This is a genomic window from Pseudomonas sp. AN-B15 (assembly GCF_019056475.1).
In the GTDB taxonomy this organism is placed as follows: domain Bacteria; phylum Pseudomonadota; class Gammaproteobacteria; order Pseudomonadales; family Pseudomonadaceae; genus Aquipseudomonas; species Aquipseudomonas parakoreensis.
This window is the reverse complement of the sequence record NZ_CP049737.1, coordinates 4188872-4304214: the sequence shown is the minus strand read 5'-3', so window position 1 is coordinate 4304214 and position 115343 is coordinate 4188872. Positions and strand designations below refer to the sequence as shown.

The 115343-nt window shown below is 59.9% G+C and carries 105 protein-coding genes (2 of these 105 running past the window's edge); 83 read left to right on the top strand and 22 right to left on the bottom strand.

Annotated elements, in window-relative coordinates; all coding sequences use genetic code 11:
- The 3 genes in view from GTQ41_RS19410 to GTQ41_RS19400 are tightly spaced (each overlapping or abutting the next) and all read left to right on the top strand, a layout consistent with a single transcriptional unit that may run on beyond the window.
- A protein-coding gene (locus GTQ41_RS19410) for a xanthine dehydrogenase family protein molybdopterin-binding subunit (RefSeq protein WP_217325343.1) crosses the window boundary here: on the top strand, positions 1–1181 show its 3' portion. Its footprint begins 1141 nt before the window's first position; the window shows 1181 of its 2322 coding nt (coding positions 1142–2322); the start codon falls outside the window, past its left edge; its stop codon occupies positions 1179–1181.
- Positions 1181–2161, top strand: coding sequence for an XdhC family protein (locus tag GTQ41_RS19405; protein WP_047295676.1), 981 nt, complete (start codon positions 1181–1183; stop codon positions 2159–2161). The genes GTQ41_RS19410 and GTQ41_RS19405 overlap by 1 nt, the downstream gene beginning before the upstream one ends.
- Complete coding sequence (locus GTQ41_RS19400; RefSeq protein WP_047295674.1) at positions 2158–2748, top strand: nucleotidyltransferase family protein; 591 nt, start codon at positions 2158–2160, stop codon at positions 2746–2748. The genes GTQ41_RS19405 and GTQ41_RS19400 overlap by 4 nt, the downstream gene beginning before the upstream one ends.
- 150 nt (positions 2749–2898) lie before the next feature.
- On the opposite strand, the gene rne is transcribed toward GTQ41_RS19400, so the two are convergent.
- Positions 2899–6123 (bottom strand): ribonuclease E, encoded by a 3225-nt coding sequence (rne, locus tag GTQ41_RS19395; protein ID WP_047295672.1) that lies wholly within the window; start codon positions 6121–6123, stop codon positions 2899–2901.
- A 699-nt stretch (positions 6124–6822) separates the two neighbouring features.
- Between rne and rluC the strand changes: the two genes are divergently transcribed.
- From rluC to sppA, 3 genes are read left to right on the top strand one after another with little or no spacing between them, the layout of a single operon-like run.
- The gene (rluC, locus tag GTQ41_RS19390) at positions 6823–7785 is read left to right on the top strand and encodes a 23S rRNA pseudouridine(955/2504/2580) synthase RluC (RefSeq protein ID WP_007950779.1); all 963 of its coding nucleotides are present in this window, start codon (positions 6823–6825) and stop codon (positions 7783–7785) included.
- The gene (locus GTQ41_RS19385; protein ID WP_047295670.1) at positions 7772–8434 is read left to right on the top strand and encodes an HAD-IA family hydrolase; all 663 of its coding nucleotides are present in this window, start codon (positions 7772–7774) and stop codon (positions 8432–8434) included. The genes rluC and GTQ41_RS19385 overlap by 14 nt, the downstream gene beginning before the upstream one ends.
- Before the next feature lie 24 nt (positions 8435–8458).
- Entirely contained in the window at positions 8459–9448 is a 990-nt protein-coding gene (sppA, locus tag GTQ41_RS19380) for a signal peptide peptidase SppA (protein ID WP_027612352.1), read from the top strand.
- An 86-nt stretch (positions 9449–9534) separates the two neighbouring features.
- Here the strand turns inward: sppA and GTQ41_RS19375 are convergent, their stop codons facing one another.
- Entirely contained in the window at positions 9535–10113 is a 579-nt protein-coding gene (locus GTQ41_RS19375; protein WP_047295667.1) for a nucleoside triphosphate pyrophosphatase, read from the bottom strand.
- Positions 10114–10218: 105 nt separating this feature from the next.
- On the opposite strand from GTQ41_RS19375, the gene GTQ41_RS19370 reads away from it, so the two are divergent.
- From GTQ41_RS19370 to GTQ41_RS19240, 27 genes are all read left to right on the top strand, one after another.
- Positions 10219–10746 (top strand): YceD family protein, encoded by a 528-nt coding sequence (locus GTQ41_RS19370; protein WP_003204262.1) that lies wholly within the window; start codon positions 10219–10221, stop codon positions 10744–10746.
- A 13-nt stretch (positions 10747–10759) separates the two neighbouring features.
- A complete protein-coding gene (rpmF, locus tag GTQ41_RS19365; RefSeq protein WP_003179396.1) occupies positions 10760–10942 on the top strand; it encodes a 50S ribosomal protein L32 in 183 nt (60 codons plus the stop codon).
- 4 nt (positions 10943–10946) lie between these two features.
- On the top strand, positions 10947–11957 hold the full coding sequence (gene plsX / locus GTQ41_RS19360) for a phosphate acyltransferase PlsX (protein WP_080963300.1): 1011 nt from the start codon (positions 10947–10949) through the stop codon (positions 11955–11957).
- 123 nt (positions 11958–12080) lie between these two features.
- Positions 12081–13019, top strand: coding sequence for an ACP S-malonyltransferase (gene fabD, locus GTQ41_RS19355; RefSeq protein ID WP_047295663.1), 939 nt, complete (start codon positions 12081–12083; stop codon positions 13017–13019).
- 16 nt (positions 13020–13035) lie between these two features.
- On the top strand, positions 13036–13776 hold the full coding sequence (fabG, locus tag GTQ41_RS19350; protein ID WP_007967600.1) for a 3-oxoacyl-ACP reductase FabG: 741 nt from the start codon (positions 13036–13038) through the stop codon (positions 13774–13776).
- A 196-nt stretch (positions 13777–13972) separates the two neighbouring features.
- Complete coding sequence (acpP, locus tag GTQ41_RS19345; RefSeq protein ID WP_003175607.1) at positions 13973–14209, top strand: acyl carrier protein; 237 nt, start codon at positions 13973–13975, stop codon at positions 14207–14209.
- A gap of 108 nt (positions 14210–14317) precedes the next feature.
- On the top strand, positions 14318–15562 hold the full coding sequence (gene fabF, locus GTQ41_RS19340; protein ID WP_027612357.1) for a beta-ketoacyl-ACP synthase II: 1245 nt from the start codon (positions 14318–14320) through the stop codon (positions 15560–15562).
- Positions 15562–16377, top strand: a complete 816-nt coding sequence (pabC, locus tag GTQ41_RS19335; protein ID WP_047295660.1) for an aminodeoxychorismate lyase — start codon at positions 15562–15564, stop codon at positions 16375–16377. Before fabF ends, pabC begins: the two co-directional genes overlap by 1 nt.
- A gap of 3 nt (positions 16378–16380) precedes the next feature.
- Positions 16381–17571 carry an endolytic transglycosylase MltG gene (gene mltG, locus GTQ41_RS19330; protein WP_047295658.1) on the top strand — a complete coding sequence of 397 codons (1191 nt, stop codon included), beginning with the start codon at positions 16381–16383 and terminating at the stop codon, positions 17569–17571.
- A 19-nt stretch (positions 17572–17590) separates the two neighbouring features.
- A complete protein-coding gene (tmk, locus tag GTQ41_RS19325; protein ID WP_047295656.1) occupies positions 17591–18223 on the top strand; it encodes a dTMP kinase in 633 nt (210 codons plus the stop codon).
- A complete protein-coding gene (locus GTQ41_RS19320; RefSeq protein WP_041069199.1) occupies positions 18216–19199 on the top strand; it encodes a DNA polymerase III subunit delta' in 984 nt (327 codons plus the stop codon). The genes tmk and GTQ41_RS19320 overlap by 8 nt, the downstream gene beginning before the upstream one ends.
- A 42-nt stretch (positions 19200–19241) precedes the next feature.
- Positions 19242–19598, top strand: a complete 357-nt coding sequence (locus GTQ41_RS19315) for a PilZ domain-containing protein (protein ID WP_027612362.1) — start codon at positions 19242–19244, stop codon at positions 19596–19598.
- Positions 19599–19613: 15 nt separating this feature from the next.
- Entirely contained in the window at positions 19614–20399 is a 786-nt protein-coding gene (locus tag GTQ41_RS19310) for a TatD family hydrolase (protein WP_047295654.1), read from the top strand.
- Between the two features lie 466 nt (positions 20400–20865).
- Positions 20866–21504: a TetR/AcrR family transcriptional regulator gene (locus GTQ41_RS19305; protein ID WP_007950805.1), complete on the top strand. Its 639-nt coding sequence runs from the start codon at positions 20866–20868 to the stop codon at positions 21502–21504.
- Positions 21505–21641: 137 nt separating this feature from the next.
- Positions 21642–22610, top strand: a complete 969-nt coding sequence (locus GTQ41_RS19300; protein WP_041069205.1) for a GTP 3',8-cyclase MoaA — start codon at positions 21642–21644, stop codon at positions 22608–22610.
- Positions 22611–22779: 169 nt separating this feature from the next.
- Positions 22780–23385: a DUF4823 domain-containing protein gene (locus GTQ41_RS19295; protein WP_041069208.1), complete on the top strand. Its 606-nt coding sequence runs from the start codon at positions 22780–22782 to the stop codon at positions 23383–23385.
- A gap of 16 nt (positions 23386–23401) precedes the next feature.
- Positions 23402–23962, top strand: a complete 561-nt coding sequence (locus GTQ41_RS19290; RefSeq protein WP_047295650.1) for a DUF1285 domain-containing protein — start codon at positions 23402–23404, stop codon at positions 23960–23962.
- 97 nt (positions 23963–24059) lie between these two features.
- Positions 24060–24776: a FadR/GntR family transcriptional regulator gene (locus tag GTQ41_RS19285; RefSeq protein ID WP_047295648.1), complete on the top strand. Its 717-nt coding sequence runs from the start codon at positions 24060–24062 to the stop codon at positions 24774–24776.
- A 46-nt stretch (positions 24777–24822) separates the two neighbouring features.
- Complete coding sequence (locus tag GTQ41_RS19280) at positions 24823–25698, top strand: SMP-30/gluconolactonase/LRE family protein (RefSeq protein ID WP_047295646.1); 876 nt, start codon at positions 24823–24825, stop codon at positions 25696–25698.
- Between the two features lie 270 nt (positions 25699–25968).
- Positions 25969–26787, top strand: coding sequence for an SDR family oxidoreductase (locus GTQ41_RS19275; protein ID WP_047295643.1), 819 nt, complete (start codon positions 25969–25971; stop codon positions 26785–26787).
- A gap of 278 nt (positions 26788–27065) precedes the next feature.
- Positions 27066–28070 carry a substrate-binding domain-containing protein gene (locus tag GTQ41_RS19270; protein ID WP_047295641.1) on the top strand — a complete coding sequence of 335 codons (1005 nt, stop codon included), beginning with the start codon at positions 27066–27068 and terminating at the stop codon, positions 28068–28070.
- Positions 28071–28103: 33 nt separating this feature from the next.
- The gene (araG, locus tag GTQ41_RS19265; protein ID WP_047295637.1) at positions 28104–29648 is read left to right on the top strand and encodes an L-arabinose ABC transporter ATP-binding protein AraG; all 1545 of its coding nucleotides are present in this window, start codon (positions 28104–28106) and stop codon (positions 29646–29648) included.
- A 12-nt stretch (positions 29649–29660) separates the two neighbouring features.
- Entirely contained in the window at positions 29661–30629 is a 969-nt protein-coding gene (gene araH, locus GTQ41_RS19260) for an L-arabinose ABC transporter permease AraH (RefSeq protein ID WP_047295742.1), read from the top strand.
- A 195-nt stretch (positions 30630–30824) separates the two neighbouring features.
- Entirely contained in the window at positions 30825–31538 is a 714-nt protein-coding gene (locus GTQ41_RS19255) for a GntR family transcriptional regulator (protein WP_047295635.1), read from the top strand.
- Positions 31535–32533 carry an ADP-ribosylglycohydrolase family protein gene (locus GTQ41_RS19250; RefSeq protein ID WP_047295633.1) on the top strand — a complete coding sequence of 333 codons (999 nt, stop codon included), beginning with the start codon at positions 31535–31537 and terminating at the stop codon, positions 32531–32533. Before GTQ41_RS19255 ends, GTQ41_RS19250 begins: the two co-directional genes overlap by 4 nt.
- Before the next feature lie 167 nt (positions 32534–32700).
- On the top strand, positions 32701–34167 hold the full coding sequence (locus GTQ41_RS19245; RefSeq protein WP_217325342.1) for a cytosine permease: 1467 nt from the start codon (positions 32701–32703) through the stop codon (positions 34165–34167).
- Positions 34160–35089: a PfkB family carbohydrate kinase gene (locus GTQ41_RS19240; protein ID WP_047295628.1), complete on the top strand. Its 930-nt coding sequence runs from the start codon at positions 34160–34162 to the stop codon at positions 35087–35089. The genes GTQ41_RS19245 and GTQ41_RS19240 overlap by 8 nt, the downstream gene beginning before the upstream one ends.
- A gap of 124 nt (positions 35090–35213) precedes the next feature.
- Here the strand turns inward: GTQ41_RS19240 and GTQ41_RS19235 are convergent, their stop codons facing one another.
- From GTQ41_RS19235 to GTQ41_RS19220, 4 genes are all read right to left on the bottom strand, one after another.
- Positions 35214–35594, bottom strand: coding sequence for a Rho termination factor N-terminal domain-containing protein (locus GTQ41_RS19235; RefSeq protein ID WP_047295626.1), 381 nt, complete (start codon positions 35592–35594; stop codon positions 35214–35216).
- 142 nt (positions 35595–35736) lie between these two features.
- Positions 35737–35991: a hypothetical protein gene (locus GTQ41_RS19230; protein ID WP_007961959.1), complete on the bottom strand. Its 255-nt coding sequence runs from the start codon at positions 35989–35991 to the stop codon at positions 35737–35739.
- A 44-nt stretch (positions 35992–36035) separates the two neighbouring features.
- Positions 36036–36380, bottom strand: coding sequence for a hypothetical protein (locus GTQ41_RS19225; RefSeq protein WP_047295624.1), 345 nt, complete (start codon positions 36378–36380; stop codon positions 36036–36038).
- 96 nt (positions 36381–36476) lie between these two features.
- Positions 36477–37130: an HD domain-containing protein gene (locus GTQ41_RS19220; protein ID WP_047295622.1), complete on the bottom strand. Its 654-nt coding sequence runs from the start codon at positions 37128–37130 to the stop codon at positions 36477–36479.
- 222 nt (positions 37131–37352) lie between these two features.
- Between GTQ41_RS19220 and GTQ41_RS19215 the strand changes: the two genes are divergently transcribed.
- From GTQ41_RS19215 to GTQ41_RS19190, 6 genes are all read left to right on the top strand, one after another.
- Positions 37353–37832, top strand: coding sequence for a GNAT family N-acetyltransferase (locus GTQ41_RS19215; protein ID WP_047295620.1), 480 nt, complete (start codon positions 37353–37355; stop codon positions 37830–37832).
- Positions 37833–38033: 201 nt separating this feature from the next.
- Entirely contained in the window at positions 38034–39023 is a 990-nt protein-coding gene (locus tag GTQ41_RS19210) for a 2-dehydro-3-deoxygalactonokinase (protein WP_047295618.1), read from the top strand.
- 19 nt (positions 39024–39042) lie between these two features.
- Positions 39043–39663 (top strand): 2-dehydro-3-deoxy-6-phosphogalactonate aldolase, encoded by a 621-nt coding sequence (locus GTQ41_RS19205; RefSeq protein ID WP_047295616.1) that lies wholly within the window; start codon positions 39043–39045, stop codon positions 39661–39663.
- Between the two features lie 48 nt (positions 39664–39711).
- Positions 39712–40860, top strand: coding sequence for a galactonate dehydratase (gene dgoD, locus GTQ41_RS19200; RefSeq protein WP_007961968.1), 1149 nt, complete (start codon positions 39712–39714; stop codon positions 40858–40860).
- A gap of 173 nt (positions 40861–41033) precedes the next feature.
- Positions 41034–42338 (top strand): MFS transporter, encoded by a 1305-nt coding sequence (locus tag GTQ41_RS19195; protein ID WP_041069255.1) that lies wholly within the window; start codon positions 41034–41036, stop codon positions 42336–42338.
- A 60-nt stretch (positions 42339–42398) separates the two neighbouring features.
- Entirely contained in the window at positions 42399–43202 is an 804-nt protein-coding gene (locus tag GTQ41_RS19190; protein WP_041069258.1) for an IclR family transcriptional regulator, read from the top strand.
- On the opposite strand, the gene GTQ41_RS19185 is transcribed toward GTQ41_RS19190, so the two are convergent.
- A complete protein-coding gene (locus tag GTQ41_RS19185; RefSeq protein WP_047295614.1) occupies positions 43199–44251 on the bottom strand; it encodes an NAD(P)-dependent alcohol dehydrogenase in 1053 nt (350 codons plus the stop codon). The genes GTQ41_RS19190 and GTQ41_RS19185 overlap by 4 nt on opposite strands.
- Positions 44252–44441: 190 nt before the next feature.
- On the opposite strand from GTQ41_RS19185, the gene GTQ41_RS19180 reads away from it, so the two are divergent.
- A complete protein-coding gene (locus tag GTQ41_RS19180) occupies positions 44442–45332 on the top strand; it encodes an AraC family transcriptional regulator (protein ID WP_217325341.1) in 891 nt (296 codons plus the stop codon).
- 181 nt (positions 45333–45513) lie between these two features.
- Here the strand turns inward: GTQ41_RS19180 and GTQ41_RS19175 are convergent, their stop codons facing one another.
- Complete coding sequence (locus GTQ41_RS19175) at positions 45514–47178, bottom strand: electron transfer flavoprotein-ubiquinone oxidoreductase (protein WP_047295612.1); 1665 nt, start codon at positions 47176–47178, stop codon at positions 45514–45516.
- Between the two features lie 525 nt (positions 47179–47703).
- Between GTQ41_RS19175 and GTQ41_RS19170 the strand changes: the two genes are divergently transcribed.
- The 10 genes from GTQ41_RS19170 to GTQ41_RS19125 all read left to right on the top strand — a co-directional run bounded on the left by GTQ41_RS19170 (position 47704) and on the right by GTQ41_RS19125 (position 57147).
- Positions 47704–48453, top strand: a complete 750-nt coding sequence (locus GTQ41_RS19170) for an electron transfer flavoprotein subunit beta/FixA family protein (RefSeq protein WP_003226982.1) — start codon at positions 47704–47706, stop codon at positions 48451–48453.
- A gap of 2 nt (positions 48454–48455) precedes the next feature.
- Positions 48456–49385, top strand: a complete 930-nt coding sequence (locus GTQ41_RS19165; RefSeq protein ID WP_047295610.1) for an electron transfer flavoprotein subunit alpha/FixB family protein — start codon at positions 48456–48458, stop codon at positions 49383–49385.
- 80 nt (positions 49386–49465) lie between these two features.
- A complete protein-coding gene (locus tag GTQ41_RS19160; protein WP_047295608.1) occupies positions 49466–50287 on the top strand; it encodes an ABC transporter substrate-binding protein in 822 nt (273 codons plus the stop codon).
- Between the two features lie 9 nt (positions 50288–50296).
- Positions 50297–50653: a DUF4398 domain-containing protein gene (locus tag GTQ41_RS19155; RefSeq protein WP_047295606.1), complete on the top strand. Its 357-nt coding sequence runs from the start codon at positions 50297–50299 to the stop codon at positions 50651–50653.
- Complete coding sequence (locus GTQ41_RS19150; RefSeq protein WP_047295605.1) at positions 50650–51462, top strand: OmpA family protein; 813 nt, start codon at positions 50650–50652, stop codon at positions 51460–51462. The genes GTQ41_RS19155 and GTQ41_RS19150 overlap by 4 nt, the downstream gene beginning before the upstream one ends.
- Positions 51463–51663: 201 nt before the next feature.
- On the top strand, positions 51664–53103 hold the full coding sequence (locus GTQ41_RS19145) for a PLP-dependent aminotransferase family protein (protein WP_003226969.1): 1440 nt from the start codon (positions 51664–51666) through the stop codon (positions 53101–53103).
- 78 nt (positions 53104–53181) lie between these two features.
- Positions 53182–53676: a hypothetical protein gene (locus GTQ41_RS19140; RefSeq protein WP_047295602.1), complete on the top strand. Its 495-nt coding sequence runs from the start codon at positions 53182–53184 to the stop codon at positions 53674–53676.
- Between the two features lie 165 nt (positions 53677–53841).
- Complete coding sequence (locus tag GTQ41_RS19135; RefSeq protein WP_041069283.1) at positions 53842–54096, top strand: YkgJ family cysteine cluster protein; 255 nt, start codon at positions 53842–53844, stop codon at positions 54094–54096.
- Positions 54097–54137: 41 nt separating this feature from the next.
- A complete protein-coding gene (locus tag GTQ41_RS19130; protein ID WP_047295600.1) occupies positions 54138–54743 on the top strand; it encodes an START domain-containing protein in 606 nt (201 codons plus the stop codon).
- A gap of 310 nt (positions 54744–55053) precedes the next feature.
- On the top strand, positions 55054–57147 hold the full coding sequence (locus tag GTQ41_RS19125; protein WP_047295598.1) for an LTA synthase family protein: 2094 nt from the start codon (positions 55054–55056) through the stop codon (positions 57145–57147).
- Positions 57148–57204: 57 nt separating this feature from the next.
- Here the strand turns inward: GTQ41_RS19125 and GTQ41_RS19120 are convergent, their stop codons facing one another.
- Entirely contained in the window at positions 57205–57363 is a 159-nt protein-coding gene (locus GTQ41_RS19120) for a DUF3309 family protein (RefSeq protein ID WP_169432680.1), read from the bottom strand.
- Between the two features lie 323 nt (positions 57364–57686).
- Here GTQ41_RS19120 and GTQ41_RS19115 point away from each other — a divergent pair, with 323 nt between their 5' ends.
- The 3 genes from GTQ41_RS19115 to csrA all read left to right on the top strand — a co-directional run bounded on the left by GTQ41_RS19115 (position 57687) and on the right by csrA (position 59231).
- Positions 57687–58502 (top strand): SDR family oxidoreductase, encoded by an 816-nt coding sequence (locus tag GTQ41_RS19115; protein WP_047295596.1) that lies wholly within the window; start codon positions 57687–57689, stop codon positions 58500–58502.
- A gap of 63 nt (positions 58503–58565) precedes the next feature.
- Complete coding sequence (locus GTQ41_RS19110; RefSeq protein WP_003226957.1) at positions 58566–58898, top strand: YnfA family protein; 333 nt, start codon at positions 58566–58568, stop codon at positions 58896–58898.
- 147 nt (positions 58899–59045) lie between these two features.
- Positions 59046–59231: a carbon storage regulator CsrA gene (gene csrA, locus GTQ41_RS19105; RefSeq protein ID WP_041069300.1), complete on the top strand. Its 186-nt coding sequence runs from the start codon at positions 59046–59048 to the stop codon at positions 59229–59231.
- Here the strand turns inward: csrA and GTQ41_RS19100 are convergent.
- From GTQ41_RS19100 to mnmC, 5 genes are all read right to left on the bottom strand, one after another.
- On the bottom strand, positions 59228–59455 hold the full coding sequence (locus GTQ41_RS19100) for a YheU family protein (protein WP_003192759.1): 228 nt from the start codon (positions 59453–59455) through the stop codon (positions 59228–59230). The genes csrA and GTQ41_RS19100 overlap by 4 nt on opposite strands.
- A 202-nt stretch (positions 59456–59657) precedes the next feature.
- A complete protein-coding gene (locus tag GTQ41_RS19095) occupies positions 59658–60848 on the bottom strand; it encodes an osmoprotectant NAGGN system M42 family peptidase (RefSeq protein ID WP_041069309.1) in 1191 nt (396 codons plus the stop codon).
- Between the two features lie 165 nt (positions 60849–61013).
- On the bottom strand, positions 61014–62762 hold the full coding sequence (gene ngg, locus GTQ41_RS19090) for an N-acetylglutaminylglutamine synthetase (RefSeq protein ID WP_047295592.1): 1749 nt from the start codon (positions 62760–62762) through the stop codon (positions 61014–61016).
- Between the two features lie 3 nt (positions 62763–62765).
- On the bottom strand, positions 62766–64538 hold the full coding sequence (locus tag GTQ41_RS19085) for an N-acetylglutaminylglutamine amidotransferase (protein ID WP_047295591.1): 1773 nt from the start codon (positions 64536–64538) through the stop codon (positions 62766–62768).
- A gap of 149 nt (positions 64539–64687) precedes the next feature.
- Positions 64688–66667: a bifunctional tRNA (5-methylaminomethyl-2-thiouridine)(34)-methyltransferase MnmD/FAD-dependent 5-carboxymethylaminomethyl-2-thiouridine(34) oxidoreductase MnmC gene (gene mnmC, locus GTQ41_RS19080; RefSeq protein WP_217325340.1), complete on the bottom strand. Its 1980-nt coding sequence runs from the start codon at positions 66665–66667 to the stop codon at positions 64688–64690.
- Between the two features lie 341 nt (positions 66668–67008).
- Here mnmC and pap point away from each other — a divergent pair, with 341 nt between their 5' ends.
- Together pap and GTQ41_RS19070 are read left to right on the top strand one after the other, a co-directional pair.
- The gene (pap, locus tag GTQ41_RS19075; protein WP_047295587.1) at positions 67009–68523 is read left to right on the top strand and encodes a polyphosphate:AMP phosphotransferase; all 1515 of its coding nucleotides are present in this window, start codon (positions 67009–67011) and stop codon (positions 68521–68523) included.
- A gap of 103 nt (positions 68524–68626) precedes the next feature.
- The gene (locus GTQ41_RS19070; RefSeq protein ID WP_047295585.1) at positions 68627–69811 is read left to right on the top strand and encodes a thiolase family protein; all 1185 of its coding nucleotides are present in this window, start codon (positions 68627–68629) and stop codon (positions 69809–69811) included.
- A 110-nt stretch (positions 69812–69921) separates the two neighbouring features.
- Here GTQ41_RS19070 and GTQ41_RS19065 read toward each other — a convergent pair whose 3' ends face one another.
- Positions 69922–70116 carry a DUF6316 family protein gene (locus GTQ41_RS19065; protein WP_047295583.1) on the bottom strand — a complete coding sequence of 65 codons (195 nt, stop codon included), beginning with the start codon at positions 70114–70116 and terminating at the stop codon, positions 69922–69924.
- 210 nt (positions 70117–70326) lie between these two features.
- On the opposite strand from GTQ41_RS19065, the gene GTQ41_RS19060 reads away from it, so the two are divergent.
- Positions 70327–71280, top strand: coding sequence for a DMT family transporter (locus GTQ41_RS19060; RefSeq protein WP_047295581.1), 954 nt, complete (start codon positions 70327–70329; stop codon positions 71278–71280).
- Positions 71281–71367: 87 nt separating this feature from the next.
- On the opposite strand, the gene GTQ41_RS19055 is transcribed toward GTQ41_RS19060, so the two are convergent.
- On the bottom strand, positions 71368–72762 hold the full coding sequence (locus GTQ41_RS19055; RefSeq protein WP_047295578.1) for a class II fumarate hydratase: 1395 nt from the start codon (positions 72760–72762) through the stop codon (positions 71368–71370).
- Between the two features lie 193 nt (positions 72763–72955).
- Between GTQ41_RS19055 and GTQ41_RS19050 the strand changes: the two genes are divergently transcribed.
- From GTQ41_RS19050 to GTQ41_RS19030, 5 genes are all read left to right on the top strand, one after another.
- The gene (locus GTQ41_RS19050; protein ID WP_003226938.1) at positions 72956–73474 is read left to right on the top strand and encodes a DUF2059 domain-containing protein; all 519 of its coding nucleotides are present in this window, start codon (positions 72956–72958) and stop codon (positions 73472–73474) included.
- A 12-nt stretch (positions 73475–73486) separates the two neighbouring features.
- Complete coding sequence (locus tag GTQ41_RS19045) at positions 73487–73786, top strand: BolA family transcriptional regulator (protein WP_047295576.1); 300 nt, start codon at positions 73487–73489, stop codon at positions 73784–73786.
- A 169-nt stretch (positions 73787–73955) separates the two neighbouring features.
- The gene (locus GTQ41_RS19040; RefSeq protein ID WP_047295574.1) at positions 73956–74897 is read left to right on the top strand and encodes a rhodanese-related sulfurtransferase; all 942 of its coding nucleotides are present in this window, start codon (positions 73956–73958) and stop codon (positions 74895–74897) included.
- A gap of 35 nt (positions 74898–74932) precedes the next feature.
- Complete coding sequence (locus GTQ41_RS19035) at positions 74933–75535, top strand: DsbA family protein (RefSeq protein ID WP_179295021.1); 603 nt, start codon at positions 74933–74935, stop codon at positions 75533–75535.
- A complete protein-coding gene (locus tag GTQ41_RS19030) occupies positions 75528–77345 on the top strand; it encodes an ABC transporter ATP-binding protein (RefSeq protein ID WP_047295570.1) in 1818 nt (605 codons plus the stop codon). Before GTQ41_RS19035 ends, GTQ41_RS19030 begins: the two co-directional genes overlap by 8 nt.
- Here GTQ41_RS19030 and GTQ41_RS19025 read toward each other — a convergent pair whose 3' ends face one another.
- Positions 77346–81962 carry a deaminase domain-containing protein gene (locus tag GTQ41_RS19025; RefSeq protein ID WP_047295568.1) on the bottom strand — a complete coding sequence of 1539 codons (4617 nt, stop codon included), beginning with the start codon at positions 81960–81962 and terminating at the stop codon, positions 77346–77348.
- Positions 81963–82136: 174 nt separating this feature from the next.
- Between GTQ41_RS19025 and GTQ41_RS19020 the strand changes: the two genes are divergently transcribed.
- Entirely contained in the window at positions 82137–84596 is a 2460-nt protein-coding gene (locus GTQ41_RS19020) for an EAL domain-containing protein (protein WP_047295566.1), read from the top strand.
- A 46-nt stretch (positions 84597–84642) separates the two neighbouring features.
- Complete coding sequence (locus tag GTQ41_RS19015) at positions 84643–85437, top strand: TenA family transcriptional regulator (RefSeq protein ID WP_047295564.1); 795 nt, start codon at positions 84643–84645, stop codon at positions 85435–85437.
- A gap of 138 nt (positions 85438–85575) precedes the next feature.
- Here the strand turns inward: GTQ41_RS19015 and GTQ41_RS19010 are convergent, their stop codons facing one another.
- The 5 genes from GTQ41_RS19010 to GTQ41_RS18990 form a co-directional block, all read right to left on the bottom strand.
- On the bottom strand, positions 85576–86502 hold the full coding sequence (locus tag GTQ41_RS19010) for a GGDEF domain-containing protein (protein WP_047295562.1): 927 nt from the start codon (positions 86500–86502) through the stop codon (positions 85576–85578).
- A gap of 362 nt (positions 86503–86864) precedes the next feature.
- Complete coding sequence (locus GTQ41_RS19005; RefSeq protein ID WP_003226924.1) at positions 86865–87605, bottom strand: YciK family oxidoreductase; 741 nt, start codon at positions 87603–87605, stop codon at positions 86865–86867.
- A gap of 166 nt (positions 87606–87771) precedes the next feature.
- Positions 87772–88443, bottom strand: coding sequence for an N-acetylmuramic acid 6-phosphate phosphatase MupP (gene mupP, locus GTQ41_RS19000; protein ID WP_047295560.1), 672 nt, complete (start codon positions 88441–88443; stop codon positions 87772–87774).
- A 4-nt stretch (positions 88444–88447) separates the two neighbouring features.
- The gene (gene ubiG, locus GTQ41_RS18995; protein WP_041069358.1) at positions 88448–89146 is read right to left on the bottom strand and encodes a bifunctional 2-polyprenyl-6-hydroxyphenol methylase/3-demethylubiquinol 3-O-methyltransferase UbiG; all 699 of its coding nucleotides are present in this window, start codon (positions 89144–89146) and stop codon (positions 88448–88450) included.
- A 58-nt stretch (positions 89147–89204) separates the two neighbouring features.
- On the bottom strand, positions 89205–90539 hold the full coding sequence (locus GTQ41_RS18990) for a TRZ/ATZ family hydrolase (protein WP_041069362.1): 1335 nt from the start codon (positions 90537–90539) through the stop codon (positions 89205–89207).
- Positions 90540–90647: 108 nt separating this feature from the next.
- On the opposite strand from GTQ41_RS18990, the gene mtnA reads away from it, so the two are divergent.
- The 20 genes from mtnA to GTQ41_RS18890 all read left to right on the top strand — a co-directional run.
- Positions 90648–91724, top strand: a complete 1077-nt coding sequence (gene mtnA, locus GTQ41_RS18985; RefSeq protein ID WP_047295558.1) for an S-methyl-5-thioribose-1-phosphate isomerase — start codon at positions 90648–90650, stop codon at positions 91722–91724.
- Positions 91725–92149: 425 nt separating this feature from the next.
- Positions 92150–94804 (top strand): DNA gyrase subunit A, encoded by a 2655-nt coding sequence (gyrA, locus tag GTQ41_RS18980; protein WP_047295556.1) that lies wholly within the window; start codon positions 92150–92152, stop codon positions 94802–94804.
- 232 nt (positions 94805–95036) lie between these two features.
- On the top strand, positions 95037–96122 hold the full coding sequence (gene serC / locus GTQ41_RS18975) for a 3-phosphoserine/phosphohydroxythreonine transaminase (RefSeq protein ID WP_047295554.1): 1086 nt from the start codon (positions 95037–95039) through the stop codon (positions 96120–96122).
- Positions 96122–97216, top strand: a complete 1095-nt coding sequence (pheA, locus tag GTQ41_RS18970) for a prephenate dehydratase (protein WP_041069374.1) — start codon at positions 96122–96124, stop codon at positions 97214–97216. Before serC ends, pheA begins: the two co-directional genes overlap by 1 nt.
- A gap of 13 nt (positions 97217–97229) precedes the next feature.
- Positions 97230–98342 (top strand): histidinol-phosphate transaminase, encoded by a 1113-nt coding sequence (gene hisC / locus GTQ41_RS18965; protein ID WP_041069377.1) that lies wholly within the window; start codon positions 97230–97232, stop codon positions 98340–98342.
- Positions 98343–98370: 28 nt separating this feature from the next.
- Positions 98371–100578, top strand: coding sequence for a bifunctional prephenate dehydrogenase/3-phosphoshikimate 1-carboxyvinyltransferase (locus GTQ41_RS18960; RefSeq protein ID WP_047295738.1), 2208 nt, complete (start codon positions 98371–98373; stop codon positions 100576–100578).
- The gene (gene cmk / locus GTQ41_RS18955; RefSeq protein ID WP_007963625.1) at positions 100575–101264 is read left to right on the top strand and encodes a (d)CMP kinase; all 690 of its coding nucleotides are present in this window, start codon (positions 100575–100577) and stop codon (positions 101262–101264) included. Before GTQ41_RS18960 ends, cmk begins: the two co-directional genes overlap by 4 nt.
- 119 nt (positions 101265–101383) lie before the next feature.
- Positions 101384–103066: a 30S ribosomal protein S1 gene (gene rpsA, locus GTQ41_RS18950; RefSeq protein ID WP_095668626.1), complete on the top strand. Its 1683-nt coding sequence runs from the start codon at positions 101384–101386 to the stop codon at positions 103064–103066.
- A gap of 196 nt (positions 103067–103262) precedes the next feature.
- Entirely contained in the window at positions 103263–103541 is a 279-nt protein-coding gene (locus GTQ41_RS18945) for a hypothetical protein (protein ID WP_047295550.1), read from the top strand.
- 153 nt (positions 103542–103694) lie between these two features.
- Complete coding sequence (gene ihfB, locus GTQ41_RS18940) at positions 103695–103991, top strand: integration host factor subunit beta (RefSeq protein WP_003189779.1); 297 nt, start codon at positions 103695–103697, stop codon at positions 103989–103991.
- A 27-nt stretch (positions 103992–104018) separates the two neighbouring features.
- Positions 104019–104258, top strand: a complete 240-nt coding sequence (locus GTQ41_RS18935; protein WP_047295549.1) for a LapA family protein — start codon at positions 104019–104021, stop codon at positions 104256–104258.
- A 222-nt stretch (positions 104259–104480) separates the two neighbouring features.
- Positions 104481–105557, top strand: coding sequence for a dTDP-glucose 4,6-dehydratase (gene rfbB, locus GTQ41_RS18930; RefSeq protein ID WP_047295548.1), 1077 nt, complete (start codon positions 104481–104483; stop codon positions 105555–105557).
- Positions 105554–106447 (top strand): dTDP-4-dehydrorhamnose reductase, encoded by an 894-nt coding sequence (gene rfbD / locus GTQ41_RS18925; RefSeq protein WP_047295547.1) that lies wholly within the window; start codon positions 105554–105556, stop codon positions 106445–106447. The genes rfbB and rfbD overlap by 4 nt, the downstream gene beginning before the upstream one ends.
- On the top strand, positions 106444–107334 hold the full coding sequence (rfbA, locus tag GTQ41_RS18920) for a glucose-1-phosphate thymidylyltransferase RfbA (protein ID WP_047295546.1): 891 nt from the start codon (positions 106444–106446) through the stop codon (positions 107332–107334). The genes rfbD and rfbA overlap by 4 nt, the downstream gene beginning before the upstream one ends.
- Before the next feature lie 52 nt (positions 107335–107386).
- Entirely contained in the window at positions 107387–108310 is a 924-nt protein-coding gene (locus GTQ41_RS18915) for a glycosyltransferase (RefSeq protein WP_047295544.1), read from the top strand.
- Complete coding sequence (locus GTQ41_RS18910; RefSeq protein WP_047295542.1) at positions 108307–109260, top strand: SDR family oxidoreductase; 954 nt, start codon at positions 108307–108309, stop codon at positions 109258–109260. The genes GTQ41_RS18915 and GTQ41_RS18910 overlap by 4 nt, the downstream gene beginning before the upstream one ends.
- 507 nt (positions 109261–109767) lie before the next feature.
- Positions 109768–110667 (top strand): glycosyltransferase family 2 protein, encoded by a 900-nt coding sequence (locus GTQ41_RS18905; RefSeq protein WP_155416818.1) that lies wholly within the window; start codon positions 109768–109770, stop codon positions 110665–110667.
- Between the two features lie 114 nt (positions 110668–110781).
- Positions 110782–111600 (top strand): ABC transporter permease, encoded by an 819-nt coding sequence (locus GTQ41_RS18900; RefSeq protein WP_047295539.1) that lies wholly within the window; start codon positions 110782–110784, stop codon positions 111598–111600.
- Entirely contained in the window at positions 111590–112897 is a 1308-nt protein-coding gene (locus GTQ41_RS18895) for an ABC transporter ATP-binding protein (protein ID WP_080963296.1), read from the top strand. The genes GTQ41_RS18900 and GTQ41_RS18895 overlap by 11 nt, the downstream gene beginning before the upstream one ends.
- Positions 112894–115343, top strand: partial view of a glycosyltransferase gene (locus GTQ41_RS18890; protein WP_217325339.1) — the 5' portion only. 1873 nt of this gene lie beyond the right edge of the window; 2450 of the gene's 4323 nt are visible here — the first part of the coding sequence; its start codon is at positions 112894–112896; its stop codon lies beyond the right edge, outside the window. Before GTQ41_RS18895 ends, GTQ41_RS18890 begins: the two co-directional genes overlap by 4 nt.

The following is a 115343-nucleotide window of genomic DNA, read 5'->3' as shown; positions in this document are numbered from 1 at the left end:
GTGAAGCGTGGGCGCCGAGCCAGGCGCCGCAGGTGACTCGCGAGCGCATCGCCGAGCGTCTGGGGCTGCCGTTCGACAATGTCACCTTCAACGTCACGCTGCTTGGTGGTGGTTTCGGCCGTAAATCCAAGCCGGATTTCGTCGTCGAAGCGGCGATCCTTGCCAAGGAGTTCCCCGGTAAAGCGGTGCGAGTGCAATGGACCCGCGAAGATGACATCCATAACTCGTATTTCCACACAGTGTCCGCCGAGTATTTGAAGGCGGCTGTCGGCAAGGACGGTATGCCGTCCGGCTGGCTGCACCGCACCGTGGCGCCGAGTATTACTGCGCTGTTCGCTCCGGGCATGAACCATGAGGCGGCGTTCGAACTGGGCATGGGCTTTACCAACATGGCCTACGCGATTCCCAACGTGCGCCTGGAAAACCCCGAAGCCACGGTGCATACCCGGGTCGGCTGGTATCGCTCGGTGTCGAACATTCCTCACGGGTTTGCGATTCAGAGTTTTGTCGATGAACTGGCGCACAAGGCCGGCGTCGATCCGCTCAAATATCAGATCAAGTTGCTCGGCCCGGATCGGCAGATCGATCCACGCACCCTGAGCGAGGAGTGGAACTACGGCGAATCCCCCGAGCGCTACCCGATCGACACCGGACGCATGCGCACGGTACTGGAAACTGCGGCCAAGGCTGCCGGTTGGGGACGTCAGTTGCCCAAGGGCCGTGGTCTGGGTCTGGCGGTGCATTACAGCTTCGTCACCTATGTGGCGGCGGTGATCGAAGTCGAGGTCAAGGACGACGGTACGCTGATCGTGCACAAGGCTGACATCGCCGTCGATTGCGGGCCGCAGATCAACCCGGAACGCATCCGCTCGCAGTTCGAAGGCGCTTGTGTGATGGGCCTGGGCAACGCGGTGCTGGGTGAAATCAGCTTCAAGGACGGCAAGGTCCAGCAGGACAACTTCCACATGTACGAAGTGGCGCGCATGTCGCTGGCGCCGAAGGCAATCGCGGTGCATTTGGTGACGCCGCCGGGCGATGTGCCATTGGGTGGTGTTGGTGAACCCGGCGTACCACCGATTGCGCCGGCGCTGTGTAACGCCATCTTCGCTGCCACCGGCCAGCGCATCCGCAACCTGCCGGTGCGTTATCAGTTGCAGGGTTGGCAAAAGGCGCAAGCGTGATGGACAGCGCCGATCTCAACGTTCTGCGCAGCGTGCTCGAATGGCGCCGCGCCGGGCAGCGAGTGGTGCTGTTCAGCGTGGTGCAAACCTGGGGCACCGCGCCCCGGGCGCCGGGTGCGATGCTCGCGTTGCGCGAGGACGGCGTGGTGATTGGCTCGGTGTCGGGCGGTTGTGTCGAGGATGACTTGATCGCTCGTCTGCACGACGGGCGCATCGCCAGCGACGGACCACCGATGCAACTGATTACCTATGGCGTCACCCGCGAGGAGGCTGCGCGCTTCGGCTTGCCCTGTGGCGGCACGTTGCGTCTGACCGAAGAGCGGGTCGCTGATCCGGCGTGGGTCGCCGAATTGCTCGCGCGGTGTGAAGCGCATGAAATTGTCGCCCGTGAGCTGAACATCGAAACCGGTGAAGTGGTGCTGTCAGCGGCGAGCAAATCCGATGTGCTGGCATTCGACGGCAAGACCCTGCGCGCCATTTATGGCCCGCGCTGGCGTCTGCTGTTGATTGGCGCCGGGCAGCTGTCGCGCTACGTGGCGGACATGGCCCGGCTGCTGGATTTCGAAGTGCTGATTTGCGATCCGCGTACCGAGTTCGTCTACGGTTGGGAAGAGCATCACGGCCGCTTTGTCCCGGGCATGCCGGATGACGCTGTACTAAGCATTCAGACGGACGAACGCACAGCCATTGTCGCGCTGACCCACGACCCACGTCTGGATGATATGGCGTTGCTTACGGCGCTCGATTCGCCGGCCTTCTATGTCGGTGCACTCGGTTCGCGGGTCAACAGCCAGAAGCGCCGGGACAATCTGGCTCAGCTAGGCTTGTCAGAATCAGCCATTGCGCGATTGCATGGGCCGATCGGTCTGCACATCGGCAGCCATTCACCGGCGGAGATTGCCCTGTCGTTGTTGGCGGAGATTGTGGCGATCAAGAACGGCGTCGAGTTGAAACAGAAAAACGTTAGGGACAAGCCATGAGTCAATCCATTGCAGTGATCGTATTGGCAGCGGGCGAGGGCAGTCGCTTTCGTGAAGTTGCCGGTGCCGACAAGGACAAGCTGCTGGCCGATTGCACCGGACGCGACGGTGCGGTGCGTTCGGTGATCGAGCAGGTGTTGCTGAGTCTGCCGGCCAATCTCGACAAGCGGGTGCTGGTGACCACTGAAGCACGGCCGCAGGCGATGCGCATGGCGCAGGCTTATGGCTGCGATGTGGTCTCGATTGAATCGACCGGAATGGGTGACAGCATTGCGGCAGGCGTTGCGGCTTGCCCGGACGCCGATGGCTGGCTGATCGTGCTGGGGGATATGCCGTTTATCTTGCCATCGAGTATTGAGCGGGTGGTGGCGGCGATGGTCGATGACGCCGTGAGCGTACCGGTGCAGGACGGCGAGTTTGGCCATCCGGTGGGGTTCGGACGTTCCTTCGGGCCGGGGTTACAGGCGCTGACCGGTGATCGCGGTGCCAGGCCGTTGTTCAAGCAGGGGCGGGTGGTGGAAGTGGCGGTGGATGATCCCGGGGTGTTGTGGGATATCGATGTGCCAGAAGCGTTGGTTTTTAGATAACAGCAAGATCAAAAGATCGCAGCCTTCGGCAGCTCCTACATAGGTCTCCTGTAGGAGCTGCCGAAGGCTGCGATCTTTTGATCTTCTAAATGGAATAAAAAAAGCCCCGCCAGGTTTTCACCCGGCGGGGCTTTTTATCGGCTTTCGGAATCAGACGAGCGGTTTAGGCTCGTGTTCTTTTTCCTCGGCCGCTTGGTGATGCTCGACCGCGTCCTGAACGGAGCGTGGTGCTTCGGCGATGACCGATTCAATCACGGCTTCTTCAGTCACGGCAGCAACCTCGACCACTTCAGCAGCCGGAGCAGCAGCGGCAGCCAGTTCGGCTTCCTTCTGCAGGCGCTCGGCTTCACGCTTGCGGCGACGCACTTCACGTGGGTCGTTTGGCGCACGGCCGTTTGGCGTCAGGGCGCTGACCGGTGCGGCTTCAACCACTGGAGCAGGCTCTTCGGCCACCACAGGTGCTTCAACGACTGGCACTGGAGCAGGTTCAGCGGCTTCGACCACTGGCGCGGCAGCCTTGGCTTCTTCAACCACTGGGGCTTCAACGACTGGCGCTGGCGTTTCAGCGACGGCAGGCTCGGCAACCCAGTTGAACGCGGTCTGTTCTTCGCGAACTTCACGCACGGTTTCGGTCACGGTTTCAGCGACGGTTTCAGCAACCGGCTCTGCGGCCACGACTGGCGCTTCAACCGCCGGAGCAGGTTCGGCAGCGACGTCAGCTTGAGGCTGAGCTTCGCGAACCGGCGCGACTTCGACTTCCGGAGCAGCAATCACTTCCACCGGGGTAGTGGCCTCAACAACCGGCGCTTCCACTGGAGCGGTTTCCTGAACAGCGGCGGTCGCGCGTTCAGCTTGCTCGTGAGCCTGTGCTTCGGCCGGAGCGCTGATCACGCTGCTGGCAACAGCGGCGGTGACGGCCAGGCCGGCAGCCAGATCGGCAGCGCTTGGAGCAGCGGCGTTTTCGCCGGACTCGGATTCTTCCGAACCTTCGATCACATTGCCGTTGGCATCACGCTGACGCTCGCGACGGTTGCTGCGACGACGCTGACCACGGGAGCGACGACGTGGACGATCGCCTTCGGCGTTGTCCTGACCGTCTTCCGGCAGTTGCTCTTCGTTGGTGTTCACTTCTTCTTCAGCGACGGCAGCAGCGGCCTGCTCGGCGCGCGGTTGACGCTCTTCACGCGGCGGACGCGGTGCGCGTTCTTCGCGTGGCTGACGGGCCGGACGCTCTTCTGCGACCACGGCAGCAGTGGCAGCCGCTACGGGTGCAGCCGGAGCGGCGTCCAGAGGCTCGCGCAGTTCACGCACGCGCTCTTCACGCTCGCCACGTGGCTTGCGGTCTTCGCGTGGAGTACGTGGCGCACGTTCTTCACGCGGAGCGCGTGGAGCACGTTCTTCGCGAGCGGCTGGCGCCTCGGTACGGGCTTCACGTGGCTCGCGGACTTCACGGGCTTCACGTGGCTGACGCTCTTCACGCGGCTCGCGTGGGGCGCGTTCTTCACGCGGTGCACGTTCTTCGCGCGGCTTGCGCTCTTCATCGCGGCGACCGTTACGGTTGCGGCTCTGCTGACGACCGTTGCGACGTTCTTCGTTGCGGGCCGGACGCTCGGTGGCCGGTTTTTCAACGACGACCGGTGCGGCTGGCTCTTCTTTGGTAGCGAACAGGCTGACCAGTGATTTCACCAGACCCTTGAACAGGCTTGGCTCTGGCGCGGCAACCGGAGCCGGCGCGGGGGCTGGTGCGGCGATTTCGGTCGGCACTGGCGCGTTGGCGCGGGCCGGAGCAGTCTTGACCGCGGCTTCCTGGCGAACCAGGGTGCGGGTCGCAGCGGCTGGCTGGACTTCTTCGACTTCGGCAGCGGCAGCAGCGATTTCGTAGCTGGACTGGTTGGTCGCGGCTTCCGGGCTGTCGTCACGCAGACGCTGAACTTCGAAGTGCGGGGTTTCCAGGTGGTCGTTCGGCAGAATGACGATACGGGCACGGGTGCGCAGTTCGATCTTGGTGATCGAGTTGCGTTTTTCGTTGAGCAGGAACGCGGCAACCGGGATCGGCACCTGAGCGCGCACTTCGGCAGTGCGGTCTTTCAGGGCTTCTTCTTCGATCAGGCGCAGGATTGCCAGCGACAGCGATTCGACGTCACGGATGATGCCGGTGCCGTTGCAGCGCGGGCAGACGATGCCGCTGCTTTCGCCCAGGGATGGACGCAGGCGCTGACGGGACATTTCCAGCAGGCCGAAGCGCGAAATGCGACCGATCTGCACGCGAGCGCGGTCGGCTTCCAGGCATTCGCGGACTTTCTCTTCCACGGCGCGCTGGTTCTTGGCCGGGGTCATGTCGATGAAGTCGATGACGATCAGGCCGCCGATGTCGCGCAGGCGCAACTGACGGGCGATTTCTTCGGCGGCTTCAAGGTTGGTCTGCAGGGCGGTTTCTTCGATGTCGCTGCCTTTGGTGGCGCGCGCCGAGTTGATGTCGATGGACACCAGGGCTTCGGTCGGATCGATAACGATGGAACCGCCGGAAGGCAGTTCGACGACGCGCTGGAAAGCGGTCTCGATCTGGCTTTCGATCTGGAAACGGTTGAACAGCGGCACGCTGTCTTCGTACAGCTTGATCTTGCTGGCGTACTGCGGCATCACCTGACGGATGAAGGTCAGGGCTTCGTCCTGGGCTTCAACGCTGTCGATCAGCACTTCGCCGATGTCCTGGCGCAGGTAATCGCGGATGGCGCGGATGATCACGTTGCTTTCCTGGTAGATCAGGAATGGCGCGGAGCGATCCAGCGAGGCTTCTTTGATGGCGGTCCACAGTTGCAGCAGGTAATCGAGGTCCCACTGCATTTCTTCGCTGCTGCGGCCCAGGCCGGCAGTGCGCACGATCAGGCCCATGTCGGCCGGTGCAACCAGACCGTTCAGCGCTTCACGCAGTTCGTTGCGTTCTTCGCCTTCGATGCGACGGGAGATACCGCCGGCACGCGGGTTGTTCGGCATCAGCACGAGGTAACGACCGGCCAGGCTGATGAAGGTGGTCAGGGCAGCGCCCTTGTTGCCACGTTCTTCTTTTTCGACCTGAACGATGACTTCCTGGCCTTCGCTCAGGACGTCCTTGATGTTGACGCGGCCTTCGGGGGCTTTCTTGAAGTATTCGCGGGAGATTTCTTTGAGGGGCAGGAAGCCGTGGCGCTCGGAGCCGAAATCGACAAAGGCAGCCTCAAGGCTTGGTTCGATGCGAGTGATACGGCCTTTGTAGATGTTGGCCTTCTTCTGCTCGCGTGCACCGGATTCGATGTCCAGGTCGTAGAGGCGTTGGCCATCTACCAGTGCAACACGCAACTCTTCGGGTTGAGTTGCGTTAATCAGCATTCTTTTCATGTAGTACCGTCGGTTTCCGGGCTGCCGGAAACGGCGTTCGGCACACACGACTTCTCACGGTCGGTGTCAGGTGCGTCGGGAGTGGTTGGCCATTCCCGTGTCCAGCGATGTCAGGCCAATTGGGCCGATATCGCGACGTACGCGTCCTGCTTGCTGTGGCTACTTAAGCACTCAGTCAGGAGGAGGAATCAACCAGCGGCTGTGGACGAGATGAAGCGTCTTGATAAAGCCTATTGCTACACAGTCCGGCGGTTGTGCATCTCCACCCTACACGTATCCCTGATAATTCGGGTGCTGCCGCGCGCAGAATCCGCAGCGGGTTGGCATTTACCGTGAGCTCCGAAAGGGGAGGTCACGCATCATGGCTAATTCAGGCGATGTTTCCGAAGCCTTCGCTCGGGGTCATCTGCAGCTGACTGCACTTTGTGAACTGGCCTCGAATATGTGCCTGTCAGGCGAGTGAAAACTCTGCTCGACGGTGTAATTCAGGCCTCATGTCACCTGCGCTTGTTACAACTGCAAACTCCACCGTTACGTAGCGAAAGCCCCGTAGGACGGCCTCGCGTCCTGGTGAATTGCGTTGGTCAGGGCCGGTTTTTGACCGTGGTTCCGCTGTCCAGGCCGCTTTTGGCGGCGTTCGCGACTATAGCAGCAATGATTAAGTGCTTCAATTCCATAAAAATTGTTATCATCCGCGGCATGACAACTACTGCCCCTTCGACTCCAGGCGTTCAACTGCTTGAAGTCTCGCCGGAGTATGCCGGCCAACGAATCGACAATTTCCTCCTTGCCCGGCTCAAAGGCGTGCCCAAGACCTTGATTTACCGCATTTTGCGTAAAGGCGAAGTGCGTGTGAACAAGGGGCGGATCAAGCCCGAATACAAGCTGCAGGCCGGCGATATCGTGCGCGTGCCGCCGGTTCGCGTGCCTGAGCGCGACGAGCCGGTGCCATTGGCTCAAGGCCTGTTGCAGCGTCTGGAAGCCTCGATTGTCTACGAAGACAAAGCCCTGATCGTGATCAACAAGCCCGCCGGCATTGCGGTTCACGGCGGCAGCGGCTTGAATTACGGGGTGATCGAAGCCTTTCGTCAGTTGCGTCCCGATGCCAAGGAGCTGGAGCTGGTTCACCGTCTCGACCGTGACACTTCCGGCCTGCTGATGATCGCCAAGAAGCGCAGCATGTTGCGTCACTTGCACGCGGCATTGCGCGGTGACGGTGTCGACAAGCGCTACATGGCACTGGTGCGTGGCAATTGGGCGACCTCGATCAAGCAAGTCCGCGCGGCACTGGGTAAAAGCAACCTGCGCTCCGGGGAGCGCATGGTCGAGGTCGACGAGGAGGAGGGCAAGGAGTCGGTGACCGTGTTCAAGGTCCTGCGCCGCTTTGGCGACTTTGCCACCCTGATCGAAGCCAAGCCGATCACCGGGCGCACCCACCAGATCCGCGTCCACACCTTGCACGCCGGGCATTGCATTGCCGGCGACACCAAGTACGGCGATGACGGTTTCAGCAAGGAAATCCGTGATCTGGGCGGCAAGCGCCTGTTCCTGCACGCCTACATGCTGACCGTGCCGCTGCCCGATGGTGGTGAACTCAAACTGCAAGCCCCCGTCGATGAAATGTGGGCCAAGACCGTGGAGCGATTGAGTGCGCCCATCTGATTACAAGCTGCTGATTTTTGATTGGGACGGCACCCTCGCCGATTCCATTGGTCGGATTGTCGAGGCGATGCATTCGGCGTCCACGCGTTCCGGTTTCGAGTTGCGCGATGATTTTGCCGTCAAGGGCATCATCGGTCTGGGCTTGCCCGAGGCAATACGTACCTTGTACCCGGACATCAGCGATGCCGAAATGACCCTGTTTCGCGAGTATTACGCCGATCATTACATCGCGGCAGAAGCTGTGCCTTCGCCGCTGTTCGAGGGTGTGGTCGAGTCGATGGCGTCGTTTCGTGAGCAGGGTTATCACCTGGCGGTCGCGACCGGCAAGAATCGTCGTGGACTGGACCGGGTGCTCAAGGCCAATGGCTGGGAAGATTATTTCGATATCACCCGCGCTGCCGACGAGACCGCGAGCAAGCCGCATCCGTTGATGCTTGAGCAAATTCTCGCGCATTGCGACGTGCGGCCCGAGCAGGCGCTGATGGTCGGGGATTCGTCCTTCGATCTGCTGATGGCGCGCAACGCGGGCATGGCGTCGGTGGCGGTCAGCTACGGCGCGCAGTCGATCGAGTCGCTGCAGCAGTTCGAGCCGCGCCTGTCGATCAACCGTTTTAGTGAATTGCACGCCTGGCTGGGGCAGCAGGCTTAATACGTTTTTGCTGGGGTACAGCGCATGACCGACGAATGGAAAGCACCGGCCAAGGCAAGTGCCGACGACGGTGACGAGAAAAGCTGGAAGCTGCTGGAAAAGACTTTGCTGGCCAGTGTGCAGGAGCAGCGTCGCTCGCGGCGTTGGGGGATTTTCTTCAAGCTGCTGACATTTGTTTACCTGTTTGTTGCGCTGATCCTGTTCACGCCGCTGATGGACATGGAGAAGAGCGCCACCCGTGGCCCGAACTACACTGCGCTGATCGACGTCACCGGCATGATTGCCGACAAGGAGCCTGCCAGTGCCGACAACATTGTCGGTAGCCTGCGAGCAGCCTTCGAGGACAAGAAGGTCAAGGGTGTGATCCTGCGGATCAACAGCCCTGGCGGCAGTCCGGTGCAATCGGGTTATGTGTATGACGAGATCAAGCGTCTGCGCGGCCTGCATCCGGATACCAAGGTGTATGCGGTGATTTCCGATCTCGGTGCGTCCGGTGCCTATTACATCGCCAGTGCGGCGGATCAGATCTATGCCGACAAAGCCAGTCTGGTCGGTTCCATTGGTGTGACGGCGGCCGGTTACGGTTTTGTCGGCACCATGGACAAGCTGGGCGTCGAGCGTCGCACCTATACGTCGGGTGAGCACAAGTCGTTCCTCGATCCGTTCCAGCCGCAGAAGCCTGATGAGACTGCGTTCTGGCAGACCGTGCTGGACACCACGCACAAGCAGTTCATCAATAGCGTCAAGCAGGGGCGTGGCGATCGCCTGAAGGATAAAGAGCATCCGGAGCTGTTCTCCGGGCTGGTCTGGTCTGGCGAGCAGGCGCTGCCGCTGGGTCTGATCGATGGTTTGGGTAATGCCAGTTCGGTGGCGCGGGATGTGATTGGCGAGAAAGAGCTGGTGGATTTCACCGTGCAGGAGTCGCCGTTCGACCGCTTCTCGAAAAAGCTTGGTGCCAGTGTGGCTGAGCAGTTGGCGATGTGGATGGGGTTCCACGGGCCTTCGTTGCGCTGATTCGTTGTAAAGATCAAAAGATCGCAGCCTGCGGCAGCTCCTACAGAGATCAATGTAGGGGCTGCCGCAGGCTGCGATCTTTTGCTTTAAGGGATTTGCACGCCTTCGGCCAGCAACATGTCGATCAGGCGAATCAGTGGCAGGCCGATCAGGCTGGTGGCGTCAGGCCCCTCGGTGGACTGAAACAGGCTCACCCCCAACCCTTCGGCTTTGAAACTGCCGGCGCAGTCGTAGGGCTGCTCAAGGCGCAGGTAGCGCTCGATGCGTCCTTCGTCGAGCTGGCGCATGTGTACGGTAAATGGCACGCAGTCGACTTGGCAGTGACCCGTCTGGCTGTTGAGCAGGGCCAGGCCGGTGAGGAAGGTTACGCTAGCGCCGCTGGCCGCCAGCAGTTGCTCGCGAGCCTTGTCGAAGGTGTGCGGCTTGCCGATGATCCGTTCGTCGAGCACTGCGACTTGGTCTGAGCCGATAATCAGATGAGTGGGGTGGCTGGCGGCCAGTGCCCGGGCTTTCTGTTCGGCGAGGCGCTTGACCAGTTCGATGGCGGATTCGCCCGGCTGGTGGCTTTCGTCGATATCCGGCGAGCTGCAGACGAACGGCAGGTGCAGACGGGCGAGCAATTCACGGCGATAAGTCGAGCTCGAAGCAAGTAATAAAGGCAGCATGGGCGTCTCCTGAGGCAGGTGCGAATTCTAGCGGAGGCACGCAAGTGACGGACAGGACACAATTTCCTTTGACATGGGTGGGGGCATCCCTATAATGCTGCGCCTATGTTGAATGACCCGATTCCACCTCACGTTGACCCGCGCAAATTGGCTGACCGTGGCACCACCCTTCAAGGTGAACTGCTGCTGGCCGATTTGAAGAGACTCTGCGACCCGCTTTCCGACGATGTCGGTACGGTGCAGGCCAAATTCGTTTTTGAGCGAGATGAACGTAAATCTGTGGTGATCCACAGTTTTATCGACACCGAAGTCAAAATGGTTTGCCAGCGTTGTCTTGAGCTGGTCACCCTGCCGATCCACAGCGAATGCAGTTACGCTGTTGTGAAGGAGGGTGCGAATACCCAGTCGTTACCGAAAGGTTATGACGTGCTGGAACTGGGCGAAGATCCATTGGATCTGCAGTCACTGATCGAGGAGGAGCTTCTGCTCGCCTTGCCCATTGTGCCTGCTCATCATCCGGAAGAATGCCAGCAGCCGGCGGGAGCAGATGAACCCGAACCGAGCGAGGACGAGGTAACGCGGTCCAACCCGTTCAGTGTATTGGCGCAGTTAAAGCGTGACCCAAACGTTTAGGAGTTAATCAATTATGGCTGTTCAGCAGAACAAAAAATCCCGCTCTGCCCGTGACATGCGCCGTTCGCACGACGCTCTCGAGGCTAGCACCCTGTCTGTAGAAAAAACCACTGGTGAAGTTCACCTGCGTCACCACGTATCGCCAGAAGGCGTATACCGTGGCCGTAAAGTGATCGACAAGGGCGCTGACGAGTAATCACTTGTCCGCTCAAGTCATCGCGATTGACGCAATGGGCGGGGACTTCGGTCCCCGCAGCATTGTTCAGGCCAGCCTTGCTTGCCTTTCTGCTACGCCCTCGCTGCACCTGACCCTCGTCGGTCAACCCTCCCTTCTTGAAGAACTGATCAACGGCCAATCGGCTGCCGATCGCGCGCGCCTGACGATTGTCCCGGCGTCTGAAGTCATCACCATGGACGAAAAGCCGACCCAGGCCTTGCGTGGCAAGCCGGATTCGTCGATGCGTGTCGCCCTGGAGCTGGTGCGTGACGGCAAGGCCCAGGCCTGTGTCAGCGCCGGCAATACCGGGGCGTTGATGGCGCTGTCGCGTTTCGTGCTCAAGACCTTGCCGGGGATTGACCGGCCGGCGATGGTGGCGGCGATTCCGACGCAGAAGGGCTATTGCCAGTTGCTCGATCTGGGCGCCAACGTCGATTGCAGCGCCGAGCATCTGTTGCAGTTCGCGGTGATGGGCTCGGTGGCGGCGCAGACGCTGGGCATCGCCCGGCCGCGTGTCGCGTTGCTGAATATTGGCACCGAAGACATCAAGGGCAATCAGCAGGTCAAATTGGCGGCGACCCTGCTGCAGGCGGCGCGCGGCATCAACTATATCGGCTTTGTCGAGGGCGATGGTTTGTATCGCGGCGAGGCGGATGTGGTGGTCTGTGACGGTTTTGTAGGCAATATCCTGCTCAAGTCCAGCGAAGGCCTGGCGACGATGATCGCTGCACGCATCGAGGCCTTGTTCAGGAAAAACTTCGCTTCCCGCGTAGTAGGTGCTCTGGCCCTGCCATTGATGAAACGTCTGCAAGCGGATCTCGCGCCTGCGCGACATAATGGCGCAAGTTTCCTCGGCTTGCAGGGCATCGTGGTGAAAAGTCACGGTTCGGCCGGGGTTCAGGGCTTTCAGAGTGCGATTCAGCGCGCGCTGATCGAGATTCAGGAGAACCTCCCCGAGCGCCTCCACGGTCGTCTGGAGGATTTGTTGTCTTAGGCGTTTTCGTCGGACAATGCTTAAATGTGACCGCCCGGTTCAAAGGGCCATCCAACTGTCAGTTTCTTGCGTCCCCCGGTGGGGCGTCACTTTCCGACGACAAGATCATTAGGGGCTTGTTACATGTCTGCTTCCCTCGCATTCGTCTTTCCAGGACAGGGTTCGCAGTCCCTCGGCATGCTGGCCGAGCTGGGCGCGGAACATCCGCTGATCCTCGAAACTTTCAAAGAAGCCTCTGAGGCTCTGGGCTATGACCTGTGGGCATTGACCCAGCAAGGCCCGGAAGAGCTGCTCAATCAAACCGATAAAACCCAACCGGCCATTCTGACCGCCTCGATCGCCCTGTGGCGTTTGTGGCTGGCTGAAGGTGGCGCGCGTCCGGCATTCGTTGCCGGTCACAGCCTGGGTGAATACAGCGCGCTGGTTGCTGCCGGCAGCCTGAGCCTGGCTGATGCGGTGAAACTCGTTGAGCGCCGTGGCCAGCTGATGCAGGAAGCCGTTCCGGCCGGGCAGGGTGGCATGGCCGCCATTCTCGGTCTGGAAGACGCTGATGTGCTGGCCGCCTGTGCTGAAGCGGCGCAAGGTGAAGTGGTCAGCGCGGTGAACTTCAACTCGCCGGGCCAGGTGGTGATTGCCGGTGCCAAGGCTGCCGTCGAGCGTGCCATTGAAGGTTGCAAGGCCCGTGGTGCCAAGCGTGCCATGCCGTTGCCGGTGAGCGTGCCGTCGCACTGCGAGCTGATGCGTCCGGCGGCCGAGCGCTTTGCCGAATCCATCGCTGCCATCGACTGGCAGGCACCACAGATCCCGGTCGTACAGAACGTCAGCGCGCAAGTGCCGGCCGATCTGGAAACCCTAAAGCGTGATCTGCTCGAGCAACTGTACAAGCCCGTTCGCTGGGTTGAATCGGTCCAGACCCTGGCCGCCAAAGGCGCCACCAGTCTGGTCGAATGCGGTCCGGGCAAAGTCCTGGCTGGTCTGAACAAACGTTGCGCCGAAGGCGTTTCGACTTCCAACCTCAATACCCCAGACGCTTTCGCTGCCGCCCGTGCAGCGCTGGCCTGAATCAGGAGAAACTTGCATGAGTCTGCAAGGTAAAGTTGCACTGGTCACCGGTGCAAGTCGCGGTATCGGCCAGGCCATCGCACTGGAACTGGGTCGTCAGGGCGCCATCGTTGTTGGCACTGCGACCTCCGCCAAAGGCGCCGAGGCCATTGCTGCCACCCTGAAAGAGCATGGTATCCAGGGCACGGGTCTGGAACTGAACGTCACCAGCGACGAATCGGTCAGCGCGGTGCTGGCGAGCATTCAGGAGCAGTTCGGTGCGCCGGCAATTCTGGTCAATAATGCTGGCATCACCCGCGATAATCTGATGATGCGCATGAAAGACGATGAATGGTACGACGTGATCGATACCAACCTGAACAGTCTGTATCGCCTGTCCAAGGGCGTTTTGCGTGGCATGACCAAAGCGCGCTGGGGCCGAATTATCAGTATTGGCTCGGTGGTGGGTGCCATGGGCAACGCAGGCCAAGTAAACTATGCAGCCGCCAAGGCCGGTCTGGAAGGTTTCAGCCGTGCGATGGCGCGTGAAGTCGGTTCGCGTTCGATTACGGTCAACTCGGTAACCCCAGGGTTCATCGACACCGATATGACCCGCGAACTGCCGGAAGCACAGCGTGAAGCCTTGCAGACGCAGATTCCGCTGGGTCGTCTGGGGCAAGCTCAAGAGATCGCTTCGGTGGTCGCTTTTCTTGCATCCGACGGTGCGGCATACGTCACTGGGGCTACAATCCCGGTGAACGGTGGGATGTACATGTAAGTAAAATGTGACGGATTGCTTCAAAAAAATGTCATACGAGCTGTCTAAAATCCGTTATAAAGCTGCAATCTATTTATAGGCAGAGGGCCGCAGGGTTTGAGGAGTGAAGCTTTCAGTTGAAAAGCTGAAAAGCCTTTCTATACACTTACCCACTGGCCAGCTGCCTGAATTTGTCCATTAGGAGTGAAAACAAGGTATGAGCACCATCGAAGAGCGCGTCAAGAAAATCGTTGCCGAGCAACTGGGTGTCAAAGAAGAAGAAGTGGTCAACACTGCTTCCTTCGTTGAAGACCTGGGTGCCGACTCCCTTGACACCGTTGAGCTGGTGATGGCTCTGGAAGAGGAATTCGAGACCGAAATCCCTGACGAAGAAGCTGAGAAGATCACTACTGTACAAGCTGCAATCGACTACGTTACTAGCCACCAGGCGTAATAGTTTGTAATCGTTGTCTGCTGTCATGGAAAAACCGCACTGCCATCATGGCGTGCGGTTTTTTCTTTAGGCCTGATGCAAAGTCGTCATTTGAAAAAGGAGAGTGCTGTGTCGCGTAGACGCGTCGTAGTCACCGGTATGGGTATGTTGTCGCCACTGGGCACGGATGTGCCAAGCAGCTGGCAGGGCATTCTGGCTGGCCGCAGTGGCATTGGTCTGATCGAACACACCGACCTTTCTGCCTATTCCACCCGTTTTGGCGGCTCGGTAAAGGGCTTCAATGTCGAGGAATACCTGTCGGTCAAGGAAGCACGCAAGCTCGACCTGTTCATTCAGTACGGTCTGGCCGCGGGTTTTCAGGCTGTTCGCAATGCTGGTCTGGAAGTCACCGACGCCAATCGTGAGCGCATTGGCGTGGCCATGGGCTCGGGCATCGGCGGTCTGACCAACATCGAAGAAACCAGCCGTACCCTGCATGAGACGGGCCCGCGTCGAATCTCGCCATTCTTCGTGCCAGGCTCGATCATCAATATGATTTCCGGTTTTCTGTCCATCCACTTGGGTGCGCAGGGACCGAACTACGCCATTTCCACTGCCTGTACCACCGGTACGCACTGCATTGGCATGGCGGCGCGCAACATCATGTATGACGAAGCCGACGTGATGATCGCCGGCGGTGCCGAGATGGCCGCGTGCGGTCTGGGCATGGGCGGCTTCGGCGCGTCCCGTGCGCTGTCGACCCGCAACGACGAGCCGACCCGCGCCAGTCGTCCATGGGACAAGGGCCGTGATGGCTTCGTGCTGTCCGACGGTGCCGGTGCGCTGGTGCTCGAAGAGCTCGAGCACGCCAAGGCTCGCGGCGCGACCATTTATGCCGAGCTGATCGGCTTCGGCACCAGTGGCGATGCGTTCCACATGACTTCGCCACCCGCTGATGGCGCTGGTGCAGCGCGCTGCATCACCAATGCCCTGCGCGATGCGAAAATCAACATCGACCAGGTGCAGTACATCAACGCCCACGGTACCTCGACCCCGGCCGGCGACCTTGCCGAAGCCAATGCGATCAAGACCGTGTTCGGTGAGCACGCCTACAACCTGGCGGTCAGCTCCACCAAGTCCATGACCGGTCACCTGCTGGGTGCGGCGGGCGCGGTCGAGGCGATCTTCAGTGTGCTGGCAATCAACAGCCAGGTGGCCCCGCCAACCATCAACCTCGACGAGCCGGACGAGGGCTGCGATCTCGATTTCGTGCCGCACACGGCGCGCAACATGGACATCGACGTCGTACTGTCCAACTCCTTCGGGTTTGGTGGCACCAACGGCACGTTGGCGTTCCGTCGGTTCGCCGGCTGATGGACAGCTGGGTCGACGGTCAGCCGGCTGACGCTCTGTCGCTGAAAGATCGCGGCCTGGCTTATGGCGATGGGCTGTTCGAGACCATCGCCGTGCGCGGCGGCCAGCCGATATTGCTGGATCGTCACCTGACGCGTTTGGCCGAGGGCTGCTCGCGTCTGGCTATCGATGCGGATATTGATCGGGTTCGCACGGAGCTGCGGGCCTATGCCGCGGCAATGGGCGAGGGCGTACTCAAGCTGATCCTCACCCGTGGTGATGGCTTGCGTGGCTACGCGCCCGATCCTGCGGCGCAGGGTCGACGCATCCTGCAAGGCAACCCGCCTGCGGCTTATCCTGCCGTGCATGGCGAGCAGGGTGTGCGCCTGTTTCCATGCGCCACGCGGCTGTCGAATCAGCCGTTGTTGGCCGGGCTCAAGCATCTGAATCGGCTGGAGCAAGTGCTTGCCCGCGCCGAATGGCGCGACGGCGAACACGCCGAAGGCTTGATGCTTGATCAGGCCGGACGCGTCATCGAAGGCGTGTTCAGCAACCTGTTTCTGGTGCGCGACGGCGTACTGATCACCCCGGATCTGAAGCGCTGTGGCGTGGCCGGTGTGATGCGTGCCGAACTATTGTTTCAGGCCGAGTCATTGGCCATCCCCACCCAAATTACCGATGTAAGCCTCGAACAGCTGCAATGGGCTGACGAAGTCTTTATCTGCAACAGCGTTTATGGCGTCTGGCCGGTACGCGCCTACGCTGCACTGAGCTGGCCGGTTGGCCCGCTCACCCGTAAACTGCAAACCATTGCCCGCGCGCTACTGGATGCCTGATTCGTGAGACGTAAATTCTTGCTGCTGCTGGAAACCGGACTGGTTCTGGCAGGGCTGATAATGGGCGCCAGCGCCTGGAAAATTCATTCGGCGCTGGAACAGCCTCTGAACATCACGCAGGAAGAACTGCTGGATGTGCCGAAAGGCTCGACACCGACCCGCACCTTTCTTGAACTCGAAACCGAGGGGGTCATCAAGGACGCCTTCTGGTTGCGCATTTACTGGCGCTTCAATCTGGCCGGCACACCGATCCATACCGGCGAGTACCGCATGCAGCCAGGCATGACCGTCAACGGTCTGATCGACTTGTGGAAGCGTGGCGAAGTGGTGCAGTACAGTCTGACGCTGGTCGAGGGCTGGAATTTCCACCAGGTCCGCGCCGCGCTGGCAAAAGATGAAAAGATCGAGCAAACCCTCAAGGGCTTGAGCGACAGCGAAGTGATGGAGAAAATCGGTCATCGGGGATTGTTCCCGGAAGGTCGGTTCTTCCCGGATACCTACCGTTTCGTGCGGGGCGTTTCCGATGTCGAATTGCTGAAGAAGGCCTTTGACCGGCTCGATGAAGTGTTGGCCAAGGAGTGGGAAAACCGCTCGGCCGATGCGCCGTACAGCGAGCCTTATCAGGCGCTGATCATGGCGTCGCTGGTGGAGAAGGAAACCGGCGTACCACAGGAGCGCGGGCAGATTGCCGGCGTGTTCGTGCGCCGCATGGCGCTGGGCATGCAGTTGCAGACCGACCCGACCGTGATCTATGGCCTGGGCGACCGCTACACCGGCAAGTTGACCCGTGCTCATCTCAAGGAGCCGACGCCCTACAATACCTATGTGATTCCCGGGTTGCCGCCGACGCCGATTGCCATGGTCGGTCGCGAGGCGATTCACGCCGCGCTCAATCCGGTGGAAGGCAACAGCCTGTATTTCGTCGCCCGTGGCGATGGCAGCCATGTGTTCTCCGATGACCTGGATGCACACAACAGTGCGGTGCGCGAGTTCCAGCTCAAGCGCCGCGCCGATTACCGCTCCAGCCCGGCCCCGGCGAATGCGCCGGCGGCTCCGGCCACGGCGACGGAGGAGGCGATTCCTGCCGCGTCCCCGAATACCGCGCCTGAAGCGCTGCCGCAGGTTCCGCCTCAGGAACCTGCGCCAGCCCCTGCTGCCGAGCCTGAGACGGCGGCACCGCAAAATGCGCAATGACTTTGATTAAGGACTGCCTGTGACTGGCTTGTTTATTACCCTGGAAGGCCCGGAAGGCGCTGGCAAGAGCACCAACCGCGAGTACCTCGCCGAGCGTCTGCGCGTCGAAGGTATCGAAGTGGTGCTGACTCGCGAACCCGGCGGAACGCCACTGGCCGAACGGATTCGCGACGTGCTGCTGGCCCCGGCCGCTGAGGTCATGAACCCCGACACCGAGCTGTTGCTGGTGTTCGCCGCGCGCGCCCAGCATCTGGCCGAAGTGATTCGTCCGGCACTGGCCCGTGGCGCGGTGGTGTTGTGTGATCGTTTCACCGATTCGACATACGCCTATCAGGGCGGCGGTCGTGGTTTGTCAATGGAGCGCATTGCTGCGCTGGAGACGTTCGTTCAGGGCGACTTGCGGCCGGATCTGACACTGATTTTCGATCTGCCGGTGGAAATGGGTCTGGCTCGCGCCAGTGCCCGTGGCCGTCTGGATCGTTTCGAGCTGGAAGGCCGGGCGTTTTTCGAAGCGGTGCGCAATGCGTTTCTCAAGCGCGCTGAGGCTGATCCTGCACGCTATGTGCGCATCGATGCCGGTCAGCCATTGGTCAAGGTTCAGCAATCGCTGGATACCTTGATTCCGAACTTGCTGGAGCTGATTCGTGGCTGAGGCCTATCCATGGCAGGACAGCCTCTGGCAGCAACTGGCGGGACGCAGTCAGCACGCTCACGCGTATTTGCTGCACGGCCCGGCCGGGATCGGCAAGCGCGCACTGGCCGAACGCCTGATGGCCAGCCTGCTTTGTCAGCGTCCGACACCGGAAGCCTGCGGTGAGTGCAAATCGTGCCTGCTGCTCAAGGCCGGCAGCCACCCGGACAATTACATCCTTGAGCCCGAGGAAGCCGACAAGGCGATCAAGGTCGACCAGGTACGCGATCTGGTCAGTTTCGTGGTGCAGACCGCGCAACTGGGCGGGCGCAAAGTGGTGCTGATCGAACCGGTGGAGTCGATGAACATCAACGCCGCCAACGCCTTGCTAAAAAGCCTTGAAGAGCCTTCCGGCGATACCGTGCTGTTGCTGGTGAGCCACCAGCCGAGCCGTTTGCTGCCGACGATCAAGAGCCGCTGCGTGCAGCAGGCGTGTCCGCTGCCGGGCGAGGCCATGAGCCTGCAATGGCTGGCACAGGCGCTGCCGGAGTGTTCCGAAGAGGAGCGCATCGAATTGCTGACGCTGGCGGCAGGTTCGCCACTGGCGGCGGTCAGCTTGCAGTCCCAGGGCGTGCGCGAGCAGCGGGCGCAGGTGGTCGAAGGGGTGAAGAAGTTGCTCAAGCAGCAGCAATCGCCGACACAATTGGCCGAAGAATGGAAAAGCATTCCGATGCTGCGCCTGTTCGACTGGTTCTGCGACTGGTCGAGTCTGATCCTGCGCTATCAATTGACCCAGGATGAAGCCGGCCTCGGTCTGACCGATATGCGCAAAGTCGTGCAGTACCTGGCGCAGAAAAGCGCCCAGGGCAAAGTCCTCGATATCCAGGACTGGATTCTCGCCCAGCGGCAGAAAGTCCTGAGCAAAGCCAACCTCAACCCGGCACTGCTGCTGGAAGCGTTGTTGGTGCAATGGGCGGGTTTGCCTGGTCAAAGATAAGAATGTGTACCTAGACTCTGAACATCAGCAGTGGAGGTCAACATGAATGAAGCCATCAGTCCCGGGCCGCGTAACGGCATCCTGTCCCTGACGATCAAGGACAAATCGGTGCTTTACGCGGCCTACATGCCGTTCATCAAGAACGGTGGCCTGTTCATCCCGACCAACAAGAGCTACAAGTTGGGCGACGAGGTGTTCATGCTGCTGAACCTGATGGACGAGGCGGAGAAGATCCCGGTGGCCGGCAAGGTCGCCTGGATAACCCCAAAAGGTGCGCAAGGCAATCGTGCCGCCGGCGTCGGCGTGCAATTCAACGAGGGCGATAACACCGCCCGCAGTCGCATCGAAACCCATCTGGCCGGAGCCCTGAAATCCGACCGTCCCACTCATACGATGTAAGTAGCCGTCTTTTTTATGCTCGTAGATTCCCATTGTCACCTTGATCGCCTCGACCTCGCCGCCCATGATGGCTCGCTGGATGCCGCACTCGATGCAGCCCGCCAGCGTGGGGTCGGGCATTTCCTGTGCATCGGCGTGAGTGCCGACAACGCTGCCGACGTCAAGGCCCTGGCCGAGCGCTATGACGACGTCGATTGCTCGGTCGGTGTGCACCCATTGGATGTGCAACCGGGCGCGGCGCCGGCGCTGGACTGGCTGCTGCATGAGCTCAATCACCCGAAAGTGGTGGCGATCGGTGAAACCGGTCTGGACTATCACTACGAGCCGGAAGCCGCCGAGCTGCAGCAGGCATCCTTCCGCCTGCACCTGCAAGCCGCCCGGCAGACCGGTAAACCGGTGATCATCCACACCCGTGGCGCCCGTGCCGATACCCTCGAACTGCTGCGCGAAGCGGCGTTGCCCCAGGCCGGTGTGCTGCATTGCTTCACCGAAGACTGGGACATGGCCAAGGCTGCGCTGGACATGGGTTATTACATTTCCCTGTCGGGCATCGTCACCTTCCGCAATGCCGACGCCCTGCGTGATGTGGCGAGCAAGGTGCCGACTGATCGCTTGCTGGTGGAGACCGATTCGCCGTATCTGGCGCCAATCCCGTATCGCGGCAAACCGAACCTGCCGCAGTACGTGCGCGAGGTGGCGGAGTTTCTGGCGATGCTGCGTGGGGAAGACTATGAGCGGTTTGCCGAGCAGACCACCGAGAACTTCAAGCGGCTGTTTCCCTTGGCGCATGTAAAAGGCTGATCGTGTAGGAGCTGCCGCAGGCTGCGATCTTTTGATTTTGATTCTTTAAAAACAACATCAAAAGATCGCAGCCTGCGGCAGCTCCTACAAGCGCGGTGGGCGTAAATGACAGGGATTTACGCCAAATCGCAGGCAAAAAAAACCCGGGTTCTGGGGGGTGAATCCGGGTTAAGACCATTAGGAGTAAAACAAAGGCACGCGGTCCCTTGGTACCTTTACCGGCACGGCACTTGGGGGAGATGCCGCCCGACAGTTCAAGTATTGATCAGTCTGGCGTTCAGTCCAGTTGAGCGGTCGGGGTTTTTAAACAAATTTGGAATACGTGCGCTTCAGTTGAGTTCTCATTGCCGCCTCAGCGTTCGCAAAATGAACAAGAAACACAGATATGGTCGGATGATCCGTGCATTTTTGTGCAAGTTAGGCATAATACGCGGCTTCGAATTTTGACCCCTACAGACCTTTTCTTATGCACAAAGAACCTCGTAAGGTCCGTGAGTTTCGTCGCCGTGAGCAAGAAATTCTCGATACCGCGCTCAAGCTGTTCCTCGAACAAGGTGAAGACAGTGTCACCGTCGAGATGATTGCTGATGCCGTGGGTATCGGCAAAGGCACGATCTACAAGCACTTCAAATCCAAGGCCGAGATCTATCTGCGGCTGATGCTCGATTACGAGCGCGATTTGAACGAGCTGCTGCATTCGGCCGATGTCGACAAGGACAAGGAAGCGCTGTCCCGTGCCTACTTCGAATTCCGTATGCGCGACCCTCAGCGCTATCGCCTGTTCGACCGTCTCGAAGAGAAGGTGGTGAAAGGCAATCAGGTACCGGAAATGGTCGAGGAACTGCACAAGATCCGTGCCTCGAACTTCGAACGCCTGACCTTGCTCATCAAGGGCCGGATCAGCGAAGGCAAGCTCGAAGACGTGCCGCCGTACTTCCACTACTGCGCGTCCTGGGCGCTGGTGCACGGCGCTGTCGCGCTGTATCACTCGCCGTTCTGGAGCAACGTGCTCGAAGATCAGGAAGGCTTCTTCCAGTTCCTGATGGACATCGGCGTGCGCATGGGCAACAAGCGCAAGCGCGATCCGGAAACCCCGAGCAGCTGAATCATTCAGCGGCCTTATTGCGCCATGATTTCGCTACATGACGCAGTACCGCAGGAATATACTCAGGCATAGGGCTTGCTAAAACTTGATTTGTGAGTCAAGTTTTAGCGGCTCGAAATTCTATCGCCGGAGTGATCATGATCGTTGACCGTCAAGGCAGGCGTTTTCGCAATTTGCGCATCAGCCTGACTTCAGCCTGCAATTACGCCTGTACCTACTGCGTGCCCAACGGCAAGCGGTTGGTGGCTGCGCAGGATGAACTGTCGGCCGAGGCCATGGCCCGTGGCGTGGCTTATCTGATCGAAGCCGCCGGCATCGAGCGCCTGCGCATCACCGGCGGCGAGCCGTTGGTCAGCCCCAAACTCGAATCTTTCATGAGCGCCGTCGGCAAGATGGGCCTGGAAGACATCAGCCTGACCACCAACGGTCAACTCCTGGCGAAAAAGCTGCCGCTGCTGGTGGATGCCGGTCTGCGCCGGATCAACGTATCCCTCGATACCCTCGACGCCGGCGCGTTCCGCAGCATCGCCCGTGGCGGCGATCTGGCAACCGTGCTCGACGGCATGGATCAGGCGAAAGCGGCGGGGATGAAGATCAAGGTCAACATGGTGCCGCTGCGCGGGCAGAACCTGGATCAGGTGATGCCGCTGCTCGACTATTGTCTGGAACGTGGCTACGAGCTGCGTTTCATCGAGTTGATGCGCATGGGCCACCTCGCTACTGACTCCAATGCCTTCCTGCAACAGTTCGTCAGCCTGCAGCAGTTGCTGAGCCTGATTGGCGAGCGTTATGAGTACGCACAAGCCGATGCGCCGGTGGACGCCACGGCCGTGCGCTATGCGATCCCGGGGCTGGGCCATTTCGGCGTGATCGCCAACGAAAGCGTGCCGTTCTGCAGAACCTGTTCGCGCTTGCGTCTGTCGTCGACCGGCTGGCTGCACGGCTGCCTGTCGTCGAGCAACCGCCACTATGTCGGCGATCTGCTCGACAAGCCGCGTCATCAGGCATTGCCGGCGCTGCAGCGTTTGCTGGTCAAGGCGCTGGGCGACAAGCAGGAAGTGGCGTTCTCCGGTGGTGCGACCGTCATGAAGATTATCGGCGGCTGATCCCTTTTTTTCGCGAGCAGGCTCGCTCCCACAGGGTTTTTCTTAATCCTGTGGGAGCGAGCCTGCTCGCGAAAGCATTTCATCATCCGGCAAAGATCCTGAGCTGGCGCAAAAGCTGCATCCAACGGCCATTCGCCGGTTTTCCGTCACCGGCTTCTGGAGGATGAGGATGCGTAGCCTGGTTTTGCTGCTGGCCGTTTTGGCGCTTGGCGGCTGTATGACTGTCAGCGATATGGCCGAAGGCACTCGCTATCAGATGAGCGACGCGGGGCTGCTGGATCACAGCGACAGCCGTCGGGTGAACAACTTCCGCATTCAGCCGGACTCGTTCATCTACATCGCCCAGGGTTCATTCGCACCGCCGGGTGGCTCCTATCCGCGCCCGAACGTTGTGGCCGAAGAAGCGTTCAAAGGTTTTGTCGAATACTTCCCGATGGTCCGCCGTGCGCGAGCCCCGGAAGGCCTCGATCAGGCATTGGGCGAAGCTCGCGATGCCGGTGCTCACTACCTGCTGTATACCCGCTTCGCCAAGGCTGACGACCGCATCGGCAACTCCGACGAGTGGCTCGATCAGGAAGCCGTGGATCGCCTCGGCATCGACGGCGGGGTGATTCAGATCATGTTGATCGAGACCAGCACCCAGTATTTGATTGATACTGCACGGATCAAGAGTCGTGGCGGTTTACTGACGTTCCACGATAACAAGCCGGAAGACCTGATCGGCCCGCCACTGGCGCAATACGCGCGCAGCCTGCTGGGAGTCGGCGACCAATAAACCCAAGGAGTACGCCATGAGTGGCCCGCAAAAAGCCAATGACCTGTTGGGACAGATCCCCAAAACCAAAGGCCTGCCGCCGGTGCATTTGTGGAATCCGGACTTCTGCGGCGACATCGACATGCGCATCGCCCGTGACGGCACCTGGTATTACCTGGGCACGCCGATCGGGCGCAAGCCGATGGTCAAGCTGTTCTCCACCATCATCCGCCGCGACGGCGATGATTACTTCCTGATTACCCCGGTGGAAAAGGTCGGGATCAAAGTCGACGACGCGCCGTTTGTGGCGATTGCCGTGGAGGTTGAAGGCGAGGGTGAAGCGCAGTTGCTGCGCTTCACCACCAACGTCGAGGAGACTGCCGAGGCCGGGCCGGAACATCCGATCCGCGTCGAGATCGACCCGGTGACTCAAGAGCCCGCGCCTTACGTGCACGTGCGCAGCAACCTCGAAGCGCTGATTCACCGCAATGTGTTTTACCAACTGGTGGAACTGGCGGTCCGTCGCGAAATCGACGGGCAGCGCTGGTTGGGCGTATGGAGTGGCGGCGAATTCTTCCGCATCGGCCTCGAGCCTTAAACCAAAAGCCCTTTGGGAGCCACCTTAAAATCCCGATTGACTGTTAATCATATGATGATTAGCGTGAACACCCATCGCCAAGCGCTTTGAGGTCTTCATGTCCAGCAGCTTTCATGCATCAACAGTCGATTGGCTGGGCAGCTGGATTGCCGCTGGCCAGGTGAAACCGGGGCAGACGATCAAGGTCGAGGCCGATCTGGGCGAGCAACTCGGCGTCAGCCGCACGGTGATTCGCGAAGCGATAAAGACCCTCGTCGCCAAAGGCATGCTTGAGGTCGGGCCGAAAGTCGGCACCCGCGTGTTACCGGTGCGGCGCTGGAACCTGTTTGATCCGCAAGTCGTCGGTTGGCTATCGCGCAATGGCTTGCCGGAAAATTTCGTCGATGACCTGCTCGACCTACGCCGTACCATCGAACCGATGGCCGTGCGCTGGGCCTGCGAGCGCGCCAGCCTGGAGCAGATTCACGCGGTGCAACTGGCCTACAACGCGCTGGAGCGGGCGGTCGACAGCGGCATCGATTACAACCGTGCCGACCAGGTGTTCCACGAGTGCATTCTGGCAGCCAGCCATAACCAGTTCATTGAGCAAATGGTCCCGGCCCTCGGCGCCTTGCTCGCGGTGTCGTTTGAAGTCTCCGCCGCTGACCCTGATGAACTGCGTCGCACCTTGCCGATCCACAAGGACATGGCTGACGCCATCGCCGCCCGCGATGCGGCGCGCGGGGTGTGGGCCTGCATGACCCTGATCGACAATGCCGACCTGGCAATCAAGCGCTTTTACCCGCAGGTGATGGCCGACAAAAAAGCCAGCTGACAACACAAATCCCCACCATAAAAACCACAAGAACCAAGGAGTTGCCATGAGCTGGACCGCCGTAACCCAACACCGCGCCAGACTCGGAGAAGGCCCGTTCTGGGACGCCCCCACCCAGGCGCTGTACTGGGTCGATATCGCCGGCCAGCAGGCGCTGCGGCTGATCGGCAACAACGTGCAGATCTGGCAGATGCCCGAGCACGTTTCGGCGTTTATCCCGTGTGCCAGCGGCGATGCGCTGGTAACCCTGAGCAGCGGCGTCTATCGACTGGATCTCGACTCGCCAGGCCTCGAGCCACGCCTGACATTGTTCTGCATCGCCGACCCGCAACCGGGCAATCGGCCCAATGAAGCGCGCTGCGATGGTCAGGGGCGATTGTGGCTTGGCACCATGCAGAACAACATCGGCGACCAAGGCGAAGACCTGCCGGTCGAGCGTCGTTCCGGTGGCCTGTTCCGCATTGATCCCGACCAGCGCGTCACACCGTTGCTGCGGGGCTTGGGGATTCCCAACACCTTGCTGTGGAGCGACGACGGCACCACGCTGCTGTTCGGCGACAGCCTAGACGGCGTGCTCAATCGCTATTTCATTCACACCGACGGCAATCTTGATGTCGCCAGCCGCTGGTACGGTCCTGACCAGAACGGCGGCCCGGACGGTTCGGCAATGGACGCCGAAGGCTACGTGTGGAATGCCCGTTGGGACGGCAGCTGCCTGCTGCGTCTGACACCCGAAGGGCAAATCGACCGCAAAATCGATCTGCCCGTCAGCCGCCCGACCAGTTGCGTATTCGGTGGCGAAGACCTGAAAACCCTGTACATCACCAGCGCCCAGAGTCCGCATAACCATCCACTGGATGGCGCGCTATTGTCGATGCGGGTCGATGTGCCGGGCAAACTCTGCACACGCTTCGCTGGTTAAATCCCAAAATATGGGATGCAAAATTATATATTGAGATTATTCGGCGGTCGGGTTTATAGTCGGCTCCAGCAGTAACACGCACTCACACTTAAAAAGAACAAAACAGGTGAAGTGATGCAGCGAATCTCTATCGCACTCCCCAACGGAGTCAGCGTCTCGCAACGGCCCGGCGTCGCTCGCCGCGCCTGCCTGTTTCGTTTCCACAGTCCTCCAGACCGGACATCGGCAGATGCCCGGTTTTTTTGTGCTCACGAACAGGAGTCCTGATCCATGGCTGAACCTCTTTCCTTGCCGCCGGTGCCTGCGCCGCCGAAGGGTGAGCGTCTGAAAGACAAAGTGGTGCTGCTGACCGGCGCGGCCCAAGGCATCGGCGAAGCCATCGTCGCCACCTTCGCCTCACAGCAGGCCAGGCTGGTGATCAGCGATATTCAAGCAGAGAAGGTCGAGAAGGTTGCCGCGCACTGGCGCGAGCAGGGCGCTGACGTGCAGGCGATCAAGGCCGACGTCTCGCGCCAGCAAGACCTGCATGCCATGGCCAGACTGGCGGTTGAGCGGCACGGGCGCATCGACGTGCTGGTCAACTGCGCCGGGGTCAACGTGTTCCGCGATCCGCTGCAAATGACCGAAGAAGACTGGCGTCGTTGCTTCGCCATCGATCTGGACGGCGCCTGGTACGGCTGCAAGGCCGTGTTGCCGCAGATGATCGAGCAGGGCGTCGGCAGCATCATCAACATCGCTTCGACCCATTCCTCCCACATCATTCCCGGTTGCTTCCCGTACCCGGTGGCCAAGCACGGCCTGCTCGGACTGACCCGGGCACTGGGCATCGAATACGCGGCGAAGGGCGTTCGGGTCAACGCCATTGCCCCGGGCTACATCGAGACGCAACTCAACGTCGATTACTGGAACGGCTTTGCCGACCCGCAGGCCGAGCGTCAGCGCGCATTCGATCTGCACCCGCCGAAACGTATCGGCCAGCCGATTGAAGTGGCCATGACCGCGGTGTTTCTGGCCAGTGACGAAGCGCCGTTTATTAATGCTTCGTGTATCACCATCGATGGTGGACGCTCGGTGATGTACCACGACTGAATAGCTTGGGTTTCAGGCGGTGAAATCTGCGTGAAATCCAATCATCATACGATATGACTATTTTCAACAGGCTTTGCAGCAGTACGTGTCACGCCACCACACCTGTGGCGAGGGAGCTCGCTCCCGCTCGGCTGCGCAGCAGTCGTAAATTCGGGCTGCGCGGTGTGTTTGATTGACCGAGGTAACCAGTTTTAAGGCCGCTTCGCAGCCCAGCGGGAGCAAGCTCCCTCGCCACAAGCTGTTTAATTTGCTCAAGAAAAATAACAAGGAGTCAGCTTATGAAACGTCGTTTCGGGATTCGTACCCTGTGCAGTGCCGCGCTGGCGGTCACCGCGTTCAGTCTGAGCAGTACGCTGCTCGCTGCCGACGCCGTGAAAATCGGTTTCCTGGTCAAGCAGGCTGAAGAGCCATGGTTCCAGACCGAATGGGCCTTCGCCGAAAAAGCCGCCAAGGACAAAGGCTTCGAACTGATCAAGATCGCCGTGCCGGACGGCGAGAAAACCCTCTCGGCCATCGACAGCCTTGCGGCCAACGGCGCCAAAGGCTTCGTGATCTGCCCGCCGGACGTCTCGCTCGGCCCGGCAATCATGGCCAAAGCCAAACTCAATGATCTGAAAGTGATCGCCGTCGACGACCGTTTCGTCGACGCCAGCGGCAAGTTCATGGAAGACGTGCCGTACCTCGGCATGGCCGCATTCGAAGTCGGCCAGAAGCAGGGCAACGCGATGGTCGCCGAAGCGAAGAAACGCAACTGGGACTGGAAAGACACCTACGCGGTGGTCAACACCTATAACGAACTCGACACCGGCAAGAAGCGCACCGACGGTTCGATGAAGGCGCTCGAAGACGCTGGCCTGCCGAAAGACCACATCCTGACCGCCGCGCTGAAAACCCTTGATGTACCCGGCAGCATGGACGCTACCAACTCGGCGCTGGTCAAGCTGCCCAGCGCAGCGAAGAACCTGATCATCGGCGGCATGAACGACAACACCGTGCTCGGCGGCGTCCGCGCCACCGAAGCCGCCGGGTTCGCTGCGGCCAACGTGATTGGTATCGGCATCAATGGCACCGACGCCATCGGCGAGCTGAAAAAGCCCAATAGCGGTTTCTTCGGTTCGATGCTGCCAAGCCCGCACATCGAAGGCTACAAGACCGCCGAGATGATGTACGAGTGGGTCACCACCGGCAAAGAACCGCCGAAGTACACGGCGATGGACGACGTCACTCTGATCACCCGCGAGAACTTCAAGCAAGAGCTGGAAAAAATCGGCCTGTGGAACTGATGGCTGCTCGATCGGTGTGAAGAGGTGACTCAGATGCACGCGCAAGTACAGACACATGTAAACAGCAGCGGCGGCAGCCTGCGCTTCAACGGGATCGGCAAGACTTTTCCCGGGGTCAAGGCGCTGGACGCGATCAGCTTCGTCGCCCACCCGGGGCAGGTGCACGCCTTGATGGGCGAGAACGGCGCCGGCAAATCGACCCTGCTGAAAATTCTCGGCGGCGCCTACATCCCGAGCAGCGGCGAGTTGCAGATCGGCGAGCAGACCATGGCGTTCAAGTCGACCGCCGACAGCATCGGCAGCGGCGTCGCGGTGATTCACCAGGAGCTGCATCTGGTGCCGGAAATGAGCGTGGCCGAGAACCTGTTTCTCGGTCATCTGCCGGCCAGTTTCGGCCTGATCAATCGTGGCGTCCTGCGCCAGAATGCTTTGGCCTGTCTCAAGGGCCTGGCCGATGAAATCGACCCGCAGACCAAGGTCGGGCGCCTGTCGCTCGGCCAGCGGCAACTGGTGGAAATCGCCAAGGCGCTGTCCCGTGGCGCGCATGTGATCGCCTTCGATGAGCCGACCAGCAGCCTCTCGGCGCGCGAAATCGACCGTTTGATGGCGATCATCAGCCGCCTGCGCGATGAGGGCAAAGTGGTGCTCTACGTCTCGCATCGCATGGAAGAGGTGTTCCGCATTTGCGACGCGGTGACGGTGTTCAAGGATGGCCGTTACGTGCGCACCTTCGATGACATGAGCCAGTTGACCCACGATCAACTGGTGACCTGCATGGTCGGCCGCGACATTCAGGATATCTACGATTACCGCAGTCGCCCACGCGGCGCGGTGGCGTTGAAGGTCGACGGTTTGCTCGGCCCGGGCCTGCGCGAACCGGTGAGTTTCGAGGCGCACAAGGGCGAGATTCTTGGGCTGTTCGGCCTGGTCGGGGCCGGGCGCACCGAGCTGTTCCGGCTGCTCAGCGGGCTTGAACGCAACACCGCCGGACGCCTGGAATTGCGCGGCCATGAACTGAAATTGCGCTCACCACGTGACGCGATTGCCGCCGGGATTCTGCTATGCCCCGAGGACCGGAAAAAAGAAGGGATCATTCCGCTGGCCAGCGTTGCCGAGAACATCAACATCAGCGCGCGCGGCGCCAATGCCAGCCTCGGCTGCCTGCTGCGCGGGCTATGGGAGAAGGGCAACGCCGACAAGCAGATCAAGGCGCTGAAAGTCAAAACCCCGCACGCCGGGCAGCAGATCAAATTCCTGTCCGGCGGCAATCAGCAGAAGGCCATTCTCGGTCGCTGGCTGTCGATGCCGATGAAGGTTCTGCTGCTCGACGAGCCGACTCGCGGCATCGACATCGGCGCCAAGGCCGAGATCTACCAGATCATCCATAACCTGGCCGCCGATGGCATTTCGGTGATCGTGGTGTCCAGCGACCTCATGGAGGTGATGGGCATTTCCGACCGCATTCTGGTGCTCTGCGAAGGCGCGCTGCGCGGCGAAGTCAGCCGCGACCAGGCCAATGAATCCAACCTGCTGCAACTGGCTTTGCCGCGCCATCGCGCTGACGGCGTGGCGAACTGAGAGGTGACTATGATGACCATCCAAAACAAGGCACTGCCGACTCCCCGCAAACCGCTGGACCTGCGGCGCTTCCTCGATGACTGGGTCATGCTGCTGGCGGCGATCGGGATCTTCGTCGCCTGCACGCTGCTGATCGACAACTTCCTCTCGCCACTGAACATGCGCGGGCTGGGCCTGGCGATTTCCACCACCGGCATCGCCGCGTGCACCATGCTCTACTGCCTGGCGTCGGGGCACTTCGACTTGTCGGTAGGCTCGGTGATCGCTTGCGCCGGCGTGGCGGCGGCGGTGGTGATGCGCGACACCAACAGCGTGTTCCTCGGCGTCAGCGCAGCGCTGGTGATGGGCCTGATGGTCGGGCTGATCAACGGCATCGTGATTGCCAAGTTGCGGGTCAATGCGCTGATCACCACGCTGGCGACGATGCAGATCGTCCGCGGCCTGGCCTACATTTTTGCCAACGGCAAAGCGGTGGGCGTGTCGCAGGAATCGTTCTTCGTCTTCGGCAACGGCCAGTTGTTCGGCGTGCCGGTGCCGATCCTGATCACCATCGTCTGCTTCCTGTTCTTCGGCTGGCTGCTGAACTACACCACCTACGGGCGCAACACCATGGCCATCGGCGGCAACCAGGAAGCAGCGTTGCTCGCCGGGGTCAACGTTGACCGGACCAAGATCATCATTTTCGCCGTGCACGGCGTGATCGGCGCACTGGCCGGGGTGATTCTGGCATCGCGCATGACCTCCGGGCAGCCAATGATTGGCCAGGGTTTCGAGCTGACTGTAATTTCGGCGTGTGTGCTCGGCGGCGTGTCGTTGAGCGGCGGGATCGGCATGATCCGGCATGTGATTGCCGGGGTACTGATTCTGGCGATCATCGAGAATGCGATGAACCTGAAGAACATCGACACGTTTTATCAGTATGTGATTCGCGGTTCGATTCTGTTGCTGGCCGTGGTGATCGATCGCCTCAAACAACGCTGATTCCCGCTCAGCACGCGAACCTGTGGGAGCTGGCTTGCCAGCGATTTCGGTTGATCATTCAACATTAACTTTGAATGTTCCGCCGCCATCGCTGGCAAGCCAGCTCCCACAGGTGGTTGCGCCGCGCCAGACCTTCCGTCATCTCTCCTAAAAATTCCTTGCTCGCCCGCGCCCGTTTCGGGTATCACTTTGTACATGATTAGACAGGTACGATTTGACAAGAAACAACGGGTGGTCGACGAGCTCGTCCGGCGTATCGAAAGCGGCCTCATGGAGGACGGCTTTCTGTTGCCCGGCGAGCATCAGTTGGCTCAGGAATTCAACGTCAGCCGTGGCACGTTGCGCGAGGCGCTGGCCGAACTGAAGCGGCGCAATTACATCGCCACGCAAAGCGGGGTCGGCTCCATTGTCACGTTCGACGGTGTAGCGCTCGATCAGCGCAGCGGCTGGGCGCAGGCGCTGGCCGACAGCGGGGCGCTGATCAACACTGAAGTGCTGCGCCTGGAAGCCGTGACCCGGCCCGATCTGCTCTCGCGGTTTGGCACCGACCAATTCATCACCCTCGACCGCCGTCGCCGCTCCAGCGACGGCACTCTGGTGTCCCTTGAACGCTCGTTGATGCCGGCCACCGGCGGCCTGGAAAGCCTGCCGCGGGTCGGTCTGATCGACAACTCGTTGACCATTACCCTCGCGGCCTACGGCTACATCGGCGAGCGCGGTGATCAGTGGATCGGCGCCGAACCGCTGAATGCCGAAGACGCTGAGCTGCTCGGGCGCCCGGTGGGGACGGTGTTCCTCAAGGCCCTGCGCACCACCTACGACCGGCAGAACCGTTTCATGGAACAGGTCGAAAGCCTGCTCGACCCGGTGCATTTCCGCCTGCACCTGCAATTTGGAGAATCGAAATGACCGCGCTCAACCGTGCCCTTGGTGCGTTTTATGGCCTGGCCCTCGGTGATGCGCTGGGCATGCCGACCCAATCGCTGAACCGTGAAACGATCAAGATCCGCTTCGGCTGGATCACCGATCTGCAGGATGCCGGTCCTCTGCAACCGATTGCCGCCAACATGCCCAAAGGCTCGATCACCGACGACACCGAACAGGCGATTCTGGTCGGTCAGTTGCTGCTCGAGGGCAAGGGCCGGATTGAGCCGGCCGTGCTCGCCCAACGGCTGATCGAGTGGGAAGCCGAGATGCAGGCCAAGGGTTCGCAGGACCTGCTTGGCCCGTCGACCAAACGCGCCATTGAAATGATCCTAGCCGGCCACTCGCCGGAGGAGGCCGGGCGTTATGGCACCACCAACGGCGCGGCGATGCGCATTACCCCGGTGGGCATTGCGGCGGATGTCGCCGATCCACAGCGTTTCATTGCGGCGGTGGTGCAGGCGTGTCAGGTCACCCACAACACCACGCTGGGGATTTCCAGTGCGGCGGCGGTGGCGGCGGTGGTCTCGGCCGGGATCAACGGCATGGATCTGGGCGAGGCATTGAACCTCGGCCAGCAGATTGCGCAACAGGCCGAGGCACATGGGCACTGGGTGGCCGGCGGGCGCATCGCTTCGCGCATCAGTTGGGCGCGAACCATCAGCGTCGATAGTGACAAGGCGCTGCTGGCGGATCTGCTGTACGACGTGATCGGCACGTCGGTGGCATCGCAGGAATCGGTGGTGGTCTCATTCGCCCTGGCGCAGCAAGTGGCGGTCGGCGAGATGAGTGCGTTCGAAGCGTTGTGCATGGCCGCCAGCCTTGGCGGCGACACCGACACCATCGCGGCGATTCTCGGCGCCATGCTCGGGGCCTGCCTGGGTCTTGAGAGCTGGCCGGCGCCGATGATCGCCACAGTCAAAGCGGTCAATCATCTGGAGCTTGAGCCCCTCGTGAAAGGACTCCTCACCTTACGCTGAGGACCCGTGTAGGAGCTGCCGAAGGCTGCGATCTTTTGATCTTCAGCAGTCTTCAGGCAGCCGCAAAATCAGGATCAAAAGATCGCAGCCTGCGGCAGCTCCAACAGGAGATGTGCGGGTTATTGAATTGCCCATAAACACAAGAATGGCAAACAGGAGCACTGTTCATGAGTTCATCAAACGTCGGGCAAAGCGCCGGGCAACTGGAAACCCGGGGTATCGAGCCGGTGCCGGAAGCCGAGTGCAACGGCCATCCGTTGCAACTGTTCTGGGTCTGGTTCGCCGCCAACATTTCCATTCTCGGACTGCCGCTGGGCGCTACGCTGGTGGCGTTTCGCGGGCTGGCGATCTGGCAGGCGATCATCGTCGCGATTGTCGGCGCAGCCGGTTCGTTTGCGGTGGTGGGGATCATCTCGATTGCCGGCCGCCGCGGCCGCGCGCCGAGCCTGACCCTGTCGCGGGCGATCTTCGGCGTGCGCGGTAACATCGGCCCGACCCTGGTCTCGCTGATGTCGCGTCTGGGCTGGGAAACCGTCAACACCACCACCGCCGCATTCGTGCTGCTGTCGCTGTGCTCGATCCTGTTCGGCTCGCCGGTGGAAGCGAAAAGCGCGCCCGTGCTGACCCTGCTCTTCATCGCCATTTTCGTGTTGCTGACCCTGTCGGTTTCCGGCCTCGGTCACGCGACGTTGCTGGTGATCCAGAAGTGGGCGACCTACGTGTTTGGCGCGCTGAACATTCTGGTCGGCGGCTTCCTCTGCGCGACGATCGACTGGAGCGCGGTGTTCAACACCACGCCAGCGCCGCTGAGCGCAATGATCATCGGCATCGGCACCATGGCCGCCGGCACCGGGATCGGCTGGGCCAACGCTGGCGCGGACATGTCGCGCTATCAGCACCGCAGCGTCAAGGCGGTGCGGCTGGTAGCGTCGGCGGCGTTCGGTGCGGGGATTCCGCTGGTGCTGCTGATCACCCTCGGCGGCCTGCTGTCGGTGGGTAACAACGACCTGGCATCGGCGACTGACCCGATCGTGGCAATCCGCGACATGCTGCCAACGTGGATGGCCGTGCCGTACCTGATCACCGCATTCGGCGGACTGCTGCTGTCGAACAACCTCTCGGTGTACTCCGCCGGTTTGACCACGCTGACTTTGGGTCTCAAGGTCAAACGCGTCTACGCGGTGGTGGTGGACATCGTCGCGATCTTCGCCGGCTCGATCTACTTCATGCTGATTGCCGACAGCTTCTACGGCCCGTTCATCACCTTCATTTCCCTGCTGGCGGTGCCGATCACCGCGTGGGTCGGGATCTTCGTGATCGACCTGATTCACCGGCATTACTACAGCCCCAACGACCTGCTTGATGTCAGCCCGAGCAGCGCCTATTGGTATCGCGGCGGCATCGAGTGGCGCGCGTTCGGCGCCTGGGCGATTGCCATCGTGCTCGGCTTCAGTTTCACCACCATCGGCACCACCGCCGAGAATGTCTGGTTCAAAGGCTTCCTGTCTGACTCGTGGCTGGGCCACAACGGTCTGGGCTGGATCGTGACCTTCGTGGTGGCCGGTGGCATTTACCTGGTTCTCGGCGGGGCGAAAGACCGCCGCGCCGCGCAAGTCGAGAATGCTCATGCCTAAGATGTTGCACACCGGCCAGGTCATCATTGACCTGGTCATGGCGGTGGATCAGTTGCCGCAAATCGGCGGCGATGTGCTGGCGCAGTCTGCGGCGTTCGAGGCCGGCGGCGGTTTCAACGTGATGGCCGCTGCCGTACGCAATGGTTTGCCGGTGGTTTATCTCGGTCGCCACGGCAGCGGGCGTTTCGGTGATCTGGCGCGTCAGGCGATGAACGCCGAAGGCATTCACATCGGTATACAGACGCCTGCGCAACGCGACACCGGGATTTGCGTGGCGCTGACCGATGCGTCGGCCGAGCGCAGTTTCATTTCCTACATCGGCGCTGAAGGTGAGGTGACCTGGGACGATTTGAACAGCGTGACCGCCGAGGCGGGCGATTACGTGTATGTGAGCGGCTACAGCCTGCTGCATGCAGGCAAGGCGCAGGCACTGCTGGACTGGACGCTGGCGCTGCCGGACGCGATCAACGTGGTGTTCGATCCGGGCCCGCTGGTGGAGTCGCCGGACTCGGCGTTGATGCGGGCGCTGCTGCCGCGCATTGATGTGTGGACCAGCAACAGCGTCGAAGCGTTGCGGTTTACCGGGGCGGCGGACATTGGCGCGGCACTGGACCGACTCGCCGAACACTTACCGCAAGACGTGCTGTTGGTGGTACGCGACGGGCCGCAGGGGTGCTGGATTCAGCAGGCCGATGAGCGGCGGCATGTGCCGGGGTTCGCCGTGCAAGCCGTGGACAGCAACGGTGCGGGGGATGCGCATGCCGGGGTGTTTGTCGCAGGGTTGGCTCGGGGCCTGGAGGCGCATGAGGCGGCGCGGCGGGCGAATGCGGCAGCGGCTTTGGCGGTGACGCGATGGGGGCCGGCTACAGCGCCGGGGGCGGCTGAAGTGGATGGATTTATCCGCGAGTCCTGCGGCGACTGATCTGACGCTTTCGCTGGCAAGCCAGCTCCCACAGGTTTACAGGGTGAAACGCAAACTTGTGTACCCCGGAGTCACTGTGGGAGCTGGCTTGCCAGCGATAAGGCCATCAGCCTCAAAACAAATATCAGCCGGCTTTGCGCAACGCCGCAATCAACTCATCCTTGCGCATTGAAGAACGCCCGGCGATATTCTTCGCCCGCGCCTCTTTCCTCAGACTGTCCATGGTCTGCGTCTCGCGCGACGCCTTGCTGTCGCGCGCATGTCCTTCACGACTGGCCACCGCTCGCCGCGATGATTCCTTGCGATCTTCGGACTTGGCACTCGCCGGTTTCCTGCGTCCGGAGCCGCCAGCCTTTTCGCCACCGCCCGACTGTTTGTTGACCGTCGCCCAGGCGCGCGCTTCGGCTTCGTCCTTGGACAGGCCTTTATGCTCGTAGCTGTCTTCAATGTGCTGAGCCTTGCGCTTCTGCTCGGCCGTGTATTTGTCTTTGCTTCCACGAGGCATGGGATTTCTCCTTGCATCAGTAGATGGGTTTCATATGTAGGAGCTGCCGAAGGCTGCGATCTTTTGCTTTTAAAAAACAAGATCAAAAGATCGCAGCCAGCGGCAGCTCCTGCATGATCATGCGTTCACACAACCACTGCTTCTAGACATCCAGCTTGCGCGCCGCTTCGACGCCCGCGGCACTGAGCTTGATCGGCAGATTCAACGAGTGTTCGCCGGCCTCGTTGCAAGTCACATGACCATGGTGAATCAGTCCGCGATCCTGCAGGGCGGCGAGGGCGCTGGCCACGACTTTCTCACCGCGATAGTTGTCCAGCACCTCTTTGCCCAGTCCGCTCGGATGGGCGTGCAGCAGGCGGGTAAGGACTTCTTTTTCCAGGTTTTTATCGACGTTCATGGTTACCTCTTCATGGATGTGAATAGGACGCTCGCGTCGGCGAACTACTGACCGCTACCTTCGGAACCCGAGCCACCGGTGGTGGTTTTCGAGCCGATGCCGGGGCCGGCGTTATCGGGTGTGGCGGGGGAGTCGGGGGTGTTCATGCCACCCTGGCGACCGGGATCACTGCCCTGGGTGCGCGGATCGGTGCCGGTGGCGGGTGGCTGATTGATCAACGGAACGCCGGAGCCATCGGTGTTCATGCCCGGGGCACTGTTAATGGCGGGAGCGCGTGGTGACGGAACCGGATCGGTAGGACCGGTGCCTGCTGCGGTGGTAGAAGCGGCGAAAACCGCAGGACTCAGCAGGGCGGCGAAAACGAGGGCAGTCAACCTTGACGGGATCATAGGGCTTCTCCAGTGATTGAATTCCTTACCTTTCGTTGGTCTGCCCCTGGACTGGATTGGTGCCTGATGAACGACGAACGGTCGAGACACAGGTCATCAATCGATGCCGATTTCCTCCTTGAACTGCTCCATGAAACCCTTCAGACGCTGATGGCGGATCTGCGCCAGACGCTGACCGGCGCCAGTCTGAAAACCGTCGGCAAGGTGCAGCAGTTTGGTCTGGAAGTGGTCGAGGCAGAAGCGTGTGTCATCGTAGTCACGTGTCTTGGCTTCGGGGTCGCGTGGATCGTACAGCGCACTGCCCATGCGCCCGGCAACGTAGAAGGTACGGGCAACGCCGAGCATGCCCAGCGAATCGAGACGATCGGCGTCCTGGACCAGTTTTGCTTCGAGGGTGAGCGGGGTGATATTGGCGGAGAAACTGTGGGCTTCGATGGCGTGGCTGACGGCGGCGATTTTGCTGGCGGGCCAAGCCAGTTCAGCCAGCACATTGGCCGCTTTGTCAGCGGCAAGGCGCGAGGCCTGCGAGCGCAGCGGCGAGTTCTTCTCGACAGCTACGCAGTCGTGCAGCAGCACGGCGGCGAGCAACACTTCGAAGTCGCCGCCTTCCTCGGCCTGCAAGGTGCGCACGGTGTGCCAGACCCGTTGCAAGTGAGCGAGGTCGTGGGCGCCGTCGTCGGAGGTCTCCAGAGCGTGGGGCAGCAACTCGGCGGCGAGTGAGGTGAGCGGGGCAAAAGCAGCGGCGTTCATGAACATCCTTGCAGACTTACCTGAATTTCGAAGCCCATGATACTTCTGTGGTGAGGGGATTTATCCCCGATGGAGTGCGAAGCACTCCCATTTTTCAAGGCTGCTGCGCACCCCACCGGGGATAAATCCCCTCACCGCAAGGTTCTGTACTAGGTATTGAATGTGACGAGCGCTGCCCACGGCTTTAGTATGGCGCTTTCCCTTTTCCGACAAGGCCCGTTCATGACGATCGAAATCCGCCCGGCGACCCCCAGCGATGCGCCGCAAATCCTCGCCTTCATCACCGAACTGGCAGATTTCGAAAAGGCCCGCCACGAAGTGATCGCCAGCGTCACCGATATCGAGCGCAGCCTGTTCAGCGAAGGCGCCACGGCCCATGGCCTGATCTGCCTGCGTGACGGTATGCCAATCGGTTTTGCGGTGTTCTTCTTCAGCTATTCGACGTGGCTCGGCAGCAACTGCCTGTACCTCGAAGACCTCTACATCACTCCCGAACAACGCGGCGGCGGTGCCGGTAAAACCCTGCTGCGGCATCTGGCGAAAATCGCTTGCGACAACGACTGCGGCCGCTTCGAATGGAGTGTGCTGGACTGGAACACCCCGGCCATCGAATTCTACAAATCCCTTGGTGCGCAGCCGCAGGAAGAGTGGGTGCGCTATCGCATGGATGGCAAGGTGTTGCGCGAGTTTGCCGAGGGGTAGTTGATCCCTCAGGAAAAGATCGCAGCCTTCGGCAGCTCCCTCCTACAGAAGATTGATCATCCTCTGCAGGAGCTGCCGAAGGCTGCGATCTTTTTTTGGCTTAATCCCATAATGTGGGAGAGTTATTTATATATTGAGATTTGTCTGCGCCAAGGTTTATAGTCCGTCGCACTCACTGCCAAAAACAAAACAGGTGAAGCGATGCAGGCGCAATTGATCGCGCTCGATTGGGGGACGACCTCATTACGTGCTTACAAACTCGCAGCGGGCGCAGTGGTGCTGGAGCAGCGTGCGCTGTCGTTCGGGATCATGCAGTTACCGAAGACTCCGCGAGTCATCAACGGTGGTGAATGCACCGACGGCTTTGAACTGGCCTTCGAAGAGGCGTGTGGCGACTGGCTTGATGCGCAGCCGGATCTGCCGGTGATCGCCTGTGGCATGGTGGGCAGCGCTCAAGGCTGGCGCGAAGCGGCTTACTGCGAGACGCCGGCAAACGTCGCCAATCTCGGAAATTCCCTGCAAACGCTGGTCAGCCTGCGCGGCACACGGGTGCATATCGTGCCGGGCGTGATCCAGCGCTCTCGTCTGCCCAATGTCATGCGCGGTGAAGAAACCCAGGTCCTCGGCGTGCTGCAGAACTTGCCGGCCGAGGCGGGCGGCGATCTGTTGATCGGTCTGCCGGGCAGCCATTCCAAGTGGGTGGAAGTGATCGACGGCTGCATCACGCATTTCGATACGTTCATGACCGGCGAAGTGTTCGCCGTGCTCAGTGAACACAGCATTCTCGGGCGTACCCAGCAACAGGGTGCAGCGTTCGACGGGCTGGCGTTTGACCGTGGCGTGCAAGTGGCGCTGTCGGCGGACGGCGAACTGGGTGTGCTCTCCACATTATTCAGTGCCCGCACCTTGGGCCTGACCGGCGAACTGGTCCCGACGGCGCAAGCGGATTACCTGTCCGGGCTGATGATCGGCCATGAACTGGTGGCGCTTGCCGCCGTGCAGCGGCGTCGGCGCCACAGCGTGCACCTGCCCGCAATCATCCTTATTGGCAACGCGCAACTCTGCGCCCGTTACGGCCGTGCGCTCGAGGCCTGCGGTTTCGCTCGCGTCACGCTGGCCGAGCAGGCCACCGAGCGTGGCCTGTGGCAACTGGCGCTGGCCGCCGGCCTGCTCGATTCCTCATCCCGTTAACCCTGACTGGAGGCCTGACATGCTCAAGCAAGCACTGGCACAAAACGGTCTGATCGCTATTCTGCGTGGCCTGCATCCGCAGGAAGCCGCAGCTGTCGGAGAAGTCCTGTATGCCGCCGGATTTCGCGTCATCGAAGTACCGCTCAATTCCCCGTCGCCGTACGAAAGTATCCGCATCCTGCGTCAGACCTTGCCCGCCGATTGCCTGATCGGTGCCGGTACGGTGCTGACCCCGGAGCAGGTCGAGCGGGTGAAAGAGGCTGGCGGCCAGGTGATCGTCATGCCGCACAGCGATGCCAAGGTACTGCGAGCAGCGAAAGCGGCGGGGCTGTACCTGTCGCCGGGTGTCGCCACGCCGACCGAAGCCTTCGCGGCGCTGGAGGAGGGCGCGGACATTCTCAAGCTGTTCCCGGCCGAGCAGATGGGCCCGGCAGTGGTCAAGGCTTGGCTCGCGGTGTTGCCTTCAGGGACGGTGCTGGCGCCGGTTGGCGGAATCACCCCGGACAACATGCAAGCGTTCATCGACGCCGGCGTAAAAGGTTTCGGCCTCGGTTCCGGCCTGTTCAAACCGGGCATGACGGTTGAGCAAGTGGCGGCCAATGCCAAATCCTACGTGGCCGCCTGGAAAGCCCTTCGCTGAGATTTATCCGGCGCTGCGTGCGCTGCATCTAACAAGAGAGACAAGCAGATGAAAATCACCAAACTCACCACCTTCATCGTCCCGCCGCGCTGGTGCTTCCTCAAGGTCGAAACCGATGAGGGCGTGACCGGTTGGGGCGAGCCTGTAGTCGAAGGCCGCGCCCACACCGTCGCGGCCGCGGTCGAGGAATTGTCCGACTACCTGATCGGCAAAGACCCACGCAATATCGAGGACATCTGGACCGTGCTGTACCGCGGCGGCTTCTACCGCGGCGGCGCGATCCACATGAGTGCGCTGGCCGGTATCGACCAGGCGCTGTGGGACATCAAGGGCAAGGCCCTTGGCGTGTCGGTCAGCGATCTGCTGGGCGGTCAGGTGCGCGACAAGATCCGCGTGTATTCGTGGATCGGTGGCGATCGTCCAGCCGACACCGCGCGTGCCGCCAAAGAGGCGGTAAGCCGTGGTTTTACGGCGGTGAAAATGAACGGCACCGAAGAGCTGCAGTTCCTCGACTCCTTCGAGAAAGTCGATCTGGCCCTGGCCAATGTCGCCGCCGTGCGCGATGCGGTCGGGCCGAACGTCGGCATCGGTGTCGACTTCCACGGTCGAGTGCACAAGCCGATGGCCAAGGTGCTGATGAAGGAGCTCGACCCGTACAAGCTGATGTTCATCGAAGAGCCGGTGCTCAGCGAAAACTATGAGGCGCTGAAGGAGCTGGCGCCGTTGACCAGCACGCCGATTGCCCTCGGTGAGCGGCTGTTCTCGCGCTGGGACTTTAAACGGGTGTTGAGCGAAGGTTACGTCGACATCATCCAGCCGGATGCCTCCCACGCCGGCGGCATCACCGAAACCCGCAAGATCGCCAACATGGCCGAAGCCTACGATGTGGCGCTGGCGCTGCATTGCCCGCTGGGGCCGATTGCGCTGGCGGCGTGTCTGCAACTCGACGCGGCTTGTTACAACGCGTTTATCCAGGAACAGAGCCTGGGTATCCATTACAACGAGAGCAACGACTTGCTCGACTACGTGAAGGATCCGCGGGTGTTCGATTACGACCAAGGCTTCGTGAAGATTCCGAACGGGCCGGGGCTGGGTATCGAGATCAACGAGGAATACGTGATCGAGCGTGCCGCCGTCGGCCATCGCTGGCGCAATCCGATCTGGCGCCATGCCGATGGCAGTTTTGCCGAGTGGTGAGTCTCTTCTGACCCACCCAAAATCCATTGTGGGAGCTGGCTTGCCAGCGATGACGGCGGCACATCCGACATTGATGTAACAGATGCACCGCTATCGCTGGCAAGCCAGCTCCCACAGGGTTCGGCGCAAGTTTTACGACTGTCCTCAAATAATCATAAGAAGAGGCACCCCCCATGCCAACGCAAACCCTCACCGGGCAGGCGTCTTTAGTCACGCCTAGCCGCAAGCGGTTTTTCATCATGGTGCTGCTGTTCATCACCGTGGTCATCAACTACCTCGACCGCAGCAACCTGTCGATTGCCGCGCCCGCGCTGACCAGCGAACTGGGCATCGATCCGGTTCACGTCGGGCTGATTTTCTCCGCATTCGGCTGGACCTACGCTGCGATGCAGATCCCCGGCGGCTGGCTGGTGGATCGGGTGCCGCCGCGGATCCTCTACAGTGTCGCGCTGCTGCTGTGGTCGCTGGCCACGGTGCTGCTCGGCTTCGCCGCGAGTTTCATTGCGCTGTTCGTGCTGCGCATGGCGGTCGGCGCGCTGGAAGCGCCGGCCTATCCGATCAACAGCCGCGTGGTCACCACCTGGTTTCCCGAGCGCGAGCGGGCCACGGCGATTGGTTTCTACACCTCCGGGCAGTTTGTCGGCCTGGCGTTTCTGACCCCGGTGCTGGCCTGGCTGCAACATGAATTCGGTTGGCACATGGTGTTTGTCGCGACCGGTGCGGCGGGCATCATCTGGGCGGCGATCTGGTACGCGGTGTATCGCGAACCGCGAGATTTCAAGGGCGCCAACAACGCGGAGATCGACCTGATCCGCGAGGGTGGCGGACTGGTAGACATTCAAGCGCAAGCAACCAAGGCCTCGTTCAGCTGGACCGATCTCGGCATCGTCCTGAGCAAACGCAAATTGTGGGGCATCTACCTTGGCCAGTTCTGCCTGAACTCGACGCTGTGGTTCTTCCTGACGTGGTTTCCGACCTATCTGGTGAAATATCGCGGTATGGACTTCATCAAATCCGGCCTGTTGGCGTCGCTGCCGTTTCTTGCCGCGTTCATTGGCGTGCTGTGTTCGGGGTTCTTCTCCGACTTGTTGATTCGCCGTGGCTGCAGCGTGGGCTTTGCGCGCAAGTTGCCGATCATTGGCGGACTGCTGATTTCCACCTCGATCATCGGTGCCAATTTCGTTGAATCGACACCGCTGGTGATCGCCTTCCTGGCGCTGGCATTTTTCGGTAACGGGCTGGCATCGATCACCTGGTCGCTGGTCTCGACCCTCGCTCCGGCGCGCTTGCTGGGGCTGACCGGCGGGGTGTTTAACTTCATCGGCAACCTGTCGGCAATTGCCACGCCGATTGTCATCGGTTTCCTCGCCAGCGGTGATTCGTTCGCCCCGGCGATTACTTACATCGCGGTTCTGGCGCTGATCGGTGCATTGTCCTACGTGCTGCTGGTGGGCAAGGTCGAGCGTATCGAGTTGTAGTCGTCTGCGTCGGGCGACCATAATGCCGCCCGTTCCCTCGCTCAACGGTAAAGGCTGGATATGCAGGAAGACGCCCCGGAAAAAACCAAGGACGCCGCCCCCACCGGCACCCAGACGCTGCTTCGCGGCCTGGGTGTGGTGCACGCGGTGGCCAGTGGCGCCCGCGATCTGAAAGAGATTGCCCGGCTGATCGGCACCACGCGCAGCACCACCCATCGTCTGGCCAGTTGCCTGGTGGACGAGCGCTATTTGCGCGTAGTGCCGCAAATCGGCTATCTGCTGGGGCCGAAGCTGATCGAGCTGGGGTTTCAGGCGCGTGAAGAGTTGCCGCTGGTGAGTCTGGCCGGGCCGTATCTGGACGAGTTGTCGGCGCTGACCGGCGACACCGTGCACCTGGGCATTCGCGAAGGCGACGAGGTCTTGTACCTGCTGAAGAATCCGGGGCGCAACGGCCCGGAAATGCGTTCGCGTGTCGGCCACCGCATGCCGTTGGCGCGCACCGGGATCGGCAAGGCGTTGATGCTCGATGATGCGCCGCAGGATTGGCAGCGCCTGTACGACATCAGCCTGCCGGCGGGTGGGAAAAGTCAGTTCTGGCCGCAGCATCCCCAGCAATCGTGGGAACAGCTCGAGCAGCGCATGACCGAGTACGTGGCCGGCGGCTATGCCTTCGATCTGGAGGACAACGAACCGTCGATCCGCTGCGTGGCGGCGCCGATTCGCGATGCGAGCAAGCGCATTGTCGCGGCCATCAGCATCGCCAGCACCGTGCCGTACATGCCGCTGGAAAAAATGGCCGAGCTGATCCCCCTGATCAAAGGGGTCACAGCCCGGCTCTCGGCGGAGCTTGGCTTGAAGGTTTAAAGCTTCAAGGTCGCCATGTCGATCACGAAGCGGTACTTCACGTCACCGGCAATCATCCGCGCGTAAGCTTCGTTGATCTGGCGGATGTCGAGCATTTCGATGTCGCAGGTGATGTTGTGCTCGGCGCAGAAATCCAGCACTTCCTGGGTTTCGGCAATACCGCCGATCAACGAGCCGGCCAGGACTCGACGGCCCAGCACCAGGTTGGCGGCGTGCACGGGCGGATCGATCGGTTCAATCAGGCCGACCAGAATGTGCACGCCATCAAAGCGCAGGGTTTGCAGGTACGGGTTGAGGTCGTGCTGCACCGGAATGGTGTCCAGCAGGAAGTCGAAACGGCCCGCAGCGGCGGCCATTTGCTCGGCATCGGTGGAGACGATCACATGATCGGCGCCCTGACGACGGCCTTCTTCGGCCTTGCTCGCTGAACGGGTGAACAGCGTGACTTCCGCGCCCAATGCTTTGGCGAACTTGATGCCCATGTGACCGAGGCCGCCCATGCCGAGAATCCCGACCTTGTCGCCGGCCTTGACCCCGTAGTGCTTGAGCGGTGAGTAGGTGGTGATGCCGGCGCAGAGGATCGGCGCGGCGCTGGCCAGATCCAGTTTTTCCGGAATGCGCACCACGAAGTGCTCGCTGACCACGATGCTGTCCGAATAACCGCCCATGGTGTTGCTGCCGTCGACCCGGTCCGGGGTGGCGTAGGTCATGGTCGGGCCTTCGAGGCAGTATTGCTCGAGGTTCTGCTGGCAGGCGGCGCAGGTGCGGCACGAGTCGACCATGCAGCCGACACCGACCAGGTCGCCGACTTTATGTTGAGTGACGTTGGCACCGATGGCGGTGACTTTGCCGACGATTTCGTGGCCCGGCATCAACGGATACACGGCGATGCCCCATTCGTTGCGCGCCTGGTGGATGTCGGAGTGGCAGACGCCGCAGTACAGGATCTCGATCGCCACGTCGTCGGCGCGCGGGTTGCGGCGTTCGAATTTCATCGGGGCGAGGGGAGTGGTGGCCGATTGAGCGGCATAACCGATAGCGGTGTACATGAGAAACCTCGCAGAAGCAGTGACAGGTGAGGTGGCGCATTTTGGGCGCCGACTGCCGCTGCGGCCATGACGATTCCTCCGGGTCTCATGCCTAATCCTCCGGCATGCAGGTCTGGGCAAGCGCAGTGGCAAAAGGATCTGCGATGATGCTTGCATGCCTTTTTCCGTGACTTTTTTGAAGACCCCTCCGATGCAGTTGACCCGCCACCTTGATGCCAATGCCACGCTGGTTTCGCTGATCGAGCCGCTGGCGCTTTGCGACGGTTACAGCCAGACCGGGTTACCCGGTGTGCAGGTGTTGCGCGCCAGTTGCGACGTCGCGCGTGGCCCGCACATTTATGAGCCGAGCCTGATGATCATCGCCCAAGGCAGCAAACTGGCGTTCCTCGGCCCGCGCACCATGGAATATGGTGCCGGGCACTACCTGATTCAGGCGCTGCCGGTGCCGTTCGAGTGCGAAACCTTTGCCCTGCCGGATGCGCCGTTGCTGGGTGTATCGGTGGCCATCGACCGGGTGTTGCTCGGCGAACTGGTGCTGGCCATAGGGCTGGCGCCGGGGCGGCACATTCCGGCGCAGACACCGGAGTCGATGACCTCGGTGGTGCTCGACGATGACATGCGCGGCTGTGTCGAACGCTTGCTGCGTTGCCTGCACGATCCGCTGGAACGGCAGATTCTCGGACCGGCGCGGGTCCGCGAATTGTTGTTCACTGCGTTGCGCGGGCCGCAGGCCGATGTGTTGCGCGCGCTGGTCGAACAGCAGGGGCAGTTCGCCCGGGTCGCGGCGTCGATCAGCCATCTGCATGCGCATTACACCGAGCCACTGAATGTCGAGACGTTGGCCAGTTGCGCGAACATGAGCGTTTCGTCCTTTCACGAGCACTTCAAGCGCAGCACGCTGTTGTCGCCGGTGCAGTATCTCAAGCGCCTGCGCCTGCTCAAGGCGCAGACCTTGCTGGTCGCTGAAGGCCTGGGCGTGGCGCAGGTGGCGCATCGGGTGGGGTATCAGAGCACGTCGCAGTTCAGTCGTGAGTACAAGCGCTACTTCGAGCGCAGTCCGGGCGAGGAACGCGTGGCCTGAGAGTTTGCGTAACCCTGTGGGAGCTGGCTTGCCAGCGATGGCGGTGATCCACGCTGCCAAATGTCCACTGACACGGCCCCATCGCTGGCAAGCCAGCTCCCACAGGGGCTGATGTGATGCATTTAGTTGTGGGCAACAAAAAGGCCCCCGTTTCGGGAGCCTCGTTGTTCAGCGATGCGACTTACATGTTCGGGTAAGTCGGGCCGCCAGCGCCTTCCGGCGTGACCCAGGTGATGTTCTGCGAAGGGTCCTTGATGTCACAGGTCTTGCAGTGCACGCAGTTCTGGGCGTTGATCTGGAAGCGTTTTTCGCCGTCTTCCTTGGTGATCACTTCATATACACCGGCCGGGCAGTAGCGCTGTGCCGGTTCGTCGTACATCGGCAGGTTGCGGCTCAGCGGAATGCTTGGGTCGGTCAGCTTCAGGTGGCACGGCTGTTCTTCTTCGTGGTTGGTACCGGAGATGAACACCGAGCTCAGTTTGTCGAAGCTGAGTTTGCCGTCCGGCTTTGGATAGTCGATCTTCTTGCAGTCGGCCGCGAGCTTCAGGCAGGCGTAGTCCGGCTTGGTGTCGTGCAGGGTGAACGGCAGTTTGCCGCCGAAGATGTTCTGGTCCAGCCAGTTGAAACCACCGCCGACAATCGCGCCGAACTTGTGGATCGCCGGGCCGAAGTTACGGCTGGCGAACAGTTCGTCGTAGAGCCAGCTCTTCTTGAACGCGTCGACGTAGGAGGTCAGCTCTTCGGTGCCATCCTTTTCGGCGAACAGGGCGTCGGCCACCGATTCAGCAGCGAGCATGCCCGACTTCATCGCCGTGTGGCTGCCTTTGATCTTGGCGAAGTTCAGGGTGCCGAGGTCGCAACCGATCAGCGCGCCGCCCTTGAAGACCATTTTCGGCAGCGAGTTCAGGCCACCTTTGCAGATCGCGCGGGCGCCGTAGCTGACGCGTTTGCCGCCTTCCAGGTACTGCGCCAGCACCGGATGATGCTTGAGGCGCTGGAACTCGTCGAACGGCGACAGGTAAGTGTTGCTGTACGACAGGTCAACGATCAGACCGACCACGACCTGGTTGTTTTCCAGGTGATAGAGGAACGAGCCGCCGGTGTTTTCGGTGCCCATGATGTCCAGCGGCCAACCGGCGGTGTGCACCACCAGGCCTGGCTGGTGTTTGGCCGGGTCGATTTCCCAGATTTCTTTCAGGCCGATGCCGTAGTGCTGGGCGTCGGCATCGCTGTCGAGGTTGTAGCGCTTGATCAGTTGCTTGCCGATATGGCCACGGCAGCCTTCGGCGAACAGCGTGTACTTGCCACGCAGTTCCATACCCGGGGTGTACAGGCCTTCTTTCGGGTTGCCTTCGCGGTCGACGCCCAGATCACCGGTGATGATCCCGCGCACGATGCCGTTTTCGTCGATCAAGGCTTCCTGAGCGGCGAAGCCCGGGTAGATTTCCACGCCCAGGTTCTCGGCCTGCTGGGCCAGCCAGCGGCACAGGTTGCCCAGGGAAATAATGTAGTTGCCTTCGTTGTGCATGGTCTTGGGCACAAAGAAGTCAGGGATTTTCTGCGCGCTGTCGGCGTTTTTCAGTACGAAAATGTCATCGCGGGTGACCGGCGTGTTCAGCGGGGCGCCGAGTTCTTTCCAGTCCGGGAACAGTTCGTTCAGAGCGCGTGGTTCGAACACGGCACCGGACAGGATGTGTGCGCCGACTTCGGAGCCTTTTTCGACCACGCAGACGCTGATTTCCTTACCGGCTTCGGCGGCCTTCTGCTTCAGACGGCAGGCGGCGGACAGGCCAGCGGGGCCGGCACCGACGATGACCACGTCGAATTCCATGTATTCGCGTTCCACAGGCTATCTCCTACTCAAGGCTCAACAGTTTTTTTTCTAATTTGGAGGTTCGGTGTCGCATCCGTTATTGCCTTTACGTTAACGTCAAGGGTAATAATGGGCAAACCACCTTTCTCTCTAGGCGGCGCATTATATCTACACCACTCCGAGCGTCCAATACAAACGTTTGTTTGAATCGGCTCCAGCCCAGAGAAATCAAAGAAGCGCGGCTTATGAACGGCCATTTTGCCGTATTGACCGGAATAGGCGTTCCGGTCAAGATACGGGCGGTTTTGCGCTCGCCGTAGGCAGACTGGCGGTTTCAAGAGCACCTCTAGAGACAGGGCACAGGCAGTTCAAGGTGATGCGCAGCGCAAGTCCGGCGCGCAGTTTACACACCGTGCGATTCAATGACCCGTTGGTCACCACTGACGAACGGTCATCGCCCCCCGCCGGCGTTTTTAGAGGTGCCCTTGTGCCCGATGAGCATCAACCGCCAGGTTCGCCTAGGCGACTTTCTTTTCACCGGAGAGTAACGAGGAATCCATGAAGGTTCTTGTAGCTGTCAAACGCGTTGTGGATTACAACGTCAAGGTTCGCGTCAAGGCGGACAATTCCGGCGTAGACCTCGCCAACGTCAAGATGTCGATGAACCCGTTCTGCGAAATCGCAGTGGAAGAAGCCGTACGCCTGAAAGAGAAAGGTGTTGCGACTGAAATCGTCGTCGTCTCCATCGGCCCGTCCACCGCTCAGGAACAGCTGCGTACCGCACTGGCTCTGGGTGCCGACCGTGCCATCCTCGTCGAATCCGCTGAAGACCTGACTTCGCTGGCCGTGGCCAAGCTGCTCAAGGCTGTGGTCGACAAGGAACAGCCTCAGCTGGTGATCCTGGGCAAACAGGCGATCGACAGCGACAACAACCAGACCGGCCAGATGCTTGCTGCACTGAGCGGCTATGGTCAGGGCACATTCGCTTCGAAAGTCGAAGTCTCCGGCGACAGCGTTGCCGTGACCCGCGAAATCGACGGCGGCGCGCAGACCGTTTCCCTGAAACTGCCGGCCATCGTCACCACCGACCTGCGTTTGAACGAGCCGCGCTACGCGTCCCTGCCAAACATCATGAAAGCCAAGAAGAAGCCTCTCGAAGTGCTGACTCCGGACGCTTTGGGCGTTTCCACCGCCTCCACCAACAAGACCCTGAAAGTCGAAGCGCCGGCTGCACGCAGCGCGGGTATCAAGGTCAAGTCGGTGGCTGAACTGGTCGAGAAACTGAAAAACGAAGCGAAGGTAATCTAAAAATGACTATCTTGGTAATCGCTGAACACGACAACAAAGTGCTGGCCCCGGCCACGCTGAACACCGTGGCTGCCGCTGCCAAAATCGGCGGCGACATTCATGTACTGGTTGCAGGTCAGGGCGCTGGCGCCGTGGCCGAAGCCGCGGCGAAAATCGCAGGCGTGGGCAAAGTCCTGAACGCTGACAATGCCGCTTACGCACATCAATTGCCGGAAAACGTTGCTCCGCTGGTAGCAGAGCTGGGCGCTGGTTACAGCCACATCCTGGCTGCCGCCACGTCCAACGGCAAAAACATCCTGCCGCGCGTTGCCGCTGCACTGGATGTTGACCAGATCTCCGAGATCATCTCGGTAGAAAGCGCCGACACCTTCAAGCGTCCGATCTACGCCGGTAACGCCATCGCTACCGTGCAATCGACCGCTGCGATCAAAGTGATCACCGTGCGTGCCACCGGTTTCGACCCGGTTGCTGCTGAAGGCGGTTCGGCGGCTGTTGAGGCCGTTGCTGCTGCGCACGACGCCGGCACTTCCAGCTTCGTCAGCGAAGAACTGGCCAAGTCGGATCGTCCTGAGCTGACCGCTGCCAAGATCGTCGTCTCCGGCGGCCGCGGCATGCAGAACGGCGACAACTTCAAACACCTGTACGCCCTGGCCGACAAGCTGGGCGCCGCCGTCGGTGCTTCGCGCGCCGCGGTCGACGCAGGTTTCGTACCAAACGACATGCAGGTCGGTCAGACCGGCAAGATCGTTGCGCCACAGTTGTACATCGCCGTCGGTATCTCCGGCGCGATCCAGCACCTGGCCGGCATGAAAGACTCCAAAGTGATCGTTGCGATCAACAAGGACGAAGAAGCGCCGATCTTCCAGGTGGCCGATTACGGTCTGGTGGCGGATCTGTTCGAAGCAGTCCCTGAGCTGGAGAAGCTGGTCTAATCCGGCGGCTTCACTTATAAAGAGCCCGGCCTTCTGGTCGGGCTTTTTTTTGTCTCGAATTTGAGTGGGGAGCGTTTGCCATGGATCTGCGCCGCAGGTTGTTATTGGGATTGATCCTGTTGCCGGGGATGGCTGCGGCTGCCGGCAAGTGCGAGCGCCTGGTCGTCACCGGTAGCCCGGACGCGCCGCCGTACCTGTGGCAGGACCCGCAGAACCCCAAACATTTGATCGGCGCCAGTGCCGACCTTTTGCAGCAAGTGGCCAAGGATCTGGGGATCAAGGTCGAGCTGCTCTACGCCGGCAAACGCGCGCAGGCCCTCGACGAAGTGCGCAGCGGGCGCATGGACATGCTGGCGGACACGCCGCTGATGTTCAATGAGCTGGAAAACCTCGACTACGTCTATCCGCCGTTGCTGGAAAACGACTACCTGGTGTGGACGCGCAAAGGCTCGACGCTGGCCTACAGCGAAGCAAAAGACCTGCACGGGCACACTGGCGGGTTGTCGGAAAAGTCTCGAATGACCCAGGCTTTTGGCACTTTCGCCGAGCAGAATCTGACCCTGACGCGGACGGCAAACATCACTCAGGCCTTTCAGAAACTTCTGCTGGGCGAAGTGGAATATGTACTCGCCGGGCGCTACTCGGGCATGGCTGCCGCGCAGGCATTGGGCATGGCCAATGATCTGCTGGCGTTCGAACAGCCGATCGACCGACCGGGATTGTTCCTCGCGGTTTCGCATAACTCGGCCTGCAACGATCCGTGGTTGCGCGGACAGCTCGCTAAAAAGATGACAGAATTGCCCGCGTCCGGACTGACCGAGGCTGCGCTGCAACGCAATATCGAGCGCTGGAAGGCCCAGCAACAACAACCGCAGCCACCTGTCACTGCCCCAAAACAGTAGGGATTCTTAGTGAGTATTCGACCTCTTTTCGCGGCCATGGCCGTTCTGGCCCTGGCCGGCTGCGCCAACGATCCGGCACCCCATGAGCAAATGCGCCTGACCGAGCAGGCCATCACCCAGGCCAAGGCCGTCGGTGCGACCGCCGATGAAATGCCGGAAATGAAACTGGCCGAAGACAAGTTCAACCGGGCCAAGGGCAACATGACCGACGAGTCTTTCAAGAACGCCCGCATGCGCGCCGAACAGGCTGAGCTGGATGCGCGTCTGGCCGAAGCCAAAGTGCTGACGCAAAAGAGCGAAGAGCAACTCAACGTGCTCAACACCCGCATCATCCGTCTGCGCAAGCAACTGGGAGATGCCCAATGAGCCTCAAGTCCAAAATCCTCGGCGGGGTGATTCTGGCCGGTTGCGCAAGCCTCTATGGCTGCGCCGGTCAACACGGCGAAGCCGCATTGCAACAGGCTGGCAGTGACTTTCAGAAGGTCAAGGAAGATTCCAATGTGCTGCGTATCGCGCCGAAGGATGTGATCCGCGCCGGTGAGTCGCTGGCCCGCGCCGATCGCTTGTCCACCTATTGGGGCAGTGGCGCGGACGTGGTGCATTACGCGTACTTGAGTCAGCGCTACAGCGAAATCGCTCGCGAACACACCAATCTGGTGCTCAACGAAGAGCGCGCGGCGAAGCTTGAACTGGAGCGTCAGCGTCTGCAGCTGGCCCTGCGCGAGTCCAAACTGCTGAGCGTACAGCAGCAGGGTAAATGGCTTGAAGAACAGATCGTGGCGTTGGCTACTACGCAGACCGATCGCGGTCTGGTGATGACCCTTGGTGATGTTCTGTTCGACACTGGCGAGGCGGAGCTGAAGAACTCGGCCAATCGCGTGGTGTTGAAAATTGTGCAGTTCCTGCAACTCAACCCGAAACGTGTGGTGCGTATCGAGGGTTACACCGACAGCACCGGTGGCAAACAGGAAAACCTCAAGCTGTCGCGTGATCGCGCGCAAGCAGTGGCCGATGTGTTGATGGACCTGGGGATTGAGGACAAGCGGATTCAGGTCGAAGGTTACGGTGACGAATACCCGGTGGACGCCAACGCTTCCGAGCGCGGTCGGGCACAGAACCGTCGGGTGGAAATTGTCTTCTCCGACGAAAAAGGCCAGCTTGGCGCCGCCCGTTGAGGGCTGCGTCTCTGGAAAGCCCGGCCTGTCATGCAGCGCCGGGCTTTTTTACGACTGTCGAATAGCACGCAAATCCGTACAGTTTTGGCTGACACTGCACTGTACGGTCGACTATGGTGGCAACTGTCCCAGTACACTTCTAAACTGTTCCGGTATTGTTTCACACAAGAATAAAATGCCCGTGAAATCGAGTGCTGCGTCATGACCAACCTCTTGCTCTACCAACGTATTGCTCAACAATTGGCGGAAGACATCCGGCGCGGTGTCTATCAACCCGGAGAACGCGTGCCGTCGGTGCGCAAGATGAGTTCGCAGCTCAATGTCAGCCATGCGACGGTGTTGCAGGCGTATGCCAATCTCGAAGATCAGGGCCTGATCCGCGCACGGCCGCAATCCGGTTACTACGTGCACCAGACCCCGGCACTGACGGCGCCGACCCCGGACATCGCCCGGGTCGAACGCCCGGGCCTGGTCACCCGCGCCAGCATCATTCAGCAAGTGTTGGTCGAGTCTCGCCGCGAGGGGGTTTTCCCGTTGGGCGCTGCGGTGCCGAGTGTCGATTACCTCCCGGTTCGCGCACTGCATCAGCAACTGGCCAAGGTCACCCGATTCCATAGCCCTCGCGCGTTCAGCTACATGTTCAGCCCCGGCTTCGAACCGTTGCGCCGGCAAGTGGCAATCCGCATGCGTGATGCTGGAGTGGTGGTCGATCCGTCGGAAGTGGTCATTACCCACGGTTGTGTCGATGCGCTGCAGATGTCGCTGCGGGTGCTGACCCGTCCGGGAGATCTGATCGCTGCCGAATCGCCGACCTATTACGGCCTGCTGCAACTGGCCGATCTGTTGGGCCTGAAAGTGATCGAGATCCCCAGCGATCCGGCCACCGGCATGAGCCTCGAAGCCTTGCAACTGGCGGCCAACCAATGGTCGATCAAGGCTTTGGTACTGACCACGCGCCTGAGCAATCCGTTGGGCGGCACCATGCCGGAAGAACGGCAGAAACAGCTGCTGCGTCTGGCCTCGGACTTCGATATCCAGATCGTCGAAGACGATATCTATGGGGAGTTGATGTTCGAACAGGGCCGCACCAAAGCCCTCAAGGCTTACGATCGACTGGATCGGGTGATTTACTGCTCGAGCTTTTCCAAAACATTGTCGCCGGGCGTGCGCGTCGGCTGGATGATTGCCGGCAAGTATCAGCAGGAAATCCAGCGTCTGCAGACCTTCACCACGCATTCGGCGTGCAGCGTGACGCAGATGGCGATTGCCGCTTATCTGGAAAATGGCGGTTATGACCGGCATTTACGGTACATCCGCCAGGAATACCGGAAAAATCTCAGCGCGTTCCAGTTGGCGGTGCAGCAGTACTTTCCCGAAGGTACGCAGATGACCCGGCCCACGGGCGGTTTCATCCTCTGGGTGAGTCTGCCGGGCAGGGTCAATACCCAGGAATTGCATGTCCGCGCATTGCAGCAGGGCATCAGTATTGCACCGGGGCTGATCTTCAGTAATACCGAGCAGTTCAATCACTGCATCCGCCTGAACTGCGGCACACCGTGGAATCGCGAGGCGGAAAGGGCGCTGATGACCCTCGGTCTGCTGGCGACTCAACTGTGTCAGGAAACGGCTGGCGGTTTCTGAACGAGCGGCGCGTCGTGCTTGTCTTGTGGCGCTCAACAGGCGAGCATATGGCCCTCTGCCGTTAGTGTTGTAGGGTTCATGAAAGCGATTTTGCCTGCTGCCTGGATTTTGCTTGGTGTGTTGATGATGGGCCATGCGCCCGGTGTCATGGCAGCTGCCGTTCAGGAAAAGCCCGCAACGTCCGCGCCGGCAAGCAAACCGGCGGCGAGCAAAAAAGCCGTTGCAGATAACAAAGCTGCGGCTAAAAAAGCCCCACAGAAGAAAGCCGCCGCGGTGAAGAAACGGCCCCCGGTCGCCTCCAAGTCGAAACCGGCCAGCGAAGTGGCGAAAACCAGACTGCCACCGGCCAAGCTTGACCTGAGCTTGCCCAAGGATATGGTTCAGCAGCTTAAACCTGCCGGTACCGTACCGATGCCCAAGCACGACGCAATCCTGCCGCAGATGTTTGGCGAGAAGAACAGTGGCTTTCAGCTCAACGGCCGCCTGCTCAGCAACGAAATGCAGTTGCAGCTGCGCAATGAGGAGCGCCGTGAAGTCGAAGGCGCAGCACTGGATTTCGAGTTCAAGCAATAAATTCAATCGATCCGTGACCCGCGAACCATACGCTTTGTCGGAGACTGGTCAGTCACATTCAGTTGTCGGTAAAAACCCCGGTACAGGGAATTTGAAACAACCGTTTTAGCGGTTACTCTGTCCGCGTCTCTTTAACACATTGCCCGTTGCGAGGACTTGCTCGTCATGAAATGCCGTGAAGGCTGTGGCGCTTGCTGTATTGCCCCCTCCATCAGTTCTGCCATTCCGGGCATGCCCAACGGCAAGCCTGCCGGCGAACGTTGTGTGCAGCTCTCGGTCGAAAACCTGTGCAGCATTTTCGGCCAGCCGGAGCGTCCGGCGGTTTGTTCAGGATTTGCCGCCGATGTCGAAGTCTGTGGCAGCAGCTCCGAGGAAGCGATCAAACTGATCGGCTGGTGGGAGCAGATGACGGCGGCGTGATGTGTCAAACGAACGGAACTTCAACAATAAGGAATAAGACTATGGGTTCGCTGCATCGTATCGCTGTGTTGTGTGGTTTGACCGCTGTACTGGCTACTTCGTTGGCTCAGGCTGAGGACTGGAAAGTCGCCAAGGAGCAGGACGGGATCAAGGTCTCACTGGCTCAAGTGCCGGGCTCGGATTACAAGTCCTACCAGGGCGTGACCCTGATGAAGACCACCGTGGCCAAACTGCGTGCCTTGCAGGACGACGTGGCTGGCGCCTGCACCTGGATTCACGAGTGCAAAGCCCAGAAGCTGCTCAAGCACGAGGGCGATCAGAGCTGGACCTACACCCAGTTCAATACGCCGTGGCCAGTGACCCCACGTGATTCGGTGTTGCACATCACCACCGTTGAGGGCGCCGATGGCAGCCTGACCCGCAACCTCGAAGGCGTGCCGAAGTACATTCCCGAAGAGAAAGGCTTTGTCCGTGTCGCTCAGGTCAAAGGGTTCTGGAAGTTCGTACCCAAAGGTGATCAAGTCGAAGTGACCTATCAGGTGCACACTGAGCCCGGCGGCAGCGTACCGAGCATGATTGCCAACAAGTTCGTGGTCGACGCTCCTTTCAATACCCTTAAAGCCCTGAAAGAACGCGCCGAGAAGTAATTTTTCGCGCTGACAGCAAAACGCCCCGACCGAATCGGGGCGTTTTGTTTTGTCGTTATATTGTGTTTCCAGATATGCGCTGCACGAAATTTTCACAAAGCGTTCCTGACAATTCGCCCGCGCAATGCGTGCTGTCTGCGAACGATTGCCTTTATGAAAGAGTCGGGCAGCGGGCACTAATCAATGGCAATGCTGCCGGTGATCGTGCAACATTTGCGCACCGCGCACGCCCCGGGGTCTGGAATGGCCAATAGAGGGCATGGCGCCGCTGTATTTTGCAACTTCAACTTCCAATGGGTCCTAAAACGACATGGCAAACCCGGACGCCCTGAATCAGCAGCGATCTTCAACTCGCCTGCTGCAACCGACCGTCAAATCGCATCTGGCCTACACCCTGTTGTGTGCCCTGGTCATGATGGTGATGTTTTCCGTGCTGCGCCTCGCGCTGCTGGTCTACAACCGCGAGATGATCCTCGATACCCCGGCTTCGACCTTCCTCGAAGCTTTCGCCAACGGCTTGCGTTTCGACCTGCGCCTGGTGGTCTACGTCTGCGTTCCGCTGCTGCTGGCACTGTTCAGTGCGCGGGCGATGGCTGCGCGCGGGTTCTTCCGTCTGTGGCTGACCGTGGCGTCCAGCATCGCGCTGTTCCTCGGCCTGATGGAGATGGACTTCTACCGTGAGTTCCACCAGCGCCTCAATGGCCTGGTGTTCCAGTACGTGAAAGAAGACCCGAAAACCGTGATGAGCATGCTCTGGTACGGTTTCCCGGTGGTGCGCTACCTGCTGGCGTGGGTGATCGGCACCGTGATCCTGACCCTGGCCTTCAAGGGCGCCGATCGTGCAACCCGTCCCCGCGGCCCGTTCAGCGGCGGCAACGTCGGCACCCGCCAGGTGGCGCCGTGGTACACCCGTCTGGCGGTGTTCGTGGTCTGCCTGCTGATCTGCGTCGTGGCCGCCCGTGGCACCCTGCGTCAGGGCCCGCCGCTGCGCTGGGGTGACGTGTACACCACCGAATCGAATTTCGCCAACCAGCTCGGCCTCAACGGTACGCTGTCGCTGATCGCCGCCGCCAAGGACCGCATGGGCGAGGATCGCAACAACATCTGGAAAGCCACCCTGCCGCAGGAACAGGCGCAGAAAGTGGTGCGCGAGATGCTGGTGATGCCGGACGACAAACTGGTCGATGCCGACCTTGCGGCGGTGCGTCGTGACTACACGCCACCGGCCGACAAGACCCTGCCGATCAAGAATGTGGTCGTGATCCTGATGGAAAGCATGGCCGGTCACTCGGTGGGCGCTCTGGGCGCGCCGGGCAACATCACGCCGTACCTCGACAAACTGTCGAAGGAAGGCCTGCTGTTCGACCGTTTCTTCTCCAACGGCACCCATACCCACCAGGGCATGTTTGCGACCATGGCGTGCTTCCCGAACCTGCCGGGTTTCGAATACCTGATGCAGACCCCGGAAGGCAGCCACAAGCTCTCCGGCCTGCCGCAGCTGCTCAGTGCGCGCAAGTATGACGACGTGTATGTCTACAACGGCGACTTCGCCTGGGACAACCAGTCGGGCTTCTTCAGCAATCAGGGCATGACCAACTTCGTGGGTCGTAACGACTTCGTCAACCCGGTGTTCTCCGATCCGACCTGGGGCGTGTCCGACCAGGACATGTTCGACCGTGGCCTGGTGGAGCTTAAGGCGCGGGAGAATGGCAAACCGTTCTATGCGCTGCTGCAAACCCTGTCCAACCACACGCCGTACGCCTTGCCAACGCCTTTGCCGGTGGAGCGCGTGACCGATCGCGGCACGCTCAACGAACACCTGACGGCCATGCGTTATTCCGACTGGGCATTGGGCCAGTTCTTCGAGAAGGCGCGCAAAGAGCCTTACTTCAAGGAAACCCTGTTCGTCATCGTCGGCGACCACGGTTTCGGCAACGAGCGTCAGATCACCGAAATGGACCTGGGCCGCTTCAACGTGCCGATGCTGATGATTGCGCCGGGCATTCAGGAGAAGTTCGGTACCCGTGACCATACCGTGGGCACCCAGATCGACATCGTGCCGACCATCATGGGTCGTCTGGGTGGCGAAGTGCGTCACCAGTGCTGGGGCCGTGACCTGCTCAACCTGCCGGCCGGCGACACCGGTTTCGGTGTGATCAAGCCGTCGGGCAGCGAGCAGACCACTGCCATCGTCACCGCTGACCAGATCCTGGTCTTGCCGAAGGAGAAGGAAATGGCGCCGAAGATCTACCAGTACCAACTGGGCGCGAACCCTTCTGCGGAGATCATTCCGGACGCACCGCGTACCGCCGAATTGAAACTCAAGCTTGAAGCGTTCCTGCAAACGGCGACCAAGAGCCTGATGGACAACACGGCCGGTGTGATCAACGGCAAGCCGGACTGATAAAACCGCTGCATAAAAAAGAGGCCCCTGAGGGCCTCTTTTTTTTGTCTTGGGGTTTTATATCCTGCCAAGTAACAGCAAGACCAACAGCACCACCAACACCACGCCAATAATGCCCGAAGGGCCATAACCCCAACTTCTGGAGTGCGGGAAGACCGGCAGACCACCGATCAGCAACAGGATCAGGATAATGATAAGAATTGTGCCCATGTCGATTTCCTTGTTTATAGCGTTCGAGAAGTCTTGGTATTCAAGGGCGACTGGAGGCTAACTAATTCCAGACGGCTTACAAATTCCGACCGGTGCGTATGAAAGAAAATTCAATGTTTTTTTAATGTATTTGGATGACTCGTTTATTTCCTTTGAAGCGCGAGATCAAAAGATCGCAGCCTTCGGCAGCTCCTACAGGGAACTGATGCAGGAGCTGCCAAAGGCTGCGATCTTTTGATCCTGTATTCAGCATTCTGATGGAGCGTGGGTGGCCAGTGTTCCTTCGCTACACTCGGCGCATCTCCTACAGAACAACAAGGCTGTCTGCTATGCAAAATCGCATGATGATCACGGGTGCGGGCTCAGGTTTAGGTCGCGAACTTGCACTGCGCTGGGCGCGTGAAGGCTGGCAGCTGGCCTTGTCCGACGTCAGCGAACCTGGCCTGCAGGAAACCCTGAAGCGGGTGCGCGAGGCCGGTGGCGACGGGTTCGTCCAGCGCTGCGATGTGCGTGATTACAGCCAGCTCACCGCGTTTGCCCAGGCCTGCGAAGAGAAGCTCGGCGGCATCGACATCATCGTCAACAACGCCGGTGTGGCGTCCGGCGGGTTCTTCAGCGAACTGTCGCTGGAGGACTGGGACTGGCAGATCGCGATCAACCTGATGGGCGTGGTCAAAGGCTGCAAGGCCTTCCTGCCGCTGCTGGAAAAGAGCAAAGGCAAGATCATCAACATTGCGTCGATGGCGGCATTGATGCAGGGCCCGGCGATGAGCAATTACAACGTGGCCAAGGCCGGTGTGGTGGCGCTGTCTGAAAGTTTGCTGGTGGAACTGGCGCAGCAGGAAGTCGGGGTGCATGTGGTCTGCCCGTCGTTCTTCCAGACCAACTTGCTCGACTCGTTCCGTGGCCCGACGCCAGCCATGAAAGCGCAGGTTGGCAAGTTGCTGGAAAGTTCGCCGATCAGCGCGGCCGACATCGCCGACTACATTTATCAGCAAGTGGCCGCCGGCGAGTTCATGATCCTGCCGCACGAGCAGGGACGCATGGCCTGGGCGATCAAGCAGAAGAACCCGCAACTGATCTACAACGAAATGACCACTATGGCCGATAAAATGCGCGCCAAGGCCAAACAAACCAACGGCTGAACTTGCCCCATGGGTGTCGCGTCGCTAGGGTGGCCGCAATGGTCACCCTGTCGAGACGCATCAATGCTCAATTACCTGTGGTTCTTCCTCGCGGCGCTGTTTGAAATCGCCGGTTGTTTCGCCTTTTTCATGTGGTTGCGCCAGGGCAAAAGTGCCTTGTGGGTGATCCCGGCGCTGCTCAGTCTGACGCTGTTCGCCCTGTTGCTGACCCGTGTCGAAGCGGCTTACGCCGGTCGCGCCTATGCCGCCTATGGCGGGATCTACATCGTCGCGTCGATTGGCTGGCTGGCAGTGGTTGAACGGGTGCGTCCCTTGGGTTCGGACTGGATCGGCGTGGCGCTGTGCGTGATCGGCGCCAGTGTGATCCTGTTCGGGCCGCGGTTTAGCGCCGCGTGAGGCGAGACTGTTTAGCGATTTGCAGGAAACGTCTGACGGGCGCAGCGCTTGCGGGTGTAGGGCAAGACTGAATTGCTCGTCACGCATTGTAGAGCGGGCGCGCACCGCGCATCTTCAGGGCTGGCTAACCCTTGAAGGACGAACTCCATGCTTGTACTCAGCCGTGTAGTGGGCGAGTTGATTTCCATCGGTGACGACATTTCCCTGCGGGTGTTGTCCGTCAACGGCTCCAGTGTGCGCTTTGGTGTCGAAGCGCCGCAGAAGATCAATGTGCACCGTTCGGAAGTCTATGAGCGGATTCAGCGCAAACAGGCCACCGAGAAGGTCCGCTAGTCGAACAGGTGCTTGGGCACGTCGTGTTTGAGCATCAGTTGGCATTGTTCGCTTTCCGGGTCGAAAACGATCAGCGCCTGGCCTTTGGTCAACGCCTGGCGGACGCGCAGCACGCGGGTTTCCAGCGGCGTGTCATCACCGTTGTCGGTGCCATCGCGAGTGACAAAGTCCTCGATCAGGCGGGTGAGGGTGTCGACTTCTAGAGCGTCGTAGGGAATCAGCATGGGCACCTCGGTTCAATCAATGGCGGGATGCTACGGCGATTGGTGGCTGGCTGCCAGTTTTGTGTGGGCAGTATCGGCCCTATCGCTGGCAAGCCAGCTCCCACAGGGTTTGATGGTGTACACAAACCACTGATCCACCTCGAAAACCGTGGGAGCTGGCTTGCCAGCGATGGGGCCAGTCCAGCCACCACGGAAGCCCGGATCAACTGTCGGAACGCTGCCCCACCAGACTGTCCACCGAAGGCACCCGCGTATCGCTCTCCATTTGCGTGTCATGCTCGATCTGGTGACTGAAGCGATCCAGCGAAGCATTGGCCGGCGCGGCATCGCTGGCAAATACCGGCGGGCTCAGAATGTACGCTCCAAGCAAACGACTGAGCGCCGCCAGACTGTCGATGTGCGTGCGCTCGTAACCATGGGTTGCATCACAACCGAAGGCGAGCAGGGCCGTGCGGATGTCGTGCCCGGCGGTCACCGCCGAATGCGCGTCGCTGAAGTAATAGCGGAACAGGTCGCGCCTTACCGGCAGTTCGTTTTCACTGGCCAGACGCAGTAAATGTCGCGACAGGTGATAGTCATAAGGGCCACCGGAATCCTGCATCGCTACGCTCACCGCGTGCTCACTGGAGTGCTGGCCCGGAGCGACCGGTGCGATGTCAATGCCGACGAATTCGCTGACATCCCACGGCAAGGCCGCCGCCGCACCGCTGCCGGTTTCTTCGGTGATGGTGAACAGCGGGTGACAGTCGATCATCAATTCCTGACCGCTGTCGACGATGGCTTTGAGCGCGGCGAGCAGCGCGGCGACACCCGCCTTGTCGTCGAGGTGGCGGGCGCTGATGTGGCCGCTGTCGGTGAACTCCGGCAACGGGTCGAACGCCACCACGTCGCCGACACTGATGCCCAGCGAGTCGCAATCGGCCTTGGTTGCGCAATACGCATCCAGACGCAGTTCGACGTGATCCCAACTGATCGGCATCTCGTCCACGGCGGTGTTGAACGCGTGCCCGGAGGCCATCAACGGCAACACGCTGCCGCGAATCACGCCGTTGTCGGTGAACAGGCTGACGCGGCTGCCCTCGGCAAACCGGCTCGACCAGCAGCCGACCGGGGCCAGGGTCAGGCGACCGTTGTCTTTCACCGCGCGCACGGCAGCACCAATGGTGTCGAGGTGCGCGGAAACGGCGCGGTCGGGGCTGTTTTTCTTGCCCTTGAGCGTGGCGCGGATGGTGCCGCGACGGGTCATTTCGAAAGGGATACCGAGTTCTTCCAGACGCTCGGCGACGTAGCGCACGATGGTGTCGGTGAAGCCGGTGGGGCTGGGGATGGCGAGCATTTCCAGCAGGACTTTTTGCAGGTAGTTCAGATCCGGTTCGGGAATTTGTGTGGTCATGGAAACTCCTGATGAGTTGAGGCGCATCGATGGTTTCGATGAGGAAATTTGTGTTGCCTGTCAGGGCCTCATCGCTGGCAAGCCAGCTCCCACAGTGATGGGGTACACCGATAAACCTGTGGGAGCTGGCTTGCCAGCGATGGGGCCGTTTCAGGCTCTACATGATCAAGAAACAGCCGGCTGACTGTGCGGAAACAACAGATCGACAAAGCGCTCCGCCGTCGGCTGCGGCTCGTGATTGGCCAGGCCGGCGCGTTCGTTGGCTTCGATAAACACGTACTCCGCTTGATCCGCTGCCGGCACCATCAAGTCGAGGCCGACCATTGGAATATCCAGCGCCCGCGCTGCACGAACGGCGGCATCGACCAGAGTCGGGTGCAGAATCGCCGTGACGTCTTCCAGCGTGCCGCCGGTGTGCAGATTGGCGGTGCGGCGCACAAACAGGTGTTCGCCTGCCGGCAAGACAGTGCTGTAGTCATAACCGGCCGCGTGCAGGGTGCGCTGGGTTTCGTGGTCCAGCGGGATCTTGCTCTCGCCCCCCGTGGCGGCTTGCCGGCGTCGACTCTGGGCCTCGATCAATGCACCGATCGAATGATGACCATCACCGACCACCTCGGCGGGACGACGAATCGCTGCCGCCACCACTTCAAAACCGATCACCAGAATCCGCAGATCGAGACCTTCGTGGAAGCTTTCGAGCAGCACGCGGCTGTCAAAACGCTTGGCGGCTTCGATGGCCTGCTGCACCTCTTCGATGCTCTGCAAATCCACCGCCACGCCCTGGCCCTGTTCACCGTCGAGCGGCTTGACCACCACCCGCTGATGTTCATCGAGAAACGCCAGGTTGTCGTCGGCGTTGCCCGCCAGTTGCTGCGAGGGCAGCTTCAGGCCGGCGCCTTTCAACACTTTGTGGGTCAGGCTTTTGTCCTGGCACAGGCTCATGCTGATCGCGCTGGTCAGGTCGCTCAGCGATTCGCGGCAACGCACGCGACGCCCGCCATGGCTGAGGGTGAACAGCCCGGCTTCGGCGTCGTCCACCTGCACATCGATGCCGCGCCGGTGCGCTTCCTCGACGATGATCCGCGCATAAGGGTTGAAATTGGCTTCCGGCCCGGGCCCGAGGAACAGCGTCTGATTGATGCCGTTCTTGCGTTTGATGGCGAAGGTCGAGAGGTTGCGAAAGCCGAGTTTGGCATAGAGATTCTTGGCCTGACGGTTGTCATGCAACACCGACAAATCCAGATAACTCAGGCCACGACTCATGAAGTGTTCGATCAAATGCCGCACCAGCACTTCACCGACACCGGGCCGCGAGCACTGTGGATCCACCGCCAGGCACCACAGGCTGCTGCCGTGTTCCGGATCGTTGAAGGCTTTCTGGTGATTGAGGCCCATGACGCTGCCGATTACTGCGCCGCTGTCTTCATCTTCGGCCAGCCAATAAACCGGGCCGCCCTGATGATGCGGAGTCAGTCGCGTGGCATCGATCGGCAACATGCCGCGTGCCTGATACAGCAGATTGATCGCCTGCCAATCCGCTTCGCTCTGCGCGCGGCGAATGCGGAAGCCGCGAAACACGCGGGTGGCCTGGCGGTAATCGCTGAACCACAGGCGCAGGGTATCGGACGGATCGAGAAACAGCTGCGTCGGTTCGAGCCCGAGAATCTGTTGCGGTGCGGCAACGTACAGAGCGATATCGCGTTCGCCGGGCTGCTCGTTGAGCAGTTCCTGGGCCAGTGTCGCCGGATCAGGAAAGGTGTGACCGATCAGCAGCCGGCCCCAGCCGCAATGCACGGCAATGGGGTCGGCGCCCAGTGTGCTGCCGTCTTCAGCCAGACGCGCCTGCAAGCGTTCATACGACGGTGTCTGGCCGCGCAACAGGCGTTGATTGATAGCCGTGGCGTGAGGTTTCATCAATCAGATTCCTTGTTCACTGAGCCACAGGTTCAGGGCCGCCAGTTGCCACAGTTTCGAACCGCGCAAAGGCGTCAGTTGGCCTTGCGGATCCGTCAGCAGTTTGTCGAGCATGGCCGGGTTGAACAGGCCGCGATCCTGGCTCGGATCCAGCAGCAGTTCACGCACCCAGTTCAGGGTATCGCCTTGCAAATGCTTGAGGCCCGGCACCGGGAAGTAACCTTTCTTGCGGTCGATCACTTCGCTTGGAATCACCAGCCGTGCAGCTTCTTTGAGCACTTGTTTACCACCGTCCGGCAGCTTGAACTGACCGGGAATCCTTGCGGAGAGCTCTACCAGGCGATAGTCGAGAAACGGCGTGCGCGCCTCCAGACCCCAAGCCATGGTCATGTTGTCGACGCGTTTGACCGGGTCGTCCACCAGCATCACCGTGCTGTCCAGACGCAGGGCTTTATCGACCGCGGCCTCGGCGCCGGGTTGGGCGAAATGCTCTTTCACGAAGTCGCCAGCGGCGTCATTCGCGGTCAGCCATTTCGGCTGCACGGTGGCGGCGTAGTCGTCGTAGCTGCGGTCAAAAAACGCCGCGCGATAGGCTGCATACGGATCCGCTGCGCCGTCGACTTGCGGATACCAGTGATAACCGGCGAACAGCTCATCCGCGCCCTGGCCGCTCTGCACCACTTTGCAGTGCTTGGCCACTTCGCGCGACAGCAGATAGAAGGCGATGCAGTCGTGGCTGACCATCGGCTCGCTCATCGCGCGGAACGCAGCGGGCAGTTGCTCAATGATCTCTTTTTCGTCGATGCGCAATTGATGGTGCTGCGTGCCGTAGTGTCTGGCGATCAGATCGGAATACTGAAACTCGTCACCGCGCTCGCCGCCGGCATCCTGGAAGCCGATGGAAAAGGTCGACAGGTTTTCCACACCGACTTCACGCAACAGGCCGACGAGCATGCTCGAATCGACACCGCCGGACAGCAGCACGCCGACATCCACTGCCGCCCGTTGACGAATCGCTACCGCTTCGCGGGTGCTGTCGAGCACGCGGTCGCGCCAGTCTTCGAGGGTCAGGTTTTTCTCGTCGTCGTGAGGGCCGTAGGGCAGGGTCCACCAGGTTTTCTGTTCGGTGCGGCCATCAGCCTCGACGCGCATCCAGGTCGCCGGTGGCAGCTTTTCGATGCCCGCGAGCAAAGTGCGTGGAGCCGGCACCACTGCATGGAAATTCAGGTAGTGATTGAGCGCCACCGGATCGAGGATCGGGTTGATGTCGCCGCCCTTGAGCAGCGCCGGCAGGGCCGAGGCAAAGCGCAAACGCTGGCCGGTGCGCGACAGGTACAAAGGCTTCACGCCGAGGCGGTCACGAGCGATGAACAGGCGCTGGGCATCGCGCTCCCAGATGGCGAAGGCGAACATGCCGTTGAGTTTTGGCAGCAGCGCTTCGCCCCAGGCGTGGTAGCCCTTGAGCAGCACTTCGGTGTCACCACCGGAGTAGAAGGCATAGCCGAGCGCTTCGAGTTCGGCACGCAGTTCCGGGAAGTTGTAGATCGCGCCGTTGAAGGCCAGGGACAAGCCCAGCTGGCTGTCGATCATCGGCTGCGCCGAGCCGTCCGACAGGTCCATGATTTTCAGGCGACGATGGCCCAGGGCAATCGGCCCTTGGGCATGGAAGCCCCACGCGTCGGGGCCGCGAGGGGCCAGGTGATGGGTGATTCGCTCTACCGCTGCAAGGTCTGCAGGTTGATGATCAAAACGTAACTCGCCAGCTAATCCGCACATAAAGTCCTTACCGGTTTTTCCGTTGGGGAGGGGTGATTCAAGTCTGGCCAAAATGGCCGGTACTCAGAAACTGACCCGCTGCAGATGTGGGAGTTTTAGAACGATGAGTTATAAGAGGCGGCGACTGACCAGCGGCCAGCCGCCATTTTTCATTTGCCGCGAATCAACGTGCGCAAGGCGAAACGGTTGGGATGGCAGGCCTCGGCGACACTTTTGGGCAGTGGCAGCGGCTCGTTGTCCAGCCACGCCGCGAGCAGTTCGCCCGACAGCGGCGCGGTGATCAGCCCGCGTGAACCATGGCCACTGTTGACGTACAGGCCATCGAGCCACGGGCAGGCGATGTCCGGCACTTGGCGCGCATCCTTGCTCAACGCGGCATAGGCCTCGGCGAAGGCTTCGCGGTCGGCGAGGGGGCCGACAATCGGCAGATAGTCAGGACTGGTGCAGCGGAATGCGGCGCGTCCTTCCAGGGTTTCCGGGGGCAGCCCATTGATGTGCAGACGCGCTACCAAATCGCTGGAGATCTCTTTGAGCATCGCCAGATTGCCCAGGTGTTCGGCGGTGGTCGGTGTCAGGTCATCGCTGTTGAAGTCGAAGCTGGCGCCAAGCGTGTGTTCGCCCAGACGTGCCGGGGCGACATAACCTTCGGCGCAGACCACGGTGCGCAGCGCCTGACTCTCGGCGGTTTGCGGCAGGCGCGTGATCTGCCCGCGAACGCGCTTGAGGGGCAGCTCGGCACTTTGCGCAAAGCGTTTGATCTCCGCTGCGCCGGCCAGCACCACCACTGGCGCGCTGGCGAGCACCCGTTCGCCATCGAGGGCTTGCCACTGTCCCTCGACCTTGCGCAGTTCGAGCACTTCGTGGTGCTTGAGCATGTCGATGTTCGCTTGCGCGGCTTGTGCCTGGCACAGCGCGGGCGGATGTACCCAGCCCCCTTCGGGATAGTACAAACCGCCATGGGCCAGACCGATGCCGGCCTGAATCTCGGCTTGCGGCTGATCGACCCAGTGCACCAGGTCTTCCGGGAATGCCGCGGCCAGTTGCGCCTGACGCTCGGCTTCCTTGGCATTGAACGCCAGTTGCAGCACGCCGCAATCGTCCCAGTCGGTGCCGCGTTGCAGGGTTTCCAGCAGACGGCGGGTGTAGCCGAAGCCGCTGACGATCAGTTGTGACAACGCCGTGCCGTGGGCCGACAACTTCAGGTACAGCACGCCCTGTGGATTGCCTGACGCTTCCTGCGCCACCTCGGCATGCCGCTCCAGCAAACTGACCTGCCAACCGCGCGCCGCGAGGCTGGCGGCCGTGGCACAACCGGCCAGTCCGGCGCCGATTACCAGCGCCCGACGGTCAGCGGTCAGCGGAGCAGGGCGGGCGAACCACGGTTTGTCCGGCAGCGGGGGCGCGACGTCCTGCGGCCAGCCGAGAAACTCGCCGCGCAGGATCTCCCACTTGTGGCCGATGCCCGGTGTGCGTTTCATCTTGAACCCGGCGGCGTTGAGCAGACGCCGCACCCAACCGCTGCTGGTGAAGGTACTGATGGTCGAGCCGGGCGCCGCCAGTCGAGCCAGTTCGACGAACAGTTCGGCGGTCCACATGTCGGGGTTTTTCGCCGGGGCGAAACCGTCGAGAAACCACGCGTCAATCTGTGCATCGAGTTGCGGCAATTGTTCCAGCGCATCGCCGATCAGCAGCGTCAGCGTGACCCGGCCGTTGCCGAGGACGATCCGCTGAAAGCCCTGATGGATTGCCACGTAATGGGTCAGCAGTTGATCGGCCAGCGGCTTGAGTTGCGGCCACAGGGCCAGAGCCCGCTGCAGATCCGCCGGACTCAACGGGTACTTTTCGACACTGACAAAATGCAGCCGCGCACCGGCTACTGCGTGCTGCTCGAGCAGTTGCCAGGCGCAGAGAAAATTCAGCCCGGTGCCAAACCCGGTTTCACCGATCACCAGTCGCCCGTGCGCCGGCAACGCGGCAAAGCGCTCGGCCAGGCGATTTTGTTCGAGGAACACGTAACGGGTTTCATCCAGCCCCGACTGGTCGGAAAAATACACATCGTCGAACACCCGCGAGCGCGGGCGTCCCTGGTCATCCCAGTCGAGTTGGGCGTGGGGCAGTACAGGTTTCATGGCAAGCTCGGCAACGACAAGGCGGCCATTCTAGCTGATCGGGCGGAGGGTGCTTGATCCATGGCAAGGCCTGGCTGCGCAGCCTCGAAGACAATCGATGATTTGGGCGCTGATCAGAGCAACCTGTGGCGAGGGGATTTATCCCCGATCGGCTGCGTAGCAGTCGCAATCCCGCTACCAGCGTGCATCTGGCGTTGAATGGCTTTGGGGCCGCTGCGCTGCCCATCGGGGATAAATCCCCTCACCACAGAGTTTTTCTTGAAGCCAAAAGGAGCGGAATTTCTCCGTCGTACCCATGCCCAATCCGCTAGTCTTGCTGAATCCTGGAAGGAGCCGTGCCCATGTTTGAATCCGCCGAAATCGGCCATGCCATCGACAAAGAGACTTACGACGCGGCTGTGCCTGCCTTGCGTGAAGCACTGCTGGAAGCGCAGTTCGAATTGCAGCAGCAGAAGCGCTTCCCGGTGATCATTCTGATCAACGGCATCGAGGGCGCCGGCAAGGGCGAGACCGTCAAGTTGCTCAACGAGTGGATGGATCCGCGTCTGATCGAGGTGCGTACTTTCGATCAGCAAACCGATGAAGAACTGGCACGGCCACCGGCGTGGCGTTACTGGCGGATGCTCCCGGCCAAGGGACGGATGGGCGTGTTCTTCGGCAACTGGTACAGCCAGATGCTTCAGGGGCGAGTCCATGGTTTGTTCAAAGATCCGCGTCTGGATCAGGCGATCAACGCCGCCGAGCGTCTGGAAAAGATGCTCTGCGATGAAGGCGCGCTGATCTTCAAGTTCTGGTTTCACCTGTCCAAGAAACAGATGAAGGCCCGCCTCAAGGCGCTGGCCGACGACCCGCTGCACAGCTGGCGCATCAGCCCGCTGGACTGGCAGCAATCGCAGACCTACGACAAGTTCGTCAAATACGGCGAGCGCGTGTTGCGCCGCACCAGCCGCGACTACGCGCCCTGGCACATCATCGAAGGCATGGACGCCAACTACCGCAGCCTCGCGGTGGGCAAGATCCTGCTGGAGGGCTTGCAGAATGCGCTCAAGCGTCCTGAGGTGCATACCGAAGAGGTCAACGCCGCCCCCTTGGGCACTGCCGTCGACGAACTCAACCTGCTCGACAGCCTCGACCTGAACCAGCAGCTGGAAAAGAAAGATTACGAAGAACAACTGATCACCGAGCAGGCGCGGCTGTCCGGGTTGATGCGTGACAAGCGCATGCGTCGCCATGCGTTGGTGGCGGTGTTCGAAGGCAATGATGCGGCGGGCAAGGGCGGGGCGATTCGCCGGGTGGCGGCGGCGCTCGATCCGCGTCAGTACAGCATCGTGCCGATTGCTGCGCCGACCGAAGAGGAGCGCGCGCAGCCGTATCTGTGGCGCTTCTGGCGACATTTGCCGGCACGCGGCAAGTTCACCGTGTTTGATCGCTCCTGGTATGGCCGGGTGCTGGTGGAGCGAGTCGAAGGCTTTTGCAGCCCGGCCGACTGGCTGCGCGCCTACAGCGAGATCAATGACTTCGAAGAACAGATCGCCGACGCCGGGGTCATCGTCGTCAAGTTCTGGCTGGCGATCGACAAGGACACGCAGATTGAGCGCTTCCAGGCTCGCGAGCAGATCCCGTTCAAGCGCTTCAAGATCACCGAGGACGACTGGCGCAACCGCGACAAGTGGGACGCCTACCGCGCCGCCGTGGGCGACATGGTCGACCGCACCAGCACCGAGATTTCGCCGTGGACACTGGTCGAGGCCAATGACAAACGCTGGGCGCGGGTCAAGGTGCTGCGCACGATCAACCGCGCGCTCGAAGAGGCGTTCGAGAAGTCCGACAAGCGCGCGAAAAAACACAAGGACTGAGGCGATGGGCACGCATACGCGGGGTGAATGATTGTCGCGGTCGGCGGCGGGGTGGACTTATCCTCGATTGACTCTCCTCCGACAACAACAATTGAGGTATGCCATGCGTGAAGTGGTGATCGTCGACAGCGTGCGGACCGGCCTGGCCAAGTCCTTTCGCGGCAAGTTCAACCAGACCCGCCCCGACGACATGGCGGCCCATTGCGTCAACGCGCTGCTGTCGCGCAACGACATCGACCCGGCCAGCGTCGAGGACTGCATTGTCGGCGCTGGCTCCAACGAGGGTGCGCAGGGTTACAACATCGGTCGCAACGTGGCGGTGCTCTCGCGGCTGGGCACCCATGTGGCCGGCATGACCCTCAACCGTTTTTGCTCCTCGGGTTTGCAGGCGATTGCGATTGCCGCCAACCAGATTGCTTCCGGTTGCAGTGACATTATCGTCGCCGGTGGCGTCGAGTCGATCAGCCTGACCCTGAAAAGCGTCAACACCGATCACCTGATCAATCCGCTGCTCAAGCAGCAGGTGCCGGGCATCTACTACACCATGGGGCAGACCGCTGAAGTGGTGGCGCGTCGTTATGACGTGAGTCGCGAGGCGCAGGATCGCTATGCGCTGCAAAGCCAGTTGCGCACCGCCCAGGCTCAGGCGGCCGGGCTGTTCGATGACGAAATTGTGCCGATGGCGGTCAAGTACCGGGTCGAGGACAAGAACAGCGGCGAGGTGCAGATCCTCGACGGCATCGTCGATCGCGACGACTGCAACCGCCCGGACAGCACCTATGACAGCCTCGCCGGACTGAAGCCGGTGTTTGCCGAAGACGGCTCGGTCACCGCCGGCAACTCGTCGCAGTTGTCTGACGGCGCGTCGATGACGCTGGTGATGAGCCTGGAAAAAGCCCTGCAACTGGGGCTCAAGCCGAAGGCGTTTTTCCGCGGCTTCACCGTGGCCGGTTGCGAGCCGGACGAAATGGGCATCGGCCCGGTGTTCTCGGTGCCGAAACTGCTCAAGGCCAAGGGCCTGCAAGTGGCCGATATCGATCTGTGGGAACTGAACGAGGCGTTTGCTTCACAGTGCCTGTATGCCCGCGACCGTCTGGAGCTCGACAACGAAAAATACAACGTCAACGGCGGCTCGATTTCCATCGGCCACCCGTTCGGCATGACCGGCTCGCGGCAGGTCGGACATCTGGTGCGTGAGTTGCAACGGCGCAATCTGCGTTACGGCATCGTGACCATGTGCGTGGGGGGCGGGATGGGGGCGACGGGGTTGTTTGAGGCGGTGCGCTGAACCCTGGAAGGTGGGGTGGTTGATCTACCGCTTTCGCGAGCAGGCTCGCTCCCACATTGGAATGCATTCACCTGTGGGAGCGAGCCTGCTCGCGAAGAGATCGACCGGATTTACTGGTTGGAATCCAGAAGCTGCATCCGCGCGATATACGCTTTTATTTCCTGCTCCGCCTTCTCCGGGGAAGCGAACGGCCCTTCAAGGGTGTTCTCCCGCGTGCAGAAAAACAGTTCGCCATTGACCCGGCACATCCGCTCACTGCGAAAGTGGGTGGCGGGGGCGCTGTCTTGGGTGCGCATTCCATACATGATCGGCCTCCTTGGTTGATGCGCTGAAAGGGATCCAATGAGCTTATGCCTGAAGCACTTGGTGCGCCCGGCCAGCCGATCAACGGCAAAGCGTCAATTTAATGCTGCGACCTGCACAGTTGCATTCGCGGCCTGGCCCGAACTGTCCCTGTGTTGCGCCTGCGCGCGGGCCTAGAATGACCGCTCTCGTCAGCAGGCATTGGGGTTCGCATGCACATTTCATCCGGTCGCTGGGTCTACGGTCTGTTCCTGGCGCTGTTGACGGCGTTCTTGTGGGGCATTCTGCCAATCAAGCTCAAACAGGTGTTGCAGGTGATGGACCCGATCACCGTGACCTGGTTTCGTCTGTTGGTCTCCGGTGGTTGCCTGTTTATTTATCTGGCGTCGGTCAAGCGTCTGCCGAGCCGCAAGGTCCTCGGCCCCCGGGGCGGCTGGCTGGTATTAATGGCGGTGCTCGGGCTGGTGGGCAACTACGTGCTGTACCTGATGGGGCTCAATCTGCTCAGCCCCGGTACCGCGCAACTGGTGGTGCAGATGGGGCCGATCATGTTGCTGATCGCCAGCCTGTTTGTGTTCAAGGAGCGCTTCAGCATCGGTCAGGGCATTGGCCTGGCGGTGCTGCTGATCGGCTTCGTGCTGTTTTTCAATCAGCGTCTGGCCGAGTTGCTGACGTCGTTGTCGGACTACACCGCCGGCGTGTTGCTGGTGCTGTTGGCCTCGACGGTCTGGACCTTCTACGCGCTGGGTCAGAAGCAATTGCTCACAGTATGGAATTCGTTGCAGGTGATGATGGTGATTTACCTGTTCTGCGCTTTGTTGCTGACGCCTTGGGTGCATCCGCTCAAAGCGCTGGAATTGAGCCCGTTGCAGGGCTGGCTGCTGCTGGCTTGCTGCATGAACACGCTGATTGCCTACGGTGCATTTGCTGAAGCACTGGCGCATTGGGAGGCGTCGCGCGTCAGTGCGACGCTGGCGATCACGCCATTGGTGACCTTTGGCGCGGTGGCGATTGCCGCCGCGGTGTGGCCGGACTATGTGCATGCCGAGCAGATCAACGGTCTGGGCTATGGCGGGGCGGTGCTGGTGGTGTTGGGGTCGGCGCTGGTGGCGCTGGGGCCGTCGTTGATTGCCGGGCTGAAAGCGCGGCGCATGCGGGTGGCCTGAAAAGCAAAAGATCGCAGCCTGCGGCAGCTCCTACAGTTGGAATGCGTTCCCCTGTAGGAGCTGCCGCAGGCTGCGATCTTTTTGCTGTTAGCCCTTGGCGCCAGCCTCGATCATGTTCTCCGGCCGCACCCAGGCATCGAACTCCTCATCGGTCAGATAGCCCAGCTGCAGTGCCGCCTCACGCAAGGTCAGGCCTTCGCCGTAAGCCTTCTTGGCGATTTCTGCCGACTTGTCGTAGCCGATGTGCGGGTTCAACGCGGTCACCAGCATCAGGCCACGTTCCAGGTGCTGCGCCATGATCTGCGCATCCGGCTCCAGCCCGGCGATGCAGTGCTGCTGGAAGTTGCTGCAGCCGTCGGCGAGCAGGCGGATGGATTGCAACACGTTATGGATGATCACCGGTTTGTATACGTTCAATTGCAGGTGACCCTGACTCGCCGCGATGCCGATGGTGACATCGTTGCCCAATACCTGGCAGGCGAGCATCGACAGCGCTTCGCACTGAGTCGGGTTGACCTTGCCGGGCATGATCGAGCTGCCCGGTTCGTTGGCCGGCAATTTCACTTCGGCCAATCCGGCGCGGGGGCCTGAGCCGAGCAGGCGCAAGTCGTTGGCGATTTTCATCAGCGCCACGGCGAGGGTCTTCAGAGCACCGGACAGACTGGTCAGCGGCTCATGCCCGGCCAGCGCGGCAAATTTGTTCGGCGCGGTGACGAACGGCAGGCCGGACAGTGCGGCAAGCTCGGCGGCAATCGCTTCGCCAAAACCGTGCGGCGAATTCAGGCCGGTGCCGACGGCAGTGCCACCCTGCGCCAGTTCGCACACCGCCGGCAGTGCCGCTCGGATCGCTCGCTCGGCGTAATCCAGCTGCGCTATGAACCCGGACAACTCCTGACCGAAGGTGATCGGCGTCGCGTCCATCATGTGCGTACGGCCGGTCTTCACCAGTTTCATGTGGCGCGCCGCCAGTTCGGCCAGACCGCCGGATAGCTCCGCAATCGCGGGCAGCAATTGCTCCTGCACGGCTTTGGCCGTGGCGATGCTCATGGCGGTGGGGAAGCAATCGTTGGAGCTTTGCGAGCGGTTGACGTGATCGTTGGGGTGCACCGGCGTCTTGCCGCCGCGCGGGTTGCCGGCCAGTTCGTTGGCCCGGCCGGCGATCACTTCGTTGACGTTCATGTTGCTCTGGGTGCCGCTGCCGGTCTGCCAGACCACCAGCGGAAACTGGTCGTCGTGCTGGCCGTCGAGGACTTCGTCGGCGGCCTGTTCGATCAGGCGGGCGATGTCGGCGGGCAGGTCGCCGTTGCGGTCGTTGACCCGGGCGGCGGCTTTCTTGATCAGGGCCAGCGCGTGCAATACCGGCAGCGGCATGCGTTCCTGACCAATGGCGAAGTTGATCAGCGAGCGTTGCGTCTGAGCACCCCAGTAGGCGTCGTCCGGGACTTCGATCTGGCCCAGGCTGTCGGTTTCGATACGGCTCATCGTGCACACTCCTGTTGGTCTGTTTGCGCAGTTTAGGCCCGGTCAGGCCCAGGTGGTTCCCTCGAACCGATTGTTGACCGGCAAAACCCCGCCAATCAAGCACGGCAAGGCCCGGGGGTTGAGCCACGAGGTTTTTTAGGCGCAGAATGGTCGCCCTTGGGGTTTGACCTCGCCTAGCTGAAAAGGAAACTCGATGACTCGTCTTCGTGCCATCTGCACCGCGGTTGCACTGGTTTGCGCCAGCGGCCAGGTGCTTGCCGATACCGCCAGCCACAACGCCAGTGCTGAAGCTTTCCTGACCCTGGCGCACGCTGACAAGCTGGGCACTCCGGTGTACATGCAAGTGCAGCAAATGTTCGCTCAGCGTTTTGAACAGACCAAAGCCCCGGAATCCAAGAAAGCCGTACTGGAAACCTACCAGGCCAAGGCCAACGCCGCGCTGGACCAGGCCATCGGCTGGAACAAGCTCAAGCCTGACATGGTCAAGCTCTACACCAGCAATTTCAGCGAATCGGAGCTGAAAGACCTGGTTGCGTTCTATCAGTCGCCACTGGGCAAGAAAGTCCTGGAAAAAATGCCGCAGCTGACCCAGCAATCGGCCCAGATGACTCAGGCCAAACTGGAAAGCGCCGTGCCAGTCGTCAACAAGCTGCTCGACGACATGACCAACGAGCTGGCACCGAAAGGCGCTGCGCCGGCCAAGAAGAAGTAAGCGGAGTTCGTGATGAGCATGCAACAACGCATCGAATCGACGCTGGCTCTGCTTCAGCCTGAACATTTGCAGGTGCTGGACGAAAGCCACATGCACAGTCGCGGGTTGCAGACCCACTTCAAGGCGGTGGTGGTCAGCGCGCAGTTCGAAGGCCTGAACCGGGTCAAGCGCCACCAGAAAGTCTACGGCACGCTCGGCGAGCTGATGGGCGAGTTCCATGCGTTGGCGCTGCACACCTACACCCCGCAGGAATGGGCACAGGTCGGCGCCGCTCCGGCGTCGCCGACCTGTGCCGGCGGTAGCAAACATTAAGATCAAAAGATCGCAGCCTGCGGCAGCTCCTACACTGGATTGAGTTCCCTGTAGGAGCTGCCGCAGGCAGCGATCTTTTTTGCTAGAATCCGCAACGCGCCGCTCAGCCGGCGCGTTTTTTTTGAATCCGGTTCACCCTTTGCGAGGGTAGCCACCTGGAGAAATACCCATGACACAACCGATTGTCGTGGCGGCACTGTATAAGTTCGTCACCCTCGAAGATTACGTTGACCTGCGCGAGCCACTGCTCAAGGCGATGGTCGACAACGGCATCAAAGGCACGCTGCTGATCGCCGAAGAAGGCATCAACGGCACCGTGTCCGGCAGCCGCGAAGGCATCGATGGCCTGCTCGCCTGGCTGAAGAACGACCCGCGCATGATCGACATCGACCACAAAGAGTCGTACTGCGACGAGCAGCCGTTCTACCGCACCAAGGTCAAGCTGAAGAAAGAGATCGTTACCCTCGGCGTCGAAGGCGTGGACCCGAACAAGAAGGTCGGCACTTACGTCGAGCCGCAGGACTGGAACGCGCTGATCAGCGACCCGCAAGTGCTGCTGATCGACACCCGCAACGACTACGAAGTGGCAATCGGCACCTTCGAAGGCGCCATCGATCCGAAAACCACCAGTTTTCGTCAATTCCCCGACTACATCAAAGAGCACTTCGACCCGGCCGTGCACAAGAAAGTCGCGATGTTCTGCACCGGCGGCATTCGCTGCGAAAAAGCCTCCAGCTACATGTTGGGCGAGGGTTTCGAAGAGGTTTACCACCTCAAGGGCGGTATCCTGAAGTACCTCGAAGAAGTGCCGCAGGAAGAAACCAAGTGGCAGGGCGACTGCTTCGTCTTCGACAACCGCGTGACCGTGCGTCACGACCTCAGCGAAGGCGACTACGATCAATGCCATGCCTGCCGCACACCGGTCAGTGTTGAAGATCGTGCCTCCGAACATTACGTGGCCGGTATCAGCTGCCCGCATTGCTGGGACAAGCTGAGCGAGAAAACCCGCCGCAGCGCCATCGATCGGCAGAAGCAGATCGAACTGGCCAAGGCGCGCAACATGCCGCACCCGATCGGCTACAACTATAAACAAGCATCCACCGAGGCCTGATCATGACTGCGCGCCTGCTCTATGTGATGGATCCGATGTGTTCCTGGTGCTGGGGGTTCGCTCCGGTCGCCAAGGCATTGGTCGAGCAGGCGCAGGCAGCGGGAGTGGAGCTGCATCTGGTGGTCGGCGGCTTGCGCACCGGCAGCGGTGCGGCGCTGGAGCCGACCACGCGGCGCTACATCCTTGAGCATTGGCAGGCGGTCACCGAGGCCACCGGGCAGCCGTTCAAGTTCGACGGCGCCTTGCCCGACGGTTTTGTCTACGACACCGAGCCGGCCTGCCGCGCGATCGTTACCGCGCGCAGCCTGGCACCGGATTGCGCTTGGACGCTGGTCGGCCTGATCCAGCAGGCGTTTTACGCTGAAGGTCGCGATGTCACCCAGGCCAGTGTGCTGGTGGAGCTGGCTGAAAAGGCTGGCGTGCCGCGCATCGAATTTGCTGCCTTGTTTGATCATGCCGACCAACACAAAGCGACTCAGGCGGATTTCACTTGGGTGCAGGATCTGGGCATTGCCGGATTCCCGACCCTGCTCGCCGAACGCAATGGCCAACTGGCCTTGCTGACCAACGGCTATCAACCGCTCAGTGAGCTGTCGCCATTGCTCGGCCGCTGGCTGGAGCGCGCAGCCTGTGCCTGACCGGGCCGATGACACGCCAGCCGTAAAGCGTGTCGACCGGCTGAGCTGGGCAGAAGTCCGGCGCCTGGCACTGCATCACAAAAAGTCTCTGTGGATCGCCAACGGCGTGGCCGTGCTGGCGACGCTGTGCAGCGTGCCGATTCCGTTGCTGTTGCCGTTGCTGGTGGACGAGGTTCTGCTCGGGCATGGCGATGCCGCGCTGAAAGTCATGAACCATGTGTTGCCGTCGATGTGGCAGCAGGCGGCGGGTTATATCGGCCTGATGCTGCTGGTCACCCTGACGCTGCGTTGCAGCGCCTTGTGTTTTGGCGTGTTGCAGGCGCGGCTGTTTGCCCGGCTGGCGAAAGACATCGTCTACCGCATTCGCGTGCGCCTGATCGAGCGCCTGAAAAGGATTTCCCTCGGCGAATATGAAAGCCTCGGCAGCGGCACCGTGACCACGCATCTGGTCACCGATCTGGACACTCTCGACAAATTCGTCGGCGAAACCCTCAGCCGGTTTCTGGTGGCGATGCTGACCCTGGTTGGCACCGCCAGCATTCTGATGTGGATGCACTGGAAACTGGCGCTGCTGATCCTGCTGTTCAACCCGTTGGTGATCTACGCCACGGTGCAACTGGGCAAGCGGGTCAAGCACCTGAAGAAACTGGAGAACGACAGCACCTCGCGTTTCACTCAGGCCTTGAGCGAAACCCTCGATGCGATCCAGGAGGTGCGCGCCGGCAACCGTCAGGGCTTCTTCCTCGGACGACTCGGCTTGCGCGCGCAGGAAGTGCGTAACTATGCGGTCAATTCGCAGTGGAAGACCGATGCGTCGAACCGCGCCAGTGGTCTGCTGTTCCAGTTCGGCATCGACATCTTCCGCGCGGCAGCGATGCTCACGGTGCTGTTCTCCGACCTGTCGATCGGGCAGATGCTCGCGGTGTTCAGTTACCTGTGGTTCATGATCGGCCCGGTCGAGCAACTGCTCAATCTGCAATACGCCTACTACGCGGCGGGCGGCGCGCTGGCGCGGATCAACGAACTGCTGGCGCGGGCTGACGAGCCGCAGTACCCGGGCGGCGTCGACCCGTTCAAGGGCCGTGAAACCGTGGGCATCGAGGTGCAGGGGCTGAGCTTCGGTTACGGCGATGAACTGGTGGTGGATCAGATGAACCTGTCCATTGCTCCCGGTGAAAAAGTCGCGATTGTCGGTGCCAGTGGCGGCGGCAAGAGCACGCTGGTGCAGTTGCTGCTCGGGTTGTACACGCCGTTGTCCGGCACCATTCGTTTCGGCGGTTCGACCCAGCAGGAAATCGGCCTGGAACTGATTCGCGAAAACGTCGCGGTGGTGCTGCAGCACCCGGCACTGTTCAACGACACCGTGCGCGCCAATCTGACCATGGGCCGCACCCGCAGCGACGAAGCCTGCTGGCAGGCACTGGAAATCGCCCAGCTGGAGGCGACCATCCGCGCCTTGCCGGATGGCCTGGACAGTATCGTTGGACGTTCCGGCGTGCGCCTGTCCGGCGGTCAGCGCCAGCGTCTGGCGATTGCGCGGATGATCCTCGCCGAGCCGAAAGTGGTGATCCTCGACGAAGCCACCTCGGCCCTCGATGCCGCTACCGAATACAACCTGCATCAGGCCATGGCGCGCTTTCTCAGCGGCCGCACCACGCTGATCATTGCCCATCGCCTGTCGGCGGTGAAGCAGGCGGATCGGGTGCTGGTGTTCGATGGCGGGCAAGTGGCCGAGGATGGCGACCACCAGCAACTGATCGCCGATGGCGGCCTCTACGCCAAGCTCTACGGCCACTTGCAGCGTCTGTAATCAGCCCCACAGCACCTGCAACGCTGTCTCGCCGCCATCATGGCCGAACTGCTTCATCACCACCGAACAGGATTCGCACGGGCGCATGGTTGTCGCGATGTCGACCGAGCGGATCTCCTTCGGATCGGGGTATTTCTCGCGCAGCACGCTGATCAGTTTGCTTTCGCTGTCCAGCGAGGTCGGCCGGCTGGTCTGCGTTGGCTGATAGGTTTTCAGATCCTTGATGGTCAGCGGCACGGCCAGTAATTGCCCTTGCTCGGTCACCTCCAGCGAGGTGCGCGGGAAGGCCGGGTTGTAGTCGATATTGATGTAAGTGGTGTTGCCGATCCGTACATGATTGGCGCCCATGTGGCGAAACAGCGGCAGGCGCTGGGTGCTGCCCTGAGCGCCGGAGACGCTGATGTAGACTTCCCGTTTACCGCTGGCCGTGGTGACTTCGGCGTAGGCGATGTTACGGGCGTTGAGTGGCCGTTCACGCACAGGCAACAGGTTGTGCAGTTTCTGCATGGCACTGTCGATACGCAGTGCTGCGTTGTTGTTGGCCGGGTTGATCGTCGGTGACAGGAACAACGTGTCGAAAATCTCTGCGGTTTTCTGCCGCAAGGCTTCCGGCGCTTCCTTGCTGCGCGCCCACGTGACGGCGCCTTCGGGCAGGCGGGTGACGATCATCCGGGTCGAGTGATCAAACATCAGCGCCTCGCCCGGACTGGTGTCGACTTTCAGCCATTTCAGATGGTTGGCCGGACTGGCCGTGGTGCCGATGGGAATCGCGATCTGCTCCATGGTCTGCATCGCGCGCTGCACCGATTCGAGGCCATGGATGCGTACGATGTTGTTGGCGTGCAGCGAGCCGGTGTAGACGGTCAGCAGTTCCGCACCGAGGCTGCCGTCGACCAGTTCGGCGGGGGCCAGGCGTTTGAATGTCAGCTGCCTGCCGGGGACTTTGCCTTTGGCGAAAGTGGCGAGGTAGTACTCATGGTTGTTGACCCGGAAAAATACATGGGTGGCCGAGTCGTCGATGGCCGGCAGCAGCACTGCGCCGACCTGATGTGAATCATTAATCCCGTCGTAGGTACCGCCGGTTTTTATCCGGGCATAAATACCTTTGCGAAACTGCAGCGTGGCTTGAATCTGCTGTCTTGGCATCAGCTTGCCCTGATTGAAGCCCAGGCGATGCAGGTCGCCGGTGAACAATCGCGGGCGGTTATCAATGATTTGATAAAGCCTGGCATCGACCGCCAGGAACGTTCCTTTTTGCCGGGGCAGGGCGGCGGGCTCCGAAATCCGCTCGCCAAACCACGGCGCGTAACCCTTTTCCCTGTCGATCGTGCCGAGGGCGGGGATCGGGGCGGGTTCTGCGGTGATGTAGCTGACGCGGCAGTCGCTCGCGCCCGGTGCACGACGGACCCGGCATGGCAGCAGTGTCCAGTGCTGACTGTCATCGAGCAGATCGACCCGGCGCAGTTCATCGCCGTCGAGTCGATAGGGCACATCATCGATCAATACGGTGGTGCGTCCGCCAGCCTCGGGCATGAGTTCGATGCGCTTATCGGGCGCCAGCTCGATATCGACTTGATTATCGGTTTTTTTCACGACGCTGTAATGCGAACGCCCCAGCGAAAAATCGTGTTCGTGTGCGAGTAACTGAGGCCCGTAAGGGCGGTCGGACAGCGGATCGAGCAGGTGATACCGGGAACCGCCGACGTTGCGTACCGGTACGTCGTCAATGCCCCTGACCACCGCCAATTGATCGGCAGGGTTCAGCGCTTTCCACCGACCGGCATCCAGCGCCTGGGGCAGGCTGCGTATCACGTCATAGTCAGCGCTTCTGCCGGCCAGTCTCTTCAGACGCGCCACGGCGCGGTGTTCCAGATGCGCCACGGCCCGCACGGCGCCGATCACGCCTCGGCCTCCGAGCTTGAGCAAGGCAGGCACAGCGTCCAGCGGATTGAGGTTTCTCAAGCTCGAAACCAGCAGGTTCTTCGACAATTGCGCCATGCGTGGCAGTGCGACGCGAATCGCCATTCTTCCTGCCACGGCTGCAAGACGGATGCTGCCGGCGACAAACTTGCCCAAGGGAATCGCGAACGAGACGATATCGAGGAACAGGCCGAGTACGCCCAGTGCGCGTTTCTCCGGACTGTCCGATTGCAGGTCTTCGATACTGCCCCAGAACGGAATAAAGCCCTTGAGGGCATGAATCCAGTGCGTTTTGCTGGTGTCTTGTTCGAAGCGGGTTTTTCCCCAGGCGTCGCTGCGCAGCGCCTGCTCGTCGACATAGAACAGCTGCGTCGCGATGAATGAAGCGATTTGCGCAGTGCGTGGCGAAGTAAAGCTCAGGTTCGGCGAACTGTCGTGATGGGCCGCCGGGATCATCGAAACCGGGAGCGGCTTACCCAGTGGTTCGAGGATGGCGATGCACCTGGCGTCGGGGGCGGGGGACGAACCGTTCCAGTGTGCTTGTCGATCAAATGGCAGGCGGCGGGCGATGATGCGAGTGATGCGCTGGGCCTTGGTGCGTCCACGTTTAGGGGCAAGTGGTGGCATTAACAGACCGCCAATATGGGTACCGTCCAGATCTGCACGGTGGCGAATGATGCCGGCGCGCGGCAGGCATTCGTAGAAGCGGGACGGGCCCTGATACGTCACCTGCAGGACGAAACCCATGCGTGCCCGACGTGGCAGGATATTTTCCGCTGTTTCCAGGTGTGCCTCGATGTGCCGCGTCTGATCCCTGAGGCTGTGAATCCTCACTTCGCCGTGCTCCAGTGCCCGGCGTTCAGCCCACGGTAGCGTGACCAATAATGACTTGATCAAATATTCATAGGCTTCGCGGGTCTTGCTCAGATAGTCGTCGAACTGCCGGTCAAACTCTGTCTTGATCTCGGGCAGGGTGCAATTGCTCGGGAAGCGTGAAAGGCGTCGGCCCCGATATTCGGTGTCGACAAAACCACTTTGCAGCCTGCCTTGCGGATTCAGGCTGATCCATTCGCTGGCGTTGCGGCCATCGCTGCTGACGTACCAGCGCGTGTCGTTGTTCAGCCCGCCAGAGGCATAGACCTCCAGCAGCGGCCAGGTATGCAATGCCACATCTTCGGTATCGATAATGTTGCGTCGGGTACGGTTGCGCGCTGAGTGATGGTAGCGTTTGAGGCGAATCGTCGTGTGATCGTACAGATCGTTGGCCAGTGCCTTGTCCAGTTCTTGTTGTGCCAGAGTGAGTCTGCGTGGCGGCTCGGTGTCCAGTTGCAGGATCGCCGCGTTCAGTTGTTTCTCGTGGTCTTCCAGAGCGTGCAGCGGCGCCTGACCGTCGGAGGCTTCGCTCGCGACAGCCAACGCTCCGGTGGCTGCGGTCCAGGTACGTGCGGCAGCCGCTCGGGTCATGGCGATCAGGGTTTGCAGGTCGCTGCTGGCGTTTTGACTTTTGTGCAGCGGCAGATCCACCAGTTGCTGGAAGCTCAAATACTCCAGCAACCCTGGATCAAGGGCATGAGCGAGGTGCACGCCATGCACGAAATTGACCCAGACCACCGAGCTGGCGTAAGGCAGGTCGTCAGGGATGTCGCGGACTTGAAATTCCGGTCCGAATTGCGCCAGACAGACCCATCCCAGCAGGTGTTTTTCGATCGTCGTCGAGGTTCGGTCAGAATCCTCCAGATGCTGTAGAAAGTCCCGGCGAATGGTGGCGTAGCCGGCTCCGTAGTGAGCGCGTTGTTCGAGCGCAAAACCGGCCACTTCGGTCGAGCTGTGGTTGCCGGGCAGTTCGTACCACAGGCATAACGCTTCGAGCAGTAAACGCAGGCCGATATCGGGGACGGTCAGTTCATCGGGACGGGCACCGTACCATTGCAGCTTTTGCAGCAAGCGCAAGCCCAGGTCATGGGCCTGCGGGGTGTCGAGCAAGCGCTCCAGGCAGGTGGCGGGCTGCTGCTCCAGTTGCTGGAGGGTAAAAGGAGGCGTGACTTCGCTGGCCAGACTGTCGATGGCCGACAGGGATTTACCGATGAGCCAGGCGCCAATCACATCGTGAGCCGCGGCTTTGTCCTCGTCGCTCATCATTACCGTAAGCGTCGAGAGAGGTCGCAGACTCAGCCGGTGGCTGGCGCACTGTTCTTCGACTTTGCCGATCAGCCGGGTCAGTGCTGCGGCGTCCGGTGCATCCGCAAATGTGAACCCGGACTCACGCAGCAGTTGTGACAGCGGTAGCAGCCTGTCGGAACGCAGGTGTGCGCCTATACTCAGCAACGCTTGCTGAAACGCTTGAACGCTGCTGGAGGCGCGGCTGACGCTGTCGATGACATACCGGTCGACGCTGCCATCGCGACGGTTGAAGGAGAAGCTGCATTGATCAGCCGTGGCGTCGACTTGCAGCAGTGATCCTCTGGATGTCTGCAGGTACGCGGTCAATTGTGGTTCGCCGCTGTTTTCGAACAGCGTCTGCAGCATGTTTTGCGCCTGGTCTTGCGCTGCGCCCAGGCGTGAATGGGCCTGGGGCGCCAGGTAGTAGGACTCCAGTGGAGTCGAAGCGTCGAGGACCGCGCGCAGGGCAGTGATCATTGCGCGGTATTCGCTCTGTTGGGCAGTATGGCGTTGCAGCGCGGTTGAAAGTGACTGCATGGAAGATGGCTCTGGATGATTGAAAGCCGTCAGTGTCGAAGCATCGCGCACCTTCGGTGCGGTACATATGTATGGTCGGTTGCACGCTTCCTGGCTTGCCGGAAGGGGTAACGCCCCCTAGTCTGGCTTTAGCGGTCTCCCCTTGATGATGGCAGTACGTACGCAAAGGACCTCATGAAGCAAAAAAGGACACTCGGAACGCCACGGTTGTTGGGCATCGTCTGGCCATTTATTGCCGTCGTGTTATTTCAGGCGTTATTGGGGGGCGTGAGTCTCTACGTCCTGTCGGCCGTGCGGGGCTACGTTGCCGGTGAAAGTCTCTGGTCCAAGGGCCAGAAGGACGCCATCTATTATTTGAACCTGTATGCCGACAGCCGTGACGAGGCGATCTTCCTCAAGTACAAGGACGCGATTGCGGTGCCTCAGGGCGGTCACCAGTTGCGTCTGGCGCTGGATCGTCAACCACCGGATCTGCAGGCGGCGCGGGAGGGGATTCTCAAGGGTGGCAACCATCCCGATGACGTTTCGAGCCTGATCTGGCTGTACCTCAATTTCCGTCATTTCAGTTATCTGGAAACAGCGATCGACCGCTGGACCATCGGCGATGCCTATCTGGTGCAACTGGACAATGTCGCGCGCGAGATGCATCAGGGCATCAGCGAGAATGTCGCGACGCCGGCTGACATCCAGCACTGGAAAGCGCAGATCTTTGCCATCAACGACGGTGTAACGCCGGCGGCCAAGGCTTTCAGCGATGCCTTGGGCGAGGGCTCGCGGATGATCCTGCGCCTGCTGCTGTTCACCAACCTGGCCACGGCGCTGGGGTTGATCATGCTGGCACTGTTGCGCACCCACAAACTGCTCAAGCAGCGCCATGCTTTTGCCCAGGCGCTGCAGTTGGAGAAGGACCGGGCGCACATCACCCTGCAATCGATTGGCGACGGGGTCATCACCACCGACGTCAACGGTGCGATCGATTACATGAATCCTGCGGCAGAAGCCATGACGCACTGGAAGTCCGAGCATGCGGCGGGGCTGCCTCTGGCCGCGCTGTTTAATCTGCTGGACGACAACGCGCAGGCAGAAGGACTGACGCTGATCGAGCATATCCTGAGCGGGCAACTGGTCGGCGGCAGCGAACATTCCAAACTGATTCAGCGCCTGGACGGCAGCACGGTTTCCGTGACGCTGGTGGGCGCACCGATCCGCAATGCCGAGAAAGTCAGTGGCACGGTGTTGGTGCTGCATGACATGACTCAGGAGCGGCAATACATCGCCAACCTGTCGTGGCAGGCGACCCACGATGCCTTGACCGGTCTGGCCAACCGCCGCGAATTCGAATATCGCCTGGAGCAAGCCCTGCACAACCTGACGCGCCAGCCCGGTCGGCATGCGCTGATGTTCCTTGATCTGGACCAGTTCAAACTGGTCAACGACACCTGCGGCCATGCCGCAGGCGATGAGTTGCTGCGGCACATCTGCGCGCTGTTGCAATCGGGCTTGCGCGAGAGCGACACCCTGGCACGGCTGGGCGGCGACGAGTTCGGCATCCTGCTGGAGAACTGCGCCCCGGACGCTGCCGAGAAAATTGCCGAGAGCTTGCGTCAGACTGTGCAGAACCTGCACTTCGTGTGGAAGGGGCGACCGTTTCTGACCACGGTGAGTATCGGTCTGGTGCACATCGCCCAGACCCCGACCACTCTGGAAGCCTCATTGCGCGCGGCTGACATGGCTTGCTACATGGCCAAGGAAAAGGGCCGTAACCGGGTGCAGGTTTATCACGCAGACGACTCCGAACTGTCTCTGCGCTTCGGCGAAATGGCCTGGGTGCAGCGCCTGCACATGGCTCTGGAAGAAGACCGCTTTTGCCTTTACGCCCAGGAAATCGCGCCACTGGGCCCCGCAACTGATGGCGGCGGGCACATCGAGATACTCTTGCGTCTGCACGACGAGGCCGGACGAATGATCCTGCCGGACAGTTTCATTCCGGCGGCCGAACGTTATGGTCTGATGAGTCAACTGGACCGCTGGGTTGTAGAAAATGTTTTTAAAGTCATTGCCCAATGTATTGCCGAACAACATGAAGAGCCTTTGGCAATGTGTGCGATTAATCTTTCAGGCATTACTATCGGAGATGACGCGTTTTTGCACTTTCTGCGTGAACAGTTTGTTAACTACGCCATACCTCCTGAAATGATTTGTTTTGAAATTACCGAAACCAGTGCAATTGCCAATCTCGGGAGTGCAATTAGATTTATTAATGAACTCAAAGGCTTAGGATGTTACTTCTCGCTTGATGATTTTTGCGCCGGAATGTCTTCATTCGCTTATCTGAAACATTTGCCTGTAGACTTCCTGAAGATCGACGGAAGTTTCGTAAAGGATATGCTGGACGACCCGATTAACCGCGCAATGGTCGAAGTGATCAATCACATCGGGCATGTCATGGGTAAGCAGACAATTGCCGAGTTTGTAGAAACAACCCAGATCGAGCAGGCATTGCTTGAAATCGGGGTGGATTACGCTCAGGGTTACGTCATCGAACGCCCGCAGTTGTTTACCTGCGACAGTTTGCAAAGTCGGCCCGCCAGACCGCAGCCGTTGTTATTCAAGGCGCCTGGCACGTTCCGTTGAAATCTCTTGCCGATCCTTACAATCACAAATCAAAAGGAGCCGAACAGTGATCGACACATTCAACCGAACCGGACCACTCATGGAAGCTGCAAGTTATCCCGCCTGGGCGCAACAGCTCATTACGGATTGCAGCGAGAGCAAGCGCCGGGTTGTCGAACATGAACTGTACCAGCGCATGCGCGATAACAAGCTCAGCGCCAGGACCATGCGCCAGTACCTGATCGGGGGCTGGCCGGTCGTTGAACAGTTTGCGTTGTATATGGCGCAGAACCTGACCAAGACCAGGTTTGCCCGCCATCCTGGGGAGGACATGGCGCGCCGCTGGCTGATGCGGAACATCCGTGTTGAACTCAATCATGCCGATTACTGGCTGAACTGGAGCCGCGCGCACGGCGTCAGCCTTGAGGATCTTCAGGCTCAGCAAGTGCCGCCGGAACTGCATGCGCTGAGTCACTGGTGCTGGCATACGAGTTCGGCGGATTCGCTGATCGTCGCCATCGCCGCCACCAACTACGCCATCGAGGGCGCGACCGGGGAGTGGTCGGCGCTGGTGTGTTCCACTGGCGTGTACGCTGCGGCGTTCCCGGAAGAAGACCGCAAGCGCGCGATGAAATGGCTGAAGATGCATGCCCAATACGACGACGCCCATCCATGGGAAGCGCTGGAAATCATCTGCACGCTGGCGGGGATGAACCCGAGCCAGGCATTGCAGACCGAGCTGCGCCAGGCCGTGTGCAAGAGCTACGACTACATGTACCTGTTCCTTGAGCGCTGCATGCAGCTGGAAACCACGGAGCGCGCGATCCACGGTCGTGAACGTCTGGCGTTGGCAGAGAGCTGATTCAAGGTCTGAGATGTAGCAGAAATGTGGGAGCGAGCCTGCTCGCGAAGACGGCGCTTCAGTCAGCACGGTTTTGACTGATTCACCGCTTTCGCGAGCAGGCTCACTCCCACACTGCTGTGTGCTGTCTGAGAGTATTCAGCCCGCCATCGCCAACCGATTACGCCCTTCGCGCTTGGCTACATACAGCGCACTGTCCGCCCGGCGCAGCAGACTGTCGGCCGATTCCCCCGGTAGAAGAGTCGAACAGCCAAGGCTCACGGTCAGGTCGATCAACCGGCCGTCGACGAAGTATTCCTCAGCCTGCGCGGCATGGCGCAAACGCTCGCCAACCATTTGCGCCGCTTCCCGGCCGGTGTTCGACAGCAGGATCAGAAACTCTTCCCCGCCATAGCGAAACACCATGTCGACGTTGCGCAACTGGCTCTTGATCGAGGCTGCCACCGCTTTGAGCACGTCATCGCCGGCGCTGTGGCCGTGGCTGTCGTTGACCCGTTTGAAGTGGTCGATGTCGAGCATGAGAACCGATAGTGGTTGCAGGTGCCGACGTGACATGTCGATCTCGCGCTGCAGGGTCTGCTCCATGGCGATCCGGTTGCCGGTTCCGGTCAGCGGGTCGCGCAGCGCACTTTGCGTCGCAGCGCGGTAGAGCAGGGCGTTGCGCATCGGGAACAACAGCGACGACAGCAGCGATTCGAGGTTGCCCTGATCCTGCTCGCTGAAGCGCTGGTTGCGGCGAAACACCAGTTCGCCCAAGTGCTCGCCTTCGTGGCTGAGGCTATAGCTGACGGAATGGTGACCGCGCGCACCGAATTCCAGACGCAGGTCGCTGCCTGAATGCACGTAACTCAAGGCATCCAGCGGCACCAGGCGCTGAACTTCGCGAAAAAACAGACCGAGGATTCGTTGCGGCTCAAGACTGGTTTGCAGTTGCAGGCTCATTTGCTGGCGCAGTTGCGCGAGGCTGGCCGGGCGTTCCAGAAGCGGAGGCAGCTGACCAAAGCCCAGGCGTTGCAATTTGGCACTGTCAAAGTCAATTGCATTGGTCTGGGAAGGTGATTTCATATGGCGTGAGCCCCTAAGCAGTAAGTCTGTCTTACAGGCTGGGTGAGAGCGGCTATGGGCTGCGCGTCATACTGATCCATCAGTCCCGTAGGACATTTGGCGTAAGTTTAGTCTGCCGGATGACGATTAGTCAGCTATCGAAATCGCCCTTGCCCCAGTGCCTTCACACGGCGTGCTTTGAGGAGATTTAGAGCGAAAGTCGTGCCATTCGGTTCACGATAATTAAAAACGTTATGAATCAACGGGATGGCATTTTGCTTTGGGCGGGGGTGGCAGATATTTGACTGGAATGTGACGGCGAAAAGCGGCAAAGGTGTGCCGCGACGGTAATCCGCCACGGCAACAAAAGCGACGTATGGCACTTATTGCGCGTTGAATGCCTGGCCATTGATGCCCGTGCTGTCCGGGCCCATCAGGTACAGGTACACCGGCATGATCTCTTCCGGGGTCGGATTGTTCAGCGGGTTTTCCCCTGGATAGGCCTGTGCGCGCATGCTGGTACGCGTGCCGCCCGGGTTGATGCTGTTGGAACGCACGGGTGCTACGCCATCGACTTCGTCGGCCAGCGTCTGCATCAGGCCTTCGGTGGCAAACTTCGACACACCGTAGGCGCCCCAGTAGGCCCGGCCCTTGCGTCCGACGCTGCTGGAGGTGAACACCACCGAGGCATCCTGCGACAGCTTGAGCAGCGGCAGCAAGGTGCTGGTGAGCATGAACATGGCGTTGACGTTGACCTGCATGACGCGCATGAAGTTTTCGCCGGACAGTTGCTCGATCGGCGTACGCGGCCCAATGATCGAGGCGTTGTGCAGCAGGCCATCGAGATGGCCGAACTCGGTTTCGATCATCGCCGCCAGCTCATCGTATTGATGGGGCAGGGCGGTCTCGAGGTTGAACGGGATCACCGCCGGTTGTGGATGGCCGGCGGCTTCGATTTCGTCGTAGACCTGCGTCAGATTGGCTTCGGTCTTGCCCAGCAACAGCACGGTGGCGCCATGGGCGGCGTAGGTTTTGGCAGCCGCCGCGCCGATGCCACGGCCGGCACCGGTGACCAGAATGACCCGGTCCTTGAGCAATTCGGGACGGGCGGTGTAATCAAACATAAAAACCTCACAATCCATTCATGAAGACCTGCTTCCCTGTGGTGAGGGGATTTATCCCCGACCGGCTGCGAAGCAGTCGTGAAACCTGTCTATCGAATCGACCTGAAAGTGCGCGGGCTGCTTCGCATCCCATCGGGGATAAATCCCCTCGCCACAACGGCCGTTTTCAGCAGCTGCACAGCGCGTTGTCGATGACCTTGCGCAGTTCCAGCGGATGATCCACCACCACATCCGCGCCCCAGTGCCGCGGGTTGTCGTCCGGGTGGATATAGCCATAGGTCACGGCGGCGGTTTTGGTGCCCGCATCGCGCCCCGATTCGATGTCGCGCAGATCATCGCCCACAAACAGCACGGTGGACGGATCCAGATCAAGCATCTTGCACGCGAGGATCAGCGGCTCCGGATCCGGCTTGCTGTTTTTCACGTGGTCCGGGCAGATCAACAGCGCCGAGCGCTCGGCCAGCCCCAGTTGCTGCATGATCGGCTCGGCAAACCGAACCGGTTTGTTGGTGACCACGCCCCAGATCAAGTTGCCCCGCTCGATGTCGGCCAGCAACTCGCCCATGCCGTCGAACAGCTTGCTGTGTACCGCGCAACCGGCCAGATAGCGTTCGAGGAACTCCTGACGCAGTTCTTCGAAGCCCGGCGATTCCGGGTCCATCGAGAACGTCACCGCGACCATGGCTTTGGCGCCGCCGGAAATTTCGTCGCGGATGTGCTTGTCGTTCATTGGCGGCAAGCCGCGATCCGCGCGCATCGCCTGACAGATGGCGATGAAATCCGGCGCGGTGTCGAGCAGGGTGCCGTCCATATCGAAAAGGACTGCTCTGATGGCCATCGGCTTACTCCTCGCGCAGGGTCTGGATCATGTAGTTGACGTCAACGTCGTTGGCCAGCTTGTAGTGCTTGGTCAGCGGGTTGTAGGTCAGGCCAATGATGTCCTTGACGGTCAGGCCGGCGATGCGGCTCCAGGCGCCCAGCTCGGACGGGCGAATGAATTTCTTGAAGTCGTGGGTGCCGCGTGGCAGCAGCTTCATGATGTATTCGGCACCGACGATGGCGAACAGGTACGCCTTCGGGTTGCGGTTGATGGTCGAGAAGAACACCTGGCCGCCCGGTTTGACCATGCGGTAGCAGGCGCGGATCACCGACGACGGGTCCGGTACGTGCTCGAGCATTTCCAGGCAGGTTACGACGTCGAACTGCTCGGGCATTTCTTCGGCAAGGGCTTCAGCGGTGATCTGCCGGTACTCGACGTTGACCCCGGATTCCAATTGATGCAGTTGCGCGACCGCCAGCGGCGCTTCGCCCATGTCGATGCCCGTTACCGTGGCGCCGCGCTGGGCCATGGCTTCGCTGAGAATGCCGCCGCCGCAGCCGACGTCGAGAACTTTCTTGCCGGCCAGATTGACCCGCTCGTCAATCCAGTTGACGCGCAGCGGATTGATGTCGTGCAGTGGTTTGAACTCGCTTTCACGGTCCCACCAACGATGGGCCAGGGCTTCGAATTTGGCGATTTCGGCGTGGTCGACGTTGCTCATGATCTATTCCTCGAAAAACTTGAAAAAGGCTGTAGCCGCGAAGTCTGCTCCGCGGTGTTTACGATTCTGAGTGGCCGCTGATGCGCTGGCCCCAGGCCCGGGCGGTGGCGCCCAGCTGTTGTTCGTCCAGGCGGGTCAGGCGCCGGTCGTCGAGTAACTGTTTGCCGGCGACCCACAGGTGTTTCACGCAGTCGCGGCCGGTGGCATAGATAAGCTGTGACACCGGGTCATAGACCGGTTGCTGGGCCAGGCCGGACAGGTCGAAGGCGACGATGTCTGCAGCCTTGCCAATCTCCAGCGAACCGACCTGTGCCTCAATGCCCAGAGCCCGGGCGCCGTTGAGCGTGGCCATGCGCAGCGCGCGATGGGCGTCCAGCGCGGTGGCCGAGCCGGCGACGGCTTTGGCCAGCAGCGCGGCGGTGCGGGTTTCGCCGAGCAGGTCGAGGTCGTTGTTGCTCGCTGCGCCATCGGTGCCGACGGCAACGTTCACGCCAGCCTGCCACAGACGCTCCACCGGGCAGAAACCGCTGGCCAGCTTCAGGTTCGATTCCGGGCAGTGGATCACGCTGGTGTTGCTTTCTACCAGCAATGCCAGATCGTCATCGCTGATCTGGGTCATGTGCACCGCCTGGAAGCGCGGGCCGAGCAGGCCGAGGCGAGCGAGGCGGGCCAGTGGCCGCTCGCCGCGATGCTCCAGCGATTGCTGGACTTCGAAGGCAGTTTCGTGGACATGCATGTGGATCGACGCGTCCAGCTCTTCGGCGATCACGCGGATTTTTTCCAGGTTCTCGTCGCCCACGGTGTAGGGTGCATGAGGGCCGAAAGTGATCTTGATCCGTTCGTGATGCTTCAAATCGCCGAACAGCTCGACGCCCTGACGAATGGCCTCATCGGCGCTGCTGGCACCGGGGATCGGGAAATCGAGGATCGGAATCGCGATCTGTGCGCGAATGCCGCTGTTGTGCACGCGCTCACTGGCAACTTTCGGGAAGAAGTACATGTCCGAGAAGCAACTGATGCCACCTTTGATCTGCTCGGCAATCGCCAAGTCAGTGCCATCACGGACGAAATCTTCATCGACCCATTTGGCTTCGGCCGGCCAGATGTGGTTTTCCAGCCAGGTCATCAGCGGCAGATCGTCGGCCAGGCCACGGAACAGGGTCATCGCCGCATGCCCGTGGGCGTTGATCAGGCCCGGGCTGAGCAGCACGTCCGGCAATTCGCGGACTTCAGTGGCGTTACACTTCAATGCTTCGGCGCGCGGGCCGATAAACACGATGCGACCGTCACGGATGCCCAGGCCGTGCTCCTTGAGCACAACGCCTGCAGGTTCGACGGGTACCAGCCAGGTCGGCAGCAATAATAAGTCGAGCGCAATGGCAGGTTTCGGCATCGAGGGTCGGTTCCAGTGCTTTTGTAAAGGATGGCGAAGTATACCCGAGCGTCTTCGCGGGGGGATCGCTATAATCGGCGGCTTTTGTTCATGAGTGCGGGGTGAGGGATGCGCGATCGACTGTTGGCTGCGGAGAAAGTAAAGGCCATCGATTGGCGAGATGGCGCGCTCCACCTGCTGGATCAGCGTATTTTGCCGTTTGAGGAAAACTGGATTGCCTACACCAGCGCGGCCGGTGTGGCTGAGGCGATTCGTTCGATGGTGGTGCGTGGCGCGCCCGCCATCGGCATCAGTGCGGCCTATGGCATTGTGCTTGCGGCCCGCGCACGGATCGCTGAGGGGGGGGGCTGGTACGCGGCGCTGGAAGAGGATTTCGCCTTGCTCGCCGATTCCCGGCCGACGGCGGTCAATCTGTTCTGGGCGCTGAACCGCATGCACGATCGCCTGGACCGGCTGAAAGAAAACGCCGATCCGCTGGCGGCACTGGAAGCTGAAGCCATCGCCATTCATGAAAGCGACCGCGAAGCCAACCTGACCATGGCTCAGCTCGGTGTCGATCTGATCCGCAAGCATCAGGGCAACGCCCAGGCGATTCTCACTCACTGTAATACCGGCGCTCTGGCCACCGGAGGTTTCGGTACCGCGCTGGGGGTGATTCGCGCGGCCTATCTCGAAGGCATGGTAGAGCGCGTCTACGCCGATGAAACCCGCCCGTGGCTGCAGGGGTCGCGCCTGACCGCCTGGGAGCTGGCGAACGAAGGCATTCCGGTGACGCTCAATGCCGACTCCGCCGCCGCGCACATCATGAAAACCAAAGGCGTGACCTGGGTGATCGTCGGTGCTGACCGCATCACTGCCAATGGCGATGTGGCGAACAAGATCGGCACCTACCAACTGGCGGTCAACGCCATGCACCACGGCGTGCGCTTCATGGTGGTGGCGCCGAGTTCGACCATCGACATGCATCTGGCCAGTGGCGACGACATCCCGATCGAGGAACGTGATGGCGCCGAGTTGCTGGAGGTCGGTGGCAAGCGCGTGGGGGCGGACGTCGAGGCGTTCAACCCGGTGTTCGATGTGACGCCGGCGGATCTGATCGACGCGATCGTCACTGAAAAGGGCATCGTCGAGCGGCCGGATACGGCGAAAATGGCTCAGTTGATGTGCCGCAAACGCCTGCATTGATGGGTCGCGGCGTCTGCAAGGACGCCATCGCTGGCAAGCCAGCTCCCACAGGTCTTGTGCTCGCCACCGATCCTGTGGGAGCTGGCTTGCCAGCGAAGGGGACCTGAAAGTCAATAAACATCGCAAAACCTGACCTCAAAACTGCATTCAAAGAAGCTCTGAGCCTCTCTCGTCCCCTTTACGCCTGTCATCGGTCAACTAACTATGCTCCATGCGCATCTGGGGGATAGGTGCGTGGCGGCTCTTGTGATAACATCCGGCGTTTTCCGAGGCAGCTTCGCGGAGCTGTCTTTACTGCGCAAATCCGTGGTTCTATCCGTTGATTTGTCGTAAGTCGGCGCACGGCACTCAGCCTGCCCCGACGAGCTTCGTACATCCCATATGGATATGACGAAGTTTCACCAGAAAAAGGAATCAGGCTTCTCATGGGCGAACTGGCCAAAGAAATCCTCCCGGTCAATATCGAAGACGAGCTGAAACAGTCCTACCTCGACTACGCGATGAGCGTAATCGTCGGCCGTGCACTGCCGGATGCGCGCGATGGCCTCAAGCCCGTGCACCGTCGCGTACTGTTCGCGATGAGCGAGCTGGGCAACGACTTCAACAAGCCGTACAAGAAATCTGCCCGTGTTGTCGGTGACGTGATCGGTAAGTATCACCCGCATGGTGATACTGCGGTGTACGACACCATCGTCCGCATGGCTCAGCCTTTCTCCCTGCGTTACCTGCTGGTTGACGGTCAGGGCAACTTCGGTTCGGTGGACGGCGACAACGCTGCGGCCATGCGATACACCGAAGTGCGCATGACCAAGCTGGCGCACGAACTGCTGGCCGACCTGCACAAAGAAACCGTGGACTGGGTGCCGAACTACGACGGTACCGAGCTGATCCCGGCGGTCATGCCGACCCGCGTGCCGAACCTGCTGGTCAACGGTTCCAGCGGTATTGCCGTGGGCATGGCGACCAACATTCCGCCGCACAACCTCGGTGAAGTCATCGACGGTTGCCTGGCCCTCATCGACAATCCCGAGCTGACCGTCGATGAGCTGATGCAATACATCCCCGGTCCGGACTTCCCGACGGCCGCGATCATCAACGGTCGTGCCGGCATTATCGAAGCCTATCGCACCGGTCGTGGCCGCATTTACATGCGTGCGCGTTCGATCATCGAAGACATCGACAAGGTCGGTGGCCGACAGCAGATCGTCATCACTGAACTGCCGTATCAGCTGAACAAGGCGCGTCTGATCGAGAAGATCGCCGAACTGGTCAAAGAGAAGAAGCTCGAGGGCATCACCGAGCTGCGCGACGAGTCCGACAAGGACGGTATGCGCGTCGTGATCGAGCTGCGTCGCGGCGAAGTGCCTGAGGTGATCCTCAACAATCTCTACGCCCAGACCCAGCTGCAATCGGTATTCGGCATCAACATCGTCGCGCTGATCGACGGCCGTCCACGCATCCTCAACCTCAAGGATCTGCTGGAAGCCTTCGTCCGTCACCGTCGCGAAGTGGTCACCCGTCGTACCGTATTCGAGCTGCGCAAGGCCCGCGAGCGTGGTCACATCCTCGAAGGTCAGGCCGTTGCCCTGTCGAACATTGACCCGGTGATCGCCCTGATCAAGGCGTCGCCGACTCCGTCGGAAGCCAAGGAAGCGCTGGTCAGCACCCCTTGGGAATCCTCGGCAGTGGTGGCGATGGTGGAGCGTGCCGGCGCCGATTCGTGCCGTCCGGAAAACCTCGATCCGCAATACGGTCTGCGCGACGGCAAGTACTTCCTGTCGCCAGAACAGGCGCAAGCCATTCTGGAACTGCGTCTGCACCGTCTGACCGGTCTGGAGCACGAGAAGCTGCTGGCCGAGTATCAAGAGATCCTCAACCAGATCGGCGAGCTGATCCGCATCCTCAACAGCGCCGTGCGCCTGATGGAAGTGATCCGCGAAGAGCTGGAAGTGATCCGTGCCGAATACGGCGACGTGCGCCGCACCGAGATTCTCGATGCGCGTCTCGACCTGACCCTGGGCGACATGATCCCGGAAGAAGAGCGCGTCGTGACCATTTCTCACGGTGGCTACGCCAAGACCCAGCCACTGGCTGCGTACCAGGCTCAGCGTCGTGGCGGCAAAGGCAAATCGGCGACCGGCGTCAAGGATGAGGACTACATCGCTCACCTGCTGGTGGCCAACAGTCACACCACGCTGCTGCTGTTCTCCAGCAAAGGCAAGGTGTACTGGCTGAAGACTTACGAAATTCCCGAAGCATCCCGCGCCGCCCGTGGTCGTCCGCTAGTCAACCTGCTGCCGCTGGATGACGGTGAATACATCACCACCATGCTGCCGGTCGAGGAATACACCGAAGGTCACTACATCTTCATGGCGACCGCCAACGGCACCGTGAAGAAGACTCCGCTGGAATCCTTCAGCCGTCAGCGCAGCGTCGGTCTGATCGCGCTGGAGCTGGACGAAGGCGACGTGTTGATCTCCGCGGCCATCACCGATGGCGAGCGCGAAGTGATGCTGTTCTCCGACGGCGGCAAAGTGACGCGTTTCAAAGAGTCCGACGTACGCGCCATGGGCCGTACCGCCCGTGGTGTACGCGGCATGCGTCTGCCGGAAGGGCAGAAGCTGATTTCGATGCTGATCCCGGAAGAAGGCAGCCAGATCCTCACCGCTTCCGAGCGTGGTTATGGCAAGCGCACCGCGATTACCGAGTTCCCAGAGTACAAGCGTGGCGGTCAAGGCGTGATCGCCATGGTCAGCAACGAGCGTAACGGCCGTCTGGTCGGTGCGGTTCAGGTGCTCGACGGCGAAGAAATCATGTTGATTTCCGATCAGGGCACGCTGGTACGTACCCGTGTCGACGAAGTGTCGAGCCTGGGTCGTAACACCCAAGGCGTGACTCTGATCAAGCTGGCCAAGGATGAAACCCTGGTCGGTCTGGAGCGGGTTCAGGAGCCATCGGAGGTCGAAGGCGACGAGCTTGAAGGTGAAGAGGGTGCCGGGTTCGAGGGAGATGTCGTGATCGACGACGTTGCCGAGGACCAGCAACTCGACGCCGCAGCTGACGAAGAGCCGCAGGAGTAAGCGGACAAGCGAGGGGGCGGATGAAAATTCGCCCCCTTGTTATTTGTCCGGTATGAATTTTCGACATCATGGAGATCTCCTGTGGGGGGCGAGCCTGCTCGCGAATGCAGGCGCTGCGGTACCTCTGACGCACCGCGGTGATGCATTCGCGAGCAGGCTCGCTCCCACAGGACTGTGTTGATCGGTAGTGTGATTTTTTGCGTGATACCACCAAATCAGAGCGAGATTGGATGTGAGCAAGCGAGCCTATAACTTCTGTGCCGGTCCTGCGGCGCTTCCTGAAGCTGTCCTGCAACGTGCCCAGGGTGAACTCCTTGATTGGCATGGCAAGGGTCTGTCGGTCATGGAAATGAGCCATCGCAGCGATGAGTTCGTGTCCATTGCCACCCAGGCCGAGCAGGATCTGCGTGACCTGCTGAATATCCCGTCGAACTATAAAGTGCTGTTTCTGCAGGGTGGCGCCAGCCAGCAGTTCGCGCAGATCCCGCTGAACCTGTTGCCGGAAAACGGCAGCGCCGACTATATCGACACCGGTATCTGGTCGCAGAAAGCTATCGACGAAGCTTCGCGCTACGGCCACGTCAACGTTGCTGCCACCGCCAAGCCTTACGACTATTTCGCCATCCCGGGTCAGAACGAGTGGAAGCTGTCGAAAGACGCCGCTTACGTTCACTACGCGCCGAACGAAACCATCGGCGGTCTGGAATTCCAGTGGATCCCGGAAACCGGTGACGTGCCGCTGGTGGCTGACATGTCTTCGGACATCCTCTCGCGTCCGGTCGACATCTCGCGTTTCGGCATGATCTACGCCGGCGCCCAGAAGAACATCGGCCCGAGCGGTATTGTCGTCAACATCATCCGCGAAGACCTGCTGGGCAAGGCACGTTCGCTGTGCCCGACCATGCTCGACTACAAGGTCGCGGCCGACAACGGTTCGATGTACAACACTCCGCCGACCCTGGCCTGGTACCTCTCCGGTCTGGTGTTCCAGTGGCTGAAAGAGCAGGGCGGTGTTGAAGCGATCGCCAAACTGAATGACGTCAAGCAGCGCACGCTGTACGACTTCATCGACGCCAGTGGCCTCTACAGCAACCCGATCAACAAGTCGGACCGCTCGTGGATGAACGTGCCGTTCCGTCTGGCTGACGATCGCCTGGACAAACCGTTCCTGGCCGGTGCCGATGCGCGCGGTCTGCTCAACCTCAAGGGCCACCGCTCCGTGGGCGGCATGCGCGCCTCCATCTACAACGCCGTCGACATCAACGCCGTCAACGCGCTGGTGGCGTACATGGCTGAATTCGAGAAGGAACACGGCTGATGTCCGAGCAAGAACTCAAGGCCCTGCGCCTGCGTATTGACGCTCTGGACGAAAAGGTCCTGGAACTGATCAGTGAGCGTGCGCGCTGCGCCCAGGAAGTTGCGCGAGTCAAGATGGCTTCGCTGGCCGAAGGCGAAGTGCCGGTGTTCTATCGTCCCGAGCGTGAAGCCCAGGTGCTCAAGCGCGTGATGGAGCGCAATCAGGGGCCGCTGGGCAACGAAGAGATGGCGCGCTTGTTCCGCGAAATCATGTCCTCGTGCCTGGCGCTCGAGCAGCCATTGAAAGTGGCTTACCTCGGCCCTGAAGGCACCTTCACTCAAGCAGCGGCGATGAAGCACTTCGGCCACGCGGTGATCAGCAAGCCGATGGCGGCGATCGACGAAGTGTTCCGTGAAGTCGCGGCGGGTGCGGTGAATTTTGGCGTGGTGCCGGTGGAGAATTCCACCGAAGGCGCGGTCAACCACACCCTCGACAGCTTCCTCGAGCACGACATGGTGATCTGCGGCGAAGTCGAACTGCGCATTCACCATCACTTGCTGGTCGGTGAAAACACCAAGACCGACAGCATCAGCCGCATCTACTCCCACGCCCAGTCGCTGGCCCAGTGCCGCAAGTGGCTGGACGCGCACTATCCGAATGTCGAGCGCGTGGCGGTGGCGAGCAATGCCGAAGCGGCGAAGCGGGTCAAGGGTGAATGGAACTCGGCGGCGATTGCCGGCGACATGGCTGCTGGCTTGTATGGTCTGACCCGTCTGGCGGAAAAGATCGAAGATCGTCCGGACAACTCGACGCGCTTCCTGATGATCGGTAACCAGGAAGTGCCGCCGACCGGCGACGACAAGACCTCGATCATCGTCTCGATGAGCAACAAGCCTGGCGCGCTGCATGAGCTGCTGGTGCCGTTCCATGACAACGGGATCGACCTGACCCGGATCGAAACCCGTCCGTCGCGCAGTGGCAAATGGACCTACGTGTTCTTCATCGACTTCGTCGGCCACCACCGTGATCCGTTGATCAAGGGTGTGCTGGAAAAGATCAGTCAGGAAGCAGTAGCACTCAAAGTGCTGGGTTCCTACCCGAAAGCAGTTCTTTAAGGGGCGGTAGCAAATGAGTGGCAACTTCCTCGCTCTGGCACAGCCGGGCGTGCAACAACTTTCGCCGTACGTTCCGGGCAAGCCTGTGGACGAACTGGCGCGCGAGCTGGATCTGGATCCGGCGAAAATCGTCAAACTGGCAAGCAATGAAAACCCGCTGGGCGCCAGCCCGAAAGCGCTGGCGGCAATCCGCGATGAGCTGGCCGAGCTGACCCGTTATCCGGACGGCAACGGCTTCGCGCTGAAATCGCTGTTGGCCGAGCAGTGCCGCGTCGAGCTGAACCAGGTAACCCTTGGCAACGGCTCCAACGATATTCTCGAGCTGGTGGCGCGCGCCTATCTGGCGCCGGGTCTGAACGCCGTGTTCAGTGAGCATGCGTTTGCCGTTTACCCGATCGCCACCCAGGCGGTCGGCGCGCAGGCCAAAGTGGTGCCGGCCAAGGACTGGGGGCACGACTTGCCTGCGATGCTCGCGGCCATCGATGCCAACACTCGTGTAGTGTTCATTGCCAACCCGAACAATCCGACCGGCACCTGGTTCGGCGCCGAAGCGCTGGACGAGTTCCTGCAAGATGTACCGGAACATGTGTTGGTGGTGCTGGACGAGGCGTACATCGAGTACGCCGAAGGCAGCGACCTGCCGGACGGTCTGGATTTCCTCGCGGCGTACCCGAATCTGCTGGTATCGCGCACGTTCTCCAAGGCCTATGGCCTGGCAGCGCTGCGCGTTGGTTATGGCCTGTCCACTGCGGTAGTAGCGGACGTGCTCAACCGTGTGCGCCAACCATTCAACGTCAACAGCCTGGCTCTGGCCGCAGCCTGTGCGGCGTTGAAGGATGACGAGTATCTGGCGCAAAGCCGTCAGCTCAACGAATCCGGCATGCAGCAACTGCAGGCGGGTTTCCGTGAGCTGGGTCTGAGCTGGATCGAGTCCAAGGGCAACTTCATCTGCGTCGATCTTGGTCAGGTCGCTGCGCCGATTTTCCAGGGGCTGCTGCGTGAAGGCGTGATCGTGCGTCCGGTGGCCAATTACGGCATGCCGAACCACCTGCGGGTGACCATCGGTCTGCCGGCGGAAAACAGCCGCTTCCTTGAAGCGCTGCGCAAGGTTCTGGCTCGTGGGTGATGTCACTGCGCTGCAATCTGCTGCACCTATGATCGGTCGCCTTGTGGTGGTCGGTCTGGGGTTGATCGGTGGTTCGTTTGCCAAAGGCTTGCGTGAAAGCGGCATCTGCCGTGAAGTGGTCGGGGTTGATCTCGACCCGCAATCGCGCAAGCTGGCGGTCGAGTTGGGTGTGGTGGACCGTTGCGAAGACGACCTGATTGCTGCGTGTCAGGGTGCTGACGTGATTCAGCTGGCAGTGCCGATTCTGGCCATGGAGAAGGTGCTCGCGCGTCTGGCGAGTGTCGATCTGGGTCAGGCGATTCTGACCGATGTCGGCAGCGCCAAGGGCAATGTGGTGCGCGCGGCGACCGAGGCGTTCGGCGGCATGCCAGCGCGTTTCGTGCCGGGCCATCCGATTGCCGGTTCCGAGCAGAGCGGGGTGGAAGCTTCCAACGCCGAGCTGTTCCGTCGGCACAAGGTGATTCTGACCCCGCTCGAGCAAACCGACCCGGCCGCGCTGGCGGTGGTTGATCGCTTGTGGCGCGAGCTGGGTGCCGATGTCGAGCATATGCAGGTCGAGCGCCACGACGAAGTGTTGGCTGCGACCAGTCATCTGCCGCACTTGCTGGCCTTCGGTCTGGTCGACTCGTTGGCCAAACGCAATGAAAACCTTGAGATCTTCCGTTACGCTGCGGGCGGTTTCCGCGATTTCACAAGAATCGCCGGAAGCGACCCGGTGATGTGGCACGACATCTTCCTCGCCAACCGCGAGGCTGTCCTGCGCACACTCGATACATTTCGCAGCGACCTCGACGCCTTGCGCGACGCGGTCGATGCAGGGGATGGGCACCAATTGTTGGGCGTCTTCACGCGCGCCCGGGTTGCCCGCGAGCATTTCAGTAAAATCCTGGCCCGCAGGGCCTATGTGGACGCTATGAATTCCAACGATCTGATTTTTCTGGCTCAACCTGGTGGCCGCTTGTCCGGTCGGATTCGCGTACCAGGTGACAAATCGATTTCCCACCGCTCGATTATGCTCGGCTCGCTGGCCGAAGGCGTGACCGAGGTTGAAGGTTTCCTCGAGGGTGAAGATGCCCTGGCGACCTTGCAGGCATTTCGCGACATGGGCGTGGTCATCGAAGGCCCGCACCACGGTCGCGTGACCATTCACGGCGTTGGCCTGCATGGCTTGAAGCCGGCACCTGGCCCGATCTATCTGGGCAACTCCGGTACCTCGATGCGTCTGTTGTCCGGCCTGCTGGCGGCGCAGAACTTCGACAGCACCCTGACGGGCGATGCGTCGCTGTCCAAGCGTCCGATGAATCGCGTGGCCAATCCGCTGCGGGAAATGGGCGCCGTGATCGAAACCGCTGCCGAAGGTCGTCCACCAATGACCATTCGTGGCGGGCACAAGCTGAAAGGCCTGACCTACACCATGCCGATGGCCAGTGCTCAGGTGAAGTCCTGCCTGCTGCTGGCGGGTCTGTACGCGGAAGGCAAGACCACCGTCACTGAACCGGCTCCAACCCGTGATCACACCGAGCGCATGCTGCGTGGCTTCGGCTACCCGGTGACTGTTGACGGCGCGACCGCGTCGGTCGAGTCCGGCGGCAAGCTGACCGCGACCCACATTGAAGTGCCGGGCGATATCTCGTCGTCGGCGTTCTTCCTGGTGGCGGCCTCGATTGCCGAAGGTTCCGAGCTGGTGCTGGAGCACGTCGGCATCAACCCGACCCGTACCGGCGTTATCGACATCCTGCGGCTGATGGGCGCCGATATCACTCTGGAAAACCAGCGTGAAGTCGGTGGCGAACCGGTAGCCGACCTGCGCGTGCGGGCGGCTAAACTCAAAGGTATCGAGATTCCGGAAGCGCTGGTGCCACTGGCCATCGACGAATTCCCGGTGCTGTTCGTGGCGGCGGCCTGTGCCGAAGGTCGTACCGTGCTGACGGGTGCTGAAGAGTTGCGCGTCAAGGAATCGGACCGCATCCAGGTAATGGCGGATGGCTTGCTGGCGCTGGGCGTCAAGTGCCAGCCGACCCCGGACGGCATCATCATCGATGGCGGCCAGATCGGTGGCGGCGAAGTGCATGGTCACGGCGATCACCGTATCGCCATGGCCTTCAGCGTGGCCTCGCTGCGCGCCACTGCGCCGATCCGCATCCATGATTGCGCCAATGTCGCGACGTCGTTCCCGAACTTCCTCGCGCTGTGTGCGCAGGTCGGCATTCGTGTGGCACAAGAGGCTCAGTCGTGAAAAACATTGCACCGGTCATCACCATCGATGGGCCAAGCGGTTCGGGCAAAGGCACGGTCGCCGGGATTCTGGCCAAGCGTCTGGGCTGGAACCTGCTGGATTCCGGTGCGTTGTATCGCCTGCTGGCGTTCGCTGCGCACAACCATGGTGTCGACCTGACCAATGAAGAGTTGCTGAAAAAGCTGGCTGCTCATCTGGATGTGCAGTTCATCGCGGCGACCGAAGGCCAGTTGCAGCGCATCATTCTGGAAGGTGATGAAGTCAGCGATGTCATCCGTACTGAAAGCGTCGGCGCAGGCGCGTCCCAGGTAGCTGCGCTGCCGGCAGTGCGCGAGGCGCTGCTGCAGCGCCAGCGCGCTTTCCAGGAAGCGCCGGGGCTGGTGGCTGATGGGCGCGACATGGGCACAGTGGTTTTTCCTGACGCACCATTGAAAATCTTCCTGACCGCCAGCGCCGAGGAACGGGCGCGCCGCCGATATTTGCAGTTGAAGGGCAAAGGCGAGGATGTTAGTCTGTCGAGTCTGCTAGATGAGATCCGTGCACGCGACGAGCGTGATACCCAGCGTGCAGTGGCCCCGCTCAAGCCGGCGGCCGACGCGATTCAGCTGGATTCCACGGAGTTGTCCATCGATCAGGTGCTTGAACGCATCATGAGCGAGATCGCCATTCGCGATATCGCCGGGTGACCAAGAAGGCCGCAGGGGACCAGTCATAGTCCTGCAGCGCTTCTTTTAAATGAAACTAACCCACACCGTCTGGGGTGTGGAGATGGGCGTATTCTTCGCCCTCATCTACAGGAATTAAAATGAGCGAAAGCTTTGCGGAACTCTTTGAAGAAAGCCTAAAGACCCTGAACCTTCAGGCAGGCTCCATCATCACCGGTGTTATCGTTGATATCGATTACCAGGCTCGCTGGGTAACCGTTCACGCTGGCCTGAAGTCTGAAGCACTCATCCCGCTGGAACAGTTCTACAACGACGCTGGCGATCTGACTATCAATGTCGGTGACGAAGTTCACGTTGCTCTGGATTCGGTTGAAGACGGTTTCGGTGAAACCAAGCTGTCCCGTGAAAAAGCCAAGCGCGCTGAATGCTGGATCGTTCTGGAAGCAGCCTTCGCAGCTGAGGAAGTGGTCAAGGGCGTTATCAACGGTAAGGTTAAAGGCGGCTTCACTGTCGACGTTAACGGCATCCGTGCGTTCCTGCCAGGTTCCCTGGTTGACGTCCGTCCAGTGCGCGACACTACGCACCTGGAAGGCAAAGAGCTGGAATTCAAGGTCATCAAGCTGGACCAGAAGCGCAACAACGTTGTCGTTTCCCGTCGCAGCGTCCTCGAAGCCGAGAACTCCGCCGAGCGTGAAGCTCTGCTGGAATCCCTGCAGGAAGGCCAGCAAGTCAAAGGTATCGTCAAAAACCTCACCGATTACGGCGCATTCGTCGATCTGGGTGGCGTGGACGGCCTGCTGCACATTACCGACATGGCCTGGAAGCGCATCAAGCATCCTTCCGAGATCGTCAACGTTGGTGATGAAATCGACGTCAAGGTTCTGAAATACGATCGCGAACGCAACCGTGTTTCCCTGGGCCTGAAGCAACTGGGCGAAGATCCATGGGTTGCTATCAAAGCCCGTTACCCAGAAGGCACTCGCGTTACCGCTCGTGTAACCAACCTGACCGACTACGGCTGCTTCGCTGAGCTGGAAGAAGGCGTTGAAGGTCTGGTGCACGTTTCGGAAATGGACTGGACCAACAAGAACATCCACCCTTCGAAAGTCGTACAAGTCGGCGACGAAGTGGAAGTCATGGTTCTGGACATCGACGAAGAGCGTCGTCGTATCTCCCTGGGCATCAAGCAGTGCAAGTCGAACCCATGGGAAGACTTCTCTGGCCAGTTCAACAAGGGCGACAAGATCTCCGGCACCATCAAGTCGATCACCGATTTCGGTATCTTCATTGGTCTGGACGGCGGCATCGACGGTCTGGTTCACCTGTCCGACATCTCCTGGAACGAAGTGGGCGAAGAAGCCGTACGTCGTTTCAAGAAGGGCGACGAGCTGGACACAGTCATCCTGTCGGTTGATCCAGAGCGCGAGCGCATCTCCCTGGGCATCAAGCAACTGGAAAGCGATCCGTTCTCCGAGTACGTCTCGGTTAACGACAAAGGCGCTATCGTTAAAGGCACCGTGAAAGAAGTTGACGCCAAAGGCGCCATCATCGTTCTGGCTGACGACATCGAAGCGACCCTGAAAGCCTCCGAAATCAGCCGTGACCGCGTTGAAGACGCGCGCAACGTTCTGAAAGAAGGCCAGGAAGTTGAAGCCAAGATCATCAGCGTTGACCGCAAGAGCCGCGTAATCCAGCTCTCGATCAAGTCGAAAGATGACGCTGAAGAGAAAGAAGCTATCCAGAGCCTGAACTCCGTTCAGGAAGCTCCAGCCGATACCACCATGGCTGCTCTGTTGAAGCAAGCAATGGCCAAACAGAACTAAGTTCTGCTTGATCATGAAAAAGGGCGACTTCGGTCGCCCTTTTTTGTGCCTGCGATTTGGTGGGGGCTGAGACAGCGGTGAAACCATTCCCTTCAGCGGGTTGTCTGTTTCTTTAATCGGATCAATCGCCTATTCGCGACTAAGCTGTGGGTAGTAGTCGTGCAGTAGTCGGGCGTTGCCTGGCATAAGGAAGTGGATGAACAGATTTATTGTGTTGATTGCTGTGTTGATTTTGGCTGGCTGTACCACCAGTGCCAAGACGCATGCGGTGCGTGGCGTCAGTGGTATCGAGATTGACTGCTCCGGTTTGGGGTCGGGTTGGGAGAAGTGCCAAAGGCGCGCGGCGAAGGAGTGCAAGGGGGCGGGTTACCGGGTGATCACCCGATCTGATCAGGCCAAAGATGAGGATGAATATCCGTTTGGCTTCAATCCCGCGGGCTACGTCACTCGAACCATGCTGGTGATGTGTCGCTGAATGAGCGTTGCTCCTGTTCAGTGCTTTAGTGTGCTGAAAACGGGCGTTTTGATGCCGAGAAAGATATGTCAATCCCTGGGCTGTTCAAAATCTTCCGGGCGTGCTAAAACCTTTCAAGCGCTGATCTAGCTGCTTGAAAAAGAAGGGAAAAATATGACGAAGTCGGAGTTGATCGAACGAATTGTCACCCATCAAGGGCTACTCTCATCCAAGGATGTGGAGCTGGCCATCAAGACCATGCTTGAACAAATGTCCCAGTGCCTCGCTACCGGTGATCGCATCGAGATCCGTGGGTTTGGCAGCTTTTCTCTGCACTATCGTGCGCCGCGCGTCGGTCGCAATCCAAAGACCGGTCAGTCTGTCAGCCTTGACGGCAAGTTTGTTCCGCATTTCAAACCGGGCAAGGAGTTGCGTGACCGGGTGAATGAGGAAGAAGAGGAGGGGGTTTGACAGTCGCTACTTTTCAAGGAGTTACTCATGCGTAACCTCAAGCGCGTGCTTCTTGGCGTTTTCATTTTATTGTTGGTGTTGGTGATTCTGGCGTTTGTGCTTGAGAACCAGCAGTCGGTTTCGCTTTTGTTTATGGGCTTTTCCGGCCCGCAGTTGCCAGTGTCGATTGTTGCCGTGTTGGCATTGCTGATCGGCATGATTATTGGTCCTGTATTGGGCTGGTTTCTGGGGCGTTCGTCCAGGGCAGCGCGCAAACGACTGGTCTGAAAGCGACAGGCGCACGGCATCTGTCGAATTTGCGCCTTGGCCTGTCTTTATCCATTAGTAAAACCATCATTAAGCTGTAAAATGCACCCTTGTTTGATCGTGCCTAAATGCATGTCGATTCAGACTGACTCTGACGGATGCCAACTGATGGTGGCTTCTGCATTCATGGATTAGACCGCGCTCGCAGGCAGCGCTGTCCGTAGCTCAAGGGTATCGTTTCGCGTGAAAATTCTAGTTACCGGCGGCGCCGGCTTCATTGGCTCGGCAGTCATCCGTCACATCATCTCCAATACTTCTGATTCTGTCGTCAATGTCGATAAGCTGACTTACGCCGGCAATTTGGAGTCCTTGGCAGAAGTCAGCCAGAACTCGCGTTACGCTTTCGAGCGCGTCGATATCTGCGATCGTGATCAGGTTGACCGTGTCCTGCGTGAGCACCAACCGGATGCAATCATGCACCTGGCCGCTGAATCCCACGTCGATCGCTCGATCTCCGGCCCGTCCGAATTCATCCAGACCAACATCATCGGTACTTACACGCTGCTCGAAGCTGCCCGCCACTACTGGGCAGCGCTGGATGATGCGCGTAAAGCCAGTTTCCGCTTCCACCACATTTCGACTGACGAAGTTTACGGAGACCTCGAAGGTCCGGAAGACCTCTTCACCGAGACCACACCTTACCAGCCAAGCTCGCCATACTCGGCCAGCAAGGCTAGCTCTGATCACCTTGTTCGCGCTTGGGCACGCACCTATGGTCTGCCGACACTGGTTACCAACTGCTCGAACAACTACGGCCCTTGCCACTTCCCTGAGAAGTTGATCCCTCTGATCATTCTCAATGCACTGGAAGGCAAGCCGTTGCCAGTTTATGGCAAAGGTAATCAGGTACGTGACTGGTTGTATGTCGAAGATCACGCTCGTGCGTTGTACAAAGTCGTCACTGAAGGTGTAATTGGTGAGACTTACAACATCGGCGGTCATAACGAAAAACAAAACATCGAAGTGGTGCACACCCTCTGTGCGCTGCTTGATGAGTTGCGTCCTGATTCGGCCCATCGTCCTCATGCCAGCCTGATTACCTATGTTCAGGATCGTCCTGGGCATGATGTGCGTTATGCAATCGATGCAAGCAAAATTCAGCGCGAATTGGGCTGGACTCCGGAAGAAACTTTCGAGACCGGTATTCGCAAGACTGTCGAATGGTATCTGAACAACACTGAGTGGGTTGAGCACGTGAAGAGCGGCAGTTACCAGCAGTGGATCGATCAGAACTATGCGGATCGCTCGAATAAAGCATGAAGATCCTACTTCTAGGAAAGAACGGTCAGGTGGGCTGGGAGCTGCAACGTTCCCTGGCTCCGCTTGGCGAACTCTTCGCTCTTGATCGTCACGTCGTTGATGGCCTCAGCGGTGATCTGTCGAATCTTGAATGCTTACGTGCAACGATTCGTCAGATAAAGCCCGACGTTATTGTTAATGCTGCAGCTTATACGGCGGTCGACAAAGCTGAGTCGGAAACCGAGTTGGCGGATCGTGTAAACGGCCTTGCGAGTGGCGTGATGGCGGAAGAAGCCGCATCGCTGGGCGCATGGCTGGTTCACTACTCAACGGATTATGTTTTCAGTGGTCAAGGCGTCACGCCATGGCAGGAGACAGACCCTGTCGCGCCGGTGAACCATTATGGCGCCAGCAAGCTCGCTGGCGAGCAGGCGATTATCGCGTCGGGTTGCAACCATCTGATCTTCCGCACCAGTTGGGTGTACGGCGCTCGCGGCAATAACTTCGCCAAGACCATGCTGCGTTTGGCCAAAGATCGCGAAACGTTGAGCGTGATTGCGGATCAGATTGGCGCACCTACCGGGGCGGATCTGATCGCTGATGTAACGGCGTTGGCTATTCAGCAAGTTAATAAGCGTCCAGAGTTGGCTGGCCTCTATCACTTGGCCGCTGCTGGTGAAGTGTCTTGGCATGGCTATGCCAGTTACGTCATTGATTTCGCGAAAGCCCAAGGCGAGGAGTTGGCTGTGACAATAGTCAACCCAATCGAAACGACTGCCTACCCGACACCTGCACGTCGCCCTCTGAACTCACGCTTGAACACTCAGAAGCTGCGCGACAATTTTTCTCTACACTTGCCGGATTGGCAAAGTGGTGTAACCCGAATGCTTAGGGAAGTTCTCAACAAATGACCACGACAAATCGCAAAGGCATCATCCTCGCTGGTGGTTCGGGCACGCGCTTGCACCCGCTTACTCTTGGTGTTTCCAAGCAAATGTTGCCTATTTACGACAAGCCGATGATCTTTTATCCGCTATCGGTGCTGATGCTCGCCGGTATGCGCGAGATTCTGATTATCTCTACCCCTGAAGACTTGCCTTGTTTCCGCAAGCTCCTGGGAGATGGAAGTCTGTACGGCATCAAGTTGACTTATGCCGAGCAGCCAAGTCCCGATGGCTTGGCGCAGGCCTTTATCATCGGCGAGGAGTTCATCGGCAACGATCCTTGCTGTCTGATACTGGGCGATAACATCTTTTACGGTCAGCACTTCACCGACAATCTTCGTTCGGCCACCAATCAGCAGCAGGGTGCAACGGTATTCGGTTACCACGTATCTGATCCTGAGCGATTCGGTGTCGTTGAGTTCGATGCTTCCGGTCGCGCTCTGAGCATCGAAGAGAAGCCGCTGAAGCCGAAATCCAGCTACGCCGTGACGGGTTTGTATTTCTATGACAGTCAGGTCGTGCAGATTGCCAAGAACATCAAGCCTTCGGAGCGCGGTGAACTGGAGATCACCGATGTCAATCGTGCCTACCTTGAGCAGAAATCGCTGAATGTAGAAATGCTTGGTCGTGGTTTCGCGTGGCTGGATACCGGCACCCACGATTCTCTGCTGGAAGCGAGTCATTTCGTTCATACGATCGAACAGCGTCAGGGGCTGAAAGTCGCTTGCCTGGAAGAGATCGCTTATCACAATGGCTGGATCACTGCCGAGCAATTGGCCGCTCAAGCTGATGCGCTTAAAAAGACGGGCTACGGTCAATACTTGCAGAAATTGCTGGACACGCCTTCACGCTGATCGAAAAAAACTTTTCGAGCAGTAGTGTTTAATCAGTGCAATCAGGATTGGCATGCCCGTAGAACATCCCAGGGTTGCAGTGTTGCTGGCGGCCTTCAATGGCATGCGCTGGATCGAGGAGCAGTTGGACTCGATCCTTGGCCAGTCAGCTGTCGATGTAACCGTCTATATCAGTATCGACCCTTCCTCTGACGGTACCGAAGCATGGTGCGCGGATTATGCCGCGCGCCATGCTCAGGTGATCGTCCTGCCCGAAGCCGGCAGCTTCGGTGGTGCGTCGCGTAATTTTTTCAGGCTGATTCGCGATGTGCCTGTGGATGAATATGATTTCGTCGCCTTCGCTGACCAGGATGATATCTGGAATCTCGATAAGCTCGATCGCGCGACCTGGGCAATTAGATTGCGCCAAGTTGATGCCTATTCCAGCAATGTCACGGCTTTCTGGGCGGATGGGCGGGCTTGTCTGCTAGATAAAGGGCAACCGCAAGTTGCCTGGGATTATTTGTTCGAAGCTGCGGGGCCGGGTTGTACCTACGTCATGAGGCATCGACTGATGACAGAATTGAAGGCGTCTATGCTCGCTAATTGGGAGGCGCTGCAGCAGGTTCGCCTACATGACTGGTATTGCTACGCCTACGCTCGCAGTCATGGTTTTCGCTGGTTCATCGATCCGTTGTCATCCATGCAATATCGTCAGCACGCGCAAAATCAGGTGGGGGCGAATACTGGCCTCGGTTCATTGATCGAGCGTTACAAGACGATTCACGATGGTTGGTGGTTCTCCCAAGTGCGATTGATCGCGAGGTTGGTGGGGGTCGCGGACCATGCGTTTGTGCGGCGCTGGCTGCCGTTAGGTCGCAGACAGTTATTGGGATTGTCCCTGAGCGCTCGGCATTGCCGGCGACGAATGAGGGATAAAGTGTTTTTCTTCTGTATATGTTGGGCTACTGCGATCGTTGGGAAAAAAGCCGAATGACAAAGCGCCGTGTATTGGTTACAGGTGCCACCGGTTTTGTCGGTGAGGCAGTGGTTTTCCGCATGCTCCTGGACAGGGCGTATGCGCCAGTCGCTGCGGTGCGGGGTAAGACCCGGTTAAGCGGCTTGTGTGATGTGGTGCCTTTTGATTTGAGCGAAAATGTTGAGCTGCCGGCGCTCGTACAAGTCGATGTGGTGGTTCACTGTGCAGCTCGCGTCCACGTGATGAGTGACACCGCTGCCGACCCCCTGGCGAAATTCCGTGAGATTAACGTTCATGGCACGGCGCGCCTGGCTCGAAAGGCGGCTGAGGCAGGTGTCAGGCGTTTCGTATTCCTCAGTTCGATCAAGGTTAATGGTGAAGCGACATTGCCTGGTATGCCGTTCAAGGCTGACGATCAGCCTGCGCCGGCTGATCCATATGGTGTCTCCAAATGTGAAGCGGAAGAGTGCCTGCGTGAAATCGGTCGTCAGACCGGCATGGATATTGTCATCATTCGTCCGCCGCTGGTGTATGGTCCGGGTGTCAAGGCCAACTTCCTCAGCATGATGAGCTGGCTGAACAAAGGCTTGCCGCTACCTCTGGGGGCCTTGAGAAACCAGCGCAGTCTGGTGGCGTTGGGTAATCTCGTTGATCTGGTTGTTACCTGCATAGCGCATCCCGCTGCGGCGAATCAGACATTTCTGGTAAGCGATGGCGAAGACTTGTCCACCTCCGGGTTGCTCCGGCGTATGGCGGCAGCCTTGGGTAAGCCGGCGTTATTGTTACCTGTGCCACAACTGCTGCTGCGTGGTGCTGCGCGGTTGATGGGGAGGGGGGAGATGGCGCAGAGACTTTGCGGTTCATTGCAGGTCGACATTAATAAGACTTGCTCGTTGTTGCAGTGGTCGCCTCCGATAAGTGTCGATAGGGCCTTGAAGCGCACCGCGATTCATTACCTCGAGCGTTGATCGAAGCCGATGCGAGGTCAGTTCGCATGCTGCTTTGCTTGGTCATGAAAGTTGTCGGACAGGGAGGCCGCCTCTGCATGTGAAAATTGGCAAAATGCCACCCCTTTTGCCAATGCAGGGCCCTTGGTACCCTACGCACCCCCTAACCATTGCAGCTTTGCCGAGTTATTGAAGTTCGATCCAGGCGGATGAAGCTTCCATTTTCCGGTGCTAACAATGCCCTGGCGTATTTCATGCGGTGATATCACTGGGCTATCAAGTGGCTTTGACTCATTGTTATAATGGCAAATTTTGCGCAGTCGGAGCGGCCATGAGAAGAGCATGTAACGCTTGTCCTACTGAGAATGCGCATTTTGATGGCAGGCGGAACAACGCCGTCATAATTTTATCCTTAACGCAATGGAGTGCTCGGTGGTAGTCCCTCTTCCACAAGCTGTTCAGACAGGTTCTATACCTTACCGTGAAGCAGTCGATAGACCGGATCAAGGTTCGCACGTCACGATCCTTATGTGTACGTACAACGGTGAGCGTTTTCTGTCTCAACAACTGGACTCTATCGCTCGTCAGAGTTTTCAAAACTGGGATGTTCTGGTATCGGACGATGGCTCAACCGATGCCACTCTGGATATCTTGCGCCAGTATGCCGCCGCGTGGGGCGAAGGCAAGCTGACTGTGCGGCAGGGGCCTCAGCGAGGTTTTGCGACGAATTTTCTGTCGGTGGCCTGCGTTGTCTCTGGTCAATCCGAATTCTATGCATGGGCCGATCAGGATGATATCTGGCAGGAGCATAAGCTCGAGGTCGCTCTCAAGTCGCTGCAGCATCTGCCGATGGACATTCCAGCATTGTATTGCGCGCGTACCGAATTGATTGATGATACGGGAACGATTACCGGCCGTTCGCCGATGTTTCCACGACCGCCCTGTTTTGCCAATGCACTGGTGCAGAGCATTGCCGGGGGCAACACCATGGTCTTCAACCGTTCGGCACAAGCACTTTTTCAGGCCGCCGGGGCGCATCTGGATATAGTCTCCCATGACTGGTGGGCCTACCTGTTGGTGACAGGTACTGGCGGACAAGTTGTCTATGACCACACCCCGACTCTCCTTTACAGGCAGCACGACACCAACCTGATCGGTTCCGACATGGGCGCGCGCGCGCGGTTGGCAAGGTTGCGGATGATGTTCAGTGGGCGTTTCAAAGGGTGGAATCAGAGAAATATCGCTGCTTTGGAATCGGTTCGAACACGACTGAGCAAAGACAGTCAATTGACGCTTGATCTGTTCCAGAAAGCCCGAAGATCCTCAGTTTTTACTCGATTTTTCTGGCTGAGACGTTCCGGCGTCTACCGACAGACTATGTGGGGTAGCTTGGGGCTGATACTGGCAGCGGCCATTAATAGACTATGAAGATATTCGCGCCTGAAAGGACCTTTGCAGGTTTCCTTGGGGCGCGGTAGCAGTGTTTGAACGAGAGAATTTTGATGAGATTCATCTCCCTGAGTTTTTTTAGGTGTGTGCTTAATGCGTAATTATTCGATTTCACCGAGGGAATTGCTCGGCAGTTTGTGGCGCAATCGCAGCATGATCAGAGCTCTGGTGCAGCGCGAGGTTGTGGGGCGCTATCGCGGGTCTTTCATGGGGATTCTCTGGTCGTTCTTCAATCCGGTGTTCATGCTGGTCGTGTACACGTTTGTCTTCAGCGTCGTGTTCAAGGCTCGCTGGAGCGGGGGCAGCGATTCCAAGACAGAGTTTGCACTCATTCTGTTTGCGGGACTGATCGTATTCAACTTGTTCGCCGAGTGCTTCAATCGCAGCCCGACGCTGATTCTTTCCAATGCGAATTACGTCAAGAAGGTGGTATTTCCGCTGGAGATCCTGCCATGGGTGACCGTGGGCTCCGCGCTGTTTCACATGGTGATCAGTCTGATCGTGTGGCTGCTTGCCTATACCTTTCTGTTTGGTACACCTCACCTGACGGTCTTGTTTTTTCCGCTGATCATAATGCCGCTGGTGTTGTTGATTATGGGATTGACCTGGGCGCTGGCATCACTCGGTGTTTACTTGCGCGATGTTGCGCAATTCATCGGGATTCTAACCACTGTGCTGATGTTCCTCTCCCCCATTTTCTATCCGGCGAGCGCATTGCCCGAAGAGTATCGGCACCTGCTGATGTTGAACCCGCTGACGCCCACTATCGAATACGCGCGTGAAGTGCTGTTTTGGGGACGTATGCCTGACTTCACCATCCTTGGCATTTATCTCGCAGGCTCGATAGTCGCCGCTTGGCTGGGCTTTGCCTGGTTTCAGAAAACTCGAAAAGGATTTGCTGATGTCATCTGAGATCGCCATCAAAGTTCAGAATCTCAGCAAATGCTATGAGATTTACGACAAGCCACGTGACCGCCTGCTGCAGATGCTAAGTCGCGGCAAGAAAAAATACTGCCGGGAGTTCTGGGCGCTGCACGATGTGTCGTTCGAGATCCGCAAGGGCGAGACCGTCGGGATTGTCGGCAAGAACGGCAGTGGCAAGTCCACGCTGTTGCAGATCTTGTGTGGGACCCTGAACCCTACCGGCGGTACCGTGGAAACCCACGGTCGGATCGCTGCGTTGCTGGAGTTGGGCTCGGGGTTCAATCCTGAGTTCACCGGGCGTGAAAACGTCTATTTGAACGCTACCATCCTCGGTTTGAGCAAAGAGGAAATCGATGAAAAGTACGATGCGATCATCGAGTTTGCGGACATTGGCGACTTTATCAACCAGCCCGTGAAAACTTACTCCAGCGGGATGCTCGTGCGTCTGGCGTTTTCCGTTCAGGCTCAAGTCGAACCGGACATTCTTATTGTTGATGAAGCATTGGCCGTTGGCGATGCCAAGTTCCAGGCACGCTGTTTTGATCGCTTGAAGAAGCTGAAAGAGAATGGCACTAGCATTCTCTTGGTAACGCATTCAAGTGAGCAGATCGTGACTCATTGCGACAAGGCATTTCTGTTGAATGACGGTGTGCAGTTAGAGCAGGGTGAACCACGGCAGGTTGTCAATCGCTATCTGGATCTGCTGTTCGGCAAAACCCGGAATTCGGTTGTGACCGAGCTTGAGCCTGCCGTCGATGTGCTGGAAACCTACCACACGCCTGACGGCGGAATGGACGTATTTGATACGCATCCCAACTACAATCCAAATGAGTATCGTTGGGGTGATCGGGCAGCGACGATAATCGACTTTCATCTGAGTGCCGATGGTCAGGAGTATCCCGTAGCCGTCGATACTGGTTCCAAGCTCAAGCTGGCTGTATTCGTCAGGTTTGATACCGATCTGATCTGCCCTATCCTCGGCATGACCATCAAAACCAAGGAAGGGGTAACCGTTTACGGCGTGAACAGTGAAACCCTTGATTCTCCGGATTTCCGCGCCTTTGGTCGCAAGGGTGAAATTGTCGAGGTCGATTTGTCGATTGCCTGTGAATTGGCTCCGGGTGATTACTTCATTTCCCTCGGCGTTTCCACCAAAGACGGTGAAGAGGTGACGCCAAGGGATCGTCGTTACGATTCCGTGCACCTTCAAGTGCGGCCGACAGACAAGTTTTTTGGGCTGGTAAATCTAGATTCGAGCATTCGTGCCAAAAAGGTTACAAATTGAATACTTTATTGACGCAAGCGGGCTATCAACTTAACGAAGAACTCAAGATCTGGTCGAGGCCGGATTACGCGAGTATCAATTACAGTGACGGCGATACCACCGAACTACGCATCAAGTACTTGATTGAGAAGGCGCGTGATGTAAGTGTTTTTTCCGATGAACTGCGTGGCTTGTGCACGGACTGGCCATCGCTGTATTACCTGTCCAGCACCCGGGCAAATTTGCTACGGGTGTTTGACGCCGATCTTAAAGGTGACGTCCTCGAAATCGGCGCAGGCTGTGGCGCGATTACCCGCTATCTGGGCGAGCAGGGCGGCAACGTTCTTGCGCTGGAAGGCAGTGCGCGCCGTGCAAGCATTGCCCGGTCTCGTACCAGAGACTTGCCGAACGTGTCGGTATTGGCCGAAACATTCGAAAACTTCCAGGTTGAAAAGAAATTCGATGTCATCACGCTTGTTGGTGTTTTTGAGTACGCCAATCTGTTTGTCTCGGGTGAGAACCCGGGCGCGAACATGCTCAAGAAAGTCCGCTCGCTATTGAAGCCCGACGGCTTGTTGATCATTGCGATCGAGAACCAGCTGGGTCTCAAATATTTTGCAGGCGCACCGGAAGACCATGTTGTGACGCCGATGTTTGGTGTCGAGGGACGCTATAACAGCACTACGCCACAAACTTATGGCAAACAGGCGCTAGCCTCGCTGCTGTCTGGTGCCGGCTTTGCGTCCAACGAGTTTTTTGCCCCATTTCCAGATTACAAACTGCCGGTTTCGATTGTCACGGAAGAAGGGTTTGTCGACCCTGATTTCGATGCTGCGGCCTTTGCCTGGCAAAGCGCCCAGCGCGATCCGCAACTGCCTGAGCTGTGTACGTTTTCGCTCGAACTGGCATGGCCGCAGATCTGCAAGAATGGTTTGGGCATGGACATGTCCAATTCCTTCCTCATCGGTGCTTCGCCGGTGGCACGCAAAACCCTCGACGATGGAACCCTGGCAGTTCATTTCAGCAGTGATCGTCGGGCGGAATTCTGCAAGAGTTCGTCGTTCAAAAAAAGCGCCGATAACTCAATTCGCGTTCACTACGAGAAGTTGACCAATATTGCAGCAGAGTCTGCCGCAGACGCCATCGTCGACTTCAAGCTGACAGCGTCCGAACCATACATCAAAGGGCATGTGCTCTCGACAAAGTTGATCGAAATTGTCAATGCGCAAGGCTGGACTTATGCTCAGGTCGGCGAGTTTCTGAAAGGCTATGTGGCGATATTGAAAAATATCTCCGGCGGTCTGTCGGGCGCTGATGATTTATTGCCGGGTCAACTTTTCGATGCCGTACCGCAGAATATTCTGATCGACCAGCAAGGCGCCCCCCACCTGATAGATAAAGAGTGGTCGTTGACCGTCGGTGTGCGGATCGAATTCCTGTTGTTCAGGACTCTGCGTCAATTGCTTGGTTCGGTGACACGTTTCAGCCCAAGCGCTGACTTCGCGACGGCAACTTACAAAGAATTCGTGTTTGCAGCGTCAGCGGCAGCTGGCTATGGGATCGACGATGAAGATGTTCGTCAATTCCTGTCATTAGAGGCGGCTGTGCAGAGCACCGTCAGTGGCCGCGAGCCAAGTGAATTTCACTCTTGGGAGGAGGATCGACAGGTTGTCGTCGACAACTTGTTGATGGCTTTCAACAAGACCCAGTCCGCCTTGGCGACACAAGCGCAAGCGTTGGAAGCCGCTGGGAGGGAAGTTGAAAGAGTTCAGGCTGAGTCCCAGCGGGAAGTCGAGAGAATTCAGGCTGATTCCCAACGGGAAGTTGGAAGAATCCAGGCTGATACTCAGCGGATTCACTCCGAACTTCGATCCGAGCTAGAGAATCTGCAGTCGGAACGCTACCGCCTGTCTGTTCGCTTGGCCGAGAGTCAGGCGGCCTACAATGATGTGATTCATTCGAACTCCTGGTTCATCACCAAACCGATTCGATTTGTCGTTCGTTCACTGCGCAACGGCAAAAAGGCTTTGCGCAATAATGTCGAAAGCTGCAAACGCGCGGCTACCGTCTACCTGCGTAATCAGGAGGTGAAGGCTCCGGTTCCCGCAGGCAAGAGTTACATCGTCGAAGCGCCAATTGCCCGTATCCGCTCAGTGACGGTGATCTTGCCGGTTTATAAAGGCATCGAGATGACCAGGCGCTGCATCGAAGCTGCCATGCCGGGCATTCTCTCGATGGCGGGTGCGAAGATCATCGCGATCAATGACTGCAGTCCGGATGCCGGTATGCAGGACATGCTGCTTGAGCTCGAAGCGCAATGGCCGGACGTTCTGACTGTTTTGGAAAATCCGAACAACTTGGGATTCGTCAAAACCGTAAACCGTGGGATGCGCCAGGCCGCAGAAGCCGACATCGTGTTCCTGAACAGCGACGTGATCGTCCCGCAAAACTGGCTGGAACGGCTGAC

Coding starts and splice junctions, on each gene's coding strand:
- GTQ41_RS19405 (WP_047295676.1), top strand. CDS start 1,181: ATGGACAGCGCCGATCTCAACGTTCTGCGCAGCGTGCTCGAATGGCGC.
- GTQ41_RS19400 (WP_047295674.1), top strand. CDS start 2,158: ATGAGTCAATCCATTGCAGTGATCGTATTGGCAGCGGGCGAGGGCAGT.
- rne (WP_047295672.1), bottom strand. CDS start 6,123: ATGAAAAGAATGCTGATTAACGCAACTCAACCCGAAGAGTTGCGTGTT.
- rluC (WP_007950779.1), top strand. CDS start 6,823: ATGACAACTACTGCCCCTTCGACTCCAGGCGTTCAACTGCTTGAAGTC.
- sppA (WP_027612352.1), top strand. CDS start 8,459: ATGACCGACGAATGGAAAGCACCGGCCAAGGCAAGTGCCGACGACGGT.
- GTQ41_RS19375 (WP_047295667.1), bottom strand. CDS start 10,113: ATGCTGCCTTTATTACTTGCTTCGAGCTCGACTTATCGCCGTGAATTG.
- GTQ41_RS19370 (WP_003204262.1), top strand. CDS start 10,219: ATGTTGAATGACCCGATTCCACCTCACGTTGACCCGCGCAAATTGGCT.
- rpmF (WP_003179396.1), top strand. CDS start 10,760: ATGGCTGTTCAGCAGAACAAAAAATCCCGCTCTGCCCGTGACATGCGC.
- fabD (WP_047295663.1), top strand. CDS start 12,081: ATGTCTGCTTCCCTCGCATTCGTCTTTCCAGGACAGGGTTCGCAGTCC.
- fabG (WP_007967600.1), top strand. CDS start 13,036: ATGAGTCTGCAAGGTAAAGTTGCACTGGTCACCGGTGCAAGTCGCGGT.
- acpP (WP_003175607.1), top strand. CDS start 13,973: ATGAGCACCATCGAAGAGCGCGTCAAGAAAATCGTTGCCGAGCAACTG.
- pabC (WP_047295660.1), top strand. CDS start 15,562: ATGGACAGCTGGGTCGACGGTCAGCCGGCTGACGCTCTGTCGCTGAAA.
- GTQ41_RS19315 (WP_027612362.1), top strand. CDS start 19,242: ATGAATGAAGCCATCAGTCCCGGGCCGCGTAACGGCATCCTGTCCCTG.
- GTQ41_RS19310 (WP_047295654.1), top strand. CDS start 19,614: ATGCTCGTAGATTCCCATTGTCACCTTGATCGCCTCGACCTCGCCGCC.
- GTQ41_RS19305 (WP_007950805.1), top strand. CDS start 20,866: ATGCACAAAGAACCTCGTAAGGTCCGTGAGTTTCGTCGCCGTGAGCAA.
- GTQ41_RS19300 (WP_041069205.1), top strand. CDS start 21,642: ATGATCGTTGACCGTCAAGGCAGGCGTTTTCGCAATTTGCGCATCAGC.
- GTQ41_RS19295 (WP_041069208.1), top strand. CDS start 22,780: ATGCGTAGCCTGGTTTTGCTGCTGGCCGTTTTGGCGCTTGGCGGCTGT.
- GTQ41_RS19290 (WP_047295650.1), top strand. CDS start 23,402: ATGAGTGGCCCGCAAAAAGCCAATGACCTGTTGGGACAGATCCCCAAA.
- GTQ41_RS19285 (WP_047295648.1), top strand. CDS start 24,060: ATGTCCAGCAGCTTTCATGCATCAACAGTCGATTGGCTGGGCAGCTGG.
- GTQ41_RS19280 (WP_047295646.1), top strand. CDS start 24,823: ATGAGCTGGACCGCCGTAACCCAACACCGCGCCAGACTCGGAGAAGGC.
- GTQ41_RS19275 (WP_047295643.1), top strand. CDS start 25,969: ATGGCTGAACCTCTTTCCTTGCCGCCGGTGCCTGCGCCGCCGAAGGGT.
- GTQ41_RS19270 (WP_047295641.1), top strand. CDS start 27,066: ATGAAACGTCGTTTCGGGATTCGTACCCTGTGCAGTGCCGCGCTGGCG.
- araG (WP_047295637.1), top strand. CDS start 28,104: ATGCACGCGCAAGTACAGACACATGTAAACAGCAGCGGCGGCAGCCTG.
- araH (WP_047295742.1), top strand. CDS start 29,661: ATGACCATCCAAAACAAGGCACTGCCGACTCCCCGCAAACCGCTGGAC.
- GTQ41_RS19255 (WP_047295635.1), top strand. CDS start 30,825: ATGATTAGACAGGTACGATTTGACAAGAAACAACGGGTGGTCGACGAG.
- GTQ41_RS19250 (WP_047295633.1), top strand. CDS start 31,535: ATGACCGCGCTCAACCGTGCCCTTGGTGCGTTTTATGGCCTGGCCCTC.
- GTQ41_RS19245 (WP_217325342.1), top strand. CDS start 32,701: ATGAGTTCATCAAACGTCGGGCAAAGCGCCGGGCAACTGGAAACCCGG.
- GTQ41_RS19240 (WP_047295628.1), top strand. CDS start 34,160: ATGCCTAAGATGTTGCACACCGGCCAGGTCATCATTGACCTGGTCATG.
- GTQ41_RS19235 (WP_047295626.1), bottom strand. CDS start 35,594: ATGCCTCGTGGAAGCAAAGACAAATACACGGCCGAGCAGAAGCGCAAG.
- GTQ41_RS19230 (WP_007961959.1), bottom strand. CDS start 35,991: ATGAACGTCGATAAAAACCTGGAAAAAGAAGTCCTTACCCGCCTGCTG.
- GTQ41_RS19225 (WP_047295624.1), bottom strand. CDS start 36,380: ATGATCCCGTCAAGGTTGACTGCCCTCGTTTTCGCCGCCCTGCTGAGT.
- GTQ41_RS19220 (WP_047295622.1), bottom strand. CDS start 37,130: ATGAACGCCGCTGCTTTTGCCCCGCTCACCTCACTCGCCGCCGAGTTG.
- GTQ41_RS19215 (WP_047295620.1), top strand. CDS start 37,353: ATGACGATCGAAATCCGCCCGGCGACCCCCAGCGATGCGCCGCAAATC.
- GTQ41_RS19210 (WP_047295618.1), top strand. CDS start 38,034: ATGCAGGCGCAATTGATCGCGCTCGATTGGGGGACGACCTCATTACGT.
- GTQ41_RS19205 (WP_047295616.1), top strand. CDS start 39,043: ATGCTCAAGCAAGCACTGGCACAAAACGGTCTGATCGCTATTCTGCGT.
- dgoD (WP_007961968.1), top strand. CDS start 39,712: ATGAAAATCACCAAACTCACCACCTTCATCGTCCCGCCGCGCTGGTGC.
- GTQ41_RS19195 (WP_041069255.1), top strand. CDS start 41,034: ATGCCAACGCAAACCCTCACCGGGCAGGCGTCTTTAGTCACGCCTAGC.
- GTQ41_RS19190 (WP_041069258.1), top strand. CDS start 42,399: ATGCAGGAAGACGCCCCGGAAAAAACCAAGGACGCCGCCCCCACCGGC.
- GTQ41_RS19185 (WP_047295614.1), bottom strand. CDS start 44,251: ATGTACACCGCTATCGGTTATGCCGCTCAATCGGCCACCACTCCCCTC.
- GTQ41_RS19180 (WP_217325341.1), top strand. CDS start 44,442: ATGCAGTTGACCCGCCACCTTGATGCCAATGCCACGCTGGTTTCGCTG.
- GTQ41_RS19170 (WP_003226982.1), top strand. CDS start 47,704: ATGAAGGTTCTTGTAGCTGTCAAACGCGTTGTGGATTACAACGTCAAG.
- GTQ41_RS19165 (WP_047295610.1), top strand. CDS start 48,456: ATGACTATCTTGGTAATCGCTGAACACGACAACAAAGTGCTGGCCCCG.
- GTQ41_RS19160 (WP_047295608.1), top strand. CDS start 49,466: ATGGATCTGCGCCGCAGGTTGTTATTGGGATTGATCCTGTTGCCGGGG.
- GTQ41_RS19150 (WP_047295605.1), top strand. CDS start 50,650: ATGAGCCTCAAGTCCAAAATCCTCGGCGGGGTGATTCTGGCCGGTTGC.
- GTQ41_RS19145 (WP_003226969.1), top strand. CDS start 51,664: ATGACCAACCTCTTGCTCTACCAACGTATTGCTCAACAATTGGCGGAA.
- GTQ41_RS19140 (WP_047295602.1), top strand. CDS start 53,182: ATGAAAGCGATTTTGCCTGCTGCCTGGATTTTGCTTGGTGTGTTGATG.
- GTQ41_RS19135 (WP_041069283.1), top strand. CDS start 53,842: ATGAAATGCCGTGAAGGCTGTGGCGCTTGCTGTATTGCCCCCTCCATC.
- GTQ41_RS19130 (WP_047295600.1), top strand. CDS start 54,138: ATGGGTTCGCTGCATCGTATCGCTGTGTTGTGTGGTTTGACCGCTGTA.
- GTQ41_RS19125 (WP_047295598.1), top strand. CDS start 55,054: ATGGCAAACCCGGACGCCCTGAATCAGCAGCGATCTTCAACTCGCCTG.
- GTQ41_RS19115 (WP_047295596.1), top strand. CDS start 57,687: ATGCAAAATCGCATGATGATCACGGGTGCGGGCTCAGGTTTAGGTCGC.
- GTQ41_RS19110 (WP_003226957.1), top strand. CDS start 58,566: ATGCTCAATTACCTGTGGTTCTTCCTCGCGGCGCTGTTTGAAATCGCC.
- csrA (WP_041069300.1), top strand. CDS start 59,046: ATGCTTGTACTCAGCCGTGTAGTGGGCGAGTTGATTTCCATCGGTGAC.
- GTQ41_RS19100 (WP_003192759.1), bottom strand. CDS start 59,455: ATGCTGATTCCCTACGACGCTCTAGAAGTCGACACCCTCACCCGCCTG.
- GTQ41_RS19095 (WP_041069309.1), bottom strand. CDS start 60,848: ATGACCACACAAATTCCCGAACCGGATCTGAACTACCTGCAAAAAGTC.
- ngg (WP_047295592.1), bottom strand. CDS start 62,762: ATGAAACCTCACGCCACGGCTATCAATCAACGCCTGTTGCGCGGCCAG.
- GTQ41_RS19085 (WP_047295591.1), bottom strand. CDS start 64,538: ATGTGCGGATTAGCTGGCGAGTTACGTTTTGATCATCAACCTGCAGAC.
- mnmC (WP_217325340.1), bottom strand. CDS start 66,667: ATGAAACCTGTACTGCCCCACGCCCAACTCGACTGGGATGACCAGGGA.
- pap (WP_047295587.1), top strand. CDS start 67,009: ATGTTTGAATCCGCCGAAATCGGCCATGCCATCGACAAAGAGACTTAC.
- GTQ41_RS19070 (WP_047295585.1), top strand. CDS start 68,627: ATGCGTGAAGTGGTGATCGTCGACAGCGTGCGGACCGGCCTGGCCAAG.
- GTQ41_RS19065 (WP_047295583.1), bottom strand. CDS start 70,116: ATGTATGGAATGCGCACCCAAGACAGCGCCCCCGCCACCCACTTTCGC.
- GTQ41_RS19060 (WP_047295581.1), top strand. CDS start 70,327: ATGCACATTTCATCCGGTCGCTGGGTCTACGGTCTGTTCCTGGCGCTG.
- GTQ41_RS19055 (WP_047295578.1), bottom strand. CDS start 72,762: ATGAGCCGTATCGAAACCGACAGCCTGGGCCAGATCGAAGTCCCGGAC.
- GTQ41_RS19050 (WP_003226938.1), top strand. CDS start 72,956: ATGACTCGTCTTCGTGCCATCTGCACCGCGGTTGCACTGGTTTGCGCC.
- GTQ41_RS19045 (WP_047295576.1), top strand. CDS start 73,487: ATGAGCATGCAACAACGCATCGAATCGACGCTGGCTCTGCTTCAGCCT.
- GTQ41_RS19040 (WP_047295574.1), top strand. CDS start 73,956: ATGACACAACCGATTGTCGTGGCGGCACTGTATAAGTTCGTCACCCTC.
- GTQ41_RS19035 (WP_179295021.1), top strand. CDS start 74,933: ATGTGTTCCTGGTGCTGGGGGTTCGCTCCGGTCGCCAAGGCATTGGTC.
- GTQ41_RS19025 (WP_047295568.1), bottom strand. CDS start 81,962: ATGCAGTCACTTTCAACCGCGCTGCAACGCCATACTGCCCAACAGAGC.
- GTQ41_RS19020 (WP_047295566.1), top strand. CDS start 82,137: ATGAAGCAAAAAAGGACACTCGGAACGCCACGGTTGTTGGGCATCGTC.
- GTQ41_RS19010 (WP_047295562.1), bottom strand. CDS start 86,502: ATGAAATCACCTTCCCAGACCAATGCAATTGACTTTGACAGTGCCAAA.
- GTQ41_RS19005 (WP_003226924.1), bottom strand. CDS start 87,605: ATGTTTGATTACACCGCCCGTCCCGAATTGCTCAAGGACCGGGTCATT.
- mupP (WP_047295560.1), bottom strand. CDS start 88,443: ATGGCCATCAGAGCAGTCCTTTTCGATATGGACGGCACCCTGCTCGAC.
- ubiG (WP_041069358.1), bottom strand. CDS start 89,146: ATGAGCAACGTCGACCACGCCGAAATCGCCAAATTCGAAGCCCTGGCC.
- GTQ41_RS18990 (WP_041069362.1), bottom strand. CDS start 90,539: ATGCCGAAACCTGCCATTGCGCTCGACTTATTATTGCTGCCGACCTGG.
- mtnA (WP_047295558.1), top strand. CDS start 90,648: ATGCGCGATCGACTGTTGGCTGCGGAGAAAGTAAAGGCCATCGATTGG.
- gyrA (WP_047295556.1), top strand. CDS start 92,150: ATGGGCGAACTGGCCAAAGAAATCCTCCCGGTCAATATCGAAGACGAG.
- pheA (WP_041069374.1), top strand. CDS start 96,122: ATGTCCGAGCAAGAACTCAAGGCCCTGCGCCTGCGTATTGACGCTCTG.
- hisC (WP_041069377.1), top strand. CDS start 97,230: ATGAGTGGCAACTTCCTCGCTCTGGCACAGCCGGGCGTGCAACAACTT.
- GTQ41_RS18960 (WP_047295738.1), top strand. CDS start 98,371: ATGATCGGTCGCCTTGTGGTGGTCGGTCTGGGGTTGATCGGTGGTTCG.
- rpsA (WP_095668626.1), top strand. CDS start 101,384: ATGAGCGAAAGCTTTGCGGAACTCTTTGAAGAAAGCCTAAAGACCCTG.
- GTQ41_RS18945 (WP_047295550.1), top strand. CDS start 103,263: ATGAACAGATTTATTGTGTTGATTGCTGTGTTGATTTTGGCTGGCTGT.
- ihfB (WP_003189779.1), top strand. CDS start 103,695: ATGACGAAGTCGGAGTTGATCGAACGAATTGTCACCCATCAAGGGCTA.
- GTQ41_RS18935 (WP_047295549.1), top strand. CDS start 104,019: ATGCGTAACCTCAAGCGCGTGCTTCTTGGCGTTTTCATTTTATTGTTG.
- rfbD (WP_047295547.1), top strand. CDS start 105,554: ATGAAGATCCTACTTCTAGGAAAGAACGGTCAGGTGGGCTGGGAGCTG.
- rfbA (WP_047295546.1), top strand. CDS start 106,444: ATGACCACGACAAATCGCAAAGGCATCATCCTCGCTGGTGGTTCGGGC.
- GTQ41_RS18915 (WP_047295544.1), top strand. CDS start 107,387: ATGCCCGTAGAACATCCCAGGGTTGCAGTGTTGCTGGCGGCCTTCAAT.
- GTQ41_RS18910 (WP_047295542.1), top strand. CDS start 108,307: ATGACAAAGCGCCGTGTATTGGTTACAGGTGCCACCGGTTTTGTCGGT.
- GTQ41_RS18905 (WP_155416818.1), top strand. CDS start 109,768: ATGTGTACGTACAACGGTGAGCGTTTTCTGTCTCAACAACTGGACTCT.
- GTQ41_RS18900 (WP_047295539.1), top strand. CDS start 110,782: ATGCGTAATTATTCGATTTCACCGAGGGAATTGCTCGGCAGTTTGTGG.
- GTQ41_RS18895 (WP_080963296.1), top strand. CDS start 111,590: ATGTCATCTGAGATCGCCATCAAAGTTCAGAATCTCAGCAAATGCTAT.